95 protein-coding genes, 3 tRNA genes and 1 pseudogene (2 of these 99 cut by a window edge) are annotated in these 115343 nt (G+C 71.9%); 70 read left to right on the top strand and 29 right to left on the bottom strand.

The genetic code is table 11. From position 1 onward, the window contains the following. Both HMPREF2833_RS11555 and HMPREF2833_RS11550 read left to right on the top strand, forming a co-directional pair. A protein-coding gene (locus HMPREF2833_RS11555; RefSeq protein ID WP_070638618.1) for a dynamin family protein crosses the window boundary here: on the top strand, positions 1–345 show its final stretch. The gene continues 1410 nt to the left of window position 1, outside the view; 345 of the gene's 1755 nt are visible here — the last part of the coding sequence; its start codon lies off the left edge, out of view; it ends in the stop codon at positions 343–345. Beyond that, a complete protein-coding gene (locus HMPREF2833_RS11550) occupies positions 342–2003 on the top strand; it encodes a GTPase (protein ID WP_019308941.1) in 1662 nt (553 codons plus the stop codon). Before HMPREF2833_RS11555 ends, HMPREF2833_RS11550 begins: the two co-directional genes overlap by 4 nt. Before the next feature lie 30 nt (positions 2004–2033). Here HMPREF2833_RS11550 and HMPREF2833_RS11545 read toward each other — a convergent pair whose 3' ends face one another. Continuing rightward, the gene (locus tag HMPREF2833_RS11545; RefSeq protein WP_019308942.1) at positions 2034–2846 is read right to left on the bottom strand and encodes an IclR family transcriptional regulator; all 813 of its coding nucleotides are present in this window, start codon (positions 2844–2846) and stop codon (positions 2034–2036) included. Between the two features lie 155 nt (positions 2847–3001). Here HMPREF2833_RS11545 and leuC point away from each other — a divergent pair, with 155 nt between their 5' ends. The 7 genes from leuC (at position 3002) to HMPREF2833_RS11510 (ending at position 10814) form a co-directional block, all read left to right on the top strand. Continuing rightward, positions 3002–4474: a 3-isopropylmalate dehydratase large subunit gene (leuC, locus tag HMPREF2833_RS11540; protein ID WP_019308943.1), complete on the top strand. Its 1473-nt coding sequence runs from the start codon at positions 3002–3004 to the stop codon at positions 4472–4474. A 42-nt stretch (positions 4475–4516) separates the two neighbouring features. Then, a complete protein-coding gene (leuD, locus tag HMPREF2833_RS11535; protein ID WP_019308944.1) occupies positions 4517–5116 on the top strand; it encodes a 3-isopropylmalate dehydratase small subunit in 600 nt (199 codons plus the stop codon). 97 nt (positions 5117–5213) lie between these two features. Beyond that, positions 5214–6533, top strand: a complete 1320-nt coding sequence (gene murA, locus HMPREF2833_RS11530; RefSeq protein ID WP_019308945.1) for a UDP-N-acetylglucosamine 1-carboxyvinyltransferase — start codon at positions 5214–5216, stop codon at positions 6531–6533. 112 nt (positions 6534–6645) lie between these two features. Continuing rightward, positions 6646–7458 (top strand): lysophospholipid acyltransferase family protein, encoded by an 813-nt coding sequence (locus HMPREF2833_RS11525; protein WP_070638375.1) that lies wholly within the window; start codon positions 6646–6648, stop codon positions 7456–7458. Beyond that, positions 7455–8525, top strand: coding sequence for an NAD(P)H-dependent glycerol-3-phosphate dehydrogenase (locus HMPREF2833_RS11520; RefSeq protein ID WP_019308947.1), 1071 nt, complete (start codon positions 7455–7457; stop codon positions 8523–8525). Before HMPREF2833_RS11525 ends, HMPREF2833_RS11520 begins: the two co-directional genes overlap by 4 nt. Continuing rightward, on the top strand, positions 8522–9673 hold the full coding sequence (locus tag HMPREF2833_RS11515) for a D-alanine--D-alanine ligase family protein (protein ID WP_070638372.1): 1152 nt from the start codon (positions 8522–8524) through the stop codon (positions 9671–9673). Before HMPREF2833_RS11520 ends, HMPREF2833_RS11515 begins: the two co-directional genes overlap by 4 nt. Positions 9674–9740: 67 nt before the next feature. Then, positions 9741–10814, top strand: coding sequence for a sulfite oxidase (locus HMPREF2833_RS11510; RefSeq protein ID WP_246829139.1), 1074 nt, complete (start codon positions 9741–9743; stop codon positions 10812–10814). Here HMPREF2833_RS11510 and HMPREF2833_RS11505 read toward each other — a convergent pair. Then, positions 10805–11455: a DUF3515 family protein gene (locus HMPREF2833_RS11505; protein ID WP_308302112.1), complete on the bottom strand. Its 651-nt coding sequence runs from the start codon at positions 11453–11455 to the stop codon at positions 10805–10807. The genes HMPREF2833_RS11510 and HMPREF2833_RS11505 overlap by 10 nt on opposite strands. An 87-nt stretch (positions 11456–11542) precedes the next feature. Here HMPREF2833_RS11505 and thiL point away from each other — a divergent pair, with 87 nt between their 5' ends. Genes thiL through HMPREF2833_RS11485 form a run of 4 tightly spaced genes read left to right on the top strand, consistent with a single transcriptional unit; the run spans position 11543 to position 16590 of the window. Then, entirely contained in the window at positions 11543–12649 is a 1107-nt protein-coding gene (gene thiL, locus HMPREF2833_RS11500) for a thiamine-phosphate kinase (protein WP_070638366.1), read from the top strand. Then, positions 12639–13586, top strand: a complete 948-nt coding sequence (locus HMPREF2833_RS11495; RefSeq protein ID WP_029603083.1) for a DAK2 domain-containing protein — start codon at positions 12639–12641, stop codon at positions 13584–13586. Before thiL ends, HMPREF2833_RS11495 begins: the two co-directional genes overlap by 11 nt. Further along, positions 13583–15973 carry an ATP-dependent DNA helicase RecG gene (locus tag HMPREF2833_RS11490; protein ID WP_246829138.1) on the top strand — a complete coding sequence of 797 codons (2391 nt, stop codon included), beginning with the start codon at positions 13583–13585 and terminating at the stop codon, positions 15971–15973. The genes HMPREF2833_RS11495 and HMPREF2833_RS11490 overlap by 4 nt, the downstream gene beginning before the upstream one ends. Further along, on the top strand, positions 15970–16590 hold the full coding sequence (locus tag HMPREF2833_RS11485) for an RsmD family RNA methyltransferase (RefSeq protein ID WP_070638363.1): 621 nt from the start codon (positions 15970–15972) through the stop codon (positions 16588–16590). The genes HMPREF2833_RS11490 and HMPREF2833_RS11485 overlap by 4 nt, the downstream gene beginning before the upstream one ends. Positions 16591–16633: 43 nt before the next feature. Here HMPREF2833_RS11485 and HMPREF2833_RS11480 read toward each other — a convergent pair whose 3' ends face one another. Continuing rightward, positions 16634–17875 (bottom strand): aminotransferase class I/II-fold pyridoxal phosphate-dependent enzyme, encoded by a 1242-nt coding sequence (locus HMPREF2833_RS11480; RefSeq protein ID WP_070638361.1) that lies wholly within the window; start codon positions 17873–17875, stop codon positions 16634–16636. A gap of 136 nt (positions 17876–18011) precedes the next feature. Here HMPREF2833_RS11480 and coaD point away from each other — a divergent pair, with 136 nt between their 5' ends. The 5 genes from coaD to mutM all read left to right on the top strand — a co-directional run bounded on the left by coaD (position 18012) and on the right by mutM (position 21136). After that, a complete protein-coding gene (gene coaD / locus HMPREF2833_RS11475; RefSeq protein ID WP_019308956.1) occupies positions 18012–18482 on the top strand; it encodes a pantetheine-phosphate adenylyltransferase in 471 nt (156 codons plus the stop codon). A 214-nt stretch (positions 18483–18696) separates the two neighbouring features. Beyond that, on the top strand, positions 18697–19287 hold the full coding sequence (locus HMPREF2833_RS11470) for a YceD family protein (protein WP_039101902.1): 591 nt from the start codon (positions 18697–18699) through the stop codon (positions 19285–19287). Between the two features lie 2 nt (positions 19288–19289). Beyond that, positions 19290–19493, top strand: a complete 204-nt coding sequence (gene rpmF / locus HMPREF2833_RS11465; RefSeq protein ID WP_012398114.1) for a 50S ribosomal protein L32 — start codon at positions 19290–19292, stop codon at positions 19491–19493. Position 19494: 1 nt separating this feature from the next. After that, entirely contained in the window at positions 19495–20199 is a 705-nt protein-coding gene (rnc, locus tag HMPREF2833_RS11460) for a ribonuclease III (protein ID WP_019308958.1), read from the top strand. A 7-nt stretch (positions 20200–20206) separates the two neighbouring features. Continuing rightward, the gene (gene mutM / locus HMPREF2833_RS11455; RefSeq protein ID WP_019308959.1) at positions 20207–21136 is read left to right on the top strand and encodes a bifunctional DNA-formamidopyrimidine glycosylase/DNA-(apurinic or apyrimidinic site) lyase; all 930 of its coding nucleotides are present in this window, start codon (positions 20207–20209) and stop codon (positions 21134–21136) included. A 145-nt stretch (positions 21137–21281) separates the two neighbouring features. Here the strand turns inward: mutM and HMPREF2833_RS11450 are convergent, their stop codons facing one another. From HMPREF2833_RS11450 to HMPREF2833_RS11440, 3 genes are read right to left on the bottom strand one after another with little or no spacing between them, the layout of a single operon-like run. Continuing rightward, the gene (locus tag HMPREF2833_RS11450) at positions 21282–22679 is read right to left on the bottom strand and encodes an NAD-dependent epimerase/dehydratase family protein (protein ID WP_019308960.1); all 1398 of its coding nucleotides are present in this window, start codon (positions 22677–22679) and stop codon (positions 21282–21284) included. Then, a complete protein-coding gene (locus tag HMPREF2833_RS11445; protein ID WP_059280916.1) occupies positions 22676–25405 on the bottom strand; it encodes an alpha/beta fold hydrolase in 2730 nt (909 codons plus the stop codon). The genes HMPREF2833_RS11450 and HMPREF2833_RS11445 overlap by 4 nt, the downstream gene beginning before the upstream one ends. 26 nt (positions 25406–25431) lie before the next feature. Next, the gene (locus HMPREF2833_RS11440) at positions 25432–26457 is read right to left on the bottom strand and encodes a 3-oxoacyl-ACP synthase III (protein ID WP_019308962.1); all 1026 of its coding nucleotides are present in this window, start codon (positions 26455–26457) and stop codon (positions 25432–25434) included. 285 nt (positions 26458–26742) lie between these two features. Between HMPREF2833_RS11440 and smc the strand changes: the two genes are divergently transcribed. Next, positions 26743–30387 carry a chromosome segregation protein SMC gene (smc, locus tag HMPREF2833_RS11435; RefSeq protein WP_070638358.1) on the top strand — a complete coding sequence of 1215 codons (3645 nt, stop codon included), beginning with the start codon at positions 26743–26745 and terminating at the stop codon, positions 30385–30387. Between the two features lie 47 nt (positions 30388–30434). Here smc and HMPREF2833_RS11430 read toward each other — a convergent pair whose 3' ends face one another. Both HMPREF2833_RS11430 and HMPREF2833_RS11425 read right to left on the bottom strand, forming a co-directional pair. Beyond that, positions 30435–31040, bottom strand: coding sequence for a hypothetical protein (locus HMPREF2833_RS11430; RefSeq protein WP_070638355.1), 606 nt, complete (start codon positions 31038–31040; stop codon positions 30435–30437). Continuing rightward, entirely contained in the window at positions 31037–32413 is a 1377-nt protein-coding gene (locus HMPREF2833_RS11425; RefSeq protein ID WP_070638351.1) for an MFS transporter, read from the bottom strand. Before HMPREF2833_RS11425 ends, HMPREF2833_RS11430 begins: the two co-directional genes overlap by 4 nt. A gap of 31 nt (positions 32414–32444) precedes the next feature. Here HMPREF2833_RS11425 and ftsY point away from each other — a divergent pair, with 31 nt between their 5' ends. The 19 genes from ftsY to HMPREF2833_RS11330 all read left to right on the top strand — a co-directional run bounded on the left by ftsY (position 32445) and on the right by HMPREF2833_RS11330 (position 51288). Further along, positions 32445–33563 (top strand): signal recognition particle-docking protein FtsY, encoded by a 1119-nt coding sequence (gene ftsY / locus HMPREF2833_RS11420; RefSeq protein ID WP_070638348.1) that lies wholly within the window; start codon positions 32445–32447, stop codon positions 33561–33563. 264 nt (positions 33564–33827) lie between these two features. Then, on the top strand, positions 33828–35141 hold the full coding sequence (locus HMPREF2833_RS11415; protein WP_246829137.1) for an ammonium transporter: 1314 nt from the start codon (positions 33828–33830) through the stop codon (positions 35139–35141). Further along, a complete protein-coding gene (locus HMPREF2833_RS11410; RefSeq protein WP_019308968.1) occupies positions 35138–35476 on the top strand; it encodes a P-II family nitrogen regulator in 339 nt (112 codons plus the stop codon). Before HMPREF2833_RS11415 ends, HMPREF2833_RS11410 begins: the two co-directional genes overlap by 4 nt. A gap of 189 nt (positions 35477–35665) precedes the next feature. After that, the gene (gene ffh, locus HMPREF2833_RS11405; protein WP_070638343.1) at positions 35666–37231 is read left to right on the top strand and encodes a signal recognition particle protein; all 1566 of its coding nucleotides are present in this window, start codon (positions 35666–35668) and stop codon (positions 37229–37231) included. Between the two features lie 6 nt (positions 37232–37237). Beyond that, positions 37238–37732 (top strand): NUDIX domain-containing protein, encoded by a 495-nt coding sequence (locus HMPREF2833_RS11400; protein WP_070638340.1) that lies wholly within the window; start codon positions 37238–37240, stop codon positions 37730–37732. After that, entirely contained in the window at positions 37729–38646 is a 918-nt protein-coding gene (locus HMPREF2833_RS11395; protein ID WP_070638337.1) for a hypothetical protein, read from the top strand. Before HMPREF2833_RS11400 ends, HMPREF2833_RS11395 begins: the two co-directional genes overlap by 4 nt. A gap of 200 nt (positions 38647–38846) precedes the next feature. Then, positions 38847–39275, top strand: coding sequence for a 30S ribosomal protein S16 (gene rpsP, locus HMPREF2833_RS11390; protein ID WP_019308972.1), 429 nt, complete (start codon positions 38847–38849; stop codon positions 39273–39275). 2 nt (positions 39276–39277) lie between these two features. Then, complete coding sequence (locus tag HMPREF2833_RS11385; RefSeq protein ID WP_029603087.1) at positions 39278–39520, top strand: RNA-binding protein; 243 nt, start codon at positions 39278–39280, stop codon at positions 39518–39520. Positions 39521–39645: 125 nt separating this feature from the next. Further along, positions 39646–40215: a ribosome maturation factor RimM gene (gene rimM / locus HMPREF2833_RS11380; protein WP_070638334.1), complete on the top strand. Its 570-nt coding sequence runs from the start codon at positions 39646–39648 to the stop codon at positions 40213–40215. A gap of 3 nt (positions 40216–40218) precedes the next feature. Beyond that, positions 40219–41064 (top strand): tRNA (guanosine(37)-N1)-methyltransferase TrmD, encoded by an 846-nt coding sequence (gene trmD, locus HMPREF2833_RS11375; RefSeq protein ID WP_070638329.1) that lies wholly within the window; start codon positions 40219–40221, stop codon positions 41062–41064. Positions 41065–41239: 175 nt separating this feature from the next. Beyond that, positions 41240–41602, top strand: coding sequence for a 50S ribosomal protein L19 (gene rplS / locus HMPREF2833_RS11370; protein WP_012398134.1), 363 nt, complete (start codon positions 41240–41242; stop codon positions 41600–41602). A gap of 10 nt (positions 41603–41612) precedes the next feature. Beyond that, on the top strand, positions 41613–42302 hold the full coding sequence (gene lepB / locus HMPREF2833_RS11365) for a signal peptidase I (RefSeq protein WP_180956157.1): 690 nt from the start codon (positions 41613–41615) through the stop codon (positions 42300–42302). A gap of 86 nt (positions 42303–42388) precedes the next feature. Next, complete coding sequence (gene lepB, locus HMPREF2833_RS11360) at positions 42389–43150, top strand: signal peptidase I (protein ID WP_070638322.1); 762 nt, start codon at positions 42389–42391, stop codon at positions 43148–43150. Beyond that, positions 43147–43905, top strand: a complete 759-nt coding sequence (locus HMPREF2833_RS11355) for a ribonuclease HII (RefSeq protein ID WP_070638319.1) — start codon at positions 43147–43149, stop codon at positions 43903–43905. Before lepB (HMPREF2833_RS11360) ends, HMPREF2833_RS11355 begins: the two co-directional genes overlap by 4 nt. A gap of 276 nt (positions 43906–44181) precedes the next feature. Further along, on the top strand, positions 44182–44613 hold the full coding sequence (locus tag HMPREF2833_RS11350; protein WP_371441079.1) for a YraN family protein: 432 nt from the start codon (positions 44182–44184) through the stop codon (positions 44611–44613). 2010 nt (positions 44614–46623) lie between these two features. After that, on the top strand, positions 46624–48177 hold the full coding sequence (locus tag HMPREF2833_RS11345; RefSeq protein ID WP_070638312.1) for a YifB family Mg chelatase-like AAA ATPase: 1554 nt from the start codon (positions 46624–46626) through the stop codon (positions 48175–48177). Next, positions 48174–49451 (top strand): DNA-processing protein DprA, encoded by a 1278-nt coding sequence (locus HMPREF2833_RS11340; RefSeq protein WP_070638309.1) that lies wholly within the window; start codon positions 48174–48176, stop codon positions 49449–49451. The genes HMPREF2833_RS11345 and HMPREF2833_RS11340 overlap by 4 nt, the downstream gene beginning before the upstream one ends. After that, positions 49423–50580: a tyrosine-type recombinase/integrase gene (locus tag HMPREF2833_RS11335; protein WP_083311034.1), complete on the top strand. Its 1158-nt coding sequence runs from the start codon at positions 49423–49425 to the stop codon at positions 50578–50580. The genes HMPREF2833_RS11340 and HMPREF2833_RS11335 overlap by 29 nt, the downstream gene beginning before the upstream one ends. A 204-nt stretch (positions 50581–50784) precedes the next feature. Then, positions 50785–51288: a DUF3145 domain-containing protein gene (locus tag HMPREF2833_RS11330; RefSeq protein WP_019308985.1), complete on the top strand. Its 504-nt coding sequence runs from the start codon at positions 50785–50787 to the stop codon at positions 51286–51288. 337 nt (positions 51289–51625) lie between these two features. Here HMPREF2833_RS11330 and HMPREF2833_RS11325 read toward each other — a convergent pair whose 3' ends face one another. From HMPREF2833_RS11325 to aceE, 6 genes are all read right to left on the bottom strand, one after another. Then, positions 51626–52888, bottom strand: coding sequence for a beta-ketoacyl-[acyl-carrier-protein] synthase family protein (locus HMPREF2833_RS11325; protein WP_070638306.1), 1263 nt, complete (start codon positions 52886–52888; stop codon positions 51626–51628). A 121-nt stretch (positions 52889–53009) separates the two neighbouring features. After that, positions 53010–53255, bottom strand: coding sequence for an acyl carrier protein (locus HMPREF2833_RS11320; protein WP_019308987.1), 246 nt, complete (start codon positions 53253–53255; stop codon positions 53010–53012). A 149-nt stretch (positions 53256–53404) separates the two neighbouring features. Further along, the gene (locus tag HMPREF2833_RS11315; protein ID WP_047978129.1) at positions 53405–54472 is read right to left on the bottom strand and encodes a beta-ketoacyl-ACP synthase III; all 1068 of its coding nucleotides are present in this window, start codon (positions 54470–54472) and stop codon (positions 53405–53407) included. 60 nt (positions 54473–54532) lie between these two features. Next, positions 54533–55444, bottom strand: a complete 912-nt coding sequence (locus tag HMPREF2833_RS11310; protein ID WP_059281351.1) for an ACP S-malonyltransferase — start codon at positions 55442–55444, stop codon at positions 54533–54535. 91 nt (positions 55445–55535) lie between these two features. After that, the gene (locus tag HMPREF2833_RS11305; RefSeq protein ID WP_059281361.1) at positions 55536–56771 is read right to left on the bottom strand and encodes a PucR family transcriptional regulator; all 1236 of its coding nucleotides are present in this window, start codon (positions 56769–56771) and stop codon (positions 55536–55538) included. Between the two features lie 145 nt (positions 56772–56916). Then, positions 56917–59655, bottom strand: coding sequence for a pyruvate dehydrogenase (acetyl-transferring), homodimeric type (gene aceE / locus HMPREF2833_RS11300; protein ID WP_070638304.1), 2739 nt, complete (start codon positions 59653–59655; stop codon positions 56917–56919). A 373-nt stretch (positions 59656–60028) separates the two neighbouring features. Between aceE and HMPREF2833_RS11295 the strand changes: the two genes are divergently transcribed. From HMPREF2833_RS11295 to HMPREF2833_RS11285, 3 genes and pseudogenes are all read left to right on the top strand, one after another. Continuing rightward, positions 60029–60445 (top strand): DUF3052 domain-containing protein, encoded by a 417-nt coding sequence (locus HMPREF2833_RS11295; protein ID WP_019308992.1) that lies wholly within the window; start codon positions 60029–60031, stop codon positions 60443–60445. A gap of 42 nt (positions 60446–60487) precedes the next feature. Beyond that, positions 60488–60949, top strand: a complete 462-nt coding sequence (locus HMPREF2833_RS11290) for a redoxin domain-containing protein (RefSeq protein WP_070638301.1) — start codon at positions 60488–60490, stop codon at positions 60947–60949. A gap of 1 nt (position 60950) precedes the next feature. Next, positions 60951–61857: pseudogene (locus HMPREF2833_RS11285) on the top strand (Sir2 family NAD-dependent protein deacetylase). Between the two features lie 197 nt (positions 61858–62054). Here the strand turns inward: HMPREF2833_RS11285 and ppgK are convergent. Continuing rightward, entirely contained in the window at positions 62055–62888 is an 834-nt protein-coding gene (ppgK, locus tag HMPREF2833_RS11280) for a polyphosphate--glucose phosphotransferase (protein WP_019308995.1), read from the bottom strand. Between the two features lie 97 nt (positions 62889–62985). Beyond that, positions 62986–63882, bottom strand: coding sequence for a type I methionyl aminopeptidase (gene map / locus HMPREF2833_RS11275; protein WP_019308996.1), 897 nt, complete (start codon positions 63880–63882; stop codon positions 62986–62988). A gap of 89 nt (positions 63883–63971) precedes the next feature. On the opposite strand from map, the gene HMPREF2833_RS12465 reads away from it, so the two are divergent. After that, entirely contained in the window at positions 63972–64235 is a 264-nt protein-coding gene (locus HMPREF2833_RS12465; RefSeq protein ID WP_337459365.1) for an SPOR domain-containing protein, read from the top strand. Between the two features lie 25 nt (positions 64236–64260). On the opposite strand, the gene panB is transcribed toward HMPREF2833_RS12465, so the two are convergent. Then, on the bottom strand, positions 64261–65115 hold the full coding sequence (panB, locus tag HMPREF2833_RS11270; protein WP_019308998.1) for a 3-methyl-2-oxobutanoate hydroxymethyltransferase: 855 nt from the start codon (positions 65113–65115) through the stop codon (positions 64261–64263). Between the two features lie 373 nt (positions 65116–65488). On the opposite strand from panB, the gene HMPREF2833_RS11265 reads away from it, so the two are divergent. Together HMPREF2833_RS11265 and HMPREF2833_RS11260 are read left to right on the top strand one after the other, a co-directional pair. Continuing rightward, positions 65489–66832 (top strand): glutamine synthetase family protein, encoded by a 1344-nt coding sequence (locus HMPREF2833_RS11265; protein ID WP_019308999.1) that lies wholly within the window; start codon positions 65489–65491, stop codon positions 66830–66832. A 9-nt stretch (positions 66833–66841) separates the two neighbouring features. Next, positions 66842–69934 (top strand): bifunctional [glutamine synthetase] adenylyltransferase/[glutamine synthetase]-adenylyl-L-tyrosine phosphorylase, encoded by a 3093-nt coding sequence (locus HMPREF2833_RS11260; protein ID WP_246829136.1) that lies wholly within the window; start codon positions 66842–66844, stop codon positions 69932–69934. Between the two features lie 227 nt (positions 69935–70161). Here the strand turns inward: HMPREF2833_RS11260 and HMPREF2833_RS11255 are convergent, their stop codons facing one another. Together HMPREF2833_RS11255 and HMPREF2833_RS11250 are read right to left on the bottom strand one after the other, a co-directional pair. Beyond that, complete coding sequence (locus HMPREF2833_RS11255; RefSeq protein ID WP_047978123.1) at positions 70162–70755, bottom strand: DUF2231 domain-containing protein; 594 nt, start codon at positions 70753–70755, stop codon at positions 70162–70164. A 229-nt stretch (positions 70756–70984) separates the two neighbouring features. Further along, positions 70985–71060, bottom strand: a tRNA-Arg gene (locus tag HMPREF2833_RS11250). A 260-nt stretch (positions 71061–71320) separates the two neighbouring features. On the opposite strand from HMPREF2833_RS11250, the gene HMPREF2833_RS11245 reads away from it, so the two are divergent. Both HMPREF2833_RS11245 and ettA read left to right on the top strand, forming a co-directional pair. Beyond that, positions 71321–72016 carry a single-stranded DNA-binding protein gene (locus HMPREF2833_RS11245; protein ID WP_070638298.1) on the top strand — a complete coding sequence of 232 codons (696 nt, stop codon included), beginning with the start codon at positions 71321–71323 and terminating at the stop codon, positions 72014–72016. A 93-nt stretch (positions 72017–72109) separates the two neighbouring features. Further along, the gene (gene ettA, locus HMPREF2833_RS11240; protein WP_070638292.1) at positions 72110–73792 is read left to right on the top strand and encodes an energy-dependent translational throttle protein EttA; all 1683 of its coding nucleotides are present in this window, start codon (positions 72110–72112) and stop codon (positions 73790–73792) included. 122 nt (positions 73793–73914) lie between these two features. Here ettA and HMPREF2833_RS11235 read toward each other — a convergent pair whose 3' ends face one another. The 4 genes from HMPREF2833_RS11235 to HMPREF2833_RS11220 are packed head-to-tail and all read right to left on the bottom strand — an operon-like array spanning position 73915 to position 82275. Then, positions 73915–76653: a GNAT family N-acetyltransferase gene (locus HMPREF2833_RS11235; protein WP_070638283.1), complete on the bottom strand. Its 2739-nt coding sequence runs from the start codon at positions 76651–76653 to the stop codon at positions 73915–73917. After that, positions 76650–78575, bottom strand: a complete 1926-nt coding sequence (locus HMPREF2833_RS11230; protein WP_070638280.1) for an IucA/IucC family protein — start codon at positions 78573–78575, stop codon at positions 76650–76652. Before HMPREF2833_RS11230 ends, HMPREF2833_RS11235 begins: the two co-directional genes overlap by 4 nt. Further along, on the bottom strand, positions 78572–80800 hold the full coding sequence (locus HMPREF2833_RS11225; RefSeq protein WP_070638276.1) for a GNAT family N-acetyltransferase: 2229 nt from the start codon (positions 80798–80800) through the stop codon (positions 78572–78574). Before HMPREF2833_RS11225 ends, HMPREF2833_RS11230 begins: the two co-directional genes overlap by 4 nt. Beyond that, positions 80797–82275: a pyridoxal phosphate-dependent decarboxylase family protein gene (locus tag HMPREF2833_RS11220; RefSeq protein WP_019309007.1), complete on the bottom strand. Its 1479-nt coding sequence runs from the start codon at positions 82273–82275 to the stop codon at positions 80797–80799. The genes HMPREF2833_RS11225 and HMPREF2833_RS11220 overlap by 4 nt, the downstream gene beginning before the upstream one ends. Before the next feature lie 259 nt (positions 82276–82534). Here HMPREF2833_RS11220 and HMPREF2833_RS11215 point away from each other — a divergent pair, with 259 nt between their 5' ends. Both HMPREF2833_RS11215 and HMPREF2833_RS11210 read left to right on the top strand, forming a co-directional pair. Beyond that, a complete protein-coding gene (locus HMPREF2833_RS11215; RefSeq protein WP_070638274.1) occupies positions 82535–83305 on the top strand; it encodes a siderophore-interacting protein in 771 nt (256 codons plus the stop codon). Continuing rightward, on the top strand, positions 83302–84564 hold the full coding sequence (locus HMPREF2833_RS11210; RefSeq protein ID WP_019309009.1) for an MFS transporter: 1263 nt from the start codon (positions 83302–83304) through the stop codon (positions 84562–84564). Before HMPREF2833_RS11215 ends, HMPREF2833_RS11210 begins: the two co-directional genes overlap by 4 nt. Positions 84565–84757: 193 nt before the next feature. Here the strand turns inward: HMPREF2833_RS11210 and HMPREF2833_RS11205 are convergent, their stop codons facing one another. Then, positions 84758–85648: an acyl-CoA thioesterase gene (locus tag HMPREF2833_RS11205; RefSeq protein ID WP_047978117.1), complete on the bottom strand. Its 891-nt coding sequence runs from the start codon at positions 85646–85648 to the stop codon at positions 84758–84760. Between the two features lie 43 nt (positions 85649–85691). Between HMPREF2833_RS11205 and HMPREF2833_RS11200 the strand changes: the two genes are divergently transcribed. Next, entirely contained in the window at positions 85692–86159 is a 468-nt protein-coding gene (locus tag HMPREF2833_RS11200; protein WP_019309011.1) for an acyl-CoA thioesterase, read from the top strand. Next, positions 86156–86866: a DUF8185 domain-containing protein gene (locus HMPREF2833_RS11195; RefSeq protein ID WP_019309012.1), complete on the top strand. Its 711-nt coding sequence runs from the start codon at positions 86156–86158 to the stop codon at positions 86864–86866. Before HMPREF2833_RS11200 ends, HMPREF2833_RS11195 begins: the two co-directional genes overlap by 4 nt. Positions 86867–86989: 123 nt before the next feature. Here HMPREF2833_RS11195 and HMPREF2833_RS11190 read toward each other — a convergent pair whose 3' ends face one another. Both HMPREF2833_RS11190 and pepN read right to left on the bottom strand, forming a co-directional pair. Further along, positions 86990–87400, bottom strand: a complete 411-nt coding sequence (locus HMPREF2833_RS11190) for a globin (RefSeq protein WP_050899421.1) — start codon at positions 87398–87400, stop codon at positions 86990–86992. Positions 87401–87552: 152 nt separating this feature from the next. Then, positions 87553–90141 (bottom strand): aminopeptidase N, encoded by a 2589-nt coding sequence (gene pepN, locus HMPREF2833_RS11185; RefSeq protein ID WP_070638272.1) that lies wholly within the window; start codon positions 90139–90141, stop codon positions 87553–87555. A gap of 222 nt (positions 90142–90363) precedes the next feature. Here pepN and HMPREF2833_RS11180 point away from each other — a divergent pair, with 222 nt between their 5' ends. Continuing rightward, positions 90364–90876: a ribose-5-phosphate isomerase gene (locus tag HMPREF2833_RS11180; RefSeq protein ID WP_019309015.1), complete on the top strand. Its 513-nt coding sequence runs from the start codon at positions 90364–90366 to the stop codon at positions 90874–90876. A gap of 14 nt (positions 90877–90890) precedes the next feature. Further along, positions 90891–91811: an Fpg/Nei family DNA glycosylase gene (locus HMPREF2833_RS11175; protein WP_070638269.1), complete on the top strand. Its 921-nt coding sequence runs from the start codon at positions 90891–90893 to the stop codon at positions 91809–91811. Positions 91812–91927: 116 nt separating this feature from the next. Here the strand turns inward: HMPREF2833_RS11175 and HMPREF2833_RS11170 are convergent. After that, positions 91928–92001: transfer RNA gene (locus HMPREF2833_RS11170), tRNA-Gly, on the bottom strand. A gap of 186 nt (positions 92002–92187) precedes the next feature. Here HMPREF2833_RS11170 and HMPREF2833_RS11165 point away from each other — a divergent pair. From HMPREF2833_RS11165 to HMPREF2833_RS11140, 6 genes are all read left to right on the top strand, one after another. After that, a tRNA-Pro gene (locus HMPREF2833_RS11165) sits at positions 92188–92260 on the top strand. A gap of 102 nt (positions 92261–92362) precedes the next feature. Beyond that, positions 92363–93691: a trigger factor gene (gene tig, locus HMPREF2833_RS11160; RefSeq protein WP_019309017.1), complete on the top strand. Its 1329-nt coding sequence runs from the start codon at positions 92363–92365 to the stop codon at positions 93689–93691. A 234-nt stretch (positions 93692–93925) separates the two neighbouring features. Then, on the top strand, positions 93926–94579 hold the full coding sequence (locus tag HMPREF2833_RS11155; RefSeq protein WP_039100550.1) for an ATP-dependent Clp protease proteolytic subunit: 654 nt from the start codon (positions 93926–93928) through the stop codon (positions 94577–94579). Between the two features lie 50 nt (positions 94580–94629). Then, the gene (locus HMPREF2833_RS11150) at positions 94630–95292 is read left to right on the top strand and encodes an ATP-dependent Clp protease proteolytic subunit (protein ID WP_019309019.1); all 663 of its coding nucleotides are present in this window, start codon (positions 94630–94632) and stop codon (positions 95290–95292) included. A gap of 176 nt (positions 95293–95468) precedes the next feature. Beyond that, entirely contained in the window at positions 95469–96764 is a 1296-nt protein-coding gene (gene clpX, locus HMPREF2833_RS11145; RefSeq protein ID WP_070638266.1) for an ATP-dependent Clp protease ATP-binding subunit ClpX, read from the top strand. Positions 96765–96795: 31 nt separating this feature from the next. Then, the gene (locus HMPREF2833_RS11140) at positions 96796–97398 is read left to right on the top strand and encodes a mycothiol-dependent nitroreductase Rv2466c family protein (protein ID WP_070638263.1); all 603 of its coding nucleotides are present in this window, start codon (positions 96796–96798) and stop codon (positions 97396–97398) included. Positions 97399–97476: 78 nt separating this feature from the next. Here the strand turns inward: HMPREF2833_RS11140 and valS are convergent, their stop codons facing one another. Then, complete coding sequence (valS, locus tag HMPREF2833_RS11135; RefSeq protein ID WP_070638260.1) at positions 97477–100128, bottom strand: valine--tRNA ligase; 2652 nt, start codon at positions 100126–100128, stop codon at positions 97477–97479. Positions 100129–100324: 196 nt separating this feature from the next. On the opposite strand from valS, the gene HMPREF2833_RS11130 reads away from it, so the two are divergent. The 11 genes from HMPREF2833_RS11130 to ndk all read left to right on the top strand — a co-directional run bounded on the left by HMPREF2833_RS11130 (position 100325) and on the right by ndk (position 114105). Then, positions 100325–101125, top strand: coding sequence for an SDR family oxidoreductase (locus HMPREF2833_RS11130; protein ID WP_039100555.1), 801 nt, complete (start codon positions 100325–100327; stop codon positions 101123–101125). A 120-nt stretch (positions 101126–101245) separates the two neighbouring features. Beyond that, the gene (locus HMPREF2833_RS11125; protein WP_070638257.1) at positions 101246–102307 is read left to right on the top strand and encodes an ABC transporter substrate-binding protein; all 1062 of its coding nucleotides are present in this window, start codon (positions 101246–101248) and stop codon (positions 102305–102307) included. Positions 102308–102312: 5 nt separating this feature from the next. Further along, positions 102313–103413: a FecCD family ABC transporter permease gene (locus HMPREF2833_RS11120; RefSeq protein WP_070638254.1), complete on the top strand. Its 1101-nt coding sequence runs from the start codon at positions 102313–102315 to the stop codon at positions 103411–103413. Continuing rightward, complete coding sequence (locus HMPREF2833_RS11115; RefSeq protein ID WP_070638251.1) at positions 103410–104459, top strand: FecCD family ABC transporter permease; 1050 nt, start codon at positions 103410–103412, stop codon at positions 104457–104459. Before HMPREF2833_RS11120 ends, HMPREF2833_RS11115 begins: the two co-directional genes overlap by 4 nt. After that, a complete protein-coding gene (locus HMPREF2833_RS11110; RefSeq protein WP_070638247.1) occupies positions 104456–105502 on the top strand; it encodes an ABC transporter ATP-binding protein in 1047 nt (348 codons plus the stop codon). Before HMPREF2833_RS11115 ends, HMPREF2833_RS11110 begins: the two co-directional genes overlap by 4 nt. Beyond that, positions 105499–106533, top strand: a complete 1035-nt coding sequence (locus HMPREF2833_RS11105) for a siderophore-interacting protein (protein WP_019309028.1) — start codon at positions 105499–105501, stop codon at positions 106531–106533. The genes HMPREF2833_RS11110 and HMPREF2833_RS11105 overlap by 4 nt, the downstream gene beginning before the upstream one ends. Before the next feature lie 107 nt (positions 106534–106640). Then, positions 106641–108017: a uroporphyrinogen-III C-methyltransferase gene (cobA, locus tag HMPREF2833_RS11100; RefSeq protein ID WP_070638244.1), complete on the top strand. Its 1377-nt coding sequence runs from the start codon at positions 106641–106643 to the stop codon at positions 108015–108017. Between the two features lie 392 nt (positions 108018–108409). Beyond that, positions 108410–111721, top strand: coding sequence for an isoleucine--tRNA ligase (gene ileS / locus HMPREF2833_RS11095; protein WP_070638241.1), 3312 nt, complete (start codon positions 108410–108412; stop codon positions 111719–111721). After that, positions 111718–113088: a bifunctional folylpolyglutamate synthase/dihydrofolate synthase gene (locus tag HMPREF2833_RS11090; protein ID WP_070638238.1), complete on the top strand. Its 1371-nt coding sequence runs from the start codon at positions 111718–111720 to the stop codon at positions 113086–113088. The genes ileS and HMPREF2833_RS11090 overlap by 4 nt, the downstream gene beginning before the upstream one ends. 45 nt (positions 113089–113133) lie before the next feature. After that, positions 113134–113577 carry a DUF4233 domain-containing protein gene (locus tag HMPREF2833_RS11085; RefSeq protein ID WP_070638235.1) on the top strand — a complete coding sequence of 148 codons (444 nt, stop codon included), beginning with the start codon at positions 113134–113136 and terminating at the stop codon, positions 113575–113577. Positions 113578–113691: 114 nt separating this feature from the next. Beyond that, positions 113692–114105, top strand: coding sequence for a nucleoside-diphosphate kinase (gene ndk / locus HMPREF2833_RS11080; protein WP_012398194.1), 414 nt, complete (start codon positions 113692–113694; stop codon positions 114103–114105). A gap of 76 nt (positions 114106–114181) precedes the next feature. Here ndk and HMPREF2833_RS11075 read toward each other — a convergent pair whose 3' ends face one another. Beyond that, on the bottom strand, positions 114182–114850 hold the full coding sequence (locus tag HMPREF2833_RS11075) for a vitamin K epoxide reductase family protein (protein WP_246829135.1): 669 nt from the start codon (positions 114848–114850) through the stop codon (positions 114182–114184). Positions 114851–115290: 440 nt separating this feature from the next. On the opposite strand from HMPREF2833_RS11075, the gene HMPREF2833_RS11070 reads away from it, so the two are divergent. After that, positions 115291–115343, top strand: partial view of an Rne/Rng family ribonuclease gene (locus tag HMPREF2833_RS11070; RefSeq protein WP_070638230.1) — the 5' portion only. The gene runs 3268 nt beyond the window's last position; 53 of the gene's 3321 nt are visible here — the first part of the coding sequence; the start codon lies at positions 115291–115293; the stop codon falls past the right edge of the window.

Genomic DNA, 115343 nt, shown 5'->3' with positions numbered 1-115343 from the left:
AAACGCACCCGGGCGCGGGCCATGTCCATGGGTGTGAACGCCCTGGCCGTGATCCTCATGATCGCGGTGTTCTCCACCACGGGCGGTCTCACCGGCCTGGAGGTGGGGATCGCCGGCGGCTCCGGGGTGGTGGGCACCAAGCTGCTCGAGGCGGTGTTCGGTGAGGACGCCGTGCGCCGGATGAGCGAGCAGGCGCGCCGCAACCTGGAGACCAGGATCAGGGCCCTGCTGGACCACCGCGCGCGCACGTTCCTGGACAGGCTCGACGAGCTGGGAGAGCATCCCACGGCGGAGGCGCTGCACGCCGCCGCCGCCCGCCTGCGCACGGAGGGAGAGGCCCTGTGAGCCCCCGCACCCGCACCGCACCCACGCTCTCCGAACGGATCACGGGCCTCGCCACGGCCACGGACATCGCGGAGGGCCGGCTCGACGCCGCCGTGGTCCAGCAGGCCCGGCAGACCCTCGACCGTGCGGGCCAGCGGCGGGCGCTGTCCGCTGACCACACGGTCGTGGGGTTCTTCGGCGCGACGGGATCCGGCAAGTCCAGCCTGTTCAATGCGGTGGTGGGCCAGGAGCTCGCCCGGACGGCCGCCCGCCGGCCCACCACGTCAGCGCCGCTGGCTGCGGTGTGGGGGGACGAGGGCAGCCAGCCCCTGCTCGACTGGCTCGACGTGGCGGAGCGCCACGTGGTCGGCCCGGCGCTGAGCGTGACCTCGGGGCACGGTCGCGGGGCGGCCACCACCACGGGTGGTCTCGTGCTGCTCGACCTCCCCGACTTCGACTCCGTGACCCGCGAGCACCGGGAGATCGTCCAGCGCATGGTGGGTCTCGTGGACGTGGTGGTGTGGGTCGTGGACCCGCAGAAGTACGCGGACGCGGTGCTCCACCAGGACTTCGTCCAGCCGCTCTCCCGCCACGGCGCGGTCACCATGGTGGTCCTCAACCAGGCGGACAGGCTTGCGGAACGGGACGTCCCCACGGTGCTCGGCTCGCTGCGGGAGCTGCTGGCCCAGGACGGGCTGCCCGCCACCGGGTCCAGCGCCCCGGTCGCCGTCTCGGCGCGCACGGGGGAGGGCGTGGACGCACTGCGCGCCCGCATCCACGAGGTGGCCGCCGGGCGGGCGGCCGCGGGTGCGCGTCTGGAAGCGGACGTGGTACACGCCGCGCAGAACCTCGCCCGCGCCGCGGGGGAGGGTGATCCCCACGGGATCGACAAGGATGCGAGCGAGCGGCTCACCGCCGGGCTCGCCCGCGCGGCGGGGATCGACATGGTGGCCGACGCCGCCGCACGCTCGTACCGGCTGCGGGCCGGGCGCCACACGGGTTGGATCGCCACCCGGTGGCTCTCCCGGTTCCGCAAGGACCCCCTCAAGCGGCTGCACATCGAGACCCACGACCGGCACTCGGACCCCGGGGTGCACCGCACCTCCCTGCCGCCCATGAACGCGGCCCAGAAGGCCTCGGCGGACTCCGCGGTGCGTGGTTTCGCGGACCAGGTCTCCCACGGTGCGGGGGAGCCCTGGCGTCGCAGCGTCCGCGGTGCCGCCCGGCGTCACGAGGAGCGGCTGCCCGACGCCCTGGACCAGGCCGTGGCGCGCACGAAGTTCTCCGCACGCACGTCCTCGTGGTGGTGGATCGTGTTCGACGTCCTGCAGTGGCTGGCGATGGCCGTGACCGTCCTGGGCCTGCTGTGGTTGCTCGGGCTGTTCCTCGCGGACTACTTCCAGCTGCAGCTGCCCCCGCCGCCCACGGTGGAGGGCTTCCCCCTGCCGGTGCCCACGCTCATGGTCGTGGCCGGGGTGGTGCTCGCCCTGTTCCTGGCCCTCACCGGCGCGGTGCTCGCCTCCCTCGCCTCCCGCGCACGGGCCTCTCGCGTACGACGCCGCCTGCTGCGGTCCGTGCGCGAGGCCGCAGCAGAGGCGGTGGAGGCCCCGGTGCGCGCCGAGCTCGACGCCCACCAGGAGTTCCGCGAGGCACTCACCCGAGCGGCCACGGCGGTCTGAGACACCGAGCTTCCCCGTGCCGCCCGGCGTTCACGCCGCGCTGACGCGCACGGCCTCCGTGAGCTGGCGGGCGGCCTGGACCACCACGTCCGCGTGCTTCTGACCGGGCTGCTTGGACAGCCGCTCGATGGGACCGGAGATCGAGACAGCGGCGATCACCCGGCCCGAGGGCCCGCGGACGGGGGCGGAGACGGACGCGATGCCCGCCTCGCGCTCGCCGATCGACTGGGCCCAGCCGCGGCGTCGTACCCCGGCGAGCGTGGTGGCGGAGAAGCGGGCGTGCTGCAGACCCTCGATCAGGCGCGCGTGGTCCTCCCACGCCACGAGGACCTGGGCCGCGGAACCGGCCTTCATGGACAGCTGCGTGCCCACGGGGATCGTGTCCCGCAGACCGATGGGCCGCTCGGCCGAGGCCACGCACACGCGCCACTCGCCCTGGCGGCGGAACACCTGGGAGGACTCGCCGGTGCTGTCCCGCAGCTGCAGCAGCACGGGTGCCGCGGCGGAGATGAGCCGGTCCTCGCCCGCGGCGGAGGCGAGCTCCACCAGACGGGAACCCAGGACGAAGCGCCCCTGGACGTCCCGGCCCACGAAGCGGTGGTGGGCCAGGGCGACCGCGAGACGGTGCGCAGTGGGGCGCGCGAGTCCCGTGGCCTCCACCAGGTCCGCCAGGGATGCCGGCCCGGCCTCGAGGGCGTCCAGGATGAGGGAGGCCTTATCGATCACGCCCACCCCCGAGGAGGAGTGCGTGGGCTCGTCGTTCAACCGGGACCCGGTGCCCAGACCACCCAGGGGAGAACCCAGGGGGGCGCCGGTGGGGTCCATCGCGTGCGTGGTGTCCATGCTCCGATAGTGACGTCTCACAATGCGAGAAGCAAGTCCACGGGCTGGAACTGGCCGCGGGCAGCCGGGACGATGGGTCCAGTGGCCGCACCCGTCGGCCGCCCGACGCCCGGGCCCCGCGGACGCCCGGGACCCGAGAGGCAAGGAGAGCAGAGATGAGCACCACGGACACCGCCGCACCGCGCACGCTCGCGGAGAAGGTGTGGGACGACCACCTGGTCCGCCGGGGCGAGGCGGGCCGCCCGGACCTGCTCTACATCGACCTCCACCTGCTCCACGAGGTGACGAGCCCCCAGGCCTTCGAGGGCCTGCGGCTCGCCGGCCGGGGCCTGCGACGCCCGGACCTGACGATCGCCACGGAGGACCACAACACCCCCACCGAGGACATCTTCTCCACCATCGCGGACGAGACCTCCCGCAAACAGATCGAGACGCTGCGCGGCAACTGCGAGGAGTTCGGCGTCCGGCTGCACTCCCTGGGGGACGCCGAGCAGGGAATCGTGCACGTGGTGGGCCCGCAGCTGGGCCTGACCCAGCCCGGGATGACCGTGGTGTGCGGTGACTCCCACACCTCCACGCACGGGGCGTTCGGGGCGCTCGCGTTCGGGATCGGCACCTCGGAGGTGGAGCACGTGATGGCCACCCAGACGCTGCCGCTGGCACCGTTCAAGACTATGGCCGTCACGGTGGAGGGAACGCTCAAGCCGGGGGTGAGCTCCAAGGACATCATCCTGGCGGTGATCGCCAAGATCGGCACCGGCGGCGGTCAGGGGTACGTGCTGGAGTACCGCGGCTCCGCCATCCGGGCGCTGTCCATGGAGGCCCGCATGACCATCTGCAACATGTCGATCGAGGCCGGTGCCCGTGCGGGCATGATCGCCCCGGACGAGGTCACCATGGACTACGTCCAGGGACGCCCCCACGCGCCGCAGGGCGAGGACTGGGACGCCGCCGTGCAGTACTGGCGCACCCTGCACACGGACGAGGGTGCGGAGTTCGACCGGGAGGTCTTCATCGACGCGGACCAGCTGGAGCCGTTCGTCACGTGGGGCACCAACCCCGGCCAGGGTGTGCCGCTGTCGCAGCCCGTGCCGGACCCGGAGGACGCGGGCGACGACAACGCCAAGGACGCCGCCCGCCGCGCCCTGGACTACATGGGCCTCGAGGCCGGCACACCTATGAAGGAGATCCCGGTGGACACGGTGTTCCTGGGCTCGTGCACCAACTCGCGGATCGAGGACCTGCGTGCGGCCGCGGACATCCTGAAGGGGCGCCGCAAGGCGGAGAACGTGCGGATGATGGTGGTCCCGGGCTCCGCGAAGGTCCGGCTGCAGGCAGAGGCGGAGGGCCTGGACCGGGTCTTCCGGGACTTCGGCGCGGACTGGCGTTTCGCCGGGTGCTCCATGTGCCTGGGCATGAACCCGGACCAGCTGGCCCCGGGGGAGCGCTGCGCCTCCACCTCCAACCGCAACTTCGAGGGACGCCAGGGCAAGGGTGGGCGCACCCACCTGGTCTCCCCGGTGGTCGCGGCGGCGACCGCCGTGCGCGGGACGCTCAGCGCACCGTCGGACCTGGAGCCCGTGCGTGAGGAGACCGCGGTGCCCTCCGGGCTCCAGCCCGCCGTCTGACCACCACAGCCGCCCGCAGCACCAGCAGAGAGGGACACAGCCATGGAGAAGTTCTCCACCCACCGCGGCGTGGCCGCCCCGTTGAAGCAGTCCAACGTGGACACGGACCAGATCATCCCCGCCGTCTACCTCAAGCGCATCACCAAGACGGGTTTCGACGACGCCCTGTTCGCCGGGTGGCGCAAGAATCCCGACTTCGTGCTCAACCGTCCGGAGTACGCCAACGCCTCGGTCCTGGTGGCCGGTTCCGACTTCGGCACCGGATCCTCCCGCGAGCACGCGGTGTGGGCGCTGCGCGACTACGGCTTCAAGACCGTGATCTCATCGCGCTTCGCGGACATCTTCCGTGGGAACTCGGGCAAGCAGGGCCTGCTGGCCGCGCAGGTGGACCAGTCGGACGTCGAGCTGCTGTGGAAGCTCATGGAGGAGCAGCCCGGCATCGAGGTCGAGGTGGACCTCGAGGCCCGCACCGTGACCTGCGGAGCCGTGACCGTGCCGTTCCAGATCGACGACTACACTCGCTGGCGGCTCATGGAGGGCCTGGACGACATCGGTCTCACCCTGCAGCGGGAGACGGACATCGAGGCCTACGAGCGGGACAGGCCGAAGTACAAGCCCACCACGCTCCCCGCCAGAGTCTGACAGCCGGCTGGACCGGGAGCCGGTCCGGGCCGGTAGAATGTCGAGGTCCCGTGCGTGTTCCGCGCGCGGGAGATCACTTCCCCCAGATCGGTAGGTCATGACTTCTTTGCGCATCACCGGCGGAGTTCCGCTGACGGGTCAGGTGACGGTACGCGGCGCCAAGAACCTGGTCCCCAAGGCCATGGTGGCCGCGCTGCTCGGCGCCTCGGCCTCCACCCTGGGCAACGTTCCGGAGATCAAAGACGTCGAGGTGGTCACCGACCTGCTGTCGCTGCACGGAGTGGAGGTCACCCGCGACGACGCCCTGGGGCGCCTCACGCTGGACCCCACCAACGTGACGCGGGCGCGCCACGCGGACATCGACGCCCACGCGGGGGATTCCCGCATCCCCATCCTGCTGTGCGGTCCGCTGCTGCACGCACTGGGTGAGGCGTTCATCCCGGATCTCGGTGGCTGCCGGATCGGGGACCGCCCGATCAACTACCACCTGGAGGTGCTGCGCAACTTCGGTGCCAAGGTGGAGAAGCTGGACTCCGGCATCCGGATGAGCGCCCCGCACGGGCTGCACGGTGCCAAGATCGACCTGCCCTACCCCTCCGTGGGCGCCACCGAGCAGGTGCTGCTCACCGCCACGCGCGCCGAGGGCCACACCGAGCTGCGCGGCGCGGCCACCGAGCCCGAGATCATGGACCTGATCGCGATCCTGCAGAAGATGGGCGCGCTCATCACCGTGCAGACGGACCGCGTGATCCGCATCGAGGGTGTTCCCGAGCTCCAGGGCTACGTGCACAGCGCCCTGCCGGACCGCATGGAGGCGGCGTCGTGGGGTTCCGCGGCCCTGGCCACGGGCGGGGACATCTTCGTGGCCGGCGCCAAGCAGGCGGACATGATGACCTTCCTCAACACCTTCCGCAAGGTGGGCGGCGGGCTGGACATCCGTGAGGACGGCATCCGCTTCTTCCACCCGGGCGGGGACCTGAACCCCCTGATCGTGGAGACGGACGTCCACCCCGGGTTCATGACCGACTGGCAGCAGCCGCTCGTGGTGGTGCTGACCCAGGCCAAGGGCGTGTCCATCGTGCACGAGACCGTGTACGAGAACCGCTTCGGCTTCACCCGCGCCCTGAACCGCATGGGAGCGACCATCCAGGTGCACCGCGAGTGCCTGGGCTCCGTGCCGTGCCGCTTCGGGCAGCGCAACTTCCTGCACTCCGCAGTGATCTCGGGACCCACGCCCCTGCAGGCGGCGGACATCAACATCCCGGACCTGCGCGGCGGCTTCTCGCACCTGATCGCGGCGCTCTCCGCCGAGGGCGTGTCCACGGTGACCGGGGTGGAGCTCATCAAGCGGGGCTACGAGCACTTCACCGACAAGCTGGGCGGACTGGGCGCCAACTTCGACGTCACCGAGCAGTGACGCCCGGTGTCCTGAGCGTCCGGCACTGCGGCCGCCGCGCCCCGGTCCTCCCGGGTGCACCGCACACCGCGCGGGTCTCCCGCGCACCGTTGCCCGAGGAGGGGGTCTCCGGATGAGCAGAACGTCGCAACGATCCACGTTCCGGCTGATCGCCGCGGCCGTGATCCCCGCGTACCGCTCGCTCGCGGTGCCGCGCTGGCGAGGCACGGAGAACATCCCCGCGTCCGGCGGCTTCGTGGTGGTCTCCAACCACCTCACGGAGATCGACCCGATCACCGTGGCCTATGCGGTCTACAAGGCGGGCGTGATGCCGCGGTTCCTGGCCAAGGAGTCCCTGTTCCGGGTGCCCGTGCTGGGCCCGGTGCTCACGCGGATCGGGCAGGTTCCCGTCTACCGGGGCACCTCCCGGGCCAAGGACTCCCTGGAGGCCGCCTTCGCGGAGCTGGCCAGCGGGGGAGCGATCATCGTTTACCCCGAGGGCACCATCACGCGCGATCCGCAGATGTGGCCCATGCGCGGGCGCACGGGTGCCGCGCGCCTCGCGCTGCAGGCGGACGTTCCCGTGGTGCCCATGGTGCACTGGGGGGACCAGGAGATCGTCTACCGGGACCCCCAGGGCCACCGCACCGCCAAGCCCTTCCCGCCCAAGCGCGTGGACGGGATCGTGGGTGAGCCCCTGCGTGCCTCCGACCTGGTGCCCGGTGGGCTGAAGCACCCGGGGGAGCCGAGCAGCGAGGAGCTCGCGACCGCCACGGCCACGATCATGGTCACGGTGGCCCGCCTGCTGGGTGAGCTGCGCGGTGAGCCCGCGCCGCAGGAACTGCTCGATCCGCGCGCGCCCCGCCGGGCGGCGTCGTCGGACCCGGGCGACGCCGCGGTGCCCGAGGACGACCTCGGTTCCGCCGGCGGGAGCGTGGCCCCGTGAGCGCGCGTCCGCAGGGACCCGCCAGGATCACGGTGCTCGGCGCCGGATCGTGGGGCACCACCTTCGCCAAGGTCCTCGCCGACGCCGCCGTGGACGCCGGTGCCGAGCGGACCGTGTGCCTGTGGGGCCGTGACCCCGAGGCCGTCGAGCGCATGGCGCGCGAACGGCGCAACGAGCGCTACGTCCCCGGGATCGACCTGCCCGCAGCACTCACGGTCTCGAGCGACCTCTCCGAGGCCCTGGACGGCGCGGACCTCGTGGTGGCCGCGATCCCCGCGCAGGCGCTGCGTGCCCAGCTGGAGATCGCCGCCCCGGCGGTGGCGCCGGACGCGGTGGTGCTGTCCCTGGCCAAGGGCCTGGAGTCCAGCACCGGGCTGCGGATGACCCAGGTGATCGCCGAGGTCCTCGCGGAGGCAACCGGGGTCCCCGAGCAGGACTGGGCCCGGCGCACGTGCGTGCTGTCCGGACCGAACCTGGCCATGGAGATCGCCCGGGAGGAGCCCACGGCCTCCGTGGTGGCGGCGCCGGAGCACGAGACCGCGGCGTGGGTGGCCCGTTGCTGCGCGGCGCCCTACTTCCGCCCGTACACCAACACGGACGTGGTGGGCACGGAGATCGGCGGGCTCGTGAAGAACGTGATCGCCCTGTGCGTGGGCATCTGCGACGGCCGCGAGTACGGGGACAACTCCAAGGCCTCCGTCATGACGCGCGGCCTCGCGGAGACCACGCGGCTCGCCCTGGCCCTCGGTGGCCGCACCACCACCCTGTCCGGTCTCTCCGGCATGGGCGACCTGGTGGCCACGTGCTCGTCCTCCCTCTCCCGCAACCACACGGCCGGCAGGCTCCTGGGCGCGGGGCTGACCCTCGCGCAGGTGCAGGACGCCATGACCCAGACCGCCGAGGGGATCAAGTCCGCCCCCGCCGTGCTGGAGCTGGCACGGCGCCACGGCGTGGACATGCCCATCACGGAGGCCGTGGTGAGCGTGCTGAGGGGCGAGACACCCGTCCACGAACTGGCCCCCCGACTGTTGGGCCGAGACCTGAAATCCGAAGGGAACACCGCATGAGCACCACCCACGAGACCCCGGAGGCCACGGCGGAGGGTGAGAAGCCCTGCATCGCCGTGGTCTTCGGCGGCCGCTCGTCCGAGCACTCCATCTCGCTCATCACCGCCCGGTCCGTGCTGCGCGCGATCGACAGGGACCGCTGGGACGTGGTGAGCGTGGGGATCTCCCCGGACGGCGCGTGGTTCCTGTGCTCCCAGGAGGAGCTCGAGGCGCTGCTGGACGAGCAGCCCATGGCGCAGCTGCCCGTGGGCCCCCACCGCGTGAGCCTCCCGCTGCAGGCCGGGGACAGCCGGCTGCTGATCCACGACACCTCCGAGCACGGGGCTCCGCTGTCCCGCGGGCGGCACATCGACGCGGTGTTCCCGCTGCTGCACGGGCCGTTCGGCGAGGACGGCACGCTGCAGGGCATGCTGGAGCTCGCGGACCTGCCGTACGTGGGGTGCGGCGTGGCGGCGTCGGCCATCGGGATGGACAAGCACTTCATGAAGCTCGCGTTCGAGGCCGCCGGCCTGGAGGTGGGCCCGTACACCGTGGTCCACGACCGCACGTGGCGCACCGATCCGCAGGGCGTGCGCGATCGTGTGGCAGAGCTCGGCTTCCCGGTGTTCGTGAAGCCGGCGCGCGCCGGCTCGTCGTTCGGGATCACGCGCGTGGACGAGCCCTCCCAGCTGGACGCCGCGATCGCCACGGCGCGCGAGCACGACCTCAAGCTCGTGGTCGAGGCCGGCATCGACGGCCGGGAGATCGAGTGCGCCGTGCTGGGCGGGCACGGCACGGACGAGGCCCGAGCCTCCCTGCCCGGCGAGATCGAGGTGCACGGCCACGCCCTGTACGACTTCGAGGCCAAGTACGTGGAGTCCGACGGCGCCACGCTCTCGTGCCCGGCGCGGCTGCCGGAGGACGTGATCGAGACGCTGCGCCGTGACGCCGTGCGCGCGTTCCACGCCGTGGACGGCGAGGGGCTCTCGCGCTGCGACTTCTTCGTGACCCAGGACCAGCGCGTGGTCATCAACGAGATCAACACCATGCCGGGGTTCACGCCCATCTCCATGTACCCGCGCATGTGGGCGGCCTCCGGGATCGACTACAGCACCCTGATCGACGAGCTCATCACCCTGGCCCTGGAACGGCCCGTGGGACTACGCTGACCGGCAACCGCCCCGTGCCAGGGGACTGACGGCAGAGAGGCACACCGTGTGGTGCAAGCGCGCGGACATGATCGTCCACGAGAGCGACCCGTACAACGCCGAACCCCCGCGAGCCGGACTGCACGAGACACTCACCCCGGCGGACTCCTTCTACGTGCGCAACCACGGACCCGTTCCGCAGCTCGACGCCGCGACGTGGACCCTGGAGGTCACCGGACTGGTGGCCGAGCCCGTGCGGTTCACCCTGGAGCGGTTGCGCGAGGAGTTCGCGCACCACACGGTCACTGCCACGATGCAGTGCGCGGGCAACCGTCGGGAGGGGTTCCTGGAGGTCCGTGACGTCCCGGGCGAGGACCCCTGGGGTCCCGGTGCCACGTCCACGGCCCGGTGGACGGGCGTGCGTCTGGCGGACGTCCTGCGCGCGGTGGGCGTCCAGGACTCCGCGGGACACGTGGAGTTCGAGGCGCCGGACGTCTCCGAGATCGCTGACCCTCCCCAGCACTACGGCGGCTCGGTGCCGCTGTCCAAGGCACTGGCGGACGAGGTCCTGCTGGCGTGGGCCATGGACGACGCCCCGCTGCCCGCGGTGCACGGCGGGCCCGTGCGCGTGGTGGTCCCCGGCTGGATCGGGACGCGCAGCGTCAAGTGGGTCACGCGCGTCACGGTGCGCGCCGAGCCGTCCGAGAACTACTTCCAGGCCACCGCGTACCGGGTGCTGGAGCCGGAGGCGGATCCGGACGCGGCGGGGCCGGGGGACGGGATCTCCCTGGGCCCGGTGGCCCTGAACTGCGACATCCTCGCCCCGGAGCCCGGCCAGGCGGTCGGCACCGGGGAGGTACGGATCTTGGGCTACGCGCACGCGGGGGAGGACCGCGGCGTCGCCCGCGTGGACGTCTCCGCGGACGGCGGGCACTCGTGGCAGGCCGCGGAGCTCGGGCCCGAGCCGTCACCGTGGGCGTGGCGGCACTGGGAGACCACCGTGGACCTGGCCGGGCCGGGACCCCACACACTCGTGGCTCGCGCCTGGGACACCACCGGCGCGTGCCAGCCCGAGTCCGCGCGGACGCTGTGGAACCCCAAGGGGTACGTGAACAACTCGTGGGCCCGCGTGCGGGTCAACCAAGCGGGGGATCAGGGCTGAGCCGGCTCCTTCTTCACGTCCGCCACGGACTCGCACGTGCGCTCCTGGGGGATGCTCTGCACGGCGGAGCCGGTGTCCACCAGAGCGGTCGAGGACGGCACGCGCTGCCCGTCGAAGAGCACCTCGACCGCTGGTGAACGGCCGTAGGTCACGGCCCGCCACTGGTTCTCCTGGCCGGGAACCTGCGAGATGAGCCAGTCCACGCCGCTCACATCGGTGCACGGCTCCGTGGTGGGCCCCGGTTCCTCGACGCCGCAGCGCACGATCATGGCGGACGGGTCCCCGTAGGCGGTGGTGCCCTGGCTGGACGTCTCCCGCTGCTCCATGCCGCTGACCTCGTCCGGCATGGCGAGCATCACGGGCGCGCAGTCCGGGTTCGCGGCGTCCGGAGCGGGGTCCACGGTCACGGTGGAGCCGCAGCCGGTGAGCACGACGGCGCTCGTGAGGGCCGCGGCGCCCACGGCCAGGCGGCGTCGTGGGCCGGTGGACGACGCCGCCGGGTGTGTCCCTCCCTGAGCCTCCCCGGTGCACCCGGCCCCGGTGCGCCCGGCCCTGGGGGTCTCCGTCCCCGGGGTTGCTGCGACGCAGGTGGTGGTGCGCGCGGTGGACAGGACGGAGCGGCGTCGGAACGGGGAGACCATGGGGCCCAGGATAGTGGACCGGGCCTCGGAGCCGGGTGGGTGCGCGTGCGCTCCAGCGCGTCGGAGCCGCTGGCTAGGGTGCGGGGTATGACGCACGAGGGCGCTGACACGGCCACGGTCTCCGAGGTGGGTGAGGCGCGCCTGCTGGAGGCCTTCCTCCCCGGGGCCACCACGGACGGACCGCACGTGGAGGTGGGTCCGGGGGACGACTGCGCCGTGGTCACCACCCCGGGGGGACGCGTGGTGATGACCACCGACACCCTCACCCTGGACCAGGACTTCCGGACCGTGTGGCCCAGCGGGGTGCGCACCTCGGGAACGGACCTGGGCCACAAGTGCGCGGCCCAGAACCTCGCGGACGTGGCCGCGATGGGCGCCGTCCCCACGGCCGTGGTCGTGTCCCTGACCCTGCCCGGGGACACGCCCATCGCGTGGGTCACCGAGTTCGCCGCCGGGCTGTCCCGAGCGTTCGAGAACCTCGGTGCGCGCGAGTGCGCCCTGGTGGGCGGCGACCTCGGGAGGGGAGAGGAGCTGTCGATCACCGCCACCGTGCTGGGGCGCTGCGAGCAGAGCCCCGTGCTGCGCAGCGGTGCGCGGACCGGGGGAGTGCTGGTGCACGCGGGCGTGCTGGGGTGCGCGGCAGCCGGGCTCGACGCCCTGCAGAGCCCCGTGCCGGGGAGCTGGGACGCGCTGCCCGCGGACGAGCGGCGGGAGCTGCACACGGCGCAGCTGCGGCCGCAACCACCCGTGACAGCCGGGCGGGAACTCGCCCGGGCCGGCGCCACCGCCATGCTGGACGTCTCCGACGGCCTGCTGAAGGACGCCGGGCGAATCGCACGCGCCAGCGGGGTGCGCATCGACGTCGATCCGGGTGCCCTGGAGCCGGACGTCACCCGGCTGCGGCGGGCCGGGGAGGCCGCCGGGGTGGACCCGTGGCAGTGGGTGCTCACGGGCGGGGAGGACCACGGTCTGCTCGCGGTGCTGCCTGTGGATTCCCGGCTGCCTCCCGGGGTCCGTGCGATAGGCTCGTGTGCGCCCGCGGACCCCGCGGGAGGGCGGCACAGGGACGGGCCCACCCCGGATCCGCGCCCCGGAACGGATGCGCCGAGCCCGGCCGTGACCATTGCCGGACAGGCCCCCGCAGAGTGGCTCGGGCGCGACGTCGTTGAAGGATGGGATCACTTTGAGCCATAAGCCAGGCTCCTCCACCACCGAGGTGCGCGACTGGCTCGACACCGCGCACCGGGAGCTGCGCCGGCACGCGGACGTGCTGGACAACCTCAACGTGTTCCCCGTGGCGGACGCGGACACGGGCTCGAACCTCAGCATCACGGTGGGCCACGCGGCGGAGGCCGCCCACCTCATCGAGGGCAGGGACGTGGGGGAGCTGCTCGTGTACGCGGGGCAGGCCGCGCTCGAGGAGGCGCGCGGAAACTCCGGGATGCTCGCCGCACTCACCCTCACCGCCATGGGAGGCGTGGTGGAGGGCAGCACCCGGCTCACGGCGGAGCAGCTCAAGACCGCGCTCATGGCGGCCCACGTGCGCTGCTCGTCCGCGCTCACCGAGCCCGTCCCGGGCACCATGCTGTCCGTGCTCGACGCCGCCGGCGCCGTCCCGGTCCCCGACACCTCCCCGGACGGCTCCAACCAGCAGCTCGTGGAGTGGCTCGACCTCGTGGTCGCGGCCGCCACGTGCGCCGTGATCGACTCCGTGACCCAGATCCCCGTGCTCGCCGAGCGCGGCACCGTGGACTCAGGGGCCCTGGGCATGCTGATCGTGCTCAGCGCGCTGCGCACCGCGCTCGCGGGCCACCCCGCCGCCGAGGACCCCGTGGTGGAGGTCATCCGTCAGCACACCCACCCCCTCTCGGACACCACCCTCGAGCGTCAGGACGGGTACGAGGTCATGGGCACCATGGACCTCTCCGCCCTGGACGCCGCCGAGCTGCGCCACGAGCTGGACGACGCCGGCAGCAGCGTGATCGTGAGCGCCGTGGGAGACCACGAGGACGGCTACACGTGGCGCGTGCACGTCCACGTGGCAGACCCGGAGACCGCCCTGGACCTGATGCGGGGCCGCGGGACCGCGCGCAACGTCACCGTCACCACCCTCGCGGCGGAGCCCCGGTGACCACCCGGGAGGTGCCCGAGCCGCTGCCCCTGGACATGCCGCCCGGGGACGGTCGCACTGCGCGGACGACCGCTCTGGAACCGCAGGCGGCGCCGTCCCCGGACCCGGGGGCCACCGCAGAGGAGGTCCCCGCCCCGCCCCCCGCGCAGACGCGGGCCCACTCGGCCTTCGTGGGGCTGCTGGACCAGCCGCTCACCCGCTACGTCCCCGGCTCCTCGCCGCGCTCCACCGTGGCCCTGCTCGCCAAGGACCTCGGAATCACCACCGTGGGCCAGCTGCTGGACCACGCACCGCGGCGCTACATCCACCGGGGCAGGATCCAGGCGCTCACGGACCTCGTGGCCGGGGAACGGACGTCGTTCGTGGCCCGCGTGGAGTCCTCCAGCACCCGCCGCATGCGCAGCGATCCCCGGCGCAGTCTCACGGACGTCGTGGTGGCGGATGATTCCGGGGCGCAGCTGAAGATCACGTTCTTCAACGCCTACTCCGCGCAGAAGGACCTCCCGGTGGGGTCCTTGGCCCTGTTCACGGGCAAACCCGAGTTCTACCGGGGTGAGCTGTCCATGACGGGGGCGGACTACGCGCCCGTGGAGACCCCCGAGGCCGTGTCCGGGGCCTCGTCGGAGACCGGTGAGCTGATGCCCATCCCGGTGTACCCGGAGGCCGGCAAGCTGACCACGCCGAGGATCGGCAAGGTGGTGCAGCAGCTGCTGCTCACCGCTGACCTGGACTCTCTCGAGGACCCGCTCTCTCCGGAGCTGCGGGACGCGGAGGAGCTGCCGCCCCTGGGCCAGGCCTACCGGGACCTGCACCGCCCCGAGACGGTCGAGGCGTACGAGCGGGCCCGCCGTCGGTTCCGCTTCCAGGAAGCGTTCGTTCTGCAGACCGAGCTCGTCCGCCGGCGGGCGGAGCACGCGTCCCACCCGGCGGATCCGCGCCCGCCGCGCGAGGACGGAATCCTCGCGAGTTTCGACGCGGCCCTGCCGTTCGCGCTGACCCCTGGACAGCGCGAGGTGGGGGAGCAGATCTCGGACGAGCTCGCGGGCACCGCGCCCATGAACCGGCTGCTGCAGGGTGACGTGGGGTCCGGCAAGACCGTGGTGGCCCTTCGTGCCATGCTGCAGGTGGTGGACCACGGTGGCCAGGCCGCGATGCTCGCACCCACCGAGGTGCTCGCCACCCAGCACTACGAGAAAATCACGGCCGCGCTCGGCCCGCTCGCCGAGCCCGGGCGGCTCGGCGGGGACCCCCTGGCCACGGGCGTCACCCTGCTCACGGGCAGCATGTCCGTGCCCGCGCGGCGCAGGGCCCTGCTGGACATCGCGAGCGGGGCCTCCGGGATCGTGGTGGGCACCCACGCCCTGATCCAGGAGAACGTGCAGTTCGCGGACCTCGGGCTGGCCGTGGTGGACGAGCAGCATCGTTTCGGCGTGGAGCAGCGGGACGCCCTGCGGGGCAAGGCCGCGAGCACACCGCACACCCTCGTGATGACCGCCACGCCCATTCCGCGCACCGTGGCCATGACGGTCTTCGGGGACCTGGACGTCTCCACCCTGCGTGAGCTGCCCGGGGGCCGCCGCCCCATCACCACCCACGTGGTGGGTCTCGCGGAGCACGGGCCCTCGTGGGAGCGCCGGGTCTGGTCCCTCGCCGCGGAGCACGTGGCCGCAGGACGCCAGGTGTACGTGGTGGCACCCAAGATCGGCGACGACGCCGCCCTGCCGCCCTTCGCGTCCCTGCGCGCCTCCCTGGAGGCCCAGCAGGAGGAGCCGGAACCCGCCACTGTGGCGTGGCTCCAGGAGCTCGTGGCGGCCCAGCCCGAGCTGCGCTCCGCGCGGATCGCGGTGCTGCACGGGCGCCAGGACACCGGCACGAAGGCCGGGACCATGGCGGCGTTCGACGCCGGCGAGGTGGACGTGCTCGTGTCCACCACCGTGGTGGAGGTGGGTGTGGACGTGCCCAATGCCACGCTCATGGTGGTGGTGGACCCCGAGCGCTTCGGGATCTCCCAGCTCCACCAGCTGCGGGGCCGGATCGGACGTGGCGAGCACGCGAGCACGTGCCTGCTGGTCACCCGCGTGGCGCCGGACCACCCTGCCCGGGCCCGGCTGGACGCGGTGGCCGCCACCACTGACGGCTTCGAGCTCGCGGAGGCGGACCTGAAGCTCCGCAAGGAGGGAGACATCCTCGGGGCCTCCCAGTCCGGCGGTCGTTCCGGGCTGCGCTGGGTGGGCGCCCTGCGGGACGAGGCGCTCGTGGCACGGGCCCGGAACGCCGCGGAGGCCGTCATCCGGGAGGACCCAGGGCTCGGGAACCACCCCGTGCTGCGGGAGAGCATCGAGCGTGTGCTGGACGAGGACCGACAAGCATTTCTGGAGCGAGGATGACACGCATCATTGCCGGCCGCGCCGGGGGACAGCACCTCAAATCCGTGCCGGGCTCGGCCACCCGGCCCACCACGGACCGCGTCAAGGAGTCCCTGTTCGGCAGGCTGGACGCGTGGGGCATGTGCGAGGACGCCCGCGTGCTGGACCTCTTCGCCGGCTCCGGCGCCCTCGGGCTGGAGGCCGCCAGCCGGGGCGCAGCCACGGTCACGCTCGTGGAGAAGGCGGGAGCCGCGGCCAGGGTGTGCCGGGAGAACGCGGCGCTGCTGGCGGCGTCGTGCCCCGGGGCGAAGATCACCACGGTGCACGCGGGCGTGGCCGGCTATCTCGGGCGGGCTCCCTTCCACCGCTGGGACCTCGTGCTCGCGGACCCGCCCTATCCGCTGGAGAACGAGGAGCTCGCGCGCATGCTCTCGCTGCTCGTGGGGCGGCTGGGTCCGGGCGGGGTGATCGCGGTCGAACGCTCCGCACGCACCGGGGAACCGGCGTGGCCGAAGGGGCTGCGCCGTTTCGAGACCAGCGAACACGGTGAGACGGTCATCTGGTACCTGGAGACGGACGAGGAGTCGGACACGGCCACCACGCAGGACGCGGCCGAGGGCGGTGCCGCGCACGGCTGACGGATCGTCGCCCGCCGCCCGGGAGACCGCGCGGCGGGCGGGCTCAGACAGCCGCGACCAGCCCGGCCATCGCGGCGCGCAGCACGTCCGCGCGTTTGCAGAAGGCGAGCCGCAGCCAGTCCGCGTACAGGCCCTGGTTGGCGGGGCCCGCGAACGCCGACACCGGAATGCCCACGACGCCCGCGTTCTCCGCCCAGTGCTGGGCGAGTCCCGCGGCATCGCCGACACCGGCCAGGGGGTAGTGGTTGCTCACGTCCGCCACCGCGAAGAACGTGCCCTGCGGCTCGGGCGGGGTGAGACCCGCGGACCGCAGCCCGGACACCACCACGTCCCGGCGCTCGCGGTAGTCCTCCCGCAGACCCTCGAAGAACTGCGGAGGCAGGGACAGGGCCGCCGCCACGGCGTGCTGCAACGGGGCCGCCGCGCTGTGGGACAGGTACGTCTTCACGGCCACGACGCCGCGCAGCAGCTCACGGGGTCCGGTCACCCAGCCCACGCGCCACCCCGTGGCGGAGAACGTCTTGCCTGCGGAGGACACGCTCAGGGTGCGGGACGCCGCGCCGGGGAGAGTGCTCAGCGGCCGGTGGGGCCCGTCGAAGCGCAGGTGCTCGTAGACCTCGTCGGTGACGACCACGGCGTCGAACTCCGTGGCCAGCTCCACGACCAGCTCCTGGAACTTCCGGGAGGCCACCGTGCCCGTGGGGTTGTGGGGGTCGTTGAGCACCACAGCGCGGGTGCGCGGGGAGAACGCCGCGCGCACGTCGTCGGGGTCGGGTGTGAACGCGGGCGGCAGCAACGGCACGGGGACCGCGGTGGCTCCCGCGAACTCCACCACGGCGCCGTAGAGGTCGTAGCGGGGCTCGAACAGCACCACCTCGTCGCCGGGCTGCAGCAGGGACAGCAGCGCCGCAGTGACACCCTCGGTGGCGCCGGCGCACACGAGCACCTCCGTGTCCGGATCCACGTCCAAGCCGTAGTGCGTGGCCTGGTGCGCGGCGACGGCCTCACGGAGCGCGGGGACCCCGATGATGGGGGCGTACTGGTGGTGACCGGCCTGCAGGGCGGCCGCCGCGGCGTCGAGCATCTGCTGCGGCGGGTCGAAGTCCGGGAAGCCCTGGCCCAGGTTGACCGATCCGGTGCGCCGGGCCAGGCCTGTCATCTCCTCGAACACCGTGGAGCGCAGGCCCCCGGCGGCGTCCAGGAGCCCTCCGCCGGCCGCCATGCGCTGCCAGGGCGCGCGTACGGCGGACGTGGGGGAGGAGAGGTTCTCAGCGGCGGATGTCATGGGCCCAGTCTAGGAACTCCGACCCCACCGCACGCGGGGTCTGCACGTCCGGGGCGCACAGACCCGGTGGGTGCGCGGCTCGGCGCCCCCGGGAACGCAGGCCCCGCGGGAGGCCCGCTGCCGCTAGGGTGGGCCCATGCGACGCGCCATCTGCCCGGGTTCCTTCGACCCCCTGCACCTCGGTCACTGCGCGGTGATCCGCCGCGCCACCCACATCTTCGACGAGGTGGTCGTGGCGGTGTCCACGAACCCGAACAAGAGCCACCGCTTCAGCGAGGCGCGGCGGATCGAGCTGGTGCGCCAGGTCTTCGCGGACGAGCCCGCCGTGGTCGTGGAGCCACTGGAGTCCGGACTGATCGCGGACTACGCCGAGCGCCGGGAGGCCGTGGCCCTGGTCAAGGGTCTGCGCAACGGCGCGGACTACGACTACGAGCTGCCCATGGCCACCATGAACCGCTCGCTGACCGGCGTGGAGACCGTGTTCCTGCCCGGGGAGCCCTCCCTGCTGCACGTGTCCTCCTCCCTGGTCATGGAGGTGGCCGCGCTCGGCGGGGACATCGCGTCCTTCGTGCCGCCCGAGGTGCTGCACGCCATCGAGATCCGCTGAGCGGGCGGCGTCGGGAACCGGGCCGGGGCTGGCGGACGGGCCGCTCGCGGTGACGGCCCAGTGGCCGGCGGGCACGCAGGCACGTGCGGCAGTCGGCGCACGGGCTCATGGGAAGCACGGGATCGCGAGAAACCTGGACCGAGCTGCGGGATGAACCGCGGTCCTGCCGCGTGCTAGGATGTTCTGTCGGCCAGTGTCGTTAGCCAGGAGTTCCGTGAATCACCGCAACAGTTCAGCCCTCGCGTACAGCGTCAGGGAGCTGCAACACCGCCCGGGGACCATGGACACCCTGGATGTCGAGGCACCCGCACCGAAAGACTTCGGTACGGCGCTCATCGGTTCGCCCGAGGGCGCGCCCATGGAGCTGCAGCTGCGCCTGGAATCCGTCCACGACGGTATCCTGGTGTCCGGAACCGTGATCGTCAGTGTTCACGGGGAGTGCAGCAGATGCCTCGACCCCATTGACTACGAACTACCGGTCGACGTGCAAGAGCTTTTCGTCTTCGAACCGTCTCCGCAGGGTGACGAGAACGTCGAGGACGAGCAAGTGTATGAGGTGCGGGACGAGGAGATCGACCTCGAACCGATGCTTCGGGACGCAGTGATCACTCAGCTGCCGTTCCAACCGGTGTGCCGGGCCGAGTGCCCGGGCCTGTGCGCCCAGTGCGGCGCACGGCTCGAGAACGACCCGGACCACCACCACGACGTGAAGGATCCCCGCTGGTCCGCCCTCGCAGGGCTGCTGACCGACTCGGAGGATCCGGAACCGTCGGAGCCGACAACCGACACGAGAGAAGAGAGATAGCCGTGGCTGTTCCCAAGCGGAAAATGTCCCGTGCGAATACCCGCATGCGCCGGTCCCAGTGGAAGGCTCAGGCCCCCAAACTGGTGAAGACCGTGGAGAATGGCAAGGTCAGCTACAGCCTGCCGCACCAGGCCAAGCTGGTCTCCGATTCCGCCGGCACCCCCTTGTTCTACGAGTACAAGGGTCGCAAGGTCGCTGACGCGTAAGGTGACCGCTTTGCCGGATCCCGGCGAACTGCTTGAGCGTCTCGGTGTCGATCTCGACACCGAGACGCTTCGCATTGCGCTGACGCACCGCTCCTACGCGTACGAGCACCCGGGGGAGGTGCACAACGAACGCCTGGAGTTCCTGGGGGACGCCGTGCTGCAGCTCGCGGTCACGGACGAGATCTACCACCGCTACCCCGAGTGGGACGAGGGGCGCCTGGCCAAGCTGCGCGCCTCGGTGGTCTCCGCCCGCGCGCTGGCCGGTGTGGCCCGTTCCCTGGGGCTGGGCCCGCACATCCGCCTGGGCAAGGGCGAGGTGCGCACCCACGGCAGTGACAAAGCATCGATCCTCGCGGACACCACGGAGGCCGTCATCGGCGCCGTGTACGAGTCCCTGGGGCCCGTGCCCGCGCGTGACCTTGTGCTGCGGATGATGATCCCCCTGCTCGAGGACACCCGGGTGCTGCACGAGGGCAAGGACTGGAAGACCCACATCGTGGAGCTCGTGGCACAGCACGGTCTGGGGACCGTGCGCTACGAGGTGGAGGGTACCGGCCCCGACCACGAACGCCACTTCACGGCGGATGCCGTGGTGGACGGGCAGGTGCTCGGCCACGGGGAGGGCACGTCCAAGAAGGCCGCCGAGCGCGCCGCGGCCGCCGCCGCGTGCGAGGCCCTGGCCACACGTCTGCCCGCGAAGGGCTGAGCGCACCGTGCCCGAGCTGCCCGAGGTCGAGGTGGTCCGCCGCGGCGTCGAGCGCTGGGTGGTTGGCCGCACCGTCGAGTCCGTGCAGGTCTTCGACGCCCGTTCCCTGCGCCGCCACACCGCTGGTGTCCTGGACTTCCAGGAGCGCCTGGCCGGGTTGAGCGTGGACTCCGCACAGCGGCGCGGCAAGTTCCTGTGGCTCCCGCTGCGGGAGCGCCCCGGCAGCGAGCCGTCGCAGGCGCTGCTCGTGCACCTGGGCATGAGCGGCCAGCTCCTGGTGGCCTCCGCGGACCAGCCGCAGCCGCGCCACGAGCGCATCCGCCTCGCCCTCTCTCCGGCCCACGACGACGCCGGTGCCGCCCTCCCGGAGCAGGCCCGGTTCGTGGACCAGCGGATCTTCGGCGGCATGCTGCTCGATCCGCTCGTGCCCAGCACGGACGGTCACGGCACGGTGCCGGAGCACGCCGCGCACATTGCGCGCGACCCCCTGGACCCGCTCTTCGACGTGGACGCCTTCCACACCGCCCTGCGACGGCGCCGCACGGGCCTGAAGCGCGCGCTGCTGGACCAGGGGCTGATCTCCGGGATCGGGAACATCTACGCGGACGAGGCTCTGTGGGCCGCCCGGCTGCACTGGGCCGCACCCACCGAGACGATGACCGCGCCCCGCACCCGCGCACTGGTGGCGGCGTGCCAGGAGGTCATGCGCCGCGCGCTGGCGGCGGGCGGCACGAGCTTCGACTCGCTGTACGTCAACGTGAACGGGGAGTCCGGGTACTTCTCACGCTCGCTCAACGCCTACGGCCGGGCGGGGCAACCCTGCCCGCGCTGCGCGGCGGCAGGGGAGGACGGCGTGATCGTGCGCGAGCAGTTCGCGAACCGCTCCTCGTACCGGTGCTCGCGGTGCCAGAGGCGGCCCAGGCGGTTCAGAGCGTAGCCCCCGCCGTGAGCCACAGGGGGTGGGCGGTCCCGGTCCCGTGAGGCCGTCCCTGACCCATCGGTGGCGGATCTGCCGCGGCCCGGAACGAGCGGTGCCCGCGACCGTGCGGTCGCGGGCACCGTGGCGCTCAGAGAGGACAACATCACTCCAGCGAGCGCACGCTCTGCAGGTCCGTGGACAGGTTGCTGTTCTCGCTGTCAGAGGCCACCGAGGCGCTCTCGGCGCGGGCGCGCTGCTCGTCCGCGACGTCCTCCACGCGCTCCAGGGACACCGACCCGGTGTTGCGCTGCGGGCGCGGATGGTCCTGGTAGTACGCGGCCAACCGGGCAAAGCCCTCGTCCAGGCTCACGGACGGAGTCCAGTCCAGCAGCTTTCGGGTCTCGCTCTGGTCGAACCAGTGCGCCGTGGAGAGCTGCTCGGCGAGGAACTCGGTCATGGGCGGCTCTCCGTCGCCCGCGCGCAGCTTGGCGGGCAGGTGCGGCCACACGGTCTCGATCACGCGGCCCGCGAGGCGCGCCGCCTTGCCCGGCACCGAGCGCGTGGGCGCGGGAGAGCCGGTGGCCCGGCACATCCGGGCGATCAGCTCGCCCACGGGGCGCGGCTCGCCGTTGGTGAGCACCAGGGCCCGGCCGTGCACGTGGTCGATGCGCTGCAGCGCCCGGACGATGCCCTCGGAGGCGTTGTCGATGTACGTGGTGTCGATCATCGCGGCACCGTGGTCCAGGTTGGGCATGCGCCCGGCGGCCGCACGGTCCGCCACGCGCTCCACGAGCTGCGTGTCCCCGGGGCCCCACACGATGTGCGGGCGCACGGCGGCCACCTTGAGGTCCCGCTGCCCGTCCATGCTCAGGGCCAGCAGCTCGGCCGCAGCCTTGGAACGGGCGTAGTTGCCGCGCGCATTCTCCGGGTCAGCGGGCTCCGCGCCCGCTCCCTCGATCGAGACCCCGGTGTGGGCCACGGAGGGGGAGGACACGAACACCACGTTCTTCACGCCGGCGTTCTGCGCCTGGCACAGCAGGATGCGCGTGCCCGTGACGTTGACGCGCACGAACTCGGACCAGTCCCCGGTGAAGGAGACCTTGGCGGCCAGGTGCACGACGTCGTCCACGCCGTCCAGTGCGCGGGCCACGTCCTCGGGATCGGTCACCGAACCCAGCACCTCGTCCACGCCCTCGCGCTCGGCCACGGGAGCGTGACCGCGCTGGAACACGCGCACCTTCCAGCCGTGCGCAAGCAGCACGCGGGCGACGTCGCCGCCGAGCATTCCGGACGCGCCCGTCACCAGGACGGTGCGGCCCGTGCCGTCGAGCTCGCCGTGGGTCACCGTGGCACCGCCGCGGTCCGGGTCCGCGATCTGTGCGGAGCCGGAGACGTCAGCACCCTGGGCATCGGGCCGAGCGGAAGGCTCGGACGAGGCCGGCGAGGACGCCGAGGAGGTGGGCCGGGGCGCCGCGGCCGGGCGGGCGGCGTCGGTGGCCGGTGCGCGGTGGCGCCCGGTGCCGCTGGGCTGTGCGGGGGTGTCGCGGGGATCGTCGCTCACAGTGAACTCAGCTTTCCGGTGGCCAGGGCGCGCTCGGCCCAGTCACTCAATTCGGCTCGGTCGATCTTGGAGTTGTGACGGATGTCGGTGGGGTGCTCCGGGACCACCAGCACCGCGCTGACGGGCAGGCCCGTGGTGGCGTGCACCGTGGTCCGGATGCGCTCGGTCAGCTCCGGGGACGCCAGCGCCGGTGCGGACGCGGCGGGATCGGTCTCGATGACCGCCACCGCGGACTGGGACCCAGCAGGACCCACGCCCACCACGGCGGCGCGGCCGACCCCGGGGACGGTCTGCGCGGCGTGCTCGGCCGCCACGGAGGAGACCGGGCCGTCGGACATGGTGATCACGTGCGCCAGTCGGCCCTCGTACCAGAGCCGCTCACGGGCGTCGAAGTGCCCGACGTCGCCCGTGCGGTGCCAGCCCGGGGTCCCGTCCGAGGCACGCTCGGTGATCCAGAGCCGGTCGTAGTGGTCCTTGGCGTGCGGGGCGCGGGCCACGATCTCGCCGGTGACGCCGGGGGTGGTGACGATCTCCGGGGAGACGGAACCGTCCGCGCGCAGCGGCAGCACGCCCAGCTCGGCACCCGCCACGGGGGTGCCCACGCACACGCCGCCGCCGGCACCGGCCATGCCCGCCTGCGCGTCCTCACGGGCGGTGCGGATCACTCCCAGACTGACGTCCGTGAGCGGCAGCGCCTCGGTCATCCCGTAGGGCGTGTGAAGCTCGGCGGCGGGCATGAGCTCCTGCAACCGGGCCAGCAGCTCCTCCGGGATGGGGGCGCCCGCGGAGAGCATGAGGTCCACGCGTGCGAGGGCGTCCCGCTCGGCGGGGGCCAGCTCGTCCGCCGTGGCGAGCACGTTGGCGATCGCGGCGGGCGAGGCGAACACGGCGGTCGCGCGGATGGCCATGGTGGCTTCCGCCAGCGCCCGCGCGGTGAGCGTCTTGGGGCTCGTGACGTCCATGTCCGGCGTCACGGACGCCGCGCCCAGGGCGGGGCCCAGCAGGGCGAAGGGTGCGAAGCCCGCCACGAGCCCGGTGCCGGCACGCAGGCCGTACGTGTCGCGGATGGTGTCGCGCATCCCGGCCATCTGGCGGTGCGTGTACACCACGCCCTTGGCCGGACCGGTGGAACCGGAGGTGAACAGCACGGCGGCCTCGGCGTCCGGGTCCACGGCGGGGATCTCGTCCGGGGACACCGTGGTCACGGAGTCCATCAGCTCGGGCACGGTGTGCGCCACGCCCAGCAGCTTCTTGGACACGGGGTCCATGGCGTCCGCGGCGATCCGTGTGCCGGGCCAGCCGAGGGCCCGCGCGCCCACGAGGGCCTTGCGGATGCCGATGAACCAGCGGGGCGAGGAGCCGCGCAGCGCCCGGGTGAGTCCCTGGCGGCCGAGGCCCTGGTCCGCCACCACGATCACCGCACCGATGCGCAGGCACGCGTAGATCAGCGTGGTGAGCATGGACCCGGGCGGCACCATGAGGTTCACGCGGTCCCCGGGGCGCACCCCGGTGCGCAGCAGGGCCACGGCCAGCTGGTCCACGGAGGCGGAGAGCTGCGCCCAGCTCACACTGCGCCGGATGTCCAGCTCGGGGGCGGAGCCGTCCACGGTGGTGGCCACGGGGCCCATGTCCACCACGGCGGGGGAGTCGTCACGACGCCGCGCGTCCAGCTCCGCGAAGAACGGCACGAACGCGGCGCGGCCGCGGGCCCGCTGCTCGCGGTGGGTCTCGACGACGGGCTCGGCGTCCCCGAAGCGCTCCTCGAGCCACGTGAACAGCGGGGTGGCGATGTCCCGGGCCTCGGGCAGCAGGTGCTTGGCGCCCTCGAAGCGGTGCACGTCCGCGTGCGGGGCGCGGCGCATGAGGTCGTCCAGGTAGCGCTGCTGGAACACCGGGTCCCCGGTGCCCCACAGCAGCAGCGTGGGGACCTCGCGCGCGCTCATCCGCCCCGCGATCCGCTCGTAGGCGGCGTGGGACGGGTGGTCCTCGGCGGCGGGGATGTCCGCCACGAAGTGGGCGATGCCCTCGCGGCGCTCACGGGAGGTGTAGGGAGCCTTGTAGGCGCGCTTGACGTCCTTGGACGCCGCGGGATCGCACAGTGCGAGCGTGGTGTCCAGGAACGCGGTGCTCCCGGAGGTCAGCGGCTCGTGCACTGCCCTGTTCAGGGCGAGACGCAGTGCAGAGGGGATGGGCTCGGCGTTGTCGTGGTGCACCGCCGTGTTGGTCAGCACGGTGGCCGCGTGGATCGCGGGGTGCTCCTGCGCCCAGCCCTGGGAGATGAGCCCGCCCCAGTCGTGGGCGAGGGTGACCACGGGCAGTCCGGCGCCGTCGATCCCCAGAGTGGCGGTGAGGTCGCCGAGATCCTGGACACGGTCCTCGAGGCGGCGGAAGAGTCCGGTGCGCTCGGAGAATCCCATGTCCAGGTGGTCCACGGCCACCACGCGCCACGGGTGCTCCAGCTCGTTCGCCGCGCGCAGGACGTCCCGCCACAGGTAGGACCACGTGGGGTTGCCGTGCACGGCCAGGACGATGCCCCGGGGGGTGCGGCCGGAGCGCTCGATCTGCTCGCGATTGTCCAGCACGTGCCACCGCCGCTTCCGGCCGGCCACCGGTTCCACGGGCGCGGACGAGGGCACGGAGAGCGCCGTGGACCACGCCGGGTCGATCCCCGGCAGGGGGGTCTCGGTGAAGGGCAGGCGCTCAGCGCCGGGGTGCTGCGGGGACATGGATCCTCCTCGGGGGTTCGGGGTGCTCACCAGGCGATCTCCATGAGGGTGGTGTTCAGCCCGGACCCCACGCCGAGGCACAGCACCCGCGCTCCGGGTTCCAACCGCTCGGACTCGAGGGCGAGCGTCATGGGCAGCGCGGCGGCGGCCACGTTGCCCCAGTACGGGAACGTGAGGGGCACCTTGGCGGCGTCGATCCCCATGTCCTCGATGAGCTTGTTGGTGTGGGAGTTGGAGACCTGGTGGGTCACGTAGGAATCCATGTTCCGCCAGTCCCAGCCGTCGCGCTCCGCATCCAGCCACGCCTCGACCACGAGTCCCACACCGTGGTTGAGCAGACCGGTGGCGTCCGTGAACATCCCGTCCCAGCCACCGACGCACAGGCGGCTGAACTCGGTGCCGGCGCGGGTCACCGAGCCCACGATCCGGTGGCCGTCCGGGTGGCGGTCCGCGGGGCCCACCACGGCGGCGGCGGCGCCGCAGCCCAGGGTGAGGGTTGCGAACTCCTGGACCACCTGTTCGCGCGTGATGTCGTCCTCGCTCAGCCGTGCGATGGCCGCCTCGTGCCACGGGGAGGGGTCCTCGCCGGCCACCACGAGGGCGTACTCGATGGCGCCCGCGTCGATCATGGAGGAGGCCACGGTGAGGGCGTTGACGAAGCCCAGGCACGCGTTGGTCATGTCGAAGTTCAGGGCGGAGCTGGGCAGGCCCAGGCGCTCGTGGATCCCCACGGCCACGGCGGGCTCGTAGTTGTCGCGCGTGACGGACGCGTTGATGAACAGTCCGATCTGCTCCGGGCGGATGCCGGAGTTCTCCAGGGCGGCCTGGCCGGCCTCGGTGGCGCCGTCGGTGAAGTGGCGTCCGGGGGCCCAGCCGCGGCGCTCCTTGATGCCCGCGAGCCGCTCCAGCAGACCCTTGGGAAGGCGCAGCCGTGTGAAGGTCTTGGCCAACTCCTCATCGAACCGGGTGGACGGGATCACCACGTCCGCTTCCGTCTTGGTCACCGACAGGATGGCGGCGTTGCGGTTTCTGATGGTGGAGTTACCGGTCAATGTGGCGCTTTCGATCAGACGCCACCCGTACCGTCAAGGAATCGATCGTTCGTGATGGACCTCGGCGCTCGGGTGAACAAGCGGGCTGGACCGGCCCAGTCTAGCGGTCCCGTCTGACAGGTTCCTCGGGGTGCGCGCCGCGTTCGTCCCGCGGTGCCTGGATGCGGTCCCGCGCCGGGCGGCACCGCGGCACCGGATCGGTCCGAGCGGACCCCGGGTAGAATCGGGGCCCACCCCTTCACGGCCTCCCGAAGAGCCGACCGCCAGACCCAGGAGATCCCCCGCGTGCACTTGAAGACCCTCACCGTGCGTGGTTTCAAGTCCTTCGCCTCCGCCACCACGTTCCACTTCGAACCGGGTGTCACGGCCGTGGTGGGTCCCAACGGCTCCGGCAAGTCCAACGTGGTGGACGCCCTCGCGTGGGTCATGGGGGAGCAGGGCGCCAAGTCCCTGCGCGGCGGCAAGATGGAGGACGTCATCTTCGCGGGCACCTCCGCCCGCTCCGCACTGGGCCGCGCGCACGTGTCCCTGACCATCGACAACGCCGACGGCGCCCTGCCGATCGAGTACTCCGAGGTCACCATCTCGCGCACCCTGTTCCGCTCGGGCGGCTCCGAGTACGCGATCAACGGCCGCTCGTGCCGCCTGCTGGACATCCAGGAGCTGCTCTCGGACTCGGGGCTGGGCCGCGAGATGCACGTGATCGTGGGCCAGGGCCAGCTGGACCGGATCCTGCAGGCCACCCCGGAGGACCGCCGCGGGTTCATCGAGGAGGCCTCCGGGATCCTCAAGCACCGCCGCCGCAAGGAGAAGACCCTGCGCAAGCTGGAGTCGGTGCAGCAGAACCTGGACCGCCTGGAGGACCTCACCGGTGAGATCGAACGCCAGCTCACCCCGCTGGGGCGCCAGGCCCGCACGGCCCGGAAGGCCCAGCGCATCCAGTACGACGTGCGGGACGCCCGCGCCCGGCTGCTTGCGGACGACGTCGTGGCGGCCCGCGCGGGGATGGAGGCGGACGAGGGCGCTGGAGCGGCCGCGCGGGAGCGCCGTGACGAGCTGGAGAGGACCACGGCGGAGCTCGCCCGTCGGCTGCAGGAGACGGAGGCGGCTGCCGCCCGCACCGCTCCGGCACTGAACGAGGCGCGCACGAGCTGGTACGAGCTGAGCACGGTGCGGGACAGCTACCGGGCCCTGGCCACCCTGGCCCAGGAGCGGCGTCGGCTGCTGGGCAGCACCGAGGAGGCCCCCGCGCAGGGACGGGACGCGGACGCCCTGGAGGAGCAGGCCGCGCGCACCCGCGCGGAGGCAGAGCAGCTGGCCGAGCGGGTCACCGAGGCCCAGCAGGGTCTGGAGCGTGCCCAGCAGTCCCGCGCCGAGGCGGAGGACGCGGCGCGGGCCGCCGAGAAGCGCTCTGCGGAGCTCGTGCGGCAGGCCGCGGACCGGCGCGCGGGTCAGGCGCGGCTCGCGGCCGCCGTGACCGCGGCGCGTTCCGGGGTGGGCTCGGCTGAGGCGGACGTGGAGCGCGTGCGCCGGGAGATCTCGGACGTGGTGGAGCGCGCGGAGCGGGCCCGTCTGGAGACCTCCTCCCTGCAGGAGCCCGCCGAGAGCGCGACGGCCCGGGCCGAGCAGGCCGCCGAGCGCGCCCGTGACGCCGAGGAGAGGGCCGACGCCGCCCGCGCGCTGTCCCGCGCGGCGGACGCCCGGCGGCAGCAGAGCGCGAGCGAGCTGCACACCCACACCGTGCGCGTGGACACCCTGCGGCAGTCCCTGCGCCAGCCGGACGGCTCCGCCTCCGTGGCGGACGTGGTGCCCGTGCTCGGGGACGTCCCCCGCTCCGTGCGCGTGGCCCCCGGCTGGGAGCGCGCGGTGGCCGCCGCACTGGGGCCGTGGTCCGACGCGCTCGCGGTGGCCTCCCACACGGGCGCCGCGCGGATCCTCGCCCACCTGGCCGACGCCGGGTCCGGGCGGGTCCACCTGCTGGTCGCCGACGAAGCCCACGCGTCCGAGCCCCCGGAGCTCCCGCTGCCCGACGGCTGCGTTCTCGCGCGGGCGGTGCTGTCCGCCGCGGTGACGGACGACGCCGCAGCAGCAGATCGTGTGCTGGCCGCCGTGCGTGCCGAGCTGGCCACCACGGTCCTGGTCCCGGACGCCTCCGCCGCACTCACCATGCTCGACGCCGCCCGCGCCCTCGGCCAGGCGGGTCGCGGCGTGCGCGTGGTCACCCGGGACGGGGACGTCTACGGCGGCCACCGCGTGCAGGGCGGGGCCACGGAGGCGGCGGGCAACCTCGAGATCATGGCGCTGCTCGACCAGGCCGAGGGGGAGACCGCGGCGCTGGAGACGGCGGCGCGGCGCGCCGCGGAGGCCGCCCGGAGTGCCGAGCAGGACAGCGCGGCCGCCGTCCAGGAGGCGCGCGAGGCCACCCGGGACCTGCAGCGTGCGCAGAAGGACGCCGCCGCGGCAGGCGCGGCGTCGAGCAGGGCGGAGGCCACGGCGTCGTCGGCGGACTCCGAGCTGGCGCGGCGCCGGGAGGTGCTCACGACCGCCGAGGAACGGCTCGCCCGGCGCGCCGCCGAGCTGGACGAGGCGCTGCGGCGCGCGGAGGCCGTGGAGACCGGCGACGAGGAGAGCCTGGAACGCGAGCAGCTCGAGGCCGCCGCCGAGCGCAACCGGGCCGAGGCGCGGGCCAAGGCGGCCCGGGAGGCCGAGACGCAGGCGCGGCTCGCGCTGCGCGGGCTCGAGGAGCAGCACCGGCACATCGTGTCCCGGGCGGAGGCCCAGGCACGTGCCGCGCGCTCCGAGCGAGCGGCACGCGCGGAAGCGGCCCGGCGTGCCGAGCGGCGCCGGGTGCAGGCCGCGGTGGCGCGTGCCGTCGAGACCGCCGCCGGGCACCTTCGGGAGTCCGCGGAGGCATCGGCCAGGGAGGCCGCTGCCGAGCGGGACGAGATCGAGACGCGCCGTGCCGGGTTGGACGAGGCCGCCCAGCGGCTGCGCACCGAGCGTGACCGCGTGGGGACGGAGCTCGCCGAGCTCACGGAGAAGCTGCACCGCGCGGAGCTGGACCTCGCGCAACGCCGCGCCAGGCTGGAGGGTCTGGAGGCCACCTCTCTCGAGGAGCTCGGGATGACTCCGGACTTCCTGGTGGACCACTACGGTCCCCACCTGCCGGTCCCGGACGCGGACGCCGCGATCGAGGCCGCCCAGACCGCGGAGGACTCCGGCGGCTCCGTGCAGCTCGCCCTGCCCAGCATGACCGATCCCGGCACCCCGTTCCGACGGGAGGAGCAGGAGACCCGGCTGCAGCGGGCCCAGAAGCAGCTCAGGGCGCTGGGGAAGGTGAACCCGCTCGCACTTGAGGAGTTCGCGGCGCTCGAGGAGCGGCACAGGTTCCTGGTCACCCAGCTGGAGGACGTCAAGAACTCGCGCACGGACCTGCGCAACATCATCCGCCAGGTGGACCAGCACGTGGAGGAGGTCTTCGCGGAGGCCTACCGGGACACCGCCGAGCAGTTCGTGTCCGTGTTCGCCACGCTGTTCCCCGGGGGCGAGGGGCGGCTGCGGCTCACGGACCCGGACGACCTGCTCAACTCCGGCGTGGAGGTGGAAGCGCGCCCCGCGGGAAAGAAGATCAAGCGGCTGTCCCTGCTCTCGGGCGGCGAGCGCTCGCTGACCGCCCTGGCGCTGCTGGTGGCCATCTTCAAGGCCCGGCCGTCCCCGTTCTACGTGATGGACGAGGTGGAGGCCGCCTTGGACGACCGCAACCTGGGCCGGCTGCTCACCATCTTCGAGCAGCTCAAGGAAAGCTCGCAGCTGATCATCGTGACCCACCAGAAGCGCACGATGGAGATCGCGGACGCCCTCTACGGAGTGTCCATGCGCGGGGACGGTGTGAGCCTGGTGGTGGGGCAGCAGCTCTCGGAGCTTCGCTAGTCGGTCCCCGCAGACGACGCCGCCCGGTCGCCCTGGCGGCCATCGTGTCAGCCGTCTGTGGTTCGGGCCTCGGTGACGGCTCGTGCGCGGCGGATGAGGGCCGCGCCGCGGCGCCGAACTTCGTTCTCCACGAAGAACTCCGGGGGTGTCTCGTACCACCCGAGGTCGTCCCGGGCCAGCGCCACGATGCCGCACACGGTCGGTGCCGCGGTGAGCACGATGTCCACGGCGAGCGGCAACGCCTCCCAGCCCTTCATCGACCCCGCACCCCGCCACCGGAAGGTCTCGTCGGAGCCCGTGGCGATGTGGAACGCCGACTCCGTGGTGACCGTCCGGAATTCCGGGGCGACGAACTCCGCGCGCAGCCGCTCGATCACGGTCCCGGGTGCCAGGGGAGACGCCCAGCGGGCCTCCGTGACAATCCGCTCGTGCTGCGGGCGGGCCCGGGAGACGCGGGGCAGCCACCAGTAGCGGAGGAGGACCCAGACACCCGGCAGGACGACCGCAAGAAGTCCAAACAGCATCGGGGTGGTGAGGATGCCCCGGTTGCGCAGCTCCTTCAGGACACCGTTCAGCACCAGGGTGACGACGAACATCACGAGGAAGCGGATCAGCGCACGGCGGCGCGGGGACGGTTTCCCCGACCTCGTCATTTGCCGTCCGTCCCGCTCGGACGGGGTCGGCGCGCCTCTGACAGGGCGGTCTCCGGCAGCGTCTCCCGCACCGGCAGCCACGCGAGCGCCGCCAGCAGCATGAGCGCCCCGGACACCCCGAAGGCCCAGCCGAACCCGGCGGCGTCCGCCAGCGCCCCGGCAATGACCGGGCCCGCGATCTGACCGGCGTCGGCGCACATCTGGTAGCGGGAGAGCACCTTGCCGCCCGCGCGGTCTGGGCCGATCACGTCGGCCACTGCCGCCTGCTGGCCGGGGTTGAGCGTTCCGGAACCGACGCCCGAGAGCAGGGACAGCACCGCGAACGCCACCACGGAGGTGCTGAAGCCCACGCCGATGGTTGAGAGCCCGCACACCACCAGACCCGTGAGCACCAGGGGTTTGCGGCCGAGCCGGTCGGTCAGGCGCCCCGTGACCGTGAGCGCGGCGGCGTTGCCCACCGCGAACAGTGCGAGGGCCAGTCCGGCCACTGCGGGCCCCTCGCCCACCACCTGGGCCGCGAGCAGCGGCACGAGTGCCACGCGCACGCCCATGGCCGTCCACCCCGTGGAGAAGCTGGAGGCGAGCGCGGCACGGTAGGCGCCGGCGTCGAGCGCGTCGCGGACCCGCATGGGTGGCTGGGCGGCACCGGTCCGCTTGGCCCCGAGGGTCTCGTCCCTGAGCCGCAGCCACACCACGAGCACCGCCACGACCAGGGCGCCCGCGTAGATCAGGAACGGCGCGTGCATGCCCAGCCCGGCCAGGAATCCGCCGAGCACCGGGCCCAGGATCCCGCCCAGCAGGAACGCCGTGGCGTAGTAGCCGGACACCCGCCCCCGCATGTGCCGCGGCGCGAGCCGCACGATCAGCCCCATCGCGGAGACCGTGAACATGGTGGAGCCGATCCCGCCGAGCCCCCGGAACACGAGCAGCTGCCAGTAGGTCTGGGCGAACGCGGTGGCCGCGGAGGACAGCGCCACCACGATCAGCCCGATCAGGTAGGTGGGGCGCTCGCCGATGCGGTTGACCACCGCCCCGCTCGCGGGCGCGAACACGAGCCGGCACAGGGCGAAGGCGCTGATCACCGCGGAGGACGCCGCTACGCCCACGCCGAAACTCGCGGCGAACTGGGGCAGCACCGGGGCCACGAGGCCGTAGCCCAGGGCGATCACGAAGGCCGCCGCGATCAGGACCTTGATGGGGTCGGGGACCTTCTGCCCCGTGGGCGCGGCGGGCGCGGAGGCGTCCGGTGCCGGGGCGTCAGGACCCGGGGCACGCGGGAGGGGAGAAGGGTCCGGGAGGCGCCGTGCGGCGTCGTCGCCGGAAGAGCCGGAAGAGCCGGAGGAACCGGGAGAGCGGGGCGTGGGGTGGGACACGCCTGGCAGTTTATGGGAGATTAGACGGGTGATGACTCCTGAACTGATGTGGATCGTGATAGCCGCCGCGGTGGTGGTGCTGCTCGTGGTGTTCGGCGTGCTGCTGCTGCGCAAACCCAAGGCACCGAAGGGCGGGTACCAGGGCACCCGCGACCTCGACGACGTCCCGGGTCTGGACGAGGGCGAGGTGCTCGAGGACCGCCCGGTCAGCACCCTGGAGCGCCCCGAGTCCGCGCGCGGTCGCCTGGCGCGGCTGCGCGGGCGGCTCGCGAAGTCCAACAACGTTCTCGGCAAGGGCCTGCTCGTGCTGCTCTCGCGCGAGCGCATCGACCAGGACACGTGGGACGAGATCGAGGACACGCTGCTCATGGCGGACCTCGGCACGGACGCGTCCCTGGAGCTCGTGGAGAACCTCAAGAAGCGCGTCCGCGTGGACGGCACCAAGGACCCCGCGCAGCTGAAGACCATGCTGCGCGAGGAGATGCTCGCGCTCGTGGACCCCACCCTGGACCGTTCCCTGCGCACGGAGTCCGCTCCCGGCAAGCCCGCCGTGGTGCTCGTGGTGGGCGTCAACGGCGTGGGCAAGACCACCACGGTGGGCAAGCTGGCCCGCGTGCTCGTGGCCGAGGACAAGGACGTCATGCTCGGCGCCGCGGACACCTTCCGCGCCGCCGCCGCGGACCAGCTCGAGACGTGGGGCGTCCGCGTGGGCGTGCCCACGGTGCGCTCCGAGCATGAGGGCGCGGACCCCGCCTCCGTGGCGTACGACGCCGTGAAGGCCGGGATCGAGCAGGAGTCCGACGTCGTGCTCGTGGACACCGCCGGCCGGCTGCAGAACAAGGCCGGTCTGATGGACCAGCTCGGCAAGGTCAAGCGCGTGATCGAGAAGGCCGCCGCGGTGGACGAGGTGCTGCTCGTGATCGACGCGACCACCGGGCAGAACGGCATGACCCAGGCACGGGTCTTCGCCGAGGCCGTGGACATCACCGGCATCGTGCTCACCAAGCTGGACGGCACCGCCAAGGGCGGCATCGTGGTGGCCATCCAGCGCGGGCTCGGCGTGCCCGTCAAGCTCATCGGCCTGGGGGAGGGCCCGGACGACCTCGCGCCGTTCAACGCCGAGCAGTTCGTGGACGCGATCATCGACTGACGTCCCCGGTTCCCGCACCACGACGGCGTCCGCTCCCTTCCCGGGGGCGGGCGCCGTCGTTGCGTGCGGACCGCTCTGGCGGGGGCCGCCCCGTGCCCACCATGTGAGATGCGGCACCCCGGTTTAACGTGTGCGTCACACGAGCGGCGCATTCGAAACACGCTCGTTACGCCCTGGCGAACCCGGCGGTAACACGGGCGCCGTTGACTGGTCCCCGGAAGCGCAAAGGATGTGCTGGCACGAGACAGGGACGAGGTGATCCGGGTGGAACTGACCGCCGGACACGTGTGGATGGTGGTGGCTGCGGGGCTCGTGTTCTTCATGACCCCGGGGCTCGCACTGTTCTACGGAGGCATGACCCGGGCCAAGGGCGTGCTGAACATGATGATGATGAGCTTCGCGGCCCTCGGCGTGGTGGGGGTCGTGTGGGTGCTGTGGGGAGCGTCGATGCTCAGCGGCGACCCCGTGCTGGGCGGGCTCACGGCCAACCCGTTCGCGCACGCGGGGCTGCAGGGTCTGCTCGGCACCGAGGACCTGCTCGCCTCGGACTTCTCCGTGACGTTCGCCATCATCACGGTCGCGCTGATCTCCGGCGCGATCGCGGACCGCACGCGCTTCGGCACGTGGGTGGTGTTCACGCTCGTGTGGGTCACCCTGGTGTACTTCCCGCTGGCCTACATGGTGTGGGGCGACGGGCTGTTCTCGGAGGAGGGCGCCCTGGGACGGATCGTCGGTGAGCCCATCGACTTCGCGGGAGGGCTCGCCGTGCACATCAACGCGGGCGTCGCGGCCCTCGTGCTCATCCTGCTGATCGGGGCCCGCCGCGGCTTCGGCCGGGACTCGGGGCAGCGCCCCCACAACCTGCCCCTGGTCATGCTGGGCTCGGCCATCCTGTGGTTCGGCTGGTTCGGCTTCAACGCCGGGGCCGCCACCACCGTGGAGCAGGCCGCCCTGGTCTGGACCAACACGCTGGTGGCCCCGGCCGCCGCGATGCTCTCCTGGCTGCTCACCGAGCGGATCCGGGACGGCCACGCGACGTCGCTCGGGGCGGCCTCGGGCGTCGTCGCCGGCCTGGTGGCCATCACCCCGGCGTGCGCGAACGTGACCCCGCTGGGTGCGATCGGGCTCTCGGCTGTGGCCGGTGTGCTCTCGGCGCTCGCGGTGGGGTTCAAGTACCGGATCGGGCTGGACGACTCGCTGGACGTGTGCGGCGTGCACCTGGTCTCGGGCATCGTGGGCACCGTGGCGCTGGGATTCCTGGCGGTCCCCTCCGAGGGACGCGCAGGCCTGCTCCACGGGGGCGGCTGGGGCCTCATGGGCTCGCAGCTCGCGGCCACCGTGTTCGTGGCCCTCTACACGGGCGTGCTCACGCTGCTGATCGGGCTGGTGCTCCAGGCCACCATGGGGCTGCGCATCACGCGCCGTGACGAGATCATCGGCGTGGACCTCACGCAGCACGCGGAGTCCGCGTACTCGCTCAAGGACGAGGCCACCGGATCGTTCGCGGGCCACGGCACCCACCGCCCGCTGCCCGGCACCGCCGAGGCTCCCGTCCCCGCGAAAGGAAGCAACCCGTGAAACTCGTCACCGCAGTGGTGCGCCCGGAGAAGTTCAGTGACGTCAAGGACGCCCTGGAGAGCTACGGCGTGCAGGGGATGACCGTGCTCACCGTGCACGGCTACGGCCGCCAGCGCGGACACCGGGAGGTGTACCGGGGCGCGGAGTACACCGTGGACCTGCTGGAGAAGGTGCGCATCGAGACCGTCGTGGAGGACGCCGAGGCCCAGGAGGTCGTCACGGTGGTCGTCGGCGCCGCCCGCACCGGTGAACCCGGGGACGGCAAGGTGTGGGTCACCCCCGTGGAGCACGCGGTGCGCGTGAGCACCGGGGAGCGGGACGACGTCGCCCTCTGAGTCCCGGCGCGGCCGACGGTTTCGCGCCCCGGGCCCCCACGACCGCTCCGCCCGTGCCGCGGCCGCGGCCCGGGCAACCCACGGCGGCCCCCGCACCGGGGGCCGCCGTGCGGTGCGCGCGGGCCCGCGCCCGCTTGCTAACCTGGGACACCGAATCATCCGTCGTCCGAGGAAAGCAGCGACCTCCCCGTGTTCAATTCACTGTCCGACCGGCTCACAGCAACGTTCAAGAACCTGCGCGGCAAGGGCAGGCTCTCCGAGGCGGACATCGACGCCACCGTGCGGGAGATCCGCCGCGCCCTGCTCGAGGCGGACGTGGCCGTGCCCGTGGTGCGGGAGTTCACCGCGGTCATCAAGGAGCGCGCGCTCGGCGCGGAGGTCTCCGAGGCGCTGAACCCCGGCCAGCAGGTCGTGAAGATCGTCAACGAGGAGCTGCAGAACGTCCTCGGCGGCGAGACCCGCCGCATCAACCTGGCCAAGACCGGCCCCACCGTGATCATGCTCGCGGGCCTGCAGGGCGCCGGCAAGACCACCCTGGCGGGCAAGCTGGGCAAGTGGCTCACGGACCAGGGGCACAAGCCCGTGCTCGTGGCCTCCGACCTGCAGCGCCCCAACGCCGTGACCCAGCTGAAGGTCGTGGGTGAGCGTGCGGGCGTGGCCGTGTTCGCCCCGGAGCCCGGCGCCACCTCGGAGTTCGACGACCCCACGGGTGATCCCGTGAAGGTCGCCCGGGACGGTGTGGACTTCGCACGCTCCAAGCTCTACGACGTGGTGATCGTGGACACCGCCGGGCGCCTGGGCATCGACCAGGCACTGATGAACCAGGCGCGGGACATCCGCGACGCCGTGGACCCGGACGAGGTCCTGTTCGTGATCGACGCGATGATCGGTCAGGACGCCGTCAACACCGCCAAGGCGTTCGACGAGGGCGTGGACTTCACCGGTGTGGTGCTCTCCAAGCTGGACGGTGACGCCCGCGGTGGTGCGGCGCTGTCCGTGCGCGCGGTGACCGGCAAGCCCATCATGTTCGCCTCCACGGGCGAGGGCGTGCGGGACTTCGAGCAGTTCCACCCGGACCGCATGGCCTCCCGCATCCTGGACATGGGTGACGTCCTCACGCTCATCGAGCAGGCCGAGCGGCAGTGGGACAAGACCGAGGCCGAGCGGATGGCCAAGAAGTTCACCGACCAGGAGGACTTCACGTTCGAGGACTTCCTGGCGCAGATGCAGCAGCTGCGCAAGATGGGATCCATGAAGAAGATGCTCGCCATGATGCCGGGCGCCGCCGGCATGCGGGAGCAGCTGGAGAACTTCGACGAGCGCGAGATCGACCGTGTGGAGGCCATCGTGCGCTCCATGACCCCGCACGAGCGCGTGGCCCCCAAGATCATCAACGGCTCCCGCCGCGCCCGCATCGCCCGCGGCTCCGGCGTCACGGTCTCCGAGGTCAACCAGCTCATGGAGCGCTTCGCCCAGGCCCAGAAGATGATGAAGCGCCTGGCCTCCGGGCAGGGCGTCCCCGGCATGCCCGGTGGGATCCCTGGCATGGGCCGCGGCGGCGCCGCCAAGAAGGGCAAGGCCAAGAAGAAGGGTTCGCGCTCCGGCAACCCCGCCAAGCGGGCCCAGGAGCAGGCGGCACTCGCGTCCGGGCAGAAGCCGGCCGCGAAGGGCAGCGCGTTCGGCACCCAGGGCAAGGACCTGGACGCCGAGTCGCTCAACCTGCCCAAGGGCTTCGAGAAGTTCCTCGGAAAGTAGGCATCCATGGGTTCGTACCTCCCCGACGACGAGCTGCGCGAGTTCATCGCCACGCTGCCCACCCGGCGGCTGGCCTCCGCCGCGGTCATCCGTGACGAGCACGGCCGCGTGCTCGCGGTGGAGCCCAACTACAAGGACGGGTGGACCCTGCCCGGCGGCACGGTGGAGGCGGGGGAGGACCCGCGCACCGGGTGCTTCCGTGAGGTGGTCGAGGAGGTCGGACTGCACCTGCCCGAGGGTCGGCTCATCGCCGTGAGCCACGGTGTGGGCATGGGCATGTGGGGGGACTCGGTCTCGTTCCTCTACGACGGCGGCACCATCCCGTCCGACACCCCGATCACCGTGCAGGAGGAGGAGCTGCTCTCCTACCGCTGGGTGGCGCCCGAGGACCTGGAGACGGTCATGCCGGCAGGCATGGCCGAGCACCTGCGGGCGGCCATCGAGGCCCTCGAGGCCGGCACCGTGGTGGAGCGCGTGATGCACGGGGGTTCCCGCTCATGAGCGAGCGGCCCGCACCGCGCACCGTGGTGCTCGTGCGCGCGGACGCCCCCGAGCTCCCGTTCGTGGCGTCCGCCCTCGGCCTCGGCTTCACCGCCGTCTCACGGGACGGCTGGTCCGCGGTCGTGCTTCCGGAGGGTGTGGATCCTGCTGGGCTGGCCGCCGCGGGGGACCCGCGCAGCATCGCCGTGCGCCTGGACTCGGACGGCAGCGCACGCGCGCTGCGCGTCTACCCACCCGTGGCCGCGCTCGATGCCCGTGAGGACTGGGGCACCCAGTTCGACGAGCTCGAAGAGTCCACCACGCTGCGCTGGCCCGCCGTCCACGAGGACCCCGTGGCGGGGCTGCTGGCGGGCGCGCGAGACGCCGCCGGTTCGGACGGGCCCCCCGTGGACCGTGGCACGGACGGCGACGCCGCGGCGTCGGCACCCGAGGGCAACCTCACGGCCGCGGCGAGCATCGCGTCCCTGTGCGACCTCGATCCCGCTCAGACGGCACGGCTGGAGAACTACGCCCGCACGGCGAGCTCCGCCCTGCTGCTGGAGTCCGTGCTGCAGCTGCTCGGGCTGCCCGTGGTCGCCGCGAAGATCGTGGAGGGCCAGCGGGAGGTCTCGGAGCTCGACGGGGTCACCCGCCACGAGCCCCGCCCCGCGGCACTGTCCGTGCTGGACGCCGCGAGCGTCGAGCCCAGCAGCTCGGACGTGCTCTCCCGCCTCCAGCGGGCCTACGTCCGCAGGCCAGGACTGCTGCTCGCCCTGGGCGGCGCGGAAGCCGTGCTCGGCGCGGGGCTGGCCGGTCTGGCCGCGCGGGGTGGACGCAGTGCCAAGGTGCTGGGATCGGCCTCCGCGCTCATGCTGTCCGACGCCGCCCTGCAGGCCGCGCTGTGGGCCTCCGTCCGCTCGCGCAGGAATCGCTGAGCCCTCCGCCACCCCGCTCGCGTCCCGTCACCGCGTGCGCCGGCCGGTTTGACAGCTGTGGCACAATGGACGGGTACTCGAACCGTGCGGACCCTCTCACCGTGCGTGACTTCGTGTCCACAGGAAACCCACGTGCTGCCCGCCCCACGGGCTGGCGTGTGCGGTGACCGATTCCATTCGAAACAGGAGTAACCACACAAGTGGCAGTCAAGATTCGTCTCAAGCGTATGGGCAAGATCCGCGATCCCCGCTACCGCGTGGTCGTCGTCGATTCCCGCAAGAAGCGCGACGGTCGCGTGATCGAGGAGGTCGGCGTGTACCAGCCGACCGAGAACCCCTCGTACATCAACCTGGTGTCCGATCGCGTGCAGTACTGGCTCGGTGTGGGCGCGCAGCCTTCCGAGGCCGTGCTCGCTCTCATGAAGATCACCGGCGACTGGCAGAAGTTCAAGGGCCTGCCGGGTGCCGAGGGCACGCTGAAGCAGCCCGAGGGCAAGACCCCGTTCGTCGCCCCGGACAACGGCTCCGTGATCATTCCCGAGGCCATCACCCCCAAGGCTGAGAAGGCCGAGGAGGCACCCGCCGAGGACGCCGCTCCCGCAGAGGACGACGCCGAGAAGGCAGAGTGAGCATGCTCGCGGAAGCCCTGGAGCACCTGGTCCGTGGCATCGTGGACAACCCCGAGGATGTCTCGGTGCGTTCCCGCGACAACCGCCGCGGCGAGACGCTCGAGGTGCGCGTGCACCCGGATGATCTGGGTCGCGTGATCGGACGCTCGGGACGCACGGCCAAGGCCCTGCGCACCGTCGTCTCGGCACTGGCTTCCGGCGAGAGCGTGCGCGTGGACGTGGTCGACACCGACCGCCGCCGCTGAGCGGACGCAGCACTCGTCACGGCCCCCGTTCCCTCTCGAGGGGAACGGGGGCCGTGTGCATACCGGATGCGGTCCCCGGACACGGACCGCGCAGCACCCAGCAGGACGTCCCTGGAGGAGAAGACATGAGCGTTCGGGTCGCCCGGATCGGCAAGCCGCACGGTGTGCGGGGGGAAGTGACCGTGGAGCTGTTCACGGATGATCCGCAGTCACGCTTCGCGCCGGGCTCGGTGCTGAGCGTCCAGCAGGCGCGCGGTGGCCGCCGGGGCCAGGGCGCCGACCGCCCCGAGCCCCTGCGGGTCGAGAGCCTGACCGTGGGCGGGCACCGCTGGAACAAGGACGTGCTCGTGGCCCGGTTCGAGGAGATCCGTGACCGCAACGCCGCCGAGGCCGCCCGGGGTCTGGAGCTCCACGCGGAGGTCGCGGACCTCCCGCTGGAGGACGACGAGTGGCACCAGGACGACCTCCTGGGTCTCGTGGCCGTGGACCTCACCCGTGACGAGGCGCGGATCGGCACCGTCAAGGCGCTGATCCAGGGCAGCGCGCAGGACCTCCTGGAGATCACCCCGGAGAAGGGCGGGCGTGCCGTGCTCATCCCGTTCGTGGAGGAGATCGTCCCGGAGGTGGACCTGGACCGCGGGCTGGTCCTCGTGACCCCGCCCCCCGGTCTGCTCGAGCTCGGCGAGGACGACTGAGCCGTGCGCATCGACGTCCTGAGCATCTTTCCTGAGTACCTGGAGCCCTTGAAGCTCTCCCTGATCGGCAAGGCCGTGACCGACGGTCTGCTCAGCCTGCAGGTCACCGACCCCCGCCAGTTCGCCACAGACCGGCACCGCACCGTGGACGACACCCCCTACGGGGGCGGCGCCGGGATGGTCATGAAGCCCGAGCCGTGGGCGCAGGCCCTCGAGACCGTGGTGCGCGCCGGCGCGGGGGCCGGCCGTGCGGCGTCGTCGCGCCCCGTGCTGGTCGTGCCGTCCCCGGCGGGGGAGGTGTTCACCCAGGAGGTGGCGTACGAGCTGGCCGAGGAGGAGCACCTGGTCTTCGCGTGCGGGCGCTACGAGGGGATCGACGAGCGTTTCATCGACTGGGCGCGGGACGAGGTGCGGGTGCGCCCCCTGAGCCTGGGCGACTACGTGCTCAACGGGGGAGAGGTGGCCGTGCTCGCGATGGTCGAGGCCGTGACCCGGCTGATCCCGGGGGTGATCGGCAACCCCGAGTCCCTGGCGGAGGAGTCGCACACGGGCGGGCTGCTGGAGTACCCGGTGTACACCAAGCCCGCGCAGTGGCGCGAGCGTACCGTTCCGGACACGCTGCTGTCCGGGCACCACGGGTGGATCGCGCGCTGGCGGCGCGACCAGCAGCTGGTGCGCACCGCACGCCGCCGCCCCGACATGGTCCTGGCCCTGGACCCCGCCACCATGGATCGCGCGGACCTCGCGGTGCTGGCCGAGGAGGGGTTCACCGTGGCCGGCGGGCAGTGGCGGCGCTCTGATCGCACCACACCGCAGGGCGCACCGGAGGACCCGTCCGATATGGCATAATGGGCGGCTGTGTGTGCGTCGGGCACGCCCCTGCCGCAGGGGGGAGAGCGACCAACGACGCACCGCCCGGGACGGCCACTTCACGTCCTGTCCCGGAACCTGGAGCACGTGCACCCCGCGGGGTGGCGCGCGAACCACACGTGAGAGACCTGCGGCGATCACGAGGAGTCACATCATGAACATTCTTGACCAGCTTGATGCCAAGTCCCTGCGCGACGACGTCCCCGACTTCCGTCCCGGCGACACCCTGAACGTGCACGTGAACATCGTGGAGGGCAACCGCTCCCGTGTCCAGGTGTTCAAGGGCTTCGTCATGGGCCGTCAGGGCTCCGGCGTGCGCGAGACCTTCACGGTCCGCAAGGTCAGCTTCGGTGTGGGCGTGGAGCGCACCTTCCCGGTGCACTCCCCGATCATCGACAAGATCGAGCTCGTGAGCCGCGGCGACGTCCGTCGCGCCAAGCTGTACTACATGCGCGACCGTCACGGCAAGGCTGCTCGCATCCGCGAGAAGCGCGAGTCGAGCGCCTCGAGCAAGTAGGACTCACCGGGTGCCTGAGCACACGGAACACGCAGAGGACCCGGCACCTGCCGGGTCCTCTGCCGTGAGACGGCCCGTTTCCACCCGGCGCTGGTGGTTGCGCGTGATCGCCGCCGCCCTCGCGACCGCGCTCGTGGTCACGGTGCTCGTGCGCGGGTTCGTGCTGGACGTGTACTGGGTGGGCTCGGACTCCATGGAGCCCACGCTCGAGGGCGGAGACCGGGTCCTCGTGAACAAGCTCGTGTCCGAGGACGACATCCAGCGGGGTGATCTCGTGGTCTTCGACGGCCGAGGCACCCTGGACCCGCTGCACTCCTCCGACCCCTGGTACGAGCAGGCCGCGGACACCGTGGGACAGTGGCTCGGCCTCACCGGCTCGGACACCATCTACGTCAAGCGGGTGACCGCGGTGGCCGGGGACACCGTCTCGTGCTGCACCGCCGAGGGCCTGATCACGGTCAACGGTCAGCCCCAGCACGAGGACTACGTCTACCCTGGTGATGCACCGTCGGACATCCCGTTCACGGTGCGGGTCCCCCCGGGACGGGTGTGGCTCATGGGCGACCACCGCAGCGTGTCGGTGGACTCCCGTTCGTTGCTGGGCGCCCCCGGCGGTGGCCTGATCCGCACGGAGCGCATCGTGGGCACGGCCGAGAGAGTGGTGTGGCCGCTGGACCGGGCCCGCTCTCTCGAGGGGTGAACCGCATCCGCACGTGCCGGTGAGCGCGGCAGCGCCTCCCGGCACCTCCCACCCGGAACCGTCAGAACGCAGAGAAGGACAGTGCAGTGGCTGAGCAGCACGACGCCGGCGCCAACGGCGCCCACCCCCAGGACGACGCCGCCCAGCCCACGCGGCGCGGCAGCGGCGGCAGCGCCGCCAAGAGGTCACCGGGATGGAATGCGGTCCGGGAGGTCCTGATCGTCATGGCGCTCGCCGTGGTCATCGCCTTCGTGGTCAAGACCTTCCTGGTGCGCGGCTACTACATCCCCTCGGGCTCCATGGAGCAGACCCTCGAGCTGGACGACCGCATCTTCGTCAACGTCATCGGTGCCAAGACCGGTCACATCGACCGCGGGGACATCGTGGTCTTCGACGACACCCAGGGCTGGCTGCCCGAAGCTCCGGAGACCCGCACCGGGCCCGTCCGCGAGGGCCTCGAGTTCGTCGGTCTGCTGCCGGACAGCAGCCAGCAGGCCCTGGTCAAACGCGTGATCGGTGTGGGCGGCGACCACGTGACGTGCTGCGACGCCTCCGGGAAGGTGTCTGTGAACGGCCAGCCGCTCGACGAGCCCTACATCTACCCCGGAGCCGCGCCCTCCGACTTCGCCTTCGACGTCACCGTTCCCGAGGGCAAGGTCTTCGTGATGGGCGACCACCGCAACGCCTCGGCGGACTCCCGCTTCCACATCGAGACCGGTACCCAGTTCGTGAGCGAGGACGACATCGTGGGCACGGCCTTCGTGATCGCCTGGCCGCTGGACCGGTTCCAGTTCCTGCACAACCCCGAGCAGACCTTCCAGGACGTCCCCGCGGCCGGCGGGCAGTGAGCCCCGCGCGCTCCGCCCCGGCCACCACCCTCGACGTGGAGGTGTTGCTCGCTCAGCGCGGGGCACGCTTTGTGGCGGGGATGGACGAGGTGGGCCGCGGTGCGCTGGCAGGTCCCGCGAGCGTGGGCGTCGTCGTGCTGGACGTCCCAGCCCTGCTCGCAGACAAGCCGGCGGCGGGTGCCTCCCAGGGCGGGCAGGCGCCGTCGACGCCGGACGGTCCGGGACCGCGCGCGCCGCACCCCTGGGAGGGCGTACGGGACTCCAAGGCCCTCAGCCCCGCCCGCCGCGCCGCACTGGCACCCACGATCGGCGCGTGGGCCGCGGCCACGGCGGTCGGCCACGCTCAGCCGCGAGAGATCGACGAGCTGGGGATCAACGCCGCGCTGCGGCTCGCCGGCCTGCGCGCCCTCGGGGCGGTGCGTGCTGCGGGCGTGCCCGTTGACGCACTGATCCTGGACGGCTCGTACAACTGGCTGGACGCTCCGGCGGTGCTGGGCCAGGCCGAGGACCCGGTCGAGCTGCCTGCCGTGGTGCACACGCTGGTGAAGGCGGACGCGCAGTGCGTGAGCGTGGCCGCCGCGTCGATCCTGGCGAAGGTCGAGCGCGACGCCCTCATGGGGCAGCTGCACCGGGAGCACCCGGACTACGGCTGGGCTTCCAACAAGGGGTACGGCAGCGCGGCTCACCGTGCGGCGCTCGCGGAACGGGGCACCACCGACCACCACCGGCTGAGCTGGAACCTGGGCGGGCGGTAGTTCGCGCAAAGGGCTCTGCGGAGCCCCGGTCGGCGTTCGCGCGGTGGGCTCGGCGGTCGGCGTTCGCACGGCGGCTTCAGCGGTCGGGCTGTGGTTGCGGCCTGGGTGCACGCGGCTCCGCGACAGGGAGTGTCGGGGAGACCGGACGGCCGGTCGGCCCGGGCGAGCGCGGGTGTGCCCTGCGGCTCGGCGAGCTCCTCGCGCCGGCCGCCATCCGCCCTCCACACCAGCGGGCCCGGGGCGCCGCTGCGCCTTGATCGGCCCCACAGTGGGGTCATGACCGCGCCCGCAGCCCACCGCCCCGAGCACCAGTCGAGCCCGAACCCACCCGGGGCTCCCCACATGAGCACCGGGCGAGCCGGCGAAGACCTGATCGCCGGCCTGCTGGAGCGCTCCGGATGGACCGTGAGGGACCGTAACTGGAGACCGGCGCCGGCCCCGGGACGCCCTCGGGGCGAGCTGGACATCGTGGCGGAACGCCACGGCGCCGTCACGGTCTTCGAGGTCAAGACACGCACCGGAGGGGACTTCGGCCACCCGTGTGAGGCTGTGGGTGCAGAGAAGCTCCGGCGCCTCCACGTCCTCGCCCGTGCCTGGGCCCGTGAGAACGGTCAGGCCGGGGTCCCGTCCGTGGACGTGGTTGCCGTGCACTGGCCCAGAGGGTCCTCTCCACGTGTGGAGCACGTGGGTTCCATCGGCTGGCTCTGACCTCGGGGCCACCCCGGCGGCCCCCCTGGCCGGGCCGCCCGGCTGCTCGGGGCAGGGCCGCCCACCGCGACGTGGCACGTCATCCGGCCCGCGGATGCTGCTCGGGGGTGGACACATTCACGGGGATGCACCGTGCATTAGGAGATCTCCTGTGCGGCGTGTCACGGTATGACGGGGCAGGAACCGGGAGTCCGTGGACGGGGGAATGGCATGAGAACCGCTGCGTGGTTGCCGCATGCGTTGTCTGCCACCGCTGTGGCGGCCGCCGTGGCACTGGGCGTCGTCGCGTGCTCCCAGACGGGCAACGATCCGAGCGGACATCCCACCGTCAGCTCATCCGTGGTCTCGGCGGACGGCGACCTGCACCCCGGCACCTTCCGCGCCTCGCTGCCCAACGGCGCCACAGTGAGGATCGCGGTCCCCGCGGCGGTCCCGTCCAGTGACGAGCTTGAACGGCTGCGGCGGGAGGCGGGGGTCGAACGGGCCACCTACGCCACGGTGGAGATCGACAACGCCCGGGGCCACTCACCGGTCTCCGTGAGCCGCCTCATCCTCACGGCGCGCGACGGCGCCACCTACCAGCTCGAGCACGTGTCACGGGCGGTCGAGAAGTGGCGGCCCCGGTCCTTCGAGGGCACCTACCGGGCGCCGGACGGTTCAACCCTCTCCCGGGAGAAGGCGTGCAAGGTGAAGCGCAGGATCGCCGACGCGGCGGACGCCGCCACAGGCCCCGTCCCCGCCGGGCAGAAGGGACGCAACGTGCTGGTGGGGGACATCGACGGGATCCCGGATCGCTTCGCGAGCCTCGAACTCGTTCCCGTGATCGGTGACCGTGAAGCCGCACCGGTACGGCTGCAGCCCGACACGGGGCGCCACGGGGACACGGGCACGGAGTCGTGGGATCCCACCATCCCGCTGGAGGACGACGAGTACCAGGAGGACCCCGGGGACGGGTCGAGGGGGCCCGGCGGGGACCTGCCTGATCCGCTGCCGGAGGAGCCTGCTCCGTCCGGTACCCCCGCGCCGGGCGCGCCGGTGGACCCTGCCCTTCCCGGACCCGCGGAGCCGGACCCGATCGTGCCCGGCCCCGGGGATCCCGGCCCGGGTGATCCGGGTCCGGTGGACCCGGGGCCCGTCGATCCCGGGCCCGTCGACCCGGGCCCGGTGGACCCTGGGCCGGTGGACCCCGGACCCACCGACCCCGGGCCCGTGGATCCAGGGCCCGTGGAACCAGGGCCCGTGGAACCAGGCCCCGGAGATCCCGGCGGAGGAGAACCTGGCGCTGGGGGCCCGTCCCCCGGAGTGCCCGACCCGAGCATTTCCGCGCCCAGCGGAACGGTTCCTGCGAGTGTCGCTCCGGCCCTTCCGGCCCCTGCTCCCGCCATGCCGCATCCCCCGGTGCCGAGTGCCCCTCCGACGGCGACGCCGGCTCCCACGGCGCCGGGGCCGTCCCCCGTCGAAACCTTTGCTCCCGACGTGCCGGGGGCGCGCCCGGCCCCCACGCGGGGCCACACCGTGCCCGGCTCACCTCCAGCGCTCCCGGCCCCGCCTCCTACGGCGCCCAAGCCACCTGCGGCGCCGTCGCCCGCTCCCGGCCTGCCCGGGTCATCCCCATCCCCAGTTTCCGCCTCCGGGGCGCCGACAGCACATCCTGGGTCGGCGCTCGGACCCACGGCGCCCGTGTCATCCCCGACGTCGTCCCCCGCGGCGTCAGAACCGGGGGAGCTGCCGCCACCAGAGGCCCGTCCCGAGGATCCCACGATGCGCTGGTCGACGACGCGCGGTCTCTCGGCGGACCCAGCGATCAGCTCCGAACCGCTCTCGCGTCCCGGGCCATCGACGGGCCTGAGAAGCCACCGCACTCTCTGACGCCTTCGACGCGCCTGGGGCGCGGTGAGCGCCCTGCACACTCCACGAGAATCGTGGTGGCCTCAGTGGCGGGGGAGGCACGGTGGGTGCCATGACATCAGTTATCGCCCAACCTCCCCGCGCCGCTCTGGCAGGTGCCCGGTGAAGGGGTTCGCCCGCAGTCGCAGTGTCGCCCTGATCGGCCTGGAGGGGCACGTGGTGGACGTGGAGGCGGACATCGGACAGTCGCTGCCGGGGTTCACGATCATCGGGCTGCCGGACCAGGCGGTCAACGAGTCCAAGGAACGCATCCGTTCCGCGGCACGTCATGCAGGTGCCCCGCTGTCCCCTCGCAAGATCACGGTCAACCTCTCACCGGCCACACTTCCCAAGCGCGGTTCGCACTTCGACGTCGCCGTCGTGATGGCGGTCCTCAGCGCCCAGGGCGTGGTGCGTGTCCCCCCGGACACCGTCTTCTTTGCGGAGCTGGGGCTGGACGGCTCCCTGCGCCCCGTCCGGGGAGTGCTTCCGGCGGTCCTGGCGGCCGTGAGGGAGGGCTGCCCTCACGTCGTGGTGGCGGATGCCAACCGGGCGGAGGCCGAACTCGTCACGGGCGCAACCGTGAGCTCAGCTGGGCATTTGGCCCGTCTGCTGGTCCAGCTCGGGGCAGATCCCGCGCTGGCGGCCCGGGCGGAGCCCGCCGCGACGGGGCCCTCGCCCACCCCACAGTCGCGGGCGGTGCCCCAGGACCAGGATCCGCGGGATCTGACTGACGTGGTGGGTCAGATCGAGGGGCGTAAGGCCCTGGAGATCGCGGCCGCCGGTGGCCATCACCTGCTCATGGTCGGCCCACCGGGTGCGGGCAAGACCCTGCTCGCGGAGCGCCTGCCGGGGATCCTCCCGGACCTTGAGGACGAGGACTCGCTCGAGGTCACCTCGGTCCACTCCCTCCGTGGAGATTCCGGGTGCTCGGCCCTGATCAGGCGGCCACCTTTTCAGGCCCCGCACCACGGGACCACCATGCCCGCCATGTGCGGGGGAGGCAGCGGCATGCCTCGGCCCGGTGCCATCTCCCTGGCCCATCGTGGCGTGCTCTTCCTGGACGAGGCGCCCGAGTTCGACCGCAGGGTGCTGGACGCTCTGCGACAACCCCTCGAGTCCGGCACGGTCACGATCGCGAGGGCCCAGTCCGTGGCGCAGTATCCCGCCGCGTTCCAGCTCGTGCTGGCCGCCAACCCCTGCGCCTGCGGGCACGCGGGCGGCACCGGACAGGCGTGCACGTGCAGCTCCGTGCAGCGCCGCCGCTACTTCGGGAAACTCTCGGGTCCGCTGCTGGACAGGGTGGACGTGCAGCTGCGAGTGCCCGCGGTGACCTACCACGAGCTCAGCGCGGTGTCGGGGGATGCTCCCGAGAGCAGCGCGACCGTGGCGCAGCGGGTCGCGCAGGCCCGGGGCGCCCAGCAGGAACGGCTGCGTTCTCTGGGCTGCCGACTGAATGCCAGCGTCCCCGGGGCGCTGCTGCGCCGCAGACTTTCCCCGGGTGCGGACGCGGTGGAACCATTGAGGGCCGCCATGGAGCGCAGGGCACTCACGGCACGGGGATTCGTGAAGGTCCTGCGCGTGGCGTGGACCCTCGCGGACCTCGACGGCGCGGTGGTGCCCACCCGCGAGCACGTTCAACTGGCCCTCTACTTCAAGACCACGGTGACGACATGACCGGCGACCAGTTCAGCCAGAACGCTGCAGATTTCCAGCACCCGGCCGATTCCACGGAGGACGTGAGGGCGTGCCGCACTCGTCTGGCCCGCATCATCGAACCGAGCGACACGGCCGGACTGCTTCTGCTGCGCGCGCTCGGGCCCCAGGTGCTGTGGCGGAGCATCACCGAGCTGCAGGAACCCACTCGCGCCCTGCGCTCCGTGCTGCACAAGGCGACGCAGGAGTGGCTTCCGGGTTCCCGGACTCCCGACCTGACCGCCCGCTTCGAGGCCTGGCGGTCCAGGTTGCCGGTCCCCGCGACGGACGTGGAGCAGCGCCACGCCCTGCGCGTCGGTGCCTGGACGGTGATTCCGGAGGACCCGGACTGGCCCGGACAGCTCGCTGATCTGGGGCTGCAGCAGCCGATCGTGCTGTGGGGACGCGGAGACCGGGCGCTTCTGGGACGTCTCCGGGGCAGCGTGGCCGTGGTGGGGTCCCGCAACGCCAGCGCGTACGGTGCCGCCGTGACGAGGGGCATCGCCCAGGAGCTGGTGGCGGCCGACCGGTGCGTGGTGTCCGGGGGCGCCTTCGGGATCGACGCCGAGGCGCACACCACGGCATTGCAGACGGCTGCGGGGCCCGGGGCCACCGTGGCGGTCCTGGCCTGCGGCGTGGACCGGTTCTACCCCGCGGGTAACGCCGAGCTGCTCGGGCGGATCTGCCAGCGCGGCCTGCTGCTGAGCGAGGTGCCTTTCGGGTGCGCTCCCACCCGGTACAGGTTTCTTCAGCGCAACCGGATCATCGCGGCCCTCACGTGCGCCACTGTGGTCACGGAGGCCGCATGGCGCTCGGGATCCCTGAACACGGCGCGGCACGCCGCGGGGCTCTCCCGGGAGGTGGCGGCCGTGCCCGGTGACGTGCTCGTGGGCAGCTCGGCGGGGTGCCACCGCCTCGTGCGGGAGGACCACGCGGTGCTCGTCAGCAACGGGAGCGAGGTTCTCGAGCTCGTGGCACCGCTGGGCACCCCGCCCGACGAGACCCACCCAGGCGCGAGCGGTCTGGACCGTCGTCCCGAGGACGACCTGGACCCCCAGCTGCTGCGCCTCTTCGACGCCCTGCCCCTGCACCGCGATGCGGATCCCTCGTCGCTCTGCCGCGTCTCGGGGCTGGCGCCGGGGGACGTCCTCGCCGGTCTGGCCACTCTCCGGGAGCGCGGCCTGGCCACGGACTCGCTCCTGGGGTGGCGACGGGTAGGCTCCCAGCATGGCCGGCCAGGACGAGACCCCCGCTGACGGACGCACCCTCACGGACGGGCGCACACCCGCTGGCGGACCTCCCGCCCCGGGCGGACGCACACCCGCTGGCGGACGTCCCTCGGCGGTCGAGCGCACCGTCGCGGTGGGACGAGCAGCCACGAACGGGAGATCCGCTCCCCAGACGCGCGCGTCCCGGTCCGTCGACGCCGCCGAGCGGACGTCCCCGGCGACGAGCACGGAACCCGGGCCGCTCGATCACTACCTGCCAGGATTCCGTGCCCATCTCGGACTCGAGCGCTCGCGCAGCGACAACACGGTTCGGGCCTACACCACCGACATCGCGGACCTGTCGCGCTGGATGCATGGGACGGGCATCGACGACATCGACCTGCTGGACAGGGACGCCCTGCGCGGCTGGCTCGCCGACCGGCACCAGCGGGGACTGGCTCGCAGCTCGATCACCCGGGGCATCGCCGCTGTGCACACGTTCTTCCGCTGGGCCGTGGACACCCAGGGCCTGCGTCACGATCCGGCCGCCGGGCTCAAAGGCCCCCGCCCCGCCCGCCACCTGCCGGAGGTCGTCGGAGCCACCGCACTGTCCACCATGCTGGAGACTCTCGCGGACACGGCGCTGGGGGAGCACGAGGACGAAAGGGCTGCCGCGCTGGCCGCGCGGGACTGGGCCCTGCTGGAGCTGCTCTACGCCACGGGTGCGCGCATCGGCGAGCTGGTGGGGGCGGACCGTGCCCACCTCGACCGCACGCAGCACGTGCTCACCGTGACGGGCAAGGGGAACAGACAACGGCGAGTGCCCTACGGACAGAGGGCGGGGGAAGCACTCGCTCTCTGGGAGCACCGGAGGCCGGCCCTGGCAGGGCCGCGCGCCGCTGATGCCCTGTTCCTCGGGGCTCGAGGGGCGCGCATCGATCCGCGCGTAGCCCGGGGGGTCGTCGCGAGGGCGCTCGACACCGTTCCGGACACCGGCGCCCGCGGCCCCCACAGCCTGCGGCACAGCGCGGCCACCCACCTGCTGGACGGGGGAGCGGACCTGCGCAGCGTGCAGGAGCTCCTGGGCCACGCCACCGTGGCCACCACGCAGATCTACACCCATGTGTCCGTCGATCGGCTCCGAAAGGCGTATTCACAGGCTCACCCCCGAGCTTGACATTCGAGCTCGCAGTGCCCACCAGGTTGACCGTGGGTGGGCCCTGCTGGACAATGAACCAGAGTGCGGAAGTTCGCCCCGGCCTCGAATCCGTGGCGGACGTCACCTCGCTCGTTTCAACTGCATCACGGCGCCGGGCTGGCAGCGCTGAACCTCCGAGCAGGACGTTGGGGAAGACGTACCTACACGACGGAGGAACAGGCTATGTCTTCACCCACCACGCGCGGAGTGCTCTACGTGCACTCCGCGCCCCAGGCGCTCTGCCCCCACATCCAGTGGGCACTGGAATCCGTGTCGCATCGGCGGACGGATCTCGAGTGGACCCCGCAGAACGCCGAGCCGGGTTGCGTCCGCACCGAACTCGAGTGGTCCGGCCGTGCGGGCACCGGTGCGCTTCTCGCGTCCGCCCTTCGCACCCTGGGCCGGGTGCGCTTCGAGGTGACCGAGAACGCCAGCCAGGGCAGTGACGGGTCCCGGTGGTCCTTCACCCCGGACCTGGGCATCTTCCACGCCACCACGGACGTCGCCGGGAACATCTGCGTGAGTGAGGACCGGATCCGCTACGCCTTCGAGGCGGCCGGGGGAGACCCCGCCGCCGTGGTGGAGGAGCTCTCGCTTGCGCTGGGTGAGGCCTGGGACGAAGAGCTCGAACCGTTCCGCCACGCGGCCGAGGGCGCCCCCGTGCGCTGGCTCCACCGCGTGGGCTGATCGAGGGCACGCCCGACCACCTGCACACACGCCTCCCGGGCAGCGCAGCCGCACCTCCGTCCGCAGCGCGCGCTGCCCCCCACCACGGCGCAGTGGCGGGGGCCGTCTCTGGTGAGGTGGTGCAATCCATGACCTGGGGGTTCTGATCCCTCCGGAAGGACCGGTGTGGGGCGCCGCAGTTCCTTTGTTCCTCACCGCGAACCGGGGCGCCCAGCCCCCGCCCGACCGCGCGGCGCAGGCCTGACAACAACAGAGCCCCGGTGTTCCCCGCAGCGGGGAGCACCGGAGCTCTGTCATGGGCGCGCTTCCTGACCCCGAAAGGGCGCCCGGGGCGCCGTCACACGGATCGGAACGCGGCGACGGAGTTGTGACCGCCGAACCCGAAAGAGTTGGAGATGGCGACCATGTCACCGGTTGGCAGCTCCCGCGCCGTGGTGACCACGTCCAGGTCGATGCGCGGATCCTGGTTCTCCAGGTTGATGGTGCAGGGCGCCAGCCGCTCGGTCAGGGCGAGGACGGCCAGGACACCCTCCACGGCGCCCGATCCGCCGAGCAGGTGGCCGGTCATCGACTTGGTGGCGGACACGGCCATCTGGTCCACGGCGTCCCCGAACGCCACACGCAGGGCACTCGCCTCGGGCACGTCGCCCACGGGGGTGGACGTGGCGTGGGCGTTGACGTGCTTGACGTCCGCGGGGGTGAAGTCCCCGGATTCCATGGCCTCCCGCAGGGCACGGGCGGGGCCGCCAGCCTCACCGGTGGCCGGAGCAGTGATGTGGAACGCGTCCGAGCTGAGCCCGGCACCGGCCAGCTCGGCGTAGATCCGGGCGCCACGCGCCTTGGCGTGCTCCTCGGACTCGAGGATCACCGCACCAGCGCCCTCGCCCATGACGAATCCGTCACGGTCCATGTCGAAGGGGCGGGAGGCCCGCTCGGGCTCGTCGTTTCGGCGGGACAGCGCCTGCATGGAGTTGAAGGCGGCCATGTTCATGGGGTGGATGGCGCTCTCGGCGCCCCCCACGATCATCACGTCCGCCTTGCCGGAGCGGATCAGCTGCAGACCCTGGAAGAAGGCCTCGGTCCCGGAGGCACAGGCTGACACGGGTGTGATGGCGCAGGCACGGGCCTTGAACTCCATGCTCACGGAGGAGGCGTTGCCGTTGGGCATGAGCATGGGAACCGTCATGGGCTTGACACGGCGGTGCCCCTTGGTGCGCATGGTGTCCCACCCGTCCAGGAGGGTCCATACACCACCGATGCCCGTGCCGAAGGCAACGCCGAGACGCAACGGGTCGACGTCGTCGCTGGAGTCCGCGTCCTTGCCGGAGAACCCGGCGTCGGTCCAGGCCTCGCGGGCCGCGGCCACCGACAGCTGGCCGGAAGGGTCCAGACGCTTGGCCTGCACGCGGGACACGACGTCCTCCGCGGGCTTGGGGCACTGCGCGCCGATGCGGACGGGGAGGTCGTACTCTTCGACCCAGTCCTCTTCGAGGGCGTGAACGCCCGAGACGCCCTGGAGGGCGTTCTTCCAGGTCTCCTGGACGTTCCCACCGATGGGCGTGATGGCACCCAGGCCGGTGACGACTACTTTGCGGGACATGTTCTGCACTTCCTCGTGTCCAAAATCGCAGGTGTTCCAGGAGCTGCTGCTGTCCAGCCACCTGGCGTGACGGCGGTGGCGCACCTCCTGCACAGGGGGTGCGCCACCGCTCGCCCGGGCATCAGGCCTGGGCGTTGTCGATGAAGTTGACGGCGTCCTCGACGGTCTTGAGGTTCTTGACCTCTTCGTCGGGAATGGTGACGTCGAACTTCTCCTCGGCGTTGACCACGATGGTCATCATGGAGATCGAGTCGATGTCGAGGTCCTCGGTGAAGGACTTGTCGAGCTGCACGGCTTCGGTCTCGAGGCCGGTCTCTTCGTTCACGATCTCTGCCAGGCCGGCCAGGATTTCGTCTTTGCTCGCCATTTCGGCTTCCTTTCGTTGAGGTCGCGCAACGCAACCGTTCTTCGTGACCACGGGGTTTCGGTGGAACCCCCGCTCGGAGCGCCCGATCGCTCGGGCGGCCCGTGGACAAGAGGTGTGCGGTCTAACCCTACGACACCCCGGGGACTGGATCAGGGCAGGAGCACCACCTGTGCGCCGTACACCAGACCGGCCCCGAAGCCGATCTGCAGCGAGGGCTTGCCGGACAGTTCCGGGTGCTCCGCGAGCAGACGGTGAGTTGCCAGGGGGATGGAGGCCGCGGAGGTGTTGCCGGCCTCGGCGATGTCCCGGGCAACGATCACGGACTCGGGGAGCTTGAGCACCTTGGCCATCTGGTCGATGATCCGCATGTTGGCCTGGTGCGGCACGAACGCGGCGAGGTCCTCCGGGGCTAGACCGGAGGCGTCCAGGGCCTCCTGGGCCACGCGAGCACCCTCCCAGGAGGCCCAGCGAAACACGGTCGGCCCGTCCTGGCGCAGCGTGGGCCACATGGTGGCGTCCGGGTCCATCTCACCGGTCTCGGGATCCACGAGATCCTTGGCGAAGCTGCGCTGACCCCCGCGTTCGACGGCGCGGATGTCGGTGAGCGGGTGGGTCATGCGGATGGCGTCCCACTTGGAACCGTCCGAGCCCCACACCGACGGACCGATCCCGGGGACGTCCGAGGGGCCGATCACCACGGCCCCGGCGCCGTCGCCGAGCAGGAAGGAGATGGAGCGCTCCGAGTTGTCGATAACGTCGGAGAGCTTCTCCACGCCGATCACGAGCACGTTGGTGGAGTCACCGGAGCGCACGAGCGCATCCGCCTGCGCGATTCCGTAGCAGTACCCCGCGCACGCCGCGGAGACGTCGTACGCCGCGGCGGGCGTGGCCCCGAGCCGGTCCGCGAGCTTCGCGGCCAGGGACGGGGTGAGGTAGGGGAAGGACACCGTGGAGACGATGATCGTGCTCAGCTGGTCACCGGTGAGGCCGGAGTTCTCGAGCGCCTCGCGTGCCGCGTGCTCCGCCATGTCCAGGACCGACACGTCAGCCGGGGCACGGTGACGGGTGTGGATGCCGGTGCGCTTGACGATCCACTCGTCCGAGGAGTCGATCCACTGGCAGACGTCGTCGTTGGTCACGATCTCCGACGGCCGGTAGGCGCCGATGCCCAGGATGCGCGTGTGGGCGTGGGGAATGTTCTGTTTGATGGTCGCCACGGGAGGCCGACTCCTTCGATGGTGCGGATCTCAGCGAGTGCGGGTGGATCACCACCCTTTTCAGGCCAGCGTACTCCGCACCTGGTCCAGGTCCTGCGGGGTGTTGACCGCCGTTGCGGGGACACCCTTGAGGCCCCTCTTGGCCAGTCCCACGAGGGTTCCGGCGGGCGGCAGCTCCACGATCTGCGTGACGTCCATGTCCGAGAGGGTTGCCATGCAGGCGTCCCAGCGCACGGGGCGGCACACCTGCTCCACGAGGGAGTCCAGGAACGCCGCGCCACTGGTGGTGCGGGCGCCGTCGTGGTTGCTCAGCAGCGCGTGCTCAGGATCCTGGGGGGAGAGCTCGGGAACGAGGGTCCGCAGTGGCTGCAGTGCGGGGGCCATGTGCTCCGTGTGGAAGGCGCCGGCCACCTTGAGCCTGACCACCTTGGCGCGGGTGGGCGGGTTCTCGGCGAGAGCGTCGAGCTGCTCGATGGTTCCTGCTGCTACCACCTGACCGCCCCCGTTGGCGTTCGCGGCCGTGGCGCCCACGGCGGAGACGGCGGCGGCCACGTCCTCCGGGGTGCCGCCGAGGACGGCGGCCATGCCCGTGGGGGTTGCCGCGGCGGCGGCGGCCATCTCGGTGGCGCGGACCCGGACGAAGCGCATGGCCTCAGCCTCGGTCAGCACGCCAGCCAGGGCCGCAGCCGTGATCTCACCGACCGAGTGCCCGGCGAGCACCACGTCGGAGCGTCCCTCGAGCTGCGGGGCGATCAGCCGCCCGGCGAGCAGTCCTGCGGCGACGATCAGCGGCTGGGCCACCGCGGTGTCCTTGATGGTGTCCTCGTCGGCCTCGGTGCCGTAGTGCGCGAGGTCCAGCCCGGCGGCGTCGGAGAGCTGCGCGAGGTGCTCGGGAACGCCCGGCACGGCCAGCCACTCGGTGAGGAATCCTGGTTTCTGTGACCCCTGACCGGGGCAGACGAGTGCAATCACCCGTTCATTCCACCAAGTCAGGGGGCCCTCGCGGCACACCGGGCCGCACCAAGCCGGGCAGGGGGATTTGTGGCTTCCCTACAAGCCGATGTCAGTCGGTGCTCGACAGCCGCCCCGCGAGCAGGGCGCAGTGCAGCACGAAGGCGTCCCGGGGGAGCAGGGGGTCCCAGCCGGTGATGTCGCTGACGCGCCGGAGCCGGTACCGCACGGTGTTCGCGTGGACGAAGAGCTCGCGCGCCGTGGCCTCCAGGGAGTGTCCCACGCTGAGGTAGGTGGTGAGGGTGTCCACCAGGCCGGTGGAGGAGGCGGACAGCGGCTCCCAGACGGCGTCGACCATGGCGGTGAGCGCCAGCGGGTCCCCGCTGATGGCCCGCTCGGGCCACAGGTCCTCGGAATCCGTGGGGCGGGGTGCCTGGGGCCAGGCCGCCACCGCTCGAAGTCCCGCGTTGGCGCGGTCCGCCGACTCCTTGGCCTCGAACACGGTGGCCACGGGGGGACCGTGGACCACGGGACCCTCCCCGAACACGCTCGCGAGCCGGGACAGGGACCGGGCCCCGTCCTTGAGACCACCCAGGACGAGGACCAGCCGGTCGGTCTGGATGGCCACCAGGCACTCCGCCGCGTGGCGCTCGACGACGCGGCGGATCCGTTCCACGCCGGCGGGCCCGTTGGTGCTCGGCGCGCGTCCCACCACCACGGTCACGTCCCCCCGGTCCGTCCAACCCAGCGCCGAGACCCGGGAGCGCAGGTTGTCCGAGTGGTCGCCCCGCAGGATGCCGTCCACCACGAGGGACTCGAGGCGGGCGTCCCACGATCCGCGGTTCTCGGCAGCCTTGGCGTAGACGTCCGCGGCGGCGAACGCGACCTCGCGGGAGAACCGCAGCACGGCCTCGCGCAGTGCCACCTCGTCGTTGTGCTGCGCGAGCTCGGGAACCTTCTCCTCCACGACGTCCACGACGATCCGCAGCACCTGCAGGGCGTTCTGCAGGGTGATGGACCGGGTTAGCTCCGTGGGGGCCTGCTTGAAGATCTCCGTGAGCACCCACACCGGCTCCTTGGGGTTCTCGTACCAGCGCACGAAGGACGCGATGCCGCGCTGCGCCAGCAGGCCCAGCTCGGACCTCTCGTCCGGGCGCAGCTGCGAGAACCACGGCAGGGTGCTCGCGAGCCGCTGAACCGCCACCGTGGAGACCTGCCCGAGGTTGGCCTTGAGGTTCTCCAGGGTCCTGGGGTGCGGTGCGGCCTGCTGCCGACCGCGCAGGGGCCACGTCACCCGGCGGGAGGTGCGGGGCTTGCGGGGCGCGGACCCGGAGGCGTCGGTGGGCATGAGACGAGGGTAGTCGATGCCCTGCACGGTTCCCCGAGCCCGGGGCCCAGCGCCGGCCGCGCCCCGGGCTCGGGCCCGCACCGGAACGACGCCGCCCCCGCGCCGTGAGGGGCGCGGGGGCGGTGGGTCGGTGATGCGGGACGGCTCAGGCGTCGCCCCCGGCGTTGCCGGAGGTGCCGGCAGCGGGGTCCGTGAGCTTGTACCGGGTGAGCGCCTCGGCCGGGGCGGACCAGTCGATCTCGCCGCGCTTGGCGAGCATCTCCAGGGTCCGCACCACCATCGAGTGGGCGTCGATGGTGAAGAACCGGCGGGCACCGGCCCGGGTGTCGGCGAACCCGAAACCGTCGGCGCCCAGGGAGGCCCAGTCGTTGGGGACGTACTGCCGCACGGAGTCCGGCAGCTGGGAGGCGTAGTCGCTCGTGGCGACCACGGGACCCGTGGCCCCGGCCAGCGCCTGGGTGATGTACGGCGTGCGGGCCCCGGACTCGGGGTCCAGGAACGCGTCCTGCTCGGCAGCCATGGCGTCACGACGGAGGTTGGTCCAGGAGGTCACGGACCACACGTCTGCGGAGACGCCCCACTCGTCGGCGAGGATCTGCTGGGCCTCGAGCGCCCACGGGACACCCACGCCGGAGGCGAGCAGCTGGGCGCGCGGGCCCTCGGTCTCCGCCGGCTTGAGCAGGTAGATGCCGTTGACGATGCCGTCAACGTCCACGTTCTCGGGCTCCGCGGGCTGGTGGATGGGCTCGTTGTACACCGTGAGGTAGTACATGACGTTGTGGTCCTCGTCGCCCGTGCCGTACATGTGCTCGAGGCCTCGCTTGACGATGTGCGCGATCTCGTAGCCGTAGGCGGGGTCGTAGTGGATCACGGCGGGGTTGGTCGCGGCCAGCAGGGGGGAGTGCCCGTCCGCGTGCTGCAGGCCCTCACCGGTCAGGGTCGTGCGTCCTGCGGTGGCGCCGATCACGAAACCGCGGGCCATCTGGTCCGCAGCCGCCCAGAACTCGTCACCCGTGCGCTGGAACCCGAACATCGAGTAGAAGATGTAGACCGGGATCATGGTCTCGCCGTGGGTCGCATAGGACGTGCCCGCCGCGGTGAAGGCCGCGGTGGCGCCGGCCTCGTTGATCCCGGGGTGCAGGATCACACCCTGGGCCGACTCCTTGTACGCGAGCATCAGCTCGCGGTCCACGGAGAGGTAGTTCTGCCCGTTGGGGTTGTAGATCTTGGCCGTGGGGAAGAACGAGTCCATGCCGAAGGTGCGGGCCTCGTCGGGGATGATCGGCACGATGCGGTGACCGAAGTCCTTCTCGCGCATCAGGTCCTTGAGGATGCGCACGAAGGCCATGGTGGTGGCCGCCATCTGCTTGCCCGAGCCCTTCTTGCCGGAGGCGTAGGCGCGCTCCGAGGGCAGCGTGATCTCCTTCTGGGGGTGCGGACGGTCCGGGACGAAGCCGCCCAGCTCCTTGCGGCGCTCCAGCATGTACTTGATCTCGGGGGAGTCCGGGCCCGGGTGGTAGTACGGGGCGTTGTAGAGATCGGACTCCAGCTGCTCGTCCGTGATGGGAATGCGCAGGTGGTCGCGGAAGGCCTTGAGATCCTCCAGCGTGAGCTTCTTCATCTGGTGGGTGGCGTTGCGCGCCTCGAAGTGCGGGCCCAGGCCGTAGCCCTTGATGCCCTGGGCCAGGATCACGGTGGGCTGGCCCTTGTGCTCCAGCGCCGCCTTGTACGCCGCGTAGACCTTGTTGTAGTCGTGGGCGCCGCGCTTGAGGTTCCAGATCTGCTCGTCGGTGTAGTCCGCCACGAGCTCCTTGGTGGCCGCGGACCGGGCGAAGAAGTGGTCGCGCACGAAGCCGCCGGACTCCGCCTTGAAGGTCTGGTAGTCGCCGTCCAGGGTCTCGTTCATGATGCGCACGAGCTCACCGGTGTGGTCAGCCTCGAGCAGGGCGTCCCACTCGCGGCCCCACACGACCTTGATGACGTTCCAGCCGGCACCCCGGAAGAACGCCTCCAGCTCCTGGATGATCTTGCCGTTGCCGCGCACGGGGCCGTCGAGACGCTGCAGGTTGCAGTTGACCACGAAGGTCAGGTTGTCCAGCTTGTCGTTGGCCGCGAGCTGCAGCACACCACGCGACTCGGGCTCGTCCATCTCACCGTCGCCGAGGAACGCCCAGACGTGCTGCTCGGAGGTGTCCTTGATCCCGCGGTTGTGCAGGTAGCGGTTGAACTGCGCCTGGTACACGGCATTCATGGGCCCGATGCCCATGGACACGGTGGGGAACTGCCAGAAGTCGGGCAGGCTGCGCGGGTGGGGGTAGGAGGGCAGGCCGTTCGGGGCCTTGGTCTTCTCCTGACGGAACCCGTCCAGCTGCTCTTCCGTGAGGCGGCCCTCTAGGTACGCACGGGCGTAGTTGCCGGGGGAGGAGTGGCCCTGGAAGAACACCTGGTCGCCGCCACCGGGGTGCTCGGGACCGCGGAAGAAGTGGTTCAGGCCCACTTCGTAGAGGGTGGCCACGCCGGCGTAGGAGGAGATGTGACCGCCCACTCCGACGTTGGGGCGCTGCGCGCGGTGGACCATGACGGCCGCGTTCCAGCGCAGGAAGGCACGGTAGCGGCGCTCGATCTCCTCGTCACCGGGGAACTCGGGCTCCTGGTCCACGGGGATGGTGTTGACGTAGTCGGAGGTGGTGACCATGGGGACACCCACGGAGTGCGTGCCGGCGTGCTGCAGCAGGGCGCGCATGATGTACTGCGCCCGCGCCGTGCCCTGGGCCTGGATCAGCGCGTCGAAGGACTCGATCCACTCCTGCGTCTCCTGCGCGTCCGCGTCCTGGAGATTGTTCGTCAAGCCACTCAGAATGTGGTGATTGCTGTCGGAAGACACGAGAACCTCTCTATCGTCAGCTCCGTGTGCTCGGGGTGCCCGGTGGCGGAGCGGTGTGTCAGGCGTCGGGTGGACGGAGACGTGTCCGCCCCCGTGGTCCTTTCATGGTGTCACAGGCTACGGCCCGGGGGATTGCCCCGGCGGCGTTCTGCGCGTCACATCTCTGCATCGCCACTCTCCTGGCCGTCCCCGGAGGACAGCGCAACCCGTGGTGATTTGGTGGCGGGCCCGCGCCGTGGCTTGAACGTGGCGCTAAACCAGTGTTGTCTTTATTACGCACCGTCGACGCTCCCGTCACGGTGGGTACGGGCCCGGACCGCCGACCGGCGGTCAACCGGGGACCCGCACGACACAGCTGAGAAGGAGAGACACGGTGAGCGAGGCGAAAGCCCCCGAGGAGAGCATTGCGGAGCAGCTGAACCTGAAGGACGGCGACTACGTCCAGGAGTTCGGCTACGACGACGACGTCGATGCGGACCTGCGGGAGCGGATCGAGGCGGCCATCGGCTCTGAGCTGTTCGACGAGGACGCGCAGGAGGTCGTGGACGCCGTAGTGCTGTGGTGGCGCGACGGCGACGGTGATCTCGTGGACGAGCTCGTGGACGTGCAGACCACCCTCGACGACGGCGGCGTGGTCTGGCTCCTGACCCCCAAGGCCGGCCGCGAGGACCACGTCTCTCCCGCCGATATCCAGGAGGCCGCCTCGACCGCAGGCCTCCACGTCACCAGTGCGGCGCGTGTCTCCTCCGACTGGACCGTCTCGCGACTGGCCCCCAAGCGCAACTTCTGAGGTGCCCGGCCACCCGCCGGCCGCGCCGTGGGAAAGGACGACATGAGCGACATCGGATCCGCAGCACCGAACTTCTCGCTGACCAACAGGGACGGCGAGATCCGCACGCTCGCGCAGTTCCGGGGTGCGCCGGTGGTGCTGGTGTTCTTCCCGTTCGCGTTCTCGCCCATCTGCACGGACGAGCTGTGCCACCTGCAGGACCACACCGACACGTTCGAGGAGTTCGGTGCCACGGTGCTGTGCGTGTCCACGGACAGCCACCACTGTCTCGACGCCTTCGCCCGGCAGGAGTCCTACGACTTCGAGATGCTCTCGGACCACTGGCCCCACGGTGAGGTGGCGCGACGCTACGGCGTGTTCGACGAGCAGGAGGGGTGCGCCCGGCGGCACACGATCACGGTGGACTCCCAGGGCGTGGTCCGGGACGTCAGTGCCGCGGACATGACCGAGTCCCGCTCGTGGGAGCGGTTGCGCACCGTCCTCGAGAACCTCCCCCGGTCCTGAGATGCCGGCGCGGGTGCTGCGTGCCGGGTACGGCACGCCCGTGGACCGGGACCTGTTCCCGGACCCCCATGCCCTGGACGCCCGCGCGGGGCTGCGTCCCGTCCACGAGCTGCTCGTGGGGCGCAGGATCGCCGTCCTCACGGGGGCCGGGGTCAGCACGTCCTCCGGAATTCCCGACTACCGGGGACCCGATGCGAAACCCCGCAACCCCATGACCTACCAGGAGTTCATGGCGGACGTGGGCAACCGCCGCCACTACTGGGCGCGCAACCAGTTCGGCTGGCACTTCGTGGCGCGAGCCGAGCCGTCAGCGGCGCACACGGCTCTGGCCACCCTGGAGACGGCAGGCGCCGTGGACGGGATCATCACCCAGAACATCGACCGTCTGCACCAGAAGGCGGGATCAGTCGCGGTCGTGGACCTGCACGGGACCTACGCGTGGGTCGTGTGCACCTCGTGCCGCTCGCGCTTCCCCCGGGAGGAGGTCTCGCGCTACCTCGACGAGCTCAACCCCGGCTTCTACGACGGCATGGACTCCGCGGCGGACGTGGAGTACGCCCCGGACGCCGATGCCACCGTGGAGCACACCGCGGGGTTCCGGGTCTGGGACTGCCCGGTCTGCCAGGGGGGTGCTGAAGCCGGACGTCGTGTTCTTCGGGGAGAACGCCACGGCACTGAACGTGGCGCTGGCCCGACGGATGGTGACGCACGCGGACGCCCTGCTGGTGGCCGGCAGCTCCCTCACGGTGAACTCGGGCAGACGCTACGTCAGGCAGGCAGCCCGGGAGGGCAAGCCCGTGGTGATCGTCAACCACGGGGTGACCGGCGCGGACGAGCTGGCCACGCTCAAGGTGGATGCCCAGGTGGGGGAGTTCCTCACGGATCTCGCATCCCTGCTGGTGCCCTGAATCCGGTGCTTGCCCCCGCCCGGAGGAGCGCATAGACTCGAACCACGAGACCCCGGGGGTCTGCGGAGGGGAAGCCGCGGACGTCATCGGGGTCTCGCTCTGTCTGCAGTGCCCGTTCCGTGTCCGCACGGCGGCGGCACCGACCCTGAAGGCCCCGCATCCGTGAGGACGCGGGGCCTTCGGGGTTCACCGGGTGCTCAGTCGACGGGGTCGATGACCGGCTTGGCGGCCTGGGCGCCGCGGCACTGCTGGGCCCACAGGGCCGCACCCACGATGCCCGCGTTGTTGCGCAGGGCGGCGATCTCCACCGGCGTGCGCAGCTCGAGGTAGGGGAGGAACTTCTCCGAGTTCTTGGACACGCCGCCGCCGATGACGAACAGCGACGGGGAGAACAGGAACTCCACGTGGGAGAAGTAGCGCTGGAGCCGCTTGGTCGCCCACTTCTTCCAGGGCAGCTGCTCGCGCTCGCGCGCGGCCGCGGAGGCGCGGGTCTCGGCGTCGTGGCCGTCGATCTCCAGGTGGCCGAGCTCAGCGTTGGGCACGAGCTGACCGTTGAGGATCATGGCCGAGCCGATGCCGGTGCCCAGGGTGATCACCATGACCAGCCCCTCCTTGCCCTTGCCGGCGCCGTAGTGCGCCTCGGCGAGACCGGCGCCGTCGGCGTCGTTGAGCGCCTCGACCTCGCGACCCAGGGTCTCGGTCATCAGTGCGTCCACGTCCGTGTTGATCCAGGACTTGTCCACGTTCGCGGCGGACAGGGCCACGCCGTTCTTGATGATCGCGGGGAACACGATGCCCACGTTGCTGTCCGGTGCCGGGGCCTCCGGCCGGGACTGCAGCTCGTCCACGATCTGGCGCACCACGTCCGCCACCGCCTCCGGGGTGGCCGGGTGCGGCGTGGGGATGCGGAAGCGCTCGCCCACGAGCTGGCCGGTGGCGAGATCCACGATCCCGCCCTTGGTGCCGGTACCACCAATGTCGATTCCAATGCCGTACTGCGAGACGACACCCTGCGGAGTACCTGAGCTCATGAACGGTCCCTTCGGTTCACGGTCTGACGCTGTTCCGGGGCGGCGGAGTTCTCCCGCTCGCCCCGTGCCTTCGAGTTTACGGGCCGACGTGCGCGGATCACGGGAGGGTGAGGATCTCCACGCCGTCCTCGGTCACGACCATGGTGTGCTCGTACTGCGCGGTGCGCATGCGGTCGTGCGTGGTGATGGTCCAGTCGTCCTCCCACTGGTCCCACGCAATGGTTCCCAGGGTCAGCATGGGCTCGATCGTGAAGATCATCCCGGGGACCATCTCGGTGCTGTAGGACGGGGCGGCGTCGTAGTGCGGGACGATCAGCCCGGTGTGGAACTCGCGCCCCACGCCGTGGCCGGTGAAGTCCCGCACCACGCCGTAGCCGAAGCGCTGGGCGTACTTCTCGATGACCCGGCCGATCACGTTGATCTCGCGACCAGGGCGGACGGCCTTGATGGCGCGGTTGGTGGCTTCGAGCGTGCGCTCGACGAGCAGCCGCGAGTCCTCGTCCACGTCCCCCACCAAGAACATGGCGTTGGTGTCCCCGTGCATCCCGTTCTTGTAGGCGGTCACGTCCAGGTTGATGATGTCCCCGTCCTCGAGCACCGTGGAGTCCGGGATGCCGTGACAGATGACCTCGTTGAGAGACGTGCAGATGGACTTGGGGAAACCGCGGTACTCCAGGCAGGAGGGGTAGGCCCCGTGGTCGCACATGTACTCGTGGGCGATCCGGTCCAGCTCGTCCGTGGTGACCCCCGGCTTCGCCTCGGCACCCGCGGCCTGCAGGGCGCGCGCCGCGATCTGCCCGGCCTCGCGCACCAGCTCGACCTCCTCCGGGGTGTAGACGTTGGACGCGCTGCCCTCGTCCGGCTCGGTCCGCCCCACGTACTCGGGGCGCTCGATGCCGCGCGGCACGGGCCGCAGCGGGGAGAGCGAGCCGGGGCGCAGCGCGCCGGTCGGGGCGGTGGATCCGGGTGCTGGGGCGAGGTTGTGACTGGTCACGATGGGTCGATGCCTCCTGCGGCGGTGGACTGGTGTGATCCGGGGCGTCGGTGCCTCCCGGGGACCTGGTTCAGCAACTAGCCTAAGCCTTGGGTCCCGGGCTCGTTCCGCCCGGGTGTTCGCGACCCGCCTCCCGGCGGGCAGACGGCGCGCCGCGCCGGAGAGAGAGGCAGCAGATGGCCGAGTACTGGTTCAACCTCTACACCAAGCAGGTGGAGGAGGGCCCGCAGGACGACTACCGCAAGCTCATGGGCCCCTACGCCACGCGCGAGGAAGCGGCCAGGGCACTGGAGCACGCCGCGGAGAACACCAAGCGGTGGGACGACGAGGACGCCGCGTTCCAGGGCGACTGAGCCCGAGAGGGGGCGGGCGGCGTCGTCACCCGCGGTAGGTGTGCTCCTCCGCGGGGAACGCTCCCGAGCGCACGTCCGCCACGTAGGCGGACACGGCGTCGCCCGCGACCCGCGCGAGATCGGCGTACTGGCGCACGAACCGCGGCATGTGCCCGGTGCGCAGCCCCAGCATGTCCTGCCACACGAGCACCTGCCCGGTGGTCACGTTCCCCGCGCCGATGCCCACGGTGGGGATCTCCAGCGCGTCCTCCACCGCGGTGGCGGCGTCCGCCGACACCATCTCCAGCACCACGGCGAAGCAGCCGGCGTCCTGGACGGCGCGGGCGTCCCGGAGCAGCTGTTCAGCGGCCCCACCGCGGCCCTGGATGCGGAAGCCGCCCAGCGCGTGCTCCGACTGCGGGGTGAAGCCCACGTGCCCCATGACCGGGATCCCCGCGCGGACCACCGCGGCGATGTGCTCCGCCACGGCCTCACCGCCCTCGAGCTTGACGGCGTGCGCGCCGGTCTCCTTCATGATCCGCGCGGCGCTGCGCACGGCCTGGGCGGGGGACTCCTCGTAGGAGCCGAACGGCAGGTCCACCACCACGAGCGCCCGCTGCACGCCTCGCACCACCGCCGCCGCGAACACGACCATGTCCTCCAGCGTGACCGGGAGCGTGCTCTCGTGGCCCAGCACGGTGTTGCCCAGCGAGTCGCCCACGAGCAGCACGTCCACGCCGGAGCGGTCGAAGATCCCGGCGGTGAGGACGTCGTAGCTGGTGAGCATCGAGAACTTCTCGCCCGCGTCCTTGGCGCGCCGCAGGTGCACGGTGCGCACGCGCTTGACGTCGGCGAGGGCGGGTGTCGCGGGGGTCCCGGGAACGGGCTGGGAGTCGGTCATCGCTCCAGCCTACCGGCCGTCGGGACGGCGTCGCGGCCGGGATCCGCGGGGCGCACGACGCCGGTCGACCACCTCCCGCACCCCGCGGCACCGCCGCGCGGGGCGGGATTCCCCGGCCGCGTCCGTGGGCCTGGAAACCCCGGGTTCCCCGGCCGCGTGCCTCGGCCCGGAACACCCGGGTTCTTCGGCTGGTGGGTGCCAGGACGACCCCGCACCGGGCGGCTTCGACGAGGCGGGCACCGAGCTCGGGGCGCTCTGACCGGGATGTCGGCGCGGGCCGATACAGTGGGGGCTGGCTCCGTCGGGTGCGCGCACCCGGACACCGAGCTCGTGAACCGCTGTGCCGCAGCCCCGAGGAATCCGAGGTGGACCCATGGACCGTCAGCAGGAATTCGTTCTCCGCACCATCGAGGACCGGGACGTGCGCTTCGTGCGGCTCTGGTTCACGGACGTCGTGGGCACCCTGAAGTCCATCGCGCTGGCCCCGGCGGAGGTGGAGTCCGCGTTCGAGGAAGGTCTCGGCTTCGACGGCTCCTCGATCGAGGGACTGTCCCGGGTGTTCGAGTCGGACATGCTGCTGCAGCCGGACCCCTCCACGTTCCAGCTGCTGCCGTGGCGCGGCGAGGACGAGCCCACGTCCCGCATGTTCTGCGACCTCAAGACCCCGGACGGTGAGCCCTCCGCCGCGGATCCCCGGGGCGTGCTCAAGCGGGTGCTCGCCAAGGCCTCCGACATGGGGTTCACGTGCTACACCGCGCCGGAGATCGAGTTCTACCTGCTGCGCTCCCCGGAGCTGGACCCCCGCACGGGGGAGCCCGTGCCCGTGGACTACGAGGGCTACTTCGACCACGTCCCCGGCGGCGTGGTCCAGGACTTCCGGCGCCGCGCGGTGAGCATGCTGGAGGCCGTGGGGATCTCCGTGGAGTTCTCCCACCACGAGGCGGGGCCGGGTCAGAACGAGATCGACCTGCGCTACGCGGACGCCCTGCAGACCGCGGACAACATCATGACGTTCCGCACCGTGGTCCGGGAGGTGGCCCTGTCCCAGGGCAGCTACGCCACGTTCATGCCCAAGCCGTTCTCGCGCCACCCCGGTTCCGGGATGCACACGCACTTCTCCCTGTTCGAGGGGGACACCAACGCGTTCTACGAGGCCGGGGCGGAGTTCCGGCTCTCGGACACCGGCCGCCACTTCATCGCCGGGCTGCTGCGCCACGCGCCGGAGTTCACCTCCGTGACCAACCAGTTCGTGAACTCGTACAAGCGGCTGTGGGCCGGGGACGAGGCGCCCTCCTACATGTCCTGGGGCCACAACAACCGTTCCGCCCTGGTGCGCGTGCCCCTCTACAAGCCGGACAAGGTGCAGTCCTCGCGCATCGAGTACCGCGGCATCGACTCCGCCACGAACCCGTACCTCTCCTACGCCGCGCTCATCGGTGCGGGGCTCAAGGGGATCGAGAACGAGTACGAGCTGCCGCCCGTGGAGATGGACGACGTATTCTCCATGAGCAGCGCCGAGCGCCGGGCCGTGGGGCACAAACCCCTGCCGTCCAGCCTGCACGACGCCATCGGGCTCACCGAGGAGTCCGAGTTCATGGCCGAGCTGCTGGGGGAGCAGGTCTTCGAGTACTTCCTGCGCAACAAGCGCCGCGACTGGGACCAGTACCGCCAGGAGGTCTCCCCGTACGAGCTGCGCACCAACCTGGGCATCCTGTAGGCGCCGACAGTGGGCATCGGGAGCGGGGGAACCGCGGGACAGGGCGCCACGGCCAAGGAGCGCGCGGAGACGATCTCCGCGAAGCAGCTGATCGGCGTGGGCTTCGCGGACGTGACCAACGCGCGGCGGTGGCTGGGCTTCCCCGAGCTCGACGCCGTGGACCTGCCGCGGCTGCTCGAGGGGCTGGCCCACGCGGCGTCGCCGGACGTGGCGCTGCAGCTGATCGTGCGGCTGATCGAGCAGCACCCGGAGGTGGCCCGGCGCGTGACCGGGGATCCCGCGGACTCCGAGACGATGTTCCGGCTGCTGGGGGCCTCCGAGGCGCTCGGTGAGTTCCTGCTGCGCGCTCCCGAGAACCTCGACCTGCTGGACATTCGCCCCGAGGACCAGCCGGGCGCCGAGCAGCCGGACGCACTGCGCCGCCAGCTGCTCGAGTCCGTGGGCGCGGATCCGGACGCGGAGACACCCGTGGCCACCGTGACGGGCCAGGAGGCGCAGAAGGCGCTGCGCGTGGCCTACCGCCGGGGTCTCGCGCGGGTGGCCATACGGGACGTGGGCGCCCTGGACCCGGTGGCGTACATGCCCGCCGTGGGCCGCCAGCTCGCGGACCTGGCGGGGGCAGCGCTCGAGGCGGGACTGGCCGTGGCCCGTGCCCAGGCCCACGAGCGCTGGGACCCCGCGCTGGTGGAGCAGGTGCGTCTGGCCGTGATCGGCATGGGCAAGTGCGGCGCGCGCGAGCTGAACTACATCTCGGACGTGGACGTCGTGCACGTCATGGAGACCCGCGCGGCGGAGTCCGGAGAGGTGCCCGACGAGAACACGGCCACCGAGATCGCCACGGAGCTCGCGCACCAGCTCGCCCAGGCCATGATGGCCACCGGTCCGGAACCCGCCCTGTGGGAGGTGGACGCGAACCTGCGCCCCGAGGGCAAGGACGGGCCGCTGGTGCGCACACTGGACTCCCACGTGCGCTACTACAAACGCTGGGCGAAGTCCTGGGAGTTCCAGGCCCTGCTCAAGGCCCGGTGCGTGGCCGGGGACCGTGAGCTGGGGGAGCGCTACGAGGACGCGATCGCCCCCTTCATCTGGTCCTCCGCGGAGCGCGAGGGCTTCGTGGAGTCCGTGCAGGCCATGCGACGCCGCGTCACGGAGAACATCCCCGAGGCGGACCGGGACCGCCAGATCAAGCTCGGGCCCGGCGGGCTGCGGGACGTGGAGTTCACCGTGCAGCTGCTGCAGCTCGTGCACGGTCGCGGCGACGAGACGGTGCGGACGCGGGCCACCACGGACTCGCTCGCGGCCCTGTCCTCGGGCGGGTACATCGGGCGCAAGGACGCCGAGGAGTTCGGGCGCAACTACCGGTGGCTGCGGCTGCTGGAGCACCGGATCCAGCTCTTCCGGCTGCGCCGCACCCACCTGATGCCCCGCGACGAGCGGGAGCTGGCGGTGATCGCCCGCTCGATCGACGGCGCCACGGAGGGCAGCCACCCCACCGCGGCCAAGCTCGTGGAGCAGTGGTCGGGGCTCAAGCGCAGCGTGCGCTCGATGCACGAGCGGATCTTCTACCGCCCGATGCTTGCGGCGCTCGCGAACGCCCCGGCGGACACCACCCTCACCACGGACTCGGCGCGTGACCGCCTGGCGGCGCTGGGCTACCAGGACACCCGGGCCGCAATGCGGCACATCGAGGCGCTGTCCCGTGGCGTCAGCCGGCGGGCCGAGATCCTGCGGACCCTGCTGCCGGTCCTGCTCGACTGGCTCGCCGAGGGCGTGGACCCGGACGCCGGTCTGCTGAACCTGCGCCGGGTGTGCGAGTCCCTGGGCACCACCCCGTGGTTCCTGCGCCTGCTGCGGGACTCCAACGCCGCCGCGGAACGGCTGTGCAGCATCCTCTCCAGCTCCCGCTACGTCTCCGACCTGCTGGAAGTCTCCCCGGAGTCCACCGCCTGGCTGGGGGACGACTCCCTGCTGGCCACTCGCAGCCTGGAGGACCTGGGGGTGGAGATGCGCTCGCAGCTCACACGGCACCGGGACCCGGACGAGGCCATCCGGGCCGTCCGGCAGATCCGGCGGCGCGAGCAGCTGCGGATCGCGCTCGCGGACACGAGCGGCGTCGCCGACGTGGAGACCACGGTGGCGGGACTCTCCGACGTGGACCAGGCCACCGTGATGGCCGCGCTGCACCTGGCCCAGAAGGAGTACGAGGCCGAGCACGAGGGCGAGCTGCCCGCAAAGCTGCTGGTGGTGGCCATGGGCCGCCAGGGCGGGCGGGAGATCGGCTTCGGCTCGGACGCGGACGTGGTGTACGCCTACGAGCCCGTCGAGGGGGCGGACGCGAGGGAAACGCAGACCGCGGCGGAGGCCGTGCTGAACCGCATGGTCAAGCTGCTCAAGCAGCCGTGCACGCCGCCCATCCAGGCCGAACGGGTGCTGGAGATCGACAACGACCTGCGTCCGGAGGGACGCTCGGGCGCGAAGGTGCGCTCGGTGGCCTCCTACGCGGAGTACTACGAGCGATGGGGTGAGACCTGGGAGTTCCAGGCCCTCACCCGCGCCCGGTTCATGGCCGGTTCCGAGGACGTGGCCCGCGCGTTCTTCCGCGTGGTGGACCGCCACCGCTACCCGGCCGAGTTCACGGACCGTCAGCTCGTGGACATCCGCCGCATGAAGGCCCGGGTGGAGAGCGAGCGCATGCCGCGCGGCGCGGACCCGCTGCGGCAGGTCAAGCTCGGCCGCGGCGGGCTCTCGGACGTGGAGTGGCTCGTGCAGCTGCTGCAGCTGCGACACGGTCACGAGGTTCCCGAGCTGCGCACCACGTCCACGCTGCCCGCCCTGCACGCGGCGGTCGCGGCGGAGCTCGTGGGGCCCGAGGACGCCTCGATCCTGGAGCACGCGTGGAAGCTCGCCACGGACATCCGCAACGGCAACGTGCTGCGCTCGGGCCGCGCCTCGGACTCGGTGCCCTCCAGGCGGGCGGACCTCGAGGCCGTGGCCCGCTGGATCGGCTACGAACCCGGCTCCGCCACGCAGCTGGAGGAGGACTACCTGCGCATCACCCGGCAGTCCCGTTCGGTCTTCGAGCGGCTGTTCTACGGCCACTGAGGGACGACGCCGCTGCACGTCCCCACCGGGGCGGACGCCACGGATGAGGCCTCGCACGGACCACGGCTATGACCGAGAACCCGCGGCACTACCGCGCCACGGGTACCTCGGGACCGCTCGACACCACCACGAGGGGTTCGACGGAGTCTTCTTCACCCGGCGCCTCGGGTGGTGGGCCCCGGGGCCGTTCCAGGAAGCGTCACGCCGGCCGGCGAGTCAATCCGGTCTCAGAGACGGCCGTTGGTGCCGTCCTGGTAGGCGACGTCCCGCGAACCCACCTGGCGCGACACCGAGAGGTGACCGCCCAGGTACCCGCCAAGACCCGCGGCGGACATGGCCCCCACGGCGAGCACGCGGCCCATGCCGTGACGCCCAGAGCGTCGAGCGAGCCACGAGCCGGCCTGCAGTCCGGTGGCGACGCCGTTGGCGCCGGCGTGGACCACGGTCACGCGCCGGTCGCGCTGCTGGAGCCCGGAGTACTCGGCCCACCCGGTGAGCGCGGAGGGCACCGCCGACAGCACGCCGACACCCGTGAGCAGCCGCGCCGCGCGGCGCTCGTCCGGCCCGCCCAGAACGTCCAGGGCGAGCGCGCTCAGCCACGTGCCCATGGGGACCTCGATGAGCAGCGGGTGCAGCGCATGCCCCAGCCGCTTGCCCCGCAGCAGCTCGCGGACGCTCTCGTTGACCGTGGCCACCGAGGAGAGGACGTCCGCGGCGCGGACCACCGGGTCCAGGGCCCGCGCGTTCTCGAGGGCGCGCATGGCCGGGGTGAGAAAGCTCTCCGGGGTGGAGGAGGTGTGGACGTGCTGGGAGGTGGTCATGGCGGAGCCTCTCGTCGCTGACGGTGTGAGGCCATCGTGGCACTGACCGGACCGTGGTGCTCCACCCCTGCGGATGCTGCGCGTGGCCACGACTGCCCTGGGGCGGGGTGCTCCCCGAGGTTCGACTTGTGAACGAACGCCGGGGGCGGGCCAAGAACAGGGCCGCGTCAACGGAAACCGGCCCCGTGTCAACGAGGCCGATTCAACGCCCCTCTGACCAGGCGTTTCGTGGTGCCCCAGGAGGGAGTCGAACCCCCGACCAAGAGATTAGAAGGCTCCTGCTCTATCCACTGAGCTACTGGGGCGGGCCGCGAAGCGACGACTCAGTTTAGCAACGCGAGGACGTCATCCGTGCAGGCACCGCGCCGTCCGCACTGCACAACCGCGACCTGGACGTCGTCCCCGCCGGAGCGCTCCCCAGTTCCGGTTCCCGCCGCGGCACCGGCGCGGTGGCGATCCACAGTGGGGGCAGCCCCGCACCGGGGCCGGGCGAGTCCACCGGAGCACGGCAGTCAGCGCCGGGGGATCCGCACCGACACCTCACGTCTGAGACGAGGAGCACCTCATGAGCGAACTCATCACCCTGCGCGGATTCGTGGGCAAGGACCCGGAGTCCCGCCTGTTCGAGGACGGCACCATGGTCGCCCGGTTCCGCCTGGCCACCACCACCCGCCGGTTCGACGCCGCCACCGGCACATGGCACGACACGTCCACCAACTGGTACACCGTGCGCTGCTTCCGCTCCCTGGCCATGCACGTCATGGCGAGCGTCCGCTGCGGGCACCCCGTGGTGGTCACTGGCAAGCTGGGCATCAACGAGTGGCAGTCGGAGACCGGGCCGCGCACCGTGGTCCAGGTGGACGCCGCGGCCGTGGGCCACGACCTCAGCTTCGGCACCGCGAACTTCTCCCGATCCGGTGGCCGGGGTCCACGCGCGGAGAACCCCGGGACGGGGCAGTCCCGGGAGGATGCCGGGGAGGGCCCCGAGGAGGGGACGAGCGACGTCGTGCGCGGTGAGGCGCAGCCGGGCGGGGCCGCCCGGTACCGGGACGCCCAGTCCCTGGGCCTCGGTGAGGACGGGTTCGTGGACCTCGCCTCGGGTGCGCTGATCGCGGTGGACAAGGACGACCACACGTTCGACGGCCTGGGCGAGCAGGACGATCACGACGCCGCTGCGAACGGCTCCGGCGGTTCCGGCGAGGATTCCGCGCGGGAGACCTCGAAGAGCGAGGAGGGGGCGTCCGCGGCGGCTGCCTCGTGAGGGCCGGGGCGTGCCGTGGCACCGGCCACACCGCCGTGCCCCTTGCGGGAATCGTGGCTCGCGGGGGCACGGCGGCGCGGTAGCCTGGAGGGCATGGCGGAATTTATCTACACCATGAACAAGGCCCGCAAGAAGGTGGGCGACAAGGTCATCCTGGACGACGTCACCATGTCGTTCTTCCCGGGCGCCAAGATCGGCGTCGTGGGCCCGAACGGCGCGGGCAAGTCGACCATCCTGAAGATCATGGCGGGGCTGGACCAGCCCTCCAACGGTGAGGCCCGGCTGAGCCCCGGCTACTCCGTGGGCATCCTGCTGCAGGAGCCCCCGTTGAACGAGGAGAAGACGGTCCTCGGCAACGTGGAGGAGGGCGTGGGCGAGATCAAGTCCAAGCTCGACCGCTTCAACGAGATCTCCGCGGAGATGGCCGAGCCGGACGCCGACTTCGACGCCCTCATGGAGGAGATGGGCAAGCTGCAGGAGGAGATCGACGCCGCGAACGCGTGGGATCTCGACTCGCAGCTCGAGCAGGCGATGGACGCCCTGCGCTGCCCCCCGCCGGACGCGGACGTCAAGGTGCTCTCCGGTGGTGAGCGCCGCCGCGTGGCACTGTGCAAGCTGCTGCTGGAGAAGCCGGACCTGCTGCTGCTGGACGAGCCCACCAACCACCTGGACGCCGAGTCCGTGCTGTGGCTCGAGCAGCACCTCGCGAGCTACCCCGGTGCCGTGCTGGCCGTGACCCACGACCGGTACTTCCTGGACCACGTGGCGGAGTGGATCTGCGAGGTGGACCGCGGTCGCCTCTACCCGTACGAGGGCAACTACTCCACCTACCTGGACACCAAGGCCAAGCGCATGGAGGTCCAGGGCAAGAAGGACGCCAAGCAGGCCAAGCGCCTCAAGGACGAGCTCGAGTGGGTGCGCTCCAACGCCAAGGGCCGTCAGACCAAGTCCAAGTCCCGTCTGGCCCGCTACGAGGAGATGGCGGCCGAGGCCGAGAAGACCAGGAAGCTGGACTTCGAGGAGATCCAGATCCCTCCGGGACCGCGTCTGGGCAACCAGGTCATCGAGGCCAGCGACCTCAAGAAGGGCTTCGGCGACCGCTCCCTCATTGACGGCCTCTCGTTCTCGCTGCCGCGCAACGGCATCGTGGGCGTGATCGGCCCCAACGGCGTGGGCAAGTCCACGCTGTTCAAGACCATCGTGGGCCTCGAGGAGCTGGACGGCGGCGAGCTCAAGGTGGGCGACTCCGTGCAGATCTCCTACGTGGACCAGGGCCGCGCCAACCTGGATCCGGAGAAGACCCTCTGGGAGGTCGTCTCGGACGGGCTGGACTACATCAACGTGGGCAAGGTGGAGATGCCGTCCCGCGCGTACGTCTCCGCCTTCGGCTTCAAGGGCCCGGACCAGCAGAAGAAGGCCGGTGTGCTCTCCGGCGGTGAGCGCAACCGCCTGAACCTGGCCCTGACCCTCAAGCAGGGCGGCAACCTGCTGCTGCTGGACGAGCCCACCAACGACCTCGACGTGGAGACCCTCGGTTCGCTCGAGAACGCCCTGCTCGAGTTCCCCGGCTGCGCCGTGGTGGTCTCCCACGACCGGTGGTTCCTGGACCGCGTGGCCACCCACATCCTCGCGTGGGAGGGCACCGAGGAGAACCCGGACAACTGGTACTGGTTCGAGGGCAACTTCGAGGCGTACGAGGAGAACAAGGTGGAGCGCCTGGGCGCCGAGGCCGCTCGCCCCAAGCGCCTCACGCACCGCCGCCTCACGCGCGACTGAGCCGTCCGGTCGGCCCGCCCGCACCACGAGGCCCCCGGTCACCGCCCGCACGCATGCGGCGGTGACCGGGGGCCTTGCCGCGCGCCCCGACGCCGCTCCCACGGGTCCGCGCGCCCGTCACGTCACCCGGAGGCCGATCCGCCGTCCAGCCTCAGGAACGCGAGCCGCCCGGTCTTGCCCGGCAGGTCGATGGCGGGGCCGAGCTCGAAGCCGGTGGCCTCCAGCCGGGTGAGGGCGCGGTCGTTGGAGACGTCCGGCTCGGCCACGATGCGCCGCGCGGTGCCGTGGCGGGCGATCTGCTCGAGCACGCGCCGTCCGAACGCCCCGGTGAGCCCGGGAGTGCGGTGCTCCGTGGGAGCCAGCAGCACGTGGACCCCGAGGTCCCCGGGCTCCACCCGGTAGGCGGCACCCACGGGATCGGCGTGCGGCTCGTAGCTCTGGAAGATCCCGGCGGGGGCGCCGTCGAGCTCCAGGAGCCACGCGTGGTGGGTGGGGGAGTCGGCCAGGTACGCGTAGACCTCCTCGACCTGCTCACGGCTGAGCCCGGTCATGCCCCAGAAGCGCGCGCGGGGTGTGCTGACCCACTCGTGGATCACGGCGGCGTCGTGCGCGGGATCCACGGGGCGCAGCCGTGCGTGAGGTCCAGAAGCGTGGCCCGCCGTGTCCTGTGAATCCCCGGGAAGGGTGCCCAGGTCGATCACGCCGCCCGTAGTGCCCACGGCGCCCGCGGGCACGAACGGCAGCGCCTGGTCCGTCTCGCCGCGCGCCCAGCGGTGCACGGGCGCCTCGTCCAGCCGGCCGCGGTCCACGGGATCGGGGGTGATCCACCACGACGCCGCCGGGTCGGCGAGGTCCCACAGCACCCGGGCCGCGGGCACGCGCAGGCACGCGGGGCCCGTGCCGGGCAGGGTGCCGGCCGCGAGCAGGCAGTCGGTGTCCCCGCCCACGGGCACGGGCTGGGCGGGTGTCATGGCGGGGTCGGCGCGCCACGGGGTGAAGGCGTGCAGGGTTCCCCACGGCGGCAGCACGGATCCGGCGGGCCCGAGGTGCTCCTCGGCCACCCGTTCCACGGCGGCCAGCGCGCACCCGGTGACGTCCACACCCAGGGCCGGCGCTCGGCGCACGATGTTCTCCACGGCGAGCCCCACGCGCCCGGTGCCGTGCAGGAACGGATCCCACAGGGCGGGCATGCCCGTGGGCGCCGAGAGCGCGGACAGGTCGGTGCTCGCCACGAGCTCCTGCACGAACGCGTCGCGCCACACCCCGAACCACGAGGCCGTCGTGGAGCCGGCGGACATGTCCCCGTCCCACGCGAGCAGCCGGGCGCGCACCCAGGAGGCCGTGTGGGACAGCCGTCGCCCGGGCGCACCGGGGCGGGCCGCACCGGGCGAGTCAGCGGCCGGCGAGACGACGGCGGGCGAGTCCTCGGCGGACGTCCCCTCCGTGGACCGCACCGGCTCGACGAAGAGACTCCGCAGCAGCCGCGGCCAGTGCGGTGCGGCGGTGTCCAGCTGCGCGGACAGCAGGTCCTCGTGGCGCACGACCCCGTGCGCGGCCACGGCGGCGTCCAGCAGGGCGGTGGCCCGGTCCGCGCGGTGCGGGGAGGCGCACGCGAGTCGGGCCGCCGAGCCCTCGGCGTCCGACGGGCGCTGGTTCGCCCGCACCGTGATCCCGTGCAGCGCCCGGGGCGGTTCCGCGGCCCCGAGGAACGCCCCGGCCACTGTGTGACGGCACGCCCCGTGTGCGTCCGCCGCGAGGACGTCGTTGCACGGCACCGCCCACCCGGACTGCGCGGCCACCACGTCGTCCGCGGTGCGTGCGCCGAGCAGCTCACGGCACGCAGCGAGCGCCCGGGAGGGCTCCGGCACGGGGGTGGGGGAAACCACGGTGACGGTCGCGGTGGAGCCGGGGGCGGCCTCGTCGAGCAGGGACTCCTCTGCGTCGGTGCCCGGCAGCACGAAGCCTGTTGCGCAGGAACGCACGGTGACGGTGCGCTCCACGCCGTCGCGGGAGCGCAGCACGGTGCTGCGGGCGACGAGCGGCTCACCCGAGTCCGTGACGTGCCACGCGCCGTCCCGGGCCTCGACGGGCAGCTCGGTGAGCGTCTCGGTCACGGTCATGGCCGCGGTGATCGCCCACGCGGCCGTCTCGGTGCGCCCGAAGTGCGGCACACCCGGCAGCCCCACGAGAGCCAGACCGCGCACACGGAGCCCCGGGGCGGAGAGGGACACGGGCTGGTACGGCCCGGACTCCTCGACGACCCGGTGGGGGTCCGCGGCGAGCAGCGGCGCGCCGCTCACGGAGAGCTCCCCGGGCACGAGCCACGCACTGGAGCCGGCGGCCGCGGGGGACTCCGCGTCCAGCACGGGAACCCACGCCTCGCCGAGCACGCGCCGCACGCGGCGCCGCCACAGCTGCTCGGGGAGGCTGCCGGTGAGCAGGTGGGCGTCCAGGTGCACGGCGATCGGCGTCCACGAATCCCACGGGCGCGGGGGCTCCTCGGTCAGACCCGCCTCGCGCACCTCGGGGGTCTCTGCCCAGACCCGCGCGAGCGCCTCGGAGATCCCGCGCGCATAGGCGGCGAAGAACTCCCGGTCCGGCGCCGACGCCGCCTCCCACCAGCGCCGCGCGGTGCCCACGACGTCCGCGGCGAAGCTCAGCGCGTCCGCGTCGAACGCGTCCGGGCCCAGCAGCTCGGCGGAACGGGCCTCGGCCCGGCGGCGCAGCACCTCGGCGTGCCATGCGCGGTCCAGGCCGGTGACGTACCCGTGGCCGCGGGCCAGTGCGGTGAGGTCATCGGCCTGGACGTGCGGCACTCCGGCCGGGTCGCGGAAGACGCGCCACCCCGGTCCCTCGATCATCGAACTCCTCCTCGGGCGTGGTTGCGGAACGTGGCCAGCGGGTTCTCCAGTCGGCCGGCATAGGTCAAGGACTCCGACTGGTTCGTGAGGTCCACCATCCGCTGCGGGTTGCGCAGCTGGAGCCGGTTCAGGCACGAGTGCGCGAAGCTCTCCCGGAACAGGTCCAGCTCCCGCCAGTGCTCGGGGAACCGCTCGCGGTGCTCGTCCAGGGACTGGGCGGCGATCCCCCAGAACTGCGTCTCGTCCAGGATGCCGGTGGTGTGCAGCAGCACGGCCAGGTGGCGCAGCACGCCGTCGAGCACGTCCGTGTGGACCGCGAGTTCACGCTCCTCGGGATCGGTGACGGCCCGAATGCGCTCGATGCCCTCGGGCAGCGGACGGTTGCTGAGCACGGCGACCTCCTCGCCGAGGTCCTTCCAGAACGCCCCCACGGGGAAGCCGTCGCGCAGCCGCAGGATCACGTTCTCGCTGTGGGGCATCATGGCCGTGTCCTGGGACAGCAGCAGGTGGGCCACCGGCACGAGGTACACGTCCAGCAGCGCACGGACCCAGGCCTCCGGCGAGGCTCCCGAGCGCTCGATCCACGCACCGGCCAGCGGACACCCGGCACGGTCCGTGTGCAGCACCCCGGCCAGGCTCGCGGCGTGCTCGTCCGGGGCCAGCAGGGGCAGCGGGGACTCGCGCCACAGCGCAGCCAGCTGCTTGGTGTGGTCCGAGCGCACCCCGCTGCGGTGGTGCGCGTCCCCGGTGTAGCCCACCGAGGCGTGCTCCCGCAGCACCCGGATGCCGCGCTCGCGGAGGAACTCGTCCTCCTGGGTGATCGCGTGCAGCCAGTCGCTGATCGCGGGCATCGTGCGCATGTACGCGGGGGACAGGCCCCGCAGAAAACCCATGCTGTGCACGCCCATCGCGGTCTTGGCGTAGTCCCGGTGCGGGTCGGTCACGTCCAGGAACGTGCGCAGGGACTGCTGCGCCCGCCAGAGGTGGTCACCCTCGCCCAGCAGGACCAGGTCCCGGCGCAGCACGTCCGGGAGCATCCCCGGCAGGATGCGGTGCTCCCACTGCCAGGGGTGCACCGGGATCACCGTGTAGTCGTCCGGGTCCTCACCGGCATCGCGGAGCACGGCTCGGAAGCGCTCGCGCTCACCGGCCGTGAGGTGACGGCGCACGTGCTCCTCGTCATCCAGTTCCACGCCCAGGGACACGGTGCACAGGGACCGGCGCGCGGCCAGCCATGTCAGCGCGGTGGGCTCGGCGGCTTCCGGCGCCCAGGCCTCGGCCTCCGCGGCGCCCAGGCCCACGCGGCCGGAGCTCGCGACGAACCCCGGGTGCCCGCGGTCCAGGAAGCGCTCCACCTCGGGCAGCTCGCTGTGGGCCAGCTGCGCCGCGGTGGGCGCGGGAGCCGCACGACGCCGCGCCATCGAGAACATGGTCGCGGAGAGGTCCTCCAGGTACAGCGGCAGCATCTCGTCGTTGAGCCCCAGCACGTCCTGGAGGTCCAGCACGGCCTGCTGGGCGTCCGGCTCGGCGCCGTCCGCCTCCCGGCCGCTGGCGGCCGCGGGCACGACGACGCCCGGTCCCGGCACCGCTGCACCACCGCGTTCGCGGGTGCGGCCGTCCGGCCCGTGCCCGGGGTCGATGCGGCGCACCGAGTCCGGGTCCACCTCCCAGTGCTCGAGGGGGTGCCGGGTGGCCTCGAAGTACCAGCGCGGTGCGCCCGAGGCGTCGGCCACCGTCCACCCGTCACCGCAAGGTTCGGGGGTCAGCATCCGCTCGTGGCTGAACTCGGAGAACATCTTGGCGAGCACGTCCCGCTTCAGTGCACGGGCCGTCTCCCGGTCCAGGCCGGGCACCCGCGTAGGGTGCGGCGCGGTGCGCCGGGCGCCGTCGGTCGGGTGCTGCCGCTCCACGAGGCCCGTCATCGGGTCACCTCCGGGCTGCGGTGCTCGGCGGGCAGCCGGGTGGTTGCCGTGGAGGGCGTGGTCCGCTCCTGCGGGGTCGGCGCTGAACCGTCCCGGGCGGTGGCGGCCGTGGGACGGGGACCGCTGGGTGCGGGCGCATCCTCCGCTCCAGGGTTTCTGACGCCCGGGGAGTGCGGTGCAGCGCATCGCTCGCGGCCGTCTGCGGCCGTGGGGCGCGGGCCGCCGGCAGCGGGCGAGTTCCTGACGTCGTCGCCCGGGGAGGGTTGCGCGGCGCGGCGCTCGCGGGCGGCGTCGTCCTCCCCGTCCTTCCAGGGTGCAGGGTCCGCGCGGTCGACGACGCTCACGCACGCCGTCTTTCCCGGCAACGGGCACTCGCCGACCTCCCGGAACCCCGCCCACCGGTTGATCGCGCGGATCTTCTCGTTGCGCAGGTCCGGCTCCACGAGCACCCGCTGCACCGACGGGTCCGAGAACAGGAACCGGAGGGACGCGGCCATCACGGCGCGCGTGGTGCCGGGGACGGGGCGGGTGGAGGCGGCGACGAAGAGGTGCAGACCGGCGTCCCCGTCGCGCACGGGCCAGACCGCGGCGAGCGGGCTGCGGGCGGGGTCGTAGGTCTCGAGCAGGGCCAGCGGCTCACCGTGCTCGCTCACGAGCCAGGCGTCCTCACCGGGAGCCGCGGCCATCCGGCGGTACTCGCGGGCCACCTCCTCCGGGGCCGCGCCCACGAGTTCCCACGCGTGGGCGCGCGGCGCGCTGAGCCACTCGTGGAGCAGCGGCAGGTCCGCGTCCACGTCCACCGGCCGCAGCGAGAACGTGCGCCCCTGCGTGCGGAGCGTCAGGGCGCCGTCGTGCCACCGGGACGGGTCCACGCGGGGGACCGCGGGGGCCTGGGGGATCATCCCGAAGCTCTGGAACGTGGTGTGCGCCTCGGTCGCGTAGGGCTCCCGGCCCGTCACGTGCGCCAGGACGTGGGCGTTGCGCAGCGCACCCATGCCCAGGTCCGGTGCGGTGAGGGCGTGCGTGTGCTCGCCGTGGTTGAGGACGTGCACGGTGCCATCCGCGCTGGCCCGGTGGTGGCGCTCGGGGCTCAGCCGCCCCGCCGAGTCCAGGGTGAGCTGCTCGCGCACCGGCTCGAGCCAGTCCAGGGCCGCCGGGCGGTAGCCGGTGGCGGCCACCACGGCGTCCGTGACCGTCTCGCGCACCCGGTGGTTCTCGGTGTTGCGCCACTGCAGCACCGTGCGCCCGCCCTCGTGCCACGCGCCCGTGAGCTCGGTGGCCGCCACGAGCCGCACGGGCGCGGCTCGGGGATCACCCCGGCGGACGTAGAGGGCCTCGTGGACCGCCTCGATCGTCTCGTCCGAGATCCCGCGGTGCAGCTGCGGCTGGGACGCGTTGAGCCGGTCCCGCTCGGCCTCCGGGAGGGACCGGAAGTGGTCCAGGTAGTCCGGGGAGGTCAGCTCCAGGGAGAGCTTGGAGTACTCCATGGGGTAGAAGCGCGGCGAGCGTGTGATCCAGTCCACCGCGGGACCGTCCGGGGTGGTGAGCAGGTCCAGGAACACCTCCGCCGCGGACTGTCCCGAGCCCACCACGCTCACGTGCTCCCGGCCCACCAGGTCCTCACGCCGCGCGAGGTACTCACCCGCGTGCACCGTGGATCCGGAGACCTCCGAGAGCTGCGCGGGCAGCTGGGGGACCGTGCCGGTGCCCACCACGAGGTGACGGGTCCACCACGCGCGGCGCTCGCCGTGCGACTCGACCTCCACGCGCCACGGGCCCTCCCCGGCCGGCCGGGTGACCCCCGTGACCCGGTGGCCCCAGTACACGCCGCGCACCCGCTCGGCGGCCCAGCGGCAGTAGGCGTTGTAGTCCCGCCGCAGCGGGTAGAAGGACTCCCGCACGTAGAACGGGTACAGCTGGCCCGTTTCCTTGAGCCACTGCAGGAACGAGAAGCGGGACGTGGGATCCGCCATGGTCACCAGGTCCGCGAGGAACGGGACCTGCAGGGTGGCGTCCTCGAAGAGCAGCCCGGGGTGCCAGTCGAAGCCGTCGGCGGCGTCCAGGAACGCGGCGCGCACGTCGGCCAGGGGGTCGGCCAGGCACGCCAGCCCCAGACCGAACGGGCCCACGCCCACGCACAGCAGGTCCAGGGGGTCCTCCGGGGTGCCCCGGTCCGTGGTCGCCGTGGGGCGGGGTGCGGCGGGAGCGGTGTCTCGGGGGTTCATGCGCAGGCCTTTCCGGTGTGCTCGCGGGTCAGCAGGGACAGGGCGGTCTCGTGGACCAGGTCCAGGACAGCCCGGACGTCCTCGTCGGTGGTCTCGGGGTTCAGCAGGGTGAGCTTCAGGCACGGGCGGCCCTCGATCTCCGTCTCGGCAACGGTGGCGCGGCCCGTGTCCCACACCGCGCGGCGGATCGCGCGGACCCAGCGGTCGGGGTCCTCCGGCCCGTCCTCCCGGGCCGGGGGCAGCCACCGGAAGAGCACCGTGCTCAGGGACGGCTCGCACACCAGCTCGAAGCGGGGGTCCGTTCGCAGTCCGTCCGCCGTGCGTGCGGCGAGGTCGATCACGGTGTCCAGCAGCCGACCGATCGCGTCCGGGCCCAGGGTGCGCAGCGTGACCCACAGCTTGAGCGCGTCGAAGCGGCGAGTGGTCTGCAGGGAGCGGTCCACCTGGTTGGGCTCGGGGGTGTCCGCGGGGTTGAGGTACGCGGCGTGGTGCGTGCAGTGGCGCAGCGTGCGCCCGTCCCGCACGAGCACCGCGGAGCAGCTGACCGGCTGGAACCAAGTCTTGTGGAAGTCCACCGTGACGGAGTCCGCGCCCTCGATCCCCGCGAGCAGGTCCCGGTGGGCGGGGGAGACCAGCAGCCCTCCGCCGTAGGCGGCGTCCACGTGCAGCCAGATCCCCTGCGCCGTGCACAGCTCGGCGAGCTCCGGCAGGGGGTCGATGACCCCGCGGTCCGTGGTCCCCGCGGTGGCCACCACGGCCATCGGGGTGAGCGACTGCGCCTCGAGGTCGGCGACCACGCGCCGCAGGGCGGGCACGGACAGCATCCCGCGGTCGTCCACGGGCACGGGGACCACGCAGTCGTCGTCCAGGCCGAGCACGTGCGCCGCGGTGACCACGGAGAAGTGGCTCTCCGCGCTGGCCAGGATCCGCAACGACGCCGCCCGCACCGGTCGCGGGGCCGCTCCCGGAACGAGCGCGGAGCGTTCGAGGCACTCGTCGCGGGCCAGCATCAGGGCCTGCAGGTTGGAGGTGGTGCCGCCCGGGGTGAACATGCCGTCCGCGCCCTCGGGGAAGCCGATGCGCCCGGCGGTCCACGCGAGCAGCTGCCGCTCCATGACGGTGGCGGCCTTGGACTGGTCCCACGTGTCCAGGGACACGTTGACCGCGGCGGCCAGCGTCTCGGCGGCCACGGCGGGCACGGCCACCGGGCAGTTGAGGTGGGCGAGGGTGCGCGGGTGGTGGAACCACACCGCGTGGCGCAGCCACGTGCGGTCCAGCTCGTCCACGGCGGCGTCGAAGTCCGGCAGGGGCGAGTCGAGGTCCACGTGCGCGAGGTCCGCGGCGATCTGGGCGTGGGTCGCCGGCTCGTGGGGCTGCTCGGCCGAGGCCATGCGCGCGGCGCCGGCGGCCGCGGCCGTGGTGACGTCCCTCACGAGGTCCGCGACGGTGTCCTGGTGCAGCAGGGGTGAGCTCATGAAACGTGGCTTCTTTCCGTGGGGTGCACTCGTCAGGCGTAATAGGATACGAATCGGTATCCTATTCCACGACAGGTTAGGCTAACCTAAGAACATGTCGATGTGCACTCGCGGTCACGGCGCCGGGCGCGGTGGGCAGGAACGGGGCGAGCACCCTGGACCTGATCCGCGCCGGGCGGCTGGAGCCACGCAGGCCACGGGTGCGGAGGCCCCCAGGACCGCCGCGCGGACACGCCCGCCGAGCAAGGAGAAACACCCCATGCCCCACTGGGAACGACTGGCCGTGCGCGCGCTCGGGGCCTCGGAGACCGTGCTGAACGTCGTCGCCCGCGAGGACGTGAGCGACACCTACACGCGCATCACCGTGCGGGACGAGGGCTTTCTGGCCCGGCACACCCCGTTCCCCACCCTGTGGCTGCGACTGTGGTTCATGTCCGAGGGGAAGGACCACCAGCGGGCGTTCACCGTGATCAATCCCCGTCCGGATCAGGGCCTCTTCGACATGGAGTTCGCGCTGCACGAGGGTGCGGCCTCCGACTGGGCCCGCACGTGCGCGCCCGGGGACACCATCCGGGCCTCCCTGCTGGGCAGCACCCCGCCGTGGCAGCCCAAGCGCGCGCCGCGCCGCGCCTCCGCGGAGTCCCCCTCTCCGTCCCTCGACGCCGCCTTCAGCGGCCGGACCGTGATCGTGGGGGACCCGGCGAGCCTGCCGGCGGTCAACGCGATGCTCCCCGCACTGGAGTCCCAGGACGTGGAGGTGTGGTTCGGCTACCGCAACGCGCAGGACGAGGACCTCCCGCTCGCCGCCGCACCCCACCACACGGTGCGCCGGGTGCGCCACGACGGGGAGGGAGCCACCATGGCGGATGCCGTGCTCGCGGACTGGGACGCCCACCGTCCCACCGCGCAGGACCGGTTCTGGATCGCTGTGGAGGCCTCGGAGAACCGGCGGCTGAGCACTACCCTGCGCTCCCACTACGGGGTTCCGCGCACCCACATCGACGCCACCGCCTACTGGAGGAACGCATGAGCACCCTGACAGCCCCCGAGCCCGTGGCAGCGGTGCGTTCCGGGAACCGGCCCTTCTGGCTGCTGCTGTGGGCCCTGTACACCACGCAGTTCATCGGGGCCTCGTTCCTCTCCACCGGGCTGGTGGGCATCCTGCGGGACGGCGGCACGGACCTCGGAACCCTGGGCATGCTGCAGCTGCTCGCGCTCGTGTGGCCGCTGAAGTTCCTGTGGGCGCCCCTGCTGGACCGCTGGTCCCCGGCGCGCTCCCGGGGGCATTACCGCACGTGGCTGCTCGTGCTGCAGCCGCTCATGGTGCTGTCCCTGCTGGCCATGGCGGTGTTCTCGGACCCTCAGGACGGTCTCGGCGTGATCATCCTGCTGGCCGCGGCCTTCGTGCTGTTCTCCGCCACCCAGGACATCGCCGCGGACGCGCTGTCCGTGCGCGGGCTCGAGCCCGAGCAGCACGATCTCGGTGCGGGCGTCCAGGTGGGGGCCAGCTACATCGGCACCGTGGTGGGCGGTGGCCTGGCGCTGCTCGTCTACGACGCGTGGGGCTGGCGCGCGGCGGTCGTGATGCTCGCGGCCTGCACCGCGGTGGCCATGGTCCCCGTGCTGCGCCACCGGGAGCAGGAGTACGCGCCCCTGGAGGCGCGTCCCGCGGCCCTGTCCCGGATGTTCGGCGTGCTGTCCGTGCCCGGAGGCAAGCGGTGGGCACTCGTGGCGGTTCCGCTCGTGGCCCTCGGCTCGGCGGCCGTGTGGTCGCTCGTCACGCCCGCGCTCGTGGACGCCGGGTGGTCGCTGGGCTTCATCGGCACCGTGACCTCGGTGGTCGCCGCGGCACCCGCTCTCGCGGCCGCCCTGATGGGTGGCCGGCTGTGCCGAACCCGTGGCCGCGGCGCCACCCTGCTGATCGGCGCGGCCATCCAGCTCCTCGGCGGAATCTGCTTCGTGCCCGTGGTCTGGTCCGGGGCAGAGCTCGCCCACGGCATGCAGGTGCTGCTGGGCATCGTGGGCGCGTGCTGCGTGCTCGCGGGCTACACCGTGATGAACACCGGCATCTACGCGGTCAACCTGGGGATCGCGCGCCCCGGTCACGCGGGCGCGGACTTCACCCTGCTGAGCTCGATCTCCATGCTGGGCGGGACGATCGGCGCCTCGGCGGGGCTGTTCATCGCCGGCGCCGGGGGCTACGGCACGGCCCTGGTCTTCGGCCTGCTCGTTGCCGTGGCCGGCGTGGTGGCGTGCCGGACGCACCCGCTGCTCTCCGCGAGGCGCTGACCGACGCCGCAGCCGTCCGCGCCGCTGCTGGCCCACCGTGCGCGGGCCGCACCGCTGGAGGGGCGTTCTCGCGCGGCACCGCTGGCGGCCGACCCCGCGCGGGCCGCACCGCGGAGTAACGGTTACCGCACCGGACGAACGACGACGCCGCAGGGTCACCCCTGCGGCGTCGTCGTTCCGTGCGCGGTGCGGCTCAGTGGAACTCGGGCAGGCGCATCATGCCCTCCTGCACGGTGGTGGCGATCATGGTGCCGTCCCGCGTGAACATCTTCCCGATGGACAGCCCGCGCGCGGAGGACGCGCTCGGGGAGGTCTGGGTGTAGAGGATCCACTCGTCAGCGCGCGCGAAGCGGTGCCACCACATGGCGTGGTCCAGGGAGGCCACGTTCATGCCGCGCTCGCCCCAGGAGCGGCCGTGGCGGCGCAGGATGGGCTCCATCATCGTGTAGTCGGAGACGTACGCCAGGGCGGCACGGTGGATCTGCGGGTCGTCCGGCAGCGGCGCGAGGGCCTTGACCCACACGGCGTTGTAGGAGTCCTGCGACCCCTGCCACGGCAGGAACAGCGGCTCGGTGATGTAGCGCATGTCGAAGGGGCGCTCGAACGCCTGGGCGCGCGCCTCGGGGATGTCGAGGGCACCCATGGTCTCCCGCAGGGACGGAAGGGTCTCCGGGTCCGGGACGTTCTCCGGCATCTGGTCCTGGTGCTCCAGACCCTCGGCGGGCTCCTGGAAGGACGCGATCATCGACAGGATGGTCTTGCCCTCCTGGTAGGCGTGGACACGGCGCGCGGAGAAGGAGCGTCCGTCCCGCACACGCTCCACCCCGAAGGTGATGGGCAGCTCGATATCCCCGCCGCGCAGGAAGTACGCGTGCAGCGAGTGGATCGCCCGGCCCGGGTCCACGGTGCGCATGGCCGCCATCGAGGCCTGCGCGAGCACCTGCCCCCCGTACACGCGGGCGCGGGGGGTGGTGATGGTGCGACCCACGAAGATGTCCTCCGTGGTGCGCGCACCGCCGCCGTCGGCGAGATCGAGCATGCGGATGAGGGCTTCCACGGGGTCTTGCGTCGGATCCAAAGTCATGGGCCCACTCTAAACCGGGCGGTGGATGTGGTGTGATGGACGCATGACTTCCCTCGACGTTCCCGTGCAGATGCGATTCTTCGACCAGGACCAGTACGGCCACATCAACAACGTGACCATGCTGCGCTACTTCGAGGACGCGCGCGTGCGGCTCACCGCCTCGCCGATCGCGAAGGACCCGGACCACGGGATCCCCGAGGACACCACGTTCCGGGAGTCCGTGGGGGAGCTGCGCACGGTGGTGGCCCACCAGAGCGTGGACTACAAGGAGCAGCTGTTCTTCCGCATGGACCCGGTGTACGTGCGCACGTGGATCTCGCGCATCGGCGGTTCCTCCTTCACCATCTCCTACCGGCTGCAGGAGGAGGACGGCTCCCACGTGTACGCGGAGGGGGAGTCCGTGATCGTGGTCATGGACCCCGAGTCGGGCAAGAGCGTGAAGCTTTCGGAGGACCACCGCGCGCTGCTGGCCTCGCTCGAGGACGACGTCAAGTACTCCCACGGGCAATGAGCGCCCCCCGAGATCCCGGGGCGGAGGGCTTCGCGCTGCTCGACCGGCAGGACGCCGCGGACCTGGCCACCTACCTGAGCCGCGCCCGCTCCGTGGACCCGCAGGCCGCCGTCCGGCTGCAGGGCCTGGACCGTGTGCTCGCGGTGTGGGTCTCGGTGATCCACCCCGCGGGCCTGTTGGACACCGCCCCCGTGGTGCTGGGGCTGCGGACCATGCGTCTGGCCGAGTCCTCCGAGCTGGACCTCACCGTGGCGGCGTCCGCCGTCACGGACCGGTTGGCGCGGGTCGCGGGTGAGCCCCCGTCCGCTGGCGAGGAGACGGTGTGGCTCAGCGCCCCGCCGCAGCAGGTCTCGGCCGCGTGGGCCGGGATCGTGGCACCGCGCACCGGCTGGAGCGCCGTGGGTTCCGTGGCGGCCCACCGCGTGCACGAGGTGGCCCGGCGGGGGATCCAGACCGTGGCGGACACCGTCCCGGCGGACTCCGGCGCGGCCGTGGTGCAGAAGGTGCGCTCCCGTGTGTGGGGCGCGTCCTCGGACTGGGGCCCGTTGGACGGCCCGGAAATTCCCGACGGCGCCGCCTTCGCCCTGGACGTGCTGGGCTTCCTCCCGTCCTCGGAGCCCGTGGTGCGGGTGGCCGTGGAGCAGACGGGGCAGTGGGCCCGGCTGAGCACGGGCGCGGGACACGTGCTCGTCAAGCTGCCCCGCTGAGCCGTTCACGGCAGCGGAGGACCCCACGAAAGCGGGCCGCACCCGGGAGCAGTTCCCGAGTGCGGCCCGCTGCGCTCTGCCGGGCGGCCGCACGGCCTGCCCGTCCGAGGACGCGCCCGGATCTCAGCCCGGGCGGTTGACCATGGCGTGGGCGGCGCGGTCGAAGTAGTCCCACATGATGCCGTCGTGCAGCGGGGACAGCTCCAGGGTGTCCATGGCCGCGCGCATGTGCCGCAGCCAGGTCTCGCGCGCCCACGTGTCCACGGGGAACGGGGCGTGGCGCATCCGCAGCCGGGGGTGGCCCCGCTGCTCCGAGTACGTGGTGGGCCCGCCCCAGTACTGCTCCAGGAACATCCGCAGCCGCTCCTCGGCCGGGCCGAGGTCCTGCTCCGGGTACAGGGCCTTGAAGTCCGGGTCCTCGGCCACGCGCGCGTAGAACTCGCGGGTGAGCTTCTCGAACGTCTCGTGCCCGCCCACCTGCGCGTAGAAGGAGTCCGACGACGCCGCCTCGGCCGCCTCCCGAGCGTCCCCCACCTGCTGCGGTGGCTGGGTCACGGACGGCCCGGCGGACCGGGAACCGACCGCTCCGAGCGTGAACGTGCGCCGTCCGCTCGGGGCGGCCGCGTCCGGGGACAGGGGTCCGGGGCCGGTGGGGTGCGGTTCCCGTGCGGGATCGGGGTCGGGGCTCACTGCTCGGAGTCCGAACTGTCGGCGGGGTGCTCGGCCCGGGCGGCGTCGACCTGCTGGGCGCGGACACCCCGGCGCGCGGCGTCCTGACGCTCCAGCACGATCCGGCGCAGACCGCTGTGGGCGGGGTCCAGCTCGTCCAGGAAATCCTGGGCGGAGTCCACGGTCTCCTGCGTGGCGCTGCGGGGGAAGAGCCCCACGGCGATCTGCTGTGCCAGCTCGTGGGTGCGCTCACGCCACACGCCGGTGACCTCCGCGAAGTAGCGGGCGGCGTACGGGGTGAGCAGGGCGTCGTCGTGCACCCGGAAGAAGCCGGCGATCGCGGCCTGCTGCTGGGAGTTGGGCAGGGCACCCTGCTCCACGACCAGACGCCAGGTCTCGGCCTTCGCCTCGGGGGTGGGCACGGCGGCGCGGGCGGTTGCGGCGGCGATCGCGCCGGTCTCGGTGTTGTCCTCGCGCAGGGCCGCCTCGATCTCGTCGGTCCCAGCGCGGCCCGCGGCCACGAGCGCCGTGAGCACTGCCCAGCGCGTGTCGGTGTCCAGCTCGACGCCCTCGGGCACTCCCTCGCCGCGGGAGAAGCCCGCCACGCGGTCGACCTGCGCCTCGGTGCAGGCGCGGCGCAGGAAGGCGCGGAAGAACTGCCACTGGTGGTCGGAGCCCGCCGCAGCCGCCGCCGTGAGGTCCCACAGGGTGTCCGCGGCCCGTGCACGCACCTCGTCCGCGTGCTCCGGGGCGAGGTAGCGGTCCAGGGCGGTGTCCAGCTGGCGCAGCTGCACCTGCACGGCCGTGGAGTCGGTCTCGTGGCCCACGTTGGACAGCACCAGGTCCACGTAGTCGCTCGCGGGGCTCACGCCGTCGTGCACGGAGTCCCAGGCCGCGGCCCACACGAGCGAGCGGGGCAGGGACTCCTCGAAGTCCCCGAGGTGGGTCATGGCGGTGGCCAGGGAGCACTCGTCCAGGCGGATCTTGGCGTAGGCGAGGTCGTCGTCGTTGAGCAGCACCAGGTCCGGGCGCTCCCGGCCCACGAGCTGGGGGACCTCGGTGAGCTCGCCGTCCACGTCCAGCTCCACGCGGAACGTGCGGGTGAGCCGTCCGGTGTCCTCGTGGTGGTCGTAGAAGCCCACGGCCACGCGGTGGGGGCGGAGGGTGGGGTGGCCCTCCTGGCCGATCTGCTCGATCGCGAAGGAGGTGATCACACCGTCGTCGTCGGTCTCCACGCGGGGGACCAGGGTGTTCACCCCGGCGGTCTCGAGCCAGCGCTCGGACCAGTCGGTCAGGTCCCGCCCGCTCGCGGCCTCGAGCTCCACCATGAGGTCGGAGAGCTCGGTGTTGGACCACGCGTGCTTGTCGAAGTACCGCTTGAGCCCGGCCATGAACTCCTTCTGGCCCACCCACGCGACCAGCTGCTTGAGCACGGAGGCGCCCTTGGCGTAGGTGATGCCGTCGAAGTTCACGAGCACGGCCTCGAGGTCCGGGATCTCGGCCTTGATGGGGTGCGTGGTGGGCAGCTGGTCCTGCGCGTAGCCCCAGGACTTCTCCCCGGCCACGAACGTGGTCCAGGCGTTGGTGTACTGCGTGTTCTGCGCGCACGCCAGGGTGGACATGTACTCCGCGAAGGACTCGTTGAGCCACAGGTCGTTCCACCAGCGCATGGTCACCAGGTCCCCGAACCACATGTGCGCGAGCTCGTGGAGCACAGTGATGGCGCGGCGTTCCACGAGAGCCTGGGCAGGCTTGGAGCGGAAGATGTAGGACTCCACAAACGTGACCGCACCCGCGTTCTCCATGGCGCCCGCGTTGAACTGGGGCACGAAGAGCTGGTCGTACTTCTCGAACGGGTAGGGGGTGTCGAACTGGGACTCGAAGAACTCGAAGCCCTGCTTGGTGACCTCGAACATCTCCTCGGCGTCCATGTGCTCGAACAGGGAGCGCCGTGCGTACAGCCCCAGCTCGACGGTGCGGCCGTCGGAGGAGACCAGGCTGTCGTGGGTGCTGAGGTACGGGCCGGCGATCAGCGCGGTCACGTAGCAGGACATCACGGGCGTGGGGGAGAAGTCCCAGCGGGCCACGCCCTCGGAGACCGCCACGGGCTCGGGGCTGGGCTGGTTGGACACCACGGCCCACTCAGCGGGGGCCGTCACGCAGAACTGGAACGTGGCCTTGAGGTCCGGCTGCTCGAACACCGGGAACATCCGGCGCGTGTCCGCGACCTCGAACTGCGAGTAGAGGTACACCTGGCCGTCGGCCGGATCCACGAAGCGGTGCAGGCCCTCGCCCGTGTTCATGTAGTGCATGGTGGACTCGACCACCAGCTCGTTCTGCGCCGCGAGCCCCGGGAGCTGGATGCGCTCGCCGTCGCTGACCTCGGCGGGGTCGAGGGACGCACCGTTGAGGGTGACGGACTCCACCGAGGCGGTGATCGCGTCGATGAACGTGCTCGTCCCCGGCTCGGCGGTGAACGCCACCGTGGTGCGCGCGCGGAAGGTCCGGGGGTCCTCGGTGAGGTCCAGCTCCACTCGGTACGACTGCACCGAGACGACCTTGGCGCGCTCGGCGGCCTCCGCTCGGGTCAGGTTGGTTCCGGGCACGACGGCGTTCCTCTCCTCGACGACAAGTCCATGCGCACGCGGCGCATTCAGTCATTATGACAGCCGCCACACATCCCCACGCATCAGGCGGGCAGCGCGTGGCGGACACCGGCCGCCCGGCCCGAGGGTGTGGGAAGGCGGCGATACAGTGGGGGTCACACACCGACCCCGCGGGCGCCGCCCGGCGCACCGCCCACGCCAAGCCAGGAGTTGCTGACACCCATGCGCGTGCACATCGCCACCGACCACGCCGGCCTCGAGCTCTCGCACCACCTCATGGAGAAGCTCACCGAGCACGGGTACGAGATGATCGACCACGGGCCGGTGGAGTACGACGCCGCGGACGACTACCCCGCGTTCTGCATCAGCGCCGCCCTGGGCGTCAAGGAGGACCGGGAGAACGGCCTGGACTCCCTGGGGATCGTGCTGGGTGGTTCCGGCAACGGTGAGCAGATGGCGGCCAATACGGTGGAGGGCATCCGCGCCGCGCTCGTGTGGAACCAGGACACCGCCAAGCTCGCCCGGGAGCACAACGACGCCCAGGTGATGGCGCTGGGTGGACGTCAGCACGAGTTCGAGGAGGCGCTCGGGCTCGCCCTCACCTTCCTCGCGGAGCCGTTCTCGGGCGACGAGCGCCACGTCCGCCGCATCGCCCAGCTGGGCGAGTACGAGCGCACCGGGGACATCGCGGGCAAGCTGTCCGCGGTCACCGCGCGCCCCTTCACCGCGAACTGAGCGGGCCCGCACCCGTGCCCGAGGGCCACTCCGTCCACCGCCTCGCGCGCCAGCTGTCCGACCTCTTCGAGGGGCAGCAGCTGCGGGTGAGCAGTCCCCAGGGGCGCTTCTCCGCCGGTGCCGCGCTGCTGGACGGCCGCGTGCTGACGCGCTCCAGGGCCCACGGCAAGCACCTCTACCTGGACTTCGCCGCGCCGGATGACCCCGCGCACGTCATCGTGCTGCGCTCGCACCTGGGCATCTACGGCGCGTGGAGCTTCGCGGGGGACGAGACGTTCGCGGCGGCGTCGTCGATCGGCGCGCCGCGCCGGCTGGGGGAGCGCGAGTCCGGCTCCGCGGCGGCCCCCGTGGCCCACGACGACGCCGGGCGGGTGGTCCCCGAGGCCCCCGTGGGTGCGGTGCGGGTCCGGCTCGCGGGGGAGCACGGCTGGGCTGATCTGCGCGGCCCCGCGCTGTGCGTGGCCGAGACCCCCGAGGAGGCCGCGGCCGCCGAGGCGAAGCTCGGTCCGGACCCGCTGGATCCGCAGGCCGACCCCGAGCCGTTCGTCGCCGCCGCGGGGAGGTCTCGACGGCCCATTGGGGTGCTGCTGATGGAGCAGCACGTGGTGGCGGGGATCGGCAACATCTTCCGGGCCGAGTCCCTCTTCCGCCGCGGAGTGGACCCCATGACCCCGGGCACCTCGCTCACGCGGGAGGACCTGCTGGGGCTGTGGGAGGAGAACGTGGCCCTCATGGCCGTGGGTGTGCGGGTGGGCAGGATCATCACCACGGATCCCGTAGACCGCCCCGGGCTGTCCGAGGCCGAGGCCTGGCCCGAGCACGCCAACTACGTCTACCACCGCCACGGGAAGCCGTGCCTTCGGTGCGGGGCCACCGTGCTGAAGAAGGACCTCAACGGTCGAGGCCTGTACTGGTGCCCGAGCTGTCAGGCCTGAGGTCGGGGACGCCCGGAAACTCGGGGAGCTCAGCCGGCCCGCTGCGGTGACCGTGCGGCGTCGTCAAAATGCGGAGAACCCCGCAACGCCGGGCGCTGCGGGGTTCTCGGTGGGTCTGGAGGGGGCGACGGGAATCGAACCCGCGTAGCCAGTTTGGAAGACTGGGGCTCTACCATTGAGCTACGCCCCCGGTGACGTGAAAAGAGTACACGAGGCCCTCCCCGCCTTCCACTCGCCCGCGGTCCCGGGCCCCGATTTCCGGGCGTGGCCCCGCGACACGATAGAGTGGAACGTTGTCGGCCCGCTCCGAGTGGTCCGGCGCCCTCGTCCCGCGCTCGCGCGGGATCCCGCGGCCCGCCTGGCGAGCTCGCGACCACGGGGTGTAGCGCAGTGGCTAGCGCGCCTGCTTTGGGAGCAGGAGATCGCAGGTTCGAGTCCTGTCACCCCGACGTCTGGGCACCGCAGCACCCGTGCTGCAGCGCCCGTCGACCCACCGGACCGACCCCGGTCCGTTGCCGTAAGCACCCAACGACCCCAGGAGTACAGCGGAAGTGAAGAGCGCCGTCGAGAAACTCAACCCCACCGAGGCGAAGATCACGATTGACATCGCGTACGCGGATCTGAAGCCCTTCGTGCAGGAGACCTACAAGGAGCTGGCCAACCAGATCCAGATCCCCGGCTTCCGCAAGGGCAAGACGCCCTCCAAGCTCATCGACCAGCGCGTGGGCTTCGACTTCGTGGTGGAGAACGCCCTGAACGAGGGCCTCAACAACTTCTACCAGCAGGCCCTCACGGAGAACGAGCTGACCCCGCTCTCCCAGCCGCAGGTGGAGGTGCTCTCCAAGCCCGAGGAGAACGACCGCGAGGCCGACACCAAGGTGGAGATCTCCGTGGCCATCCGCCCCGAGATCGAGCTGCCCGACTACAAGGGCCTCGAGGTGGAGGTGGAGGCTCGCGAGGCCACCGCCGAGGACGAGCAGAAGGCCCTGGACGAGCTGCGCGCCCGCTTCGGCACCCTCAAGTCCGTGGACCGCCCCGCGGTCGAGGGTGACCACGTGACCCTGGACCTGCAGGCCCTGGTGGACGGCGACGAGGTCGACGCCGCCAACGACCTCTCCTACGAGGTGGGCTCCGGCACCATGCTCGAGGGCATCGACGAGGCCGTGACTGGTCTCTCGGCGGGCGAGGACGCCACCTTCGAGACCACCCTGGCCGGTGGCGAGCACTCCGGCGCCGAGGCCACCGTGAAGGTCAAGGTCACCGCCGTCAAGGAGCGCGAGCTGCCCGAGGCCGACGACGAGTTCGCCCAGCTGGCCTCCGAGTTCGACACCATTGCCGAGCTCAAGGAGGACCTGAAGAAGCAGGCCGCCGAGTCCGCCGTGGTGGAGCAGGGCATCGAGGCCCGCGACAAGGTCCTGGACAAGCTCGTGGAGCTCATCGAGGTCCCCGTGCCCGAGAAGGTCATCGAGGACCAGATCTCCCAGCACTTCGACTCCGAGCAGGCCCAGGCCTCCGCGGAGCCGGGCCACGACACCGAGGAGCACCGCGCCGAGGTCCGCAAGAACGCGGAGACCGCGTTCCGCAACGAGATCATTCTGGACGCCGTGGCCGAGGCCGAAGAGGTCGGCGTGGAGCAGTCCGAGCTGATCGACTACATCATCTCCATGTCCCAGCAGTACGGCATGGACCCGAACCAGTTCGCGCAGATGCTCGACGGTTCCGGCCAGGCCGGGATGATGGTGGGCGAGGTCCGCCGCCGCAAGGCGCTGGCCAAGGTTCTGGAGACCGCCAAGGTCACCGACACCAAGGGCAACACCGTGGACCTGTCCTCCTTCGTGGGCACCGCGGACGAGGACGCCGAGGCCTCCGACAGCGAGTGATCCTCCACTCCGCCCCGGCGGAGCACGCGTGAGACGACGCCGCGGCCGCCCCTTCACCGGGGGCGGCCGCGGCGTTTCGCCGTGGGCGTGCCACCATGCGCCACCAGCGAACAGCCCCGGGATCTGGGGCTGGGTGGACACGGTGAGCACTACGCTTCTGACTCAGGAAATGTACGTGGGCCCCGCGCTCGTCCGGCGAGCCGCGGCGACCCTTCCAGAAGAAAGAGGGCATTCATGACCTCCACTCCCCACCAGCCGTACGGTGCCGCACCGGCCTCTCCGCGCATGGAGGACATGGCGCCGGGCGGTCAGGACGACTACGTCTATAACCGTCTGCTCAAGGAGCGCATCATCTGGCTGGGCTCCGAGGTGAAGGACACCAACGCCAACCTCATCTGCTCGCAGATGCTGCTGCTCTCCGCCGAGGACCCCGAGGCGGACATCTTCCTGTACATCAACTCCCCGGGTGGCTCCGTGACCGCGGGCATGGCCATCTACGACACCATGCAGCTGATCCCCAACGACGTGGTCACCGTGGCCACCGGTCTGGCGGCGTCCATGGGGCAGTTCCTGCTCTCCTCCGGGACCAAGGGCAAGCGCTACGCGACCCCCAATGCCCGCATCCTCATGCACCAGCCCTCGGGCGGCATGGGCGGCACGGCCTCGGACATCCGCGTGCAGGCGGAGCTGATCCTCTCCATGAAGCAGCGCCTCGCGGAGCTCACCGCCGAGCAGACCGGGCAGACGCTGGAGACCATCCTGCGCGACAACGACCGCGACAACTGGTTCGACGCCCAGCGTGCCCTGGAGTACGGCTTCTTCGACCACATCGCGCAGTCCGCGAGCAACGTGACCGGCGGCGGCGGGACCATGAAGGACGCGCAGTAGTCGCGCCCCGCCCCGCCACGACACACCCACAGACTTCTCAGGACGGATTCATGAACCTCCCTCACGCCACTGCACCGCAGCTGCCCACCAGCCGCTACGTGATCCCCGACTTCGAGGAACGCACCCCGTACGGCTACCGCCGCCAGAACCCCTACACCAAGCTGTTCGAGGACCGCATCATCTTCCTGGGCGTCCAGGTGGACGACACCTCGGCGGACGACATCATGGCGCAGCTGCTCGTGCTGGAGTCCCAGGACCCGGACCGGGACATCACCATGTACATCAATTCCCCGGGCGGCTCGTTCACGGCCATGACGGCCATCTACGACACCATGCAGTACATCCGCCCGGAGATCCAGACCGTGTGCCTGGGCCAGGCGGCGTCGGCGGCGTCCGTGCTGCTGGCCGGCGGCACCCCGGGCAAGCGCCTCGCGCTGCCGAACGCCCGCGTGCTGATCCACCAGCCCGCCATGGAGGGCCAGGGCGGCGGCCAGGCCTCGGACATCGAGATCCAGGCCAACGAGATCATGCGCATGCGCACGTGGCTCGAGGAGACCATGGCGCTGCACACCAGCAAGAACGTTGAGGAGATCAACCGCGACATCGAGCGCGACAAGATCCTCACCGCCAAGGAGGCGCAGGAGTACGGGATCATCGACCAGGTCCTGGACTCCCGCAAGATCAACAAGCCCTCCACGGTGACCCAGGCCTGACGCGGTCTGTCACGGCGTGGAACGCGGCCACGGTGGGCACCCGGTGCCCGCCGTGGCCGCGTCCCGTTCGAGCGCCGGCGGGGTGCCCATGACACCGCGGTGGTGATTGGGTGCACCGCCCGCCCCTCGCCTAGAGTGGTCCCAGCACCCGCCACGACGAACTGTGAGGCTGACACATGGCGCGCATCGGAGAGAGCGTTGACCTGCTCAAATGCTCCTTCTGTGGCAAGAGCCAGAAGCAGGTGCGCAAGCTCATTGCGGGCCCGCGCGTCTACATCTGCGACGAGTGCATCGAGCTGTGCAACGAGATCATCGAGGAGGAGCTCACCGAGGTCCCGGAGACGGACCAGACGGAGCTCCCGCGCCCCCAGCAGATCTACGACCACCTCCAGGAGTACGTGATCGGCCAGGAACCCGCCAAGCGGGCGCTGGCCGTGGCGGTGTACAACCACTACAAGCGCATCCGCGCCGGGGTCTCCGGGCACACGCTCGCGATTGCTGGAGCGGAGGGGGAAGAAGAGGCCATCGAGGTGGCCAAGTCCAACATCCTCCTCGTGGGCCCCACGGGCTCGGGCAAGACCTACCTCGCGCAGTCGCTGGCCAAGAAGCTGGACGTGCCGTTCGCGGTCGCGGACGCCACGTCCCTGACGGAAGCCGGGTATGTCGGTGAAGATGTCGAGAATATTCTCCTCAAGCTCATCCAGGCCGCTGATTTCGATCTCAAGAAAGCGGAGCAGGGGATTATTTACATTGACGAGATCGACAAGATTTCTCGTAAATCGGAGAACCCCTCGATCACGCGTGACGTATCGGGCGAAGGGGTCCAGCAGGCGCTCCTGAAAATTCTCGAGGGCACCGTGGCGTCGGTGCCCCCGCAGGGCGGGCGCAAGCACCCCCAGCAGGAGTTCCTGCACCTGGACACCACCAACGTGCTGTTCATCGTGGCCGGTGCGTTCGCCGGTCTCGAGGAGATCGTGCAGCAGCGCACCGGCAAGAAGGGCATCGGCTTCGGCGCGCCCATCAAGGACACCACCGAGGTGGACATCGCCGGGCAGGTCCAGCCCGAGGACCTGTTGAAGTTCGGCCTGATCCCCGAGTTCATCGGCCGCCTGCCCGTGGTGACCACGCTGTCCAAGCTCTCGGTGGCGGACATGGTGCGGATCCTCACCGAACCGCGCAACGCGCTGGTCAAGCAGTACCGCAAGCTCTTCCAGCTGGACGGCGTGGAGCTCACCTTCGACCCCCAGGCGCTGGAGGCCATCGCGAAGCTCGCGCTCGAGCGCGGCACCGGTGCCCGCGGACTACGGGCCATCCTCGAGGACATCCTCATGCCCGTCATGTTCGACCTCCCGGGCCGGGACGACATCGCCGCCGTGCTCGTGACCGAGGACGCCGTGGCCAAGATCGCGGACCCCGAGATCTTCACGCACGAGATGATCGAGGCCGAGCGGCGTCGTCACAAGTCAGCGTGACACGCCGCACGAACCAACGAAAGGAACTCTCATGGCTGAGAAGCAGCACGTCGACTTCTGGTTCGACCCCCTGTGCCCGTGGGCATGGATGACCTCCCGCTGGATGGAGGAGGTCGTGCGCGTCCGTGACGTGGAGGTGGACTGGAAGATCATCTCCCTGGGCATCCTCAACGAGGACAACCCGGACAACCACCACCACGGCCACGACGAGTCCATGTGGCTCGTGCGCGTGGTCGAGGCGGCCGCGCAGCAGCACGGGGACGAGTACCGCAAGAAGCTCTACGACGCCATGGGCACGCGCCGCCACCCCCGCGGGATGGACAGCCTGGAGCAGATCATCACCGAGTCCCTCGCGGAGGTCGGGCTGCCCGCGGAGCTCGCGTCCGCCGAGGACTCCACGGACTACGACGCCGCCCTGCGCGCCTCCACGGACGAGGCCCGGGCCGTCGCGGGCAAGGACATCGGCACGCCCGTGATCGCCGTCAACGGCGTCGGCTTTTTCGGCCCCGTGTTCACCCCCGCGCCCAAGGGCGAAGAGGCCGGGAAGGTCTGGGACGGTGCGCTGGCGCTGGCCTCCTACCCGGGGTTCTACGAGCTCAAGCGCGGCCGCGAGAAGGGCCCCGACTTCAGCTGAGGCCTCCGACCCGTTCCGTAGACGGCGGGCCCCGGACGATGTCCGGGGCCCGCCGTTGTGTTTCTCCGGGGAACCGGGTCAGGCCTCCTCGGTCTGCTCCAGCTCCACGCCGCTCACGCTGAGCTCACCCTCGGCGGGGGAGAGCGTGAGGTCCGCGGCATTGCCCGCGGCCTTGAGGTCGTCGAGCCCGGCCCGCAGCTGCTCCAACTGGGCCGCGGGTGCGCTGACGGTGGCGAAGAGCACCGCGGTGCGCTGCTTGACCTTGGCCTCGGACTTGGACTTGCGCAGCCCGGACAGGGCCTCGCCCACCACGGTGAGCACCTCGGGGTCGCCCTCGGCCGCAAGACCGGCGTAGCCGTCGGTCACGGGCCAGGACGCACGGTGCACCGATCCGGTGCGCCACCAGGACCAGACCTCCTCGGTGGCGAACGGGATGAACGGCGCGAAGAGCCGCAGCACGGTATCCAGGGTGGTGGCCAGGGCCGCGTGCACGGACGACTGAGCCTCCTGCCCGCGGGAACCGTAGGCGCGGTCCTTCACGAGCTCCACGTAGTCGTCCGTGAACGTCCAGAAGAAGGACTCGATCAGCTGCAGCGCCCGGGCGTACTCGTACTCGCGGAACGCGGCGGTGGCGCGCTCCACCACCGTGGACAGCTGGGCCAGCAGAGAGCGGTCCAGGCCGTTGGTCACCACGGAGGCGTCCGTGCCGGAGCCCAGCACGGAGGCCTCGGTGACGCCCTGGGCCAGCACGAACTTGGAGGCGTTGAGCAGCTTGATGGCCAGGCGGCGCCCGATCTTCATCTGCCCCTCGTCGTACGCGGTGTCCGCTCCCAGGCGTGCCGAGGCCGCCCAGTAGCGCACGGCGTCCGCGCCGTACTTCTCGAGCACGTCCGTGGGGACCACCACGTTGCCCTTGGACTTGGACATCTTCTTGCGGTCCGGGTCCAGGATCCACCCGGACAGCGCCGTGTTGGTCCACGGCACGGAACCAGCCAGCGTCTCGGCGCGCACCACGGTGGAGAACAGCCACGTGCGGATGATGTCGTGGCCCTGCGGGCGCAGGTCCATGGGGAACGTCTTGGCGTGCAGCTCCTCGTCCACGCCCCATCCCGTGGCGATCTGCGGGGTCAGGGAGGAGGTGGCCCACGTGTCCAGAACGTCCGGGTCCGCCATGAACCCGCCGGGCTGGTCCCGCTGCTCCTCGGTGTAGCCCGGGGCGGTGTCCGCGGCGGGGTCCACCGGCAGCTGCTCGGGGGAGGGCAGCACGGGGTGCTCGTAGTCCGGCTCCCCGGAGGCGTCCAGCGGGTACCAGACCGGGAAGGGCACGCCGAAGAAGCGCTGGCGGGAGATCAGCCAGTCCCCGTTGAGGCCCTCGATCCAGTTCTCGTAGCGGGAGCGCATGAACGAGGGGTGCCAGGCCATCTCGCGGCCGCGCTGGATCAGCACGTCGCGGCGCTCGGCGTCCCGGCCACCGTTGCGGATGTACCACTGGCGGGAGGTGACCACCTCGAGGGGCTTGTCGCCCTTCTCGTAGAAGTTCACGGGGTGCATGATCTTCTTCGGCTCGCCGTCCAGGTCCCCGGACTCGCGCAGCATGTCCACCACGGCCTTCTGCGCGGAGAACACGGTCTTGCCGGCCACCTCCGCGTAGCGCTCGGCGGGGGTGCCGTCCGCGATCCACTCGGGCTGCTCGGCCTGGAAACGGCCGTCGCGTCCGATCAGGGCCCGCGTGGGCAGGTCCAGCTCACGCCACCACGTCACGTCCGTGAGGTCGCCGAACGTGCAGATCATGGCGATGCCCGAGCCCTTGTCCGGCTTGGCCAGGGCGTGGGCACGCACCTCCACCTCCACGTCGAACAGTGGGGAGCGCACGGTGGTGCCGAAAAGGTGCTGGTAGCGCTCGTCGTCCGGGTGGGCCACCAGGGCCACGCACGCGGGCAGCAGCTCGGGGCGGGTGGTCTCGATGAAGACCTTCTCGCCGTCCGGGCGGTGGAACGAGACCCGGTGGTAGGCGCCCTCGCGCTCCCGGTCCTCCAACTCGGCCTGGGCCACCGCGGTGCGGAACGTGACGTCCCACATGGTGGGTGCCTCGGCCATGTAGGCGTTGCCGGCCTCGTAGTCCTTGAGGAACGCGAGCTGTGAGACCTTGCGGGAGTGCGCGTCGATCGTGCGGTAGGTGCGGTTCCAGTCCACGGACAGGCCCAGCGTGGAGAACAGGTGCTCGAAGACCTTCTCGTCCTCCACGGCGAGCTCCTCGCACAGCTCGATGAAGTTCTGGCGGGAGACCACGTCCCAGTCCCGCTGGTTCTTGGCGGGCTTCTCGGGCGGGCGGTAGCCCTCCACGTACGGGCGGCCGGGCTCGCAGCGCACGCCGTAGTAGTTCTGTACGCGGCGCTCGGTGGGCAGGCCGTTGTCGTCCCAGCCCAGCGGGTAGAACACGTTCTTGCCGCTCATGCGCTGGAAGCGGGCGATCACGTCCGTCTGCGTGTAGGAGAACATGTGCCCCACGTGCAGGGAGCCGGACGCCGTGGGCGGGGGAGTGTCGATGGAGTACACGGACTCCCGGTCCGTGTCCTCGCGGAACGCGTAGGTCCCGTTCTCGCGCCACTGCGCGGCGTACTTCTCCTCCAGGCCCTCCAGGGCCGGCTTATCCGGAACGCTCACCGTGGCGGTGGTCGCTGCGTGGTCGGGGGTCTCGGGCGTGTCTGTACCCGTCATCTCGTGTGCCATGCGCCCAGTCTCTCACGGGGTTTTTCCCCGCTTCGAATCCCCGGGGGACGACGCCGCCCGGTCACCGGTGCGCGTCAGGGCCCGTCCCCACCGCCGGGTCCACGCACCAGCGAGACGTTGCCCGGCACCCGGCCCGGGAACGCACGCGGGCACCGAGACCCGGCCGTGCGGCGTCGTGCTCCGTAGACTGCGGGGCATGACGCAGAACACGGAATCGGCATACGGCACCCCCGGCACCGCGGGGACGGGCAAGGTGGCGGTGGTCTCGGGTGCGAGCACGGGGATCGGCGAGGCCACGGTGCGGCGGCTGCGCGCGAGCGGGTGGACGGTGTACGCCGTGGCCCGGCGCGAGGAGCGGCTCGCCGAACTCGCGGAGCAGACCGGGGCGATCTCCGCGCCCACGGACGTGACCGACCAGGGTCAGGTGGACGCGCTGCGGGACCGCGTGCTCACCGAGCAGGGGACCGTGGACGCGGTGCTCAACATCTCCGGCGGGGCGCGCGGCACGGACTCCGTGGCGGACGCGGACCCCGAGGGCTGGCAGTGGATGTACGAGGTCAACGTGCTGGGCACCCTGCGGGTGACCCGCGCGTTCCTGCCCGCGCTGCGCGCCAACGGACGGGGCACGGTGCTGAACCTCACCTCCCTGGCCGCGATCCGTGCGTACGAGGGCGGTGCCGGGTACAACGCCGCCAAGTACGCCGAGCGCGCGATGACCGAGGCGCTGCGGCTCGAGGAGGCCGAGCACAACGTGAGGGTGGTCGAGATCGCGCCCGGGCTCGTGCACACCCCCGAGTTCTCCCTCAACCGACTGGGCGGGGACCGGACCGCCGCGGAGAAGGTCTACGCGGGCGTGGCCGAGCCGCTTACCGGGGAGGACGTCGCGGAGGTCTGTGCGTTCGCGGTGGAGCTGCCGCACCACGTGAACATCGACACGCTGACCCTCAAGCCCGTGGCCCAGGCGGCACCGCACAAGGTGATCCGCACCACCTCCTGACCGGTGGTTCCGCGCCGATGCGGGGAACGTGCGCACCGGTGTGGTCAGCCCACTTGCGGGTTTTCAAGCGGGTGAATTAGGTTAGGCAAGCCTTATCAAATTCACCGCTCGAGGAGAGCCATGTCCAGCGACCCCTCCCAGACCCGTCGTCAGCTCAGCCGCCGCTCCCTGCTCGGATCCGGCCTGGCCGTGGCCTCCCTGATGGGGCTTGCGGCGTGCTCCACCGGATCCCGGGACGGCGGCGGCTCGGACGCCGCACCGGGTGCCTCGACGTCCTCCACGCCCACCGACACGTTCCCCGTGACCGTGAAGCACGCCCTGGGGTCCACCACCGTGGAGAACGCCCCCGAGCGCGTGGTGTGCGTGGGTGCGAGCAACACCCAGGACTTCGTGGCCGCACTCGGCGTGGTTCCCGTGGGCATGACCAAGGTGGCGTGGGGCGGCAACGACAAGGGCTCCACCGACTGGTTCGACGCCAAGGTCTCCGAGCTGGGCGGGACGGCGCCCAAGACCATCGACGAGTCCGACGGCGTGAACTTCACCGAGATCGCCCAGCTCAGCCCGGACCTGATCATCGCCGTGAACTCCGGGCTCACCGCGGAAGAGTACGGGCGCCTGACCAAGATCGCCCCCACGGTGGCCTACCCCACGGGCCCGTGGGTGAACTCGTGGCAGGACATGCAACGGCTCACCGCCAAGGCCCTGGGGCGCTCCCAGGCCGGTGACGAGCTGATCTCCCAGACCGAGGAGCTCATCCGCACCCGCTCCGAGGAGCTCGGGGACGCCAAGGGCAAGAGCTTCATCTACGGGGACGTCTCCCAGGCCCTCGGCTTCTACGGCCCCTCGGACGGCCGCCCCCGCTTCTTCACCGAGCTCGGCCTGACCCTGGCGCCCGTGGTCACCAAGAACGTCTCCGAGAAGGAGTTCTGGCGCGAGTGGCCCAAGGAGCGCGCGGACGAGCTCACGAGCGACCTCTTCGTGGCCGCCGCCGAGGACGAGGCGCAGGCGGAAAAGTTCCGCACCGACTCCGTGCTCAAGACCATCCCGGCGATTGCCGCCGGCCACGGGCTGTTCCTGACGACCAAGCAGGACGTGCTCTCGGGCTACTCGTCCTCGCCGCTGTCCCTGCCGCGCGCCTTGGACACCCACGTCCCGGCGATCAAGAACGCCCTGGGGGCCTAGCCTCCGTGCCCGCCAGCACCCCCCTCACACGCTCCGGCGCCGCGGACACCGCCGGTGCCCACGCCCCGCGCATCTCCTCTGCGGGGCGCCCGGGGCGCAGGGTCCTGCCCTGGCTCGTCATGGCGGTCGTCCTCCTCGTGGCGGTGGTCCTCTCGATCTCGTGCGGCTCCCGCCCGATCGACCTCGCGAGCACGTGGCGTGTGGTGCCGCAGGTCTTCGGCGGTGATCCCGGCGCTGTGCCGGGTGTGCCCCCGCTCGACGGCGCCGTGGTGGAGTCCCGCGTGTGGCGCACCGCCGCCGGGGTGCTCACCGGAGCGGCCCTGTCCGTGGCGGGTGCCCTGCTGCAGGGAGCCACCCGCAACCCGCTCGGCGATCCGGGAATTCTGGGGCTCACGGCCGGTGCCGCGTTCGCGGTGGTGACAGGCGGCGCGCTGTTCGGACTGTCGGGTGTGGCGAACCAGCTGTGGCTGGCCGCGCTGGGCTCGGCCGTGGCCATGGTCGCGGTGTACGGGCTGGCCACTGCCGCCCGCGGCGGGGCGCGTCCCGTGACGCTGGCCCTCACGGGTGCGGCCGTGTCCGCGGGGCTCACCGCGCTCACGAGCGCGATCCTGCTGAGCCACCAGGCCACGTTCGACACCTTCCGGCGCTGGCAGGTGGGGGAGCTCACCCGCCCGGACGGCACCTTCCTGGTGGTGGCCACCCCGGTGGTCGTCGCGGGTCTGGTGCTCGGCTGGTGCCTGGCCCGCTCCCTGGACACCCTCACGCTCGGGGACGCCCTGGGCCGGGGGCTCGGAACCCACCCGGCCCTGACCCGCGGACTGGTCGGTGTGGCCGTGGTGCTGCTGGCGGGCACGTCCACCGCGCTGGTGGGCCCGCTCGTGTTCTCCGGGCTGCTCGTGCCCCACGCCGTGCGCGCGGTGGTGGGTGTCTCCTACCGGCGGGTGATCCCGGCGTGCCTGCTCGCGGGACCGGCCATCGTACTGCTCGCGGACGTCGTGGCGCGCGTGCTGGTCCCAGACCGGGAGATCCAGGTGGGGATCGCCCTGGTCGTGATCGGCGCCCCTGCCCTCGTGGCCGTGCTGCGCGGTAGGACGGTGGCGGCATGAGCGCAGCGCTGCAGCTCCCGTCCCGCGCGGAGACGGTCGACGCCGTCCGCGCGGGACGGACCCGCACGCGTCGCCGCACCCGGAGGGTCACCCTCCTGCTGCTGCTCGTGCTGGCCGTGGCGTCCTTCGCCCGCATCGCGCTCGGCAAGTACGTGGTGGCGGTTCCGGACCTGCTCGCGGTGCTGGCCCACGACTACGACGGCCCGGCGGACTACATCGTGTGGCAGATCACCCTGCCCCGCACGGTCCTGGGAATCCTCACGGGCACCGCCTTCGGACTCGCGGGCCACCTGTTCCAGCGCGTGCTGCGCAACCCGCTGGCCTCCCCGGACATCATGGGCGTCTCCTCCGGCGCGGGACTCGGTGCGGTGGTGGCGATCACCGCGGGACTCTCCGGGGCCGCGGTGACGGTCAGCGCGCTGGCGGGTGGCTTCGGTCTGATGCTGGCGGTCATCCTCGCCGCCGGGGGCACGCATGCCAGCATCGGCAAGCTCGTGCTCACCGGTGTGGCCGGGGGTGCCCTCACCGGGGCGGCCATCAACGGCGTGCTCACCCGTGCAGACATCTACGCCGCGCAGGACGCGATGCAGTGGCTCACCGGTTCGCTCAATGCCGCCTCGTGGCAGGACATCGCGCAGGTGGGGCTCTGCCTGCTCGTGCTGCTGCCCCTGTGCGCGGTGCTCACGCCCGCCGTGGACGCCCTCGGCACCGGGGATGCGCTCGCCGCTGGGTTGGGCGTGCGGGTGCAGAGCGTGAGGCTCATCGCGCTCGCCCTCGCGGTGACCCTGGTGGCGGTGGCCGCGGCCACCGTGGGGCCCGTGGCGTTCGTGTCCTTCATGGCCGCACCCATCGCGCGCGGCATCGGTGGCGGCGCCGGGCACGCGCACCACGCGGCCCTCGTGGGTGCGGTGCTCATGGTCGTCTCGGACTACGTGGCCGCCGAGGCGCTGCCCAACCTGGCGCTGCCCGTGGGCGTGGTCACCGCGGCTGCCGGCGCCCCCGCGCTGCTGTGGCTGCTCATCGGACGAGGAAAGGCGGAGGCATGAGCCCCGAGGACGAGCTCAGGGACACCGCGGCGAGCCCGCGGCACGAGGCCCGGCCCGCAGAAGCGGCGAGCGCCGCGCGGACCGTCCGGGCGGCGTCGTCCGAGGTGGCCGTGCGCGGACTGCGTGCCGGCTACCGCGGCGCACCCGTGCTCACGGACGTGGACGTCACGTTCCCAGCGGGGCGCGTCACGGCGCTCGTGGGCGCCAACGGCTGCGGCAAGTCCACGCTGCTCCGCACGTGCGCGCGCCAGCTGACCCCCACCGCCGGAGAGGTGCTCGTGGGCGGGGAGGACGTCCGCGGCTGGCACCGCACCCGTTTTGCGCAGACGGTGGGCTTCCTGCCGCAGGACCCCGTGGCGCCGGAGGGGGTGAGCGTGCGGGAGCTGGTCTCGCGCGGTCGCCACCCGCACCGCGGTGCCTTCGGGCGCTGGCGCGCGGAGGACGACGCCGCCGTGGCCGAGGCGCTCGAGCTCACCGGTCTGCGCGATCTCATGGACCGCCACGTGACCGACCTCTCCGGAGGCCAGCGACAGCGCGTGTGGATCGCCCTGGCCCTGGCCCAGCAGACCGAGGTGCTGCTGCTGGACGAGCCCACCACCTACCTGGACATCGCCCGCCAGGTGGAGATCCTGGACATCCTGTGCGAGCTGCAGCGTGCCCGGGGGATCACCTTGGTGATGGTGCTGCACGAGCTGTCCCTGGCCGCGCGCTACGCGGACGTGCTCGTGGCCATGAAGGCCGGCCAGGTGGTGGCCCGCGGCGGGGCGGAGGAGGTCATGACCGACGAGGTGGTCGGTCGCGTGTTCGACATGGACGCCCGCGTGCTGCACGATCCCGTGACCGACGCCCGCGTGGTGATCCCGCTGTCGGCGGGCCGGTCGCGTGCCCCGGGAATTGCGGGGGCCGAGACCCCGGCGGATGCCACGGTCGGATCGGCGGCTCGGACGGCGGCCGGACCCACGTCCGGGCCACGGACCGGTACGGCCCGGCCGTACCCGGACGCCCGGGACGAGAACGAGGAGAACGGGGAGGTGCCCGCATGACCCAGCTGGCGTGCGTGGACGCCACGGTGACCCGGCGCGAGGAGCTCAGCGAGCACCTCGTGCGGGTGCACGTGGCGGGGGAGCAGCTGAGGACCATGCCGTGGGGTGAGCAGGGCCCCGGGCCCCGGGCGGACTCCTACGTCAAGCTGCTCATCCCGCCCGCCGGTGGAGCGGTGGACGTGGATGTCGCCGACATGGCCCGCTGGCGCCGCGAGTTCATGGCCGCCCCGCGTGAGGAGGCTGGATGGATGCGCACCTACACCGTGCGGGACGCCACCACGGTGGAGCTCGCGGGGCAGCGGGTGCCGGAGCTCGCGATCGACGTGGTGCTGCACGGGGACGCCGAGCACGGCATGGGCCCGGGTGCCGCGTGGGGCGACACGGTCCGCGCAGGGGACTCCGCGCGGCTGCTCGTACCCTCCGGCGACTCCGCGTGGTGGGCCGCATGGGATGACGGCCGTGCGGCCGGCCAGGACGTGGTGATCGCGGGGGACGAGACGGCACTGCCCGCGATCTCCGCGATCGTGGACGGCGTGGAGCAGCGGGTTCGGGTCAACCGCCCGGCGGGCGGGGCGTACGAGCCCCCGCGCTCCATCACCGTGGCCGTGGAGGTCCCCGAGGAGGCCGACGCTGTCCCGGGTGCGGGTCCGCGGGCACTGGCCCGGGCGGCGTCGTGCGACGAGCCCGGCGCCCACCGCGTGGTCCTGGACGGCGGCACCGAGCTGGTCTGGGCCTGGCTGCCGCGCGGCGCCCGCGAGCGCAACCTGGCCCTGGAGCTGTGGCTGTGGGAGCGGCTCGCGGAGCACGCCCGCCGGTACTGGGCGGTGGGCCACACGGAGCTGGCGTCCTGGCAGGACGAGTCCGAGTTCGTGTGGGCCACGGCGCGCCCCGAGGGCCGCGGCACGTACTGGTTCCTCGCGGCGGAGTCCTCGGCCGTGAAGTCCATGCGCCGGATGTGCGTCAGCGGCGGGGTGCCCAAGGCGGACATCTCGTTCATGGGCTACTGGAAGCAGGGTGCCGCGACCGAGTGAGGCCCGTCCGGGGAGTGTGACGCCCCGTGACGGCCGGGGTACGGGGCCACGGACCCGCACGTAGCATGGCGGTTTCCGTTCCGCCGTCGCTCAGGAGTGCCCCGCCCATGACCTACCCCCTGGGTCTGAACCTCTCCGGCCGCCGGGTGCTCGTGGTGGGTGCCGGGCCGGTGGCCGCGCGGCGGGTGCCCGCGCTGCTCACCGAGGGTGCGGCCGTCGAGCTCGTGGCGCCGGGCGCCCACGAGGACCTGCGGGCACTCGCGGAGGCCGGGGAGCTGACGTGGCACCGCCGGGGCTTCCGCCCTGAGGACGTGGCCGGGGCGTGGCTCGTGCTGGCCCACACGGACTCGCCCGCCGTCCAGGACCTCGTGACCCGCACCGCCGAGCAGCACCGGGTCTTCTGCGTCACGGGTGGCGACGCCGCCGCGTCCAGCGCGTGGGTCCCGGCCGTGACGCGGGCCCACGGGGTCACCGTGGCCGTCAACGCGGGCGGGGACCCACGGCGTGCCAAGGCCGTCACCGCGTGGATCGCGGCACGCCTGGAGACCGGGGAGATCCCGGTCAGGGCGCGGCGCTCGCGGGAGGGCGCCTCGTCGCCAGGAGGGACCGACGGGCCCGCACTCCCCAGCTCCGCGGGCCCCTCCCCGCACCAGGGCGGCCGTGTGGCGCCGGGTCCCCGCATTGACCAGACTGACGAGGCACGCATCGGCGACGTCCCTGCTCAGCTCGGCTCCCGGTCCAGCGACCACCTCGAACCGGACGCCCAGCAGCCGGGAACCGTGGCCCTCGTGGGCGGTGGACCGGGCGACCCCGGGCTCCTCACGGTGCGGGGCCGCCACCTTCTGGCCGGCGCGGACGTGGTGGTCGCCGACCGGCTGGGCCCCACGGACCTGCTCCCGGCGCTCGCGGAGCACGCGGAGATCATCGACGTGGGCAAGCGCGCCGGCTACCACAAGGTCACGCAGGACCGGATCAACCAGACGCTCGTGGACCAGGCCCGGGCGGGGCGCCGGGTGGTGCGGCTCAAGGGCGGGGACCCGTACGTGTTCGGCCGCGGCGGGGAGGAGGTGGAGTTCTGCCACGCCCACGGGATCGCCACCGAGGTGGTTCCGGGAGTCACCTCCGCGATCTCCGTGCCCGCGGCCGCCGGGATCCCCGTGACGCACCGGGACATGGCCCACGGCTTCACGGTCATCACCGCCCACGAGGAGCTGCGCCACGTCCCGTACCGCGAGGGCCACACGCTGATCCTCATGATGGGGGTGCGCGGCCTCGCGCGGACAGCGGAGACGCTGCTCGCCGCGCGCTACCCCCGGGACCTGCCCGTGGCTGTGGTGGAACGGGGCTGGACGCCCACGCAGCGCACCACGCTCGCGCCGTTGGCGGACGTCGCGCGCACGGCCGAGGAGCGAGGGGTGCGGGCCCCGGCTGTGATCCTCGTGGGCCGGGTCGCCGCCCTCGGGCGCACCGACCCGCGGCCCTGACCGCGACCGTGTCCTGCTGCGGGCGGCACCCGGGAGCAGCTGCGGCTGCCGTCTCCTGGGCGGAGCAACCCCGTCCTGCGGATCGCCCGCCGCCCCCAGGCAGAGGACGGACGTGGACGACGCCGCCCGGCGCGCTATCATGGGCGGGTGCGTCTCGTGCGCGCGGGCGCTGATCCGGCCATCACCGGGGAGCCCTTCCGGAAGAACCGGCCCGTGCGGGCCTCAGTAGAACCGGACGACTCGGGTCCGTGACAGCCCCCAATGAGCGGCTCGCGGCGTCGTCGGCATCCCCGGCGGCGTGGCGGACAAGCGAGGTGGTACCGCGCCACCGGCGCCCCGTGCGCCAGGGCGTCCTCGCATCCTGAACCACCGGCACCTCAGGATGGAGCACCGTGACCGACTCATTCGTGTACCCCAAGGCGAGCACCGACCCCGACGCCCAGGGCGTCCCCGCGGCCCCGCGTCTGCCCGCGGTCGAGGAGCGCGTCCTCGACTACTGGAAACGTGACGACACCTTCCAGGCGAGCATCGACCAGCGCGACAGCGGCACGGACGGCTCCAACGAGTTCGTCTTCTACGACGGCCCGCCCTTCGCCAACGGTCTGCCGCACTACGGGCACCTTCTCACCGGCTACGTCAAGGACCTCGTGGCTCGCTACCAGACGCAGCAGGGGCGCCGCGTGGAGCGCCGCTTCGGCTGGGACACCCACGGGCTGCCCGCGGAGCTCGAGGCCATGAAGCAGCTCGGGATGACCGACAAGCAGGACATCGAGGCCATGGGCATCGACACGTTCAACGACGCCTGCCGCGCCTCCGTGATGAAGTACGCCTCCGAGTGGCAGGACTACGTGACCCGCCAGGCCCGCTGGGTGGACTTCGACAACGACTACAAGACGCTGAACCCGGAGTACATGGAGTCCGTGATCGGCGCGTTCAAGGCCCTGGACGACAAGGGCCTGGTCTACTCCGGCTACCGCGTGCTGCCGTACTGCTGGAAGGACGAGACGCCGCTGTCCAACCACGAGCTGCGCATGGACGACGACGTCTACCAGATGCGCCAGGACACCTCCGTGACCGTGGCGTTCCGGCTCTCCGAGGACACCTCGTGGGCCGCGCACCCGGAGGTCGCCGCCGAGCTGGCGGGCGCGGAGGCCATCGCGTGGACCACCACGCCCTGGACCCTGCCCACCAACGAGGCCCTCGCGGTGGGCCCCGCCATCGACTACGTGCTGGTGCCCGGTGCTGGGGACCTGGCCGGACGCCGCTTCCTCGTGGCCGCCGAACTCGCGGGCAGCTACGCCAAGGACCTCGGCTACGGTGACGCCGAGGACCCGGCCGCCGCCGTGCGCGAGGCCGTGACCGCCCACTACACGGGCGAGCAGCTCGCGGGCATCCGCTACGCCCCGCTGTGGGACTACTTCACCGACGACGAGCGCTTCGGCACCGCCCAGGCCTGGCAGATCCTCGTGGCGGACTACGTGACCACCACGGACGGCACGGGCATCGTGCACCAGGCTCCCGCCTACGGCGAGGACGACCAGCAGGTGTGCGCCGAGCACGAGATCCCCGTGGTGCTCTCCGTGGACGAGGGCGGGCGCTTCTACGACCTCTTCACGAACGAGTCCCTGGCCGCCGGGGCGCCGCTCGCGGAGCTCGCCGGGCACAACGTGTTCGACAAGGAGGTGGCGCGCACCGTGATCCGGGATCTGCGGGCCCGCGGCGCGCTGCTGCGCGAGGCCTCCTACGAGCACTCCTACCCGCACTGCTGGCGCTGCCGGAATCCCCTGATCTACCGCGCGGTGTCCTCGTGGTTCGTGAGCGTCACGGCCATCAAGGACCGCATGCTGGAGCTGAACCAGCAGATCAACTGGATCCCCGGCAACGTCAAGGACGGTCAGTTTGGCAAGTGGCTCGAGAACGCCCGGGACTGGTCCATCTCCCGCAACCGCTACTGGGGCTCGCCCATCCCCGTGTGGGAGTCGGACGATCCCAACCACCCGCGCCGCGACGTCTACGGCTCCCTCGCGGAGCTGGAGGCGGACTTCGGGCGCCTGCCCCGCAACGCCGCCGGCGAGGTGGACCTGCACCGGCCGTGGATCGACGAGCTGACCCGCCCCAACCCGGACGACCCCACGGGTAAGTCCGTGATGCGCCGCGTTCCCGAGGTGCTGGACGTGTGGTTCGACTCCGGGTCCATGCCCTACGCGCAGGTGCACTACCCCATGGAGAACCGTGAGTGGTTCGAGACCCACAACCCCGGTGACTTCATCGTGGAGTACATCGGCCAGACCCGCGGCTGGTTCTACACGCTGCACATCCTGGCCACCGCGCTGTTCGACCGCCCGGCGTTCCGCAACGTGATCTCCCACGGGATCGTGCTGGGCTCGGACGGGCAGAAGATGTCCAAGTCCCTGCGCAACTACCCGGACGTCAACGAGGTCCTGGACCGGGACGGCTCGGACGCCATGCGCTGGTTCCTGATGTCCTCGCCCATCCTGCGCGGCGGGAACCTGGTGGTGACCGAGCAGGGCATCCGTGACGGCGTGCGGCAGATGATCCTGCCGCTGTGGAACGTCTACCACTTCTTCGGGCTCTACACGAACGCCGCCCGCGGGGGAGAGGGCTACGACGCCCAGGCGCGGTACGAGGCCGAGCACGTGATGGACCGCTACATCCTGGCCGAGACCGGCGCCCTGGTGACGGACGCCAAGCGGCTCTTCGACGAGTACGACATCTGGGCCGCCGCCGAACGCCTGCGCGCCTACATGGACACGCTCACCAACTGGTACGTGCGCCGGTCCCGCGAGCGCTTCTTCGAGGAGGACACCGAGGCGTTCGACGTGCTCTACACGTGCCTCGAGACCGTGTGCCGCGTGGCCGCCCCGCTGCTGCCGCTGGTCACCGAGGAGATCTGGCGCGGGCTCACCGGCGGGCGCTCGGTGCACCTGACCGACTGGCCCGACGCCTCCCTGTTCCCGCGGGACGAGGCCCTGCTCACCGCCATGGAGCGCACGCGCGCCATCTGCTCCGCGGGCTCAGCACTCCGCAAGGCCAGCAGCCTGCGCGTGCGCCAGCCGCTCGCCGGCATGACCGTGGCCGTGCCCGGGGCGCAGGCGCTCGCGGGCACGTTCCAGGAGATCGTCGCGGACGAGCTGAACCTCAAGTCCGTCACGCTGGTGGACACGGACGAGGTCTCGGCCGCCGACTACGGCATCTCCCAGGAACTCAAGGTCAACGCGCGCGCCGCCGGTCCCCGGCTCGGCAAGCAGGTGCAGCAGGTCATCAGGGCCACCAAGGCGGGCGACTGGTCCGTGGCCGAGGACGGCGGCGTCGTCGCCGGCTCGGTGGCGCTGGAGGAGGGCGAGTACGAGCTGGTCACGGTGGTCGACGACGCCGCGGGGTCCTCCGCGCGCGCCGTCACCGTGCTGCCCGGCGGCGGTTTCCTGGTGCTGGACACCGAGCTGACCGACGAGCTGCGCGCCGAGGGCGTGGCCCGGGACATGGTCCGTGCGATCCAGCAGGCCCGCAAGGACGCTGGGCTGGTGGTCTCGGACCGGATCCGCACCACGCTCCACGCCGACGCCGCGACGCTGGCCGCGGTGGGCGCGCACCGCGAGCTCGTGCAGGGGGAGACCCTCACCCGGGAGCTGGAGCTGGTGGAGGCCACGAACCTGGACGTCACCGTGGCGGTGGTGGACGCATGAGCGGCGCCACCGAGCACGAGAACTTCGCGTCCGTCGAGGAGATCTACCAGGGGCTGCTGGCCCGGGCGCCGGAGCACAGGATGGCGCCGCGCCTGGACGCCATGCAGCTCGCGGTCTCCGCGCTGGGGGACCCGCACCGCAGCGCCCCCGTGGTGCAGGTGACCGGGACCAACGGCAAGACGTCGACGGCGCGCATGGTCGAGTCCCTGCTGCTCGCCCACGACCTGCGGGTGGGCCGCTACACGAGCCCGCACCTGGAGCGCGTGACCGAGCGGATCAGCATCGACGGCGAGCCCGTCTCCGACGAGACCTTCGTTCGGATCTACACGGAGATCGCCCCGTACCTGGACCTCGTGGACCGTCACCTGGAGGGCGAGGGGGCCCCGCGCCTGACGTACTTCGAGACCCTCACGGTGCTGGCGTTCGCGGTGTTCGCGGACGAGCCCGTGGACGTGATGGTCCTGGAGGTCGGGATCGGCGGCTCGTGGGACGCCACCACCGTGGCGGACGCCGCGGTCTCCGTGGTCACGCCCATCGACCTGGACCACACGGACATCCTCGGCGACACCGTGGAGGACATCGCCCGCGAGAAGGCCGGGATCGTCAAGCCGGGCGGGTTCCTCGTGAGCTCCGCCCAGCAGCCGGGTGCGGCCCAGGTGCTGCTCGAACGCGCGCAGGAGCTGGGAGTCCCCTTCCGCTTCGAGGGCGTGGAGTTTTCCGTGACCGCGCGCACCACCGCCGTGGGCGGGCAGGTCATCACCGTCCAGGGCCTCGCGGGCGAGTACCCGGACGTGATGCTCCCGCTGTTCGGCGCGCACCAGGCGCAGAACGCGGCGGTCGCGATTGCCGCGGTGGAGGCGCTGCTCGGCGGTGGCGAGAAGCCGCTGAACCCCGAGCTCGTGAGCGAGGGTCTGGGCGCGGTGTCCTCGCCCGGTCGCCTCGAGCTCGCGCGCAAGGCTCCGCCCGTGGTCCTCGACGCCGCCCACAACCCGCACGGGCTCGTGGCCTCCGCCGCGGCCGTGCGCGAGGGGTTCACGTTCAGCAAGCTCAACCTGGTGGTCGGGGTGCTGGGGGACAAGGACGTGGAGACCATGATGCGGGTGCTCGCGGACGAGTACCACGAGTTCGATCTGGAGCTGTGGTGCACCGCGTCCCACTCCCCGCGGGCGGTGCCCCCGGCGGAGCTCGCGGAGATCGCCGTTGACATGGGCTTCGACGAGGACGCCGTGCACGTGGCCGAACGTCTCGACGACGCGTGCTCCGCCGCCATCCAGGACGCCGCCGCCCGTGAGCAGTTCGACGGCGCGGTGCTCGTCACCGGCTCCATCACCGTGGTGGGTGAGGCCCGTGCGCTGCTCGGCCTGTGACCCCTCGACCGCACCCCTGCTGTCCGCACCCCTGGAAGGAGCCGCATGGCCCGCATGACCAAGGCCCAGCGCGAGTGGCGCCCCGGGCAGACCAAGAAGCCGCGGTCCGTCAAGACCATGTTCGCCTCGAGCGTGCTGAGCATCGAGGCGTTCATCGTGTTCTTCGCGGCCCTCACCGCCTTCGGGCTGCTGGCCCGGGACTGGAGCACCGCGCACAAGCTGTGGCTCATGGGCGGCGCGGCGGTGCTCGCGCTGCTGTTTGTCCTGCTGTGCGCGGTGCTGCGCAGGCCGTGGGGCTACGCGGCCGGATGGGTGCTGCAGCTCGTGCTGATCGCCACCGGTTTCCTGGTGCCCGCAATGTTCGTGATCGGGGCGCTGTGCGCGCTGGCGTGGTGGTACGCCGTGGTCAAGGGCGCACGCATGGACCGCGATAACGTGCAGCGCGCGGAGGAACAGCGCCGCTGGGAGGCGGAGCACCCCCTGCCGTGAGCGGGCGCGGCGCGCGGTCCGCACGCGCCCGCCGCGTTCGCTAGGCTCGACCCGGAACCCGGTGACCGGCCCTCGTACGGCCCGTCCACCCCACCTCTACCGCAAGGAGACCCCATGTCGCAGCGCACTCTCGTCCTCGTCAAACCGGACGGCGTCGAGCGCGGCCTGACCGGCCAGATCCTCGCCCGCATCGAGGCCAAGGGCTACACCCTGGCCGAGCTCAAGCTGGTGCACGCCACCCGGGAGATCCTGGAGCAGCACTACGCGGAGCACCAGGGCAAGCCGTTCTTCGAGCCGCTCGTGCAGTTCATGCTCTCGGGCCCGGTGGTCGCCGCGGTGGTCGAGGGCGACCGCGTGATCGAGGGCTTCCGCAGCCTCGCCGGGGCCACCGAGCCCACCACGGCCGCCCCGGGCACCATCCGCGGGGACCTGGGCCGGGACTGGGGCGAGAAGGTCCAGAAGAACCTCGTGCACGGCTCGGACTCTCCGGAGTCCGCCGAGCGCGAGATCGGCATCTGGTTCGCCTGAGCTACCGCACGACCACGGCGCGTGTCGAGCTCCCGGGCTCGGCACGCGCCGTTCTCGTGGTCCGGCAGGGCGGGTGTCAGGCGAAGATCACGGTGGAGAAGCGCACCGCGATCACACCGAAGACGACCACGAGCACCCCCGTGCCGAGCAGCCAGGCCCAGGCCGTGGAGCCTGCGCTCTCCCGGGCGGCACCGCCGAGCATTCCCGCGCGGCGCATCCGGGCGCTCGTGTGGGCGAGCAGGTAGGTCTGCGCGCACCACACGACCATGCAGTAGAGGCACAGGGCGTTGATCCGGAACGTGGTCTGCCACCACAGCCACAGGGTGAACACGGACCCCGCCGCGATTCCCGCCCACAGCAGCCACCAGAACCAGCGGGCGAAGCGCGCCCCCGCGAGCACGCCCACGGCCACCGCGAGCACCACGGCGTAGGCCACGATGCCGATCAGCGGGTTGGGGAAGCCGAACAGCTCCGCCTGGGGAGTGCGCATCACGGTCCCGCACGACAGCCACGCGTTGAGGTCGCAGCTCGCGCGGTGCCCGGCGTCCTGGAAGATGGCCAGCCGCTCCGCCACGAGCGTGGCCGATGCCGCGAAGCCCACGAGCGAGAGGACCACCGTCAGCACGGCCCACGTGCGGTCGGGGCGCGTCACGGGTGCCACGGCGGCGTCGGCAGCGGGGCGGTCGGAGGCCGTGGCGTGGCTGTCGGAGGGGGCGGCGGGGGAGGGTCGGGATGCAGAGCTCACGCGCCCGATCGTAGACCACGGGCATGGACGGGCGCGGTGCAGGGCGGATCGCGGGCACCCCGAGGTGGGCCGGGACGCGACCGGCCGGGCTGTGGCGTGGACCACCCGGATGTGCGGTAACAGGCGAGGACTGTGAGATACTGCCAGTGGTCGGCCCTCGCCCGCACGCGAGGACACCGACCCGGCAGGAGCACCGACCACCATCGGAGCGGACCCGCGGCTCTCACAGGATCGAGCGCGTCCGCACCGGTTCAAGTTCGCGGTCCCACGGACCCAGCGACTCGGGCATCCGCCGGCCCGCGGACGGCGCGCGTGACACATGCCGCGCCCGCGGGTACGACACCGACTTCCGGCGGCCGTGTGGAGAACACCGGCTCGACCGACCGAGCACACCTCGGGCCCGGGTGCGGACGGTGCCCCGAGCAGGAGCACAACTTCACATGGAACCTGAACAGGACACCTCCGCACTGACCCCCGGGTCCGCCACGGGTGA

The organism is Kocuria sp. HMSC066H03, from assembly GCF_001812045.1.
Classification (GTDB): Bacteria; Actinomycetota; Actinomycetes; order Actinomycetales; family Micrococcaceae; genus Kocuria; species Kocuria rhizophila.
Note: the sequence above shows the minus strand (reverse complement) of the source record. Positions and strands in the feature narration are given on the sequence as shown.

Excerpts from the sequence above, each read along its gene's own strand:
- HMPREF2833_RS11545 (WP_019308942.1), bottom strand. The coding sequence starts at position 2,846 with ATGGACACCACGCACGCGATGGACCCCACCGGCGCCCCCCTGGGTTCT.
- leuC (WP_019308943.1), top strand. The coding sequence starts at position 3,002 with ATGAGCACCACGGACACCGCCGCACCGCGCACGCTCGCGGAGAAGGTG.
- leuD (WP_019308944.1), top strand. The coding sequence starts at position 4,517 with ATGGAGAAGTTCTCCACCCACCGCGGCGTGGCCGCCCCGTTGAAGCAG.
- murA (WP_019308945.1), top strand. The coding sequence starts at position 5,214 with ATGACTTCTTTGCGCATCACCGGCGGAGTTCCGCTGACGGGTCAGGTG.
- HMPREF2833_RS11525 (WP_070638375.1), top strand. The coding sequence starts at position 6,646 with ATGAGCAGAACGTCGCAACGATCCACGTTCCGGCTGATCGCCGCGGCC.
- HMPREF2833_RS11515 (WP_070638372.1), top strand. The coding sequence starts at position 8,522 with ATGAGCACCACCCACGAGACCCCGGAGGCCACGGCGGAGGGTGAGAAG.
- HMPREF2833_RS11510 (WP_246829139.1), top strand. The coding sequence starts at position 9,741 with ATGATCGTCCACGAGAGCGACCCGTACAACGCCGAACCCCCGCGAGCC.
- HMPREF2833_RS11505 (WP_308302112.1), bottom strand. The coding sequence starts at position 11,455 with ATGGTCTCCCCGTTCCGACGCCGCTCCGTCCTGTCCACCGCGCGCACC.
- thiL (WP_070638366.1), top strand. The coding sequence starts at position 11,543 with ATGACGCACGAGGGCGCTGACACGGCCACGGTCTCCGAGGTGGGTGAG.
- HMPREF2833_RS11485 (WP_070638363.1), top strand. The coding sequence starts at position 15,970 with ATGACACGCATCATTGCCGGCCGCGCCGGGGGACAGCACCTCAAATCC.
- HMPREF2833_RS11480 (WP_070638361.1), bottom strand. The coding sequence starts at position 17,875 with ATGACATCCGCCGCTGAGAACCTCTCCTCCCCCACGTCCGCCGTACGC.
- coaD (WP_019308956.1), top strand. The coding sequence starts at position 18,012 with ATGCGACGCGCCATCTGCCCGGGTTCCTTCGACCCCCTGCACCTCGGT.
- HMPREF2833_RS11445 (WP_059280916.1), bottom strand. The coding sequence starts at position 25,405 with ATGTCCCCGCAGCACCCCGGCGCTGAGCGCCTGCCCTTCACCGAGACC.
- HMPREF2833_RS11430 (WP_070638355.1), bottom strand. The coding sequence starts at position 31,040 with ATGACGAGGTCGGGGAAACCGTCCCCGCGCCGCCGTGCGCTGATCCGC.
- ftsY (WP_070638348.1), top strand. The coding sequence starts at position 32,445 with ATGACTCCTGAACTGATGTGGATCGTGATAGCCGCCGCGGTGGTGGTG.
- HMPREF2833_RS11400 (WP_070638340.1), top strand. The coding sequence starts at position 37,238 with ATGGGTTCGTACCTCCCCGACGACGAGCTGCGCGAGTTCATCGCCACG.
- HMPREF2833_RS11395 (WP_070638337.1), top strand. The coding sequence starts at position 37,729 with ATGAGCGAGCGGCCCGCACCGCGCACCGTGGTGCTCGTGCGCGCGGAC.
- HMPREF2833_RS11385 (WP_029603087.1), top strand. The coding sequence starts at position 39,278 with ATGCTCGCGGAAGCCCTGGAGCACCTGGTCCGTGGCATCGTGGACAAC.
- rimM (WP_070638334.1), top strand. The coding sequence starts at position 39,646 with ATGAGCGTTCGGGTCGCCCGGATCGGCAAGCCGCACGGTGTGCGGGGG.
- rplS (WP_012398134.1), top strand. The coding sequence starts at position 41,240 with ATGAACATTCTTGACCAGCTTGATGCCAAGTCCCTGCGCGACGACGTC.
- HMPREF2833_RS11350 (WP_371441079.1), top strand. The coding sequence starts at position 44,182 with ATGACCGCGCCCGCAGCCCACCGCCCCGAGCACCAGTCGAGCCCGAAC.
- HMPREF2833_RS11340 (WP_070638309.1), top strand. The coding sequence starts at position 48,174 with ATGACCGGCGACCAGTTCAGCCAGAACGCTGCAGATTTCCAGCACCCG.
- HMPREF2833_RS11335 (WP_083311034.1), top strand. The coding sequence starts at position 49,423 with ATGGCCGGCCAGGACGAGACCCCCGCTGACGGACGCACCCTCACGGAC.
- HMPREF2833_RS11330 (WP_019308985.1), top strand. The coding sequence starts at position 50,785 with ATGTCTTCACCCACCACGCGCGGAGTGCTCTACGTGCACTCCGCGCCC.
- HMPREF2833_RS11325 (WP_070638306.1), bottom strand. The coding sequence starts at position 52,888 with ATGTCCCGCAAAGTAGTCGTCACCGGCCTGGGTGCCATCACGCCCATC.
- HMPREF2833_RS11320 (WP_019308987.1), bottom strand. The coding sequence starts at position 53,255 with ATGGCGAGCAAAGACGAAATCCTGGCCGGCCTGGCAGAGATCGTGAAC.
- HMPREF2833_RS11305 (WP_059281361.1), bottom strand. The coding sequence starts at position 56,771 with ATGCCCACCGACGCCTCCGGGTCCGCGCCCCGCAAGCCCCGCACCTCC.
- HMPREF2833_RS11290 (WP_070638301.1), top strand. The coding sequence starts at position 60,488 with ATGAGCGACATCGGATCCGCAGCACCGAACTTCTCGCTGACCAACAGG.
- ppgK (WP_019308995.1), bottom strand. The coding sequence starts at position 62,888 with ATGAGCTCAGGTACTCCGCAGGGTGTCGTCTCGCAGTACGGCATTGGA.
- panB (WP_019308998.1), bottom strand. The coding sequence starts at position 65,115 with ATGACCGACTCCCAGCCCGTTCCCGGGACCCCCGCGACACCCGCCCTC.
- HMPREF2833_RS11265 (WP_019308999.1), top strand. The coding sequence starts at position 65,489 with ATGGACCGTCAGCAGGAATTCGTTCTCCGCACCATCGAGGACCGGGAC.
- HMPREF2833_RS11255 (WP_047978123.1), bottom strand. The coding sequence starts at position 70,755 with ATGACCACCTCCCAGCACGTCCACACCTCCTCCACCCCGGAGAGCTTT.
- HMPREF2833_RS11245 (WP_070638298.1), top strand. The coding sequence starts at position 71,321 with ATGAGCGAACTCATCACCCTGCGCGGATTCGTGGGCAAGGACCCGGAG.
- ettA (WP_070638292.1), top strand. The coding sequence starts at position 72,110 with ATGGCGGAATTTATCTACACCATGAACAAGGCCCGCAAGAAGGTGGGC.
- HMPREF2833_RS11235 (WP_070638283.1), bottom strand. The coding sequence starts at position 76,653 with ATGATCGAGGGACCGGGGTGGCGCGTCTTCCGCGACCCGGCCGGAGTG.
- HMPREF2833_RS11230 (WP_070638280.1), bottom strand. The coding sequence starts at position 78,575 with ATGACGGGCCTCGTGGAGCGGCAGCACCCGACCGACGGCGCCCGGCGC.
- HMPREF2833_RS11225 (WP_070638276.1), bottom strand. The coding sequence starts at position 80,800 with ATGAACCCCCGAGACACCGCTCCCGCCGCACCCCGCCCCACGGCGACC.
- HMPREF2833_RS11220 (WP_019309007.1), bottom strand. The coding sequence starts at position 82,275 with ATGAGCTCACCCCTGCTGCACCAGGACACCGTCGCGGACCTCGTGAGG.
- HMPREF2833_RS11215 (WP_070638274.1), top strand. The coding sequence starts at position 82,535 with ATGCCCCACTGGGAACGACTGGCCGTGCGCGCGCTCGGGGCCTCGGAG.
- HMPREF2833_RS11210 (WP_019309009.1), top strand. The coding sequence starts at position 83,302 with ATGAGCACCCTGACAGCCCCCGAGCCCGTGGCAGCGGTGCGTTCCGGG.
- HMPREF2833_RS11205 (WP_047978117.1), bottom strand. The coding sequence starts at position 85,648 with ATGACTTTGGATCCGACGCAAGACCCCGTGGAAGCCCTCATCCGCATG.
- HMPREF2833_RS11200 (WP_019309011.1), top strand. The coding sequence starts at position 85,692 with ATGACTTCCCTCGACGTTCCCGTGCAGATGCGATTCTTCGACCAGGAC.
- HMPREF2833_RS11195 (WP_019309012.1), top strand. The coding sequence starts at position 86,156 with ATGAGCGCCCCCCGAGATCCCGGGGCGGAGGGCTTCGCGCTGCTCGAC.
- HMPREF2833_RS11180 (WP_019309015.1), top strand. The coding sequence starts at position 90,364 with ATGCGCGTGCACATCGCCACCGACCACGCCGGCCTCGAGCTCTCGCAC.
- HMPREF2833_RS11155 (WP_039100550.1), top strand. The coding sequence starts at position 93,926 with ATGACCTCCACTCCCCACCAGCCGTACGGTGCCGCACCGGCCTCTCCG.
- HMPREF2833_RS11150 (WP_019309019.1), top strand. The coding sequence starts at position 94,630 with ATGAACCTCCCTCACGCCACTGCACCGCAGCTGCCCACCAGCCGCTAC.
- clpX (WP_070638266.1), top strand. The coding sequence starts at position 95,469 with ATGGCGCGCATCGGAGAGAGCGTTGACCTGCTCAAATGCTCCTTCTGT.
- HMPREF2833_RS11140 (WP_070638263.1), top strand. The coding sequence starts at position 96,796 with ATGGCTGAGAAGCAGCACGTCGACTTCTGGTTCGACCCCCTGTGCCCG.
- valS (WP_070638260.1), bottom strand. The coding sequence starts at position 100,128 with ATGGCACACGAGATGACGGGTACAGACACGCCCGAGACCCCCGACCAC.
- HMPREF2833_RS11130 (WP_039100555.1), top strand. The coding sequence starts at position 100,325 with ATGACGCAGAACACGGAATCGGCATACGGCACCCCCGGCACCGCGGGG.
- HMPREF2833_RS11125 (WP_070638257.1), top strand. The coding sequence starts at position 101,246 with ATGTCCAGCGACCCCTCCCAGACCCGTCGTCAGCTCAGCCGCCGCTCC.
- HMPREF2833_RS11115 (WP_070638251.1), top strand. The coding sequence starts at position 103,410 with ATGAGCGCAGCGCTGCAGCTCCCGTCCCGCGCGGAGACGGTCGACGCC.
- HMPREF2833_RS11110 (WP_070638247.1), top strand. The coding sequence starts at position 104,456 with ATGAGCCCCGAGGACGAGCTCAGGGACACCGCGGCGAGCCCGCGGCAC.
- HMPREF2833_RS11105 (WP_019309028.1), top strand. The coding sequence starts at position 105,499 with ATGACCCAGCTGGCGTGCGTGGACGCCACGGTGACCCGGCGCGAGGAG.
- cobA (WP_070638244.1), top strand. The coding sequence starts at position 106,641 with ATGACCTACCCCCTGGGTCTGAACCTCTCCGGCCGCCGGGTGCTCGTG.
- HMPREF2833_RS11090 (WP_070638238.1), top strand. The coding sequence starts at position 111,718 with ATGAGCGGCGCCACCGAGCACGAGAACTTCGCGTCCGTCGAGGAGATC.
- HMPREF2833_RS11085 (WP_070638235.1), top strand. The coding sequence starts at position 113,134 with ATGGCCCGCATGACCAAGGCCCAGCGCGAGTGGCGCCCCGGGCAGACC.
- ndk (WP_012398194.1), top strand. The coding sequence starts at position 113,692 with ATGTCGCAGCGCACTCTCGTCCTCGTCAAACCGGACGGCGTCGAGCGC.